The 113100-nt window shown below is 60.4% G+C and carries 112 protein-coding genes and 1 tRNA gene (1 of these 113 running past the window's edge); 53 read left to right on the top strand and 60 right to left on the bottom strand.

Going from position 1 to position 113100, the window contains the following annotated elements:
- Both JZX88_RS05130 and JZX88_RS05125 read left to right on the top strand, forming a co-directional pair.
- Nucleotides 1-594, top strand: the 3' end of a protein-coding gene (locus JZX88_RS05130) for an AMP-binding protein (RefSeq protein ID WP_206912799.1). The gene continues 939 nt to the left of window position 1, outside the view; 594 of the gene's 1533 nt are visible here — the last part of the coding sequence; its start codon lies beyond the left edge, outside the window; its stop codon occupies nt 592-594.
- Nucleotides 578-1855, top strand: coding sequence for a type III PLP-dependent enzyme (locus JZX88_RS05125; RefSeq protein ID WP_206912798.1), 1278 nt, complete (start codon nt 578-580; stop codon nt 1853-1855). The genes JZX88_RS05130 and JZX88_RS05125 overlap by 17 nt, the downstream gene beginning before the upstream one ends.
- Here JZX88_RS05125 and JZX88_RS05120 read toward each other — a convergent pair whose 3' ends face one another.
- The 6 genes from JZX88_RS05120 to coaD all read right to left on the bottom strand — a co-directional run bounded on the left by JZX88_RS05120 (nt 1856) and on the right by coaD (nt 7140).
- Nucleotides 1856-3013 (bottom strand): aminodeoxychorismate synthase component I, encoded by a 1158-nt coding sequence (locus JZX88_RS05120; RefSeq protein WP_206912797.1) that lies wholly within the window; start codon nt 3011-3013, stop codon nt 1856-1858.
- Nucleotides 3014-3050: 37 nt separating this feature from the next.
- The gene (gene tgt, locus JZX88_RS05115) at nt 3051-4181 is read right to left on the bottom strand and encodes a tRNA guanosine(34) transglycosylase Tgt (protein ID WP_206912796.1); all 1131 of its coding nucleotides are present in this window, start codon (nt 4179-4181) and stop codon (nt 3051-3053) included.
- Nucleotides 4181-5263 (bottom strand): tRNA preQ1(34) S-adenosylmethionine ribosyltransferase-isomerase QueA, encoded by a 1083-nt coding sequence (gene queA / locus JZX88_RS05110; RefSeq protein ID WP_174029515.1) that lies wholly within the window; start codon nt 5261-5263, stop codon nt 4181-4183. The genes tgt and queA overlap by 1 nt, the downstream gene beginning before the upstream one ends.
- A 237-nt stretch (nt 5264-5500) precedes the next feature.
- Nucleotides 5501-6010, bottom strand: a complete 510-nt coding sequence (locus JZX88_RS05105) for a peptidylprolyl isomerase (protein WP_065115822.1) — start codon at nt 6008-6010, stop codon at nt 5501-5503.
- Nucleotides 6011-6046: 36 nt separating this feature from the next.
- Nucleotides 6047-6616 (bottom strand): peptidylprolyl isomerase, encoded by a 570-nt coding sequence (locus tag JZX88_RS05100; protein WP_206912794.1) that lies wholly within the window; start codon nt 6614-6616, stop codon nt 6047-6049.
- Nucleotides 6617-6645: 29 nt separating this feature from the next.
- Entirely contained in the window at nt 6646-7140 is a 495-nt protein-coding gene (gene coaD / locus JZX88_RS05095) for a pantetheine-phosphate adenylyltransferase (RefSeq protein WP_065115824.1), read from the bottom strand.
- Nucleotides 7141-7577: 437 nt separating this feature from the next.
- On the opposite strand from coaD, the gene JZX88_RS05090 reads away from it, so the two are divergent.
- From JZX88_RS05090 to JZX88_RS05060, 8 genes are all read left to right on the top strand, one after another.
- Entirely contained in the window at nt 7578-7757 is a 180-nt protein-coding gene (locus JZX88_RS05090) for a hypothetical protein (RefSeq protein ID WP_003503030.1), read from the top strand.
- A 40-nt stretch (nt 7758-7797) separates the two neighbouring features.
- Nucleotides 7798-7932, top strand: coding sequence for a hypothetical protein (locus JZX88_RS26285; protein ID WP_256387174.1), 135 nt, complete (start codon nt 7798-7800; stop codon nt 7930-7932).
- Nucleotides 7933-8202: 270 nt separating this feature from the next.
- Nucleotides 8203-10095 (top strand): peptidyl-prolyl cis-trans isomerase, encoded by a 1893-nt coding sequence (locus tag JZX88_RS05085; RefSeq protein ID WP_142859324.1) that lies wholly within the window; start codon nt 8203-8205, stop codon nt 10093-10095.
- A gap of 16 nt (nt 10096-10111) precedes the next feature.
- Nucleotides 10112-11146 carry an anthranilate phosphoribosyltransferase gene (trpD, locus tag JZX88_RS05080; protein WP_110757093.1) on the top strand — a complete coding sequence of 345 codons (1035 nt, stop codon included), beginning with the start codon at nt 10112-10114 and terminating at the stop codon, nt 11144-11146.
- Nucleotides 11147-11189: 43 nt separating this feature from the next.
- Nucleotides 11190-12005: an indole-3-glycerol phosphate synthase TrpC gene (trpC, locus tag JZX88_RS05075; protein WP_206912793.1), complete on the top strand. Its 816-nt coding sequence runs from the start codon at nt 11190-11192 to the stop codon at nt 12003-12005.
- A 7-nt stretch (nt 12006-12012) separates the two neighbouring features.
- The gene (gene moaC, locus JZX88_RS05070; RefSeq protein ID WP_174031566.1) at nt 12013-12504 is read left to right on the top strand and encodes a cyclic pyranopterin monophosphate synthase MoaC; all 492 of its coding nucleotides are present in this window, start codon (nt 12013-12015) and stop codon (nt 12502-12504) included.
- Nucleotides 12505-13722: a gephyrin-like molybdotransferase Glp gene (glp, locus tag JZX88_RS05065; RefSeq protein WP_206912792.1), complete on the top strand. Its 1218-nt coding sequence runs from the start codon at nt 12505-12507 to the stop codon at nt 13720-13722.
- A 499-nt stretch (nt 13723-14221) separates the two neighbouring features.
- Complete coding sequence (locus tag JZX88_RS05060) at nt 14222-15292, top strand: GGDEF domain-containing protein (protein WP_065115830.1); 1071 nt, start codon at nt 14222-14224, stop codon at nt 15290-15292.
- Between the two features lie 226 nt (nt 15293-15518).
- Here the strand turns inward: JZX88_RS05060 and JZX88_RS05055 are convergent, their stop codons facing one another.
- From JZX88_RS05055 to JZX88_RS05045, 3 genes are all read right to left on the bottom strand, one after another.
- On the bottom strand, nt 15519-16127 hold the full coding sequence (locus JZX88_RS05055) for a pyridoxamine 5'-phosphate oxidase family protein (RefSeq protein WP_065116222.1): 609 nt from the start codon (nt 16125-16127) through the stop codon (nt 15519-15521).
- Between the two features lie 49 nt (nt 16128-16176).
- Nucleotides 16177-17988 carry a monovalent cation:proton antiporter-2 (CPA2) family protein gene (locus tag JZX88_RS05050; protein WP_065115831.1) on the bottom strand — a complete coding sequence of 604 codons (1812 nt, stop codon included), beginning with the start codon at nt 17986-17988 and terminating at the stop codon, nt 16177-16179.
- Nucleotides 17989-18299: 311 nt separating this feature from the next.
- Nucleotides 18300-18668, bottom strand: coding sequence for a gamma-butyrobetaine hydroxylase-like domain-containing protein (locus tag JZX88_RS05045; RefSeq protein ID WP_206912791.1), 369 nt, complete (start codon nt 18666-18668; stop codon nt 18300-18302).
- A 107-nt stretch (nt 18669-18775) separates the two neighbouring features.
- Between JZX88_RS05045 and moaA the strand changes: the two genes are divergently transcribed.
- From moaA to mobB, 5 genes are all read left to right on the top strand, one after another.
- Complete coding sequence (moaA, locus tag JZX88_RS05040; RefSeq protein ID WP_206912790.1) at nt 18776-19825, top strand: GTP 3',8-cyclase MoaA; 1050 nt, start codon at nt 18776-18778, stop codon at nt 19823-19825.
- A 173-nt stretch (nt 19826-19998) separates the two neighbouring features.
- A complete protein-coding gene (locus tag JZX88_RS05035; RefSeq protein ID WP_065115833.1) occupies nt 19999-20967 on the top strand; it encodes a DMT family transporter in 969 nt (322 codons plus the stop codon).
- Between the two features lies 1 nt (nt 20968).
- The gene (locus tag JZX88_RS05030) at nt 20969-22168 is read left to right on the top strand and encodes a multidrug effflux MFS transporter (RefSeq protein WP_142859313.1); all 1200 of its coding nucleotides are present in this window, start codon (nt 20969-20971) and stop codon (nt 22166-22168) included.
- Nucleotides 22165-22803 carry a molybdenum cofactor guanylyltransferase MobA gene (gene mobA, locus JZX88_RS05025; protein WP_206912789.1) on the top strand — a complete coding sequence of 213 codons (639 nt, stop codon included), beginning with the start codon at nt 22165-22167 and terminating at the stop codon, nt 22801-22803. Before JZX88_RS05030 ends, mobA begins: the two co-directional genes overlap by 4 nt.
- A gap of 36 nt (nt 22804-22839) precedes the next feature.
- Complete coding sequence (mobB, locus tag JZX88_RS05020; protein ID WP_206912788.1) at nt 22840-23355, top strand: molybdopterin-guanine dinucleotide biosynthesis protein B; 516 nt, start codon at nt 22840-22842, stop codon at nt 23353-23355.
- Nucleotides 23356-23651: 296 nt separating this feature from the next.
- Here mobB and JZX88_RS05015 read toward each other — a convergent pair whose 3' ends face one another.
- The 13 genes from JZX88_RS05015 to JZX88_RS04955 form a co-directional block, all read right to left on the bottom strand.
- Nucleotides 23652-25217: a peptidoglycan DD-metalloendopeptidase family protein gene (locus tag JZX88_RS05015; protein WP_206912787.1), complete on the bottom strand. Its 1566-nt coding sequence runs from the start codon at nt 25215-25217 to the stop codon at nt 23652-23654.
- Nucleotides 25218-25562: 345 nt separating this feature from the next.
- Nucleotides 25563-26216 carry a protein-L-isoaspartate(D-aspartate) O-methyltransferase gene (locus tag JZX88_RS05010; protein ID WP_065115838.1) on the bottom strand — a complete coding sequence of 218 codons (654 nt, stop codon included), beginning with the start codon at nt 26214-26216 and terminating at the stop codon, nt 25563-25565.
- Complete coding sequence (surE, locus tag JZX88_RS05005; protein ID WP_065115839.1) at nt 26213-26983, bottom strand: 5'/3'-nucleotidase SurE; 771 nt, start codon at nt 26981-26983, stop codon at nt 26213-26215. Before surE ends, JZX88_RS05010 begins: the two co-directional genes overlap by 4 nt.
- A gap of 172 nt (nt 26984-27155) precedes the next feature.
- Nucleotides 27156-28439: a serine--tRNA ligase gene (serS, locus tag JZX88_RS05000; protein ID WP_206912785.1), complete on the bottom strand. Its 1284-nt coding sequence runs from the start codon at nt 28437-28439 to the stop codon at nt 27156-27158.
- Nucleotides 28440-28543: 104 nt separating this feature from the next.
- Nucleotides 28544-29347, bottom strand: coding sequence for a twin-arginine translocase subunit TatC (gene tatC / locus JZX88_RS04995; RefSeq protein WP_003495662.1), 804 nt, complete (start codon nt 29345-29347; stop codon nt 28544-28546).
- A complete protein-coding gene (tatB, locus tag JZX88_RS04990) occupies nt 29344-30063 on the bottom strand; it encodes a Sec-independent protein translocase protein TatB (protein ID WP_206912782.1) in 720 nt (239 codons plus the stop codon). Before tatB ends, tatC begins: the two co-directional genes overlap by 4 nt.
- A gap of 57 nt (nt 30064-30120) precedes the next feature.
- Complete coding sequence (locus JZX88_RS04985) at nt 30121-30327, bottom strand: twin-arginine translocase TatA/TatE family subunit (protein ID WP_003509722.1); 207 nt, start codon at nt 30325-30327, stop codon at nt 30121-30123.
- A 128-nt stretch (nt 30328-30455) separates the two neighbouring features.
- Nucleotides 30456-31190 (bottom strand): SMC-Scp complex subunit ScpB, encoded by a 735-nt coding sequence (scpB, locus tag JZX88_RS04980; RefSeq protein ID WP_206912779.1) that lies wholly within the window; start codon nt 31188-31190, stop codon nt 30456-30458.
- Nucleotides 31180-32028 (bottom strand): ScpA family protein, encoded by an 849-nt coding sequence (locus JZX88_RS04975; RefSeq protein ID WP_206912777.1) that lies wholly within the window; start codon nt 32026-32028, stop codon nt 31180-31182. Before JZX88_RS04975 ends, scpB begins: the two co-directional genes overlap by 11 nt.
- Before the next feature lie 58 nt (nt 32029-32086).
- Nucleotides 32087-33103, bottom strand: a complete 1017-nt coding sequence (gene nagZ / locus JZX88_RS04970) for a beta-N-acetylhexosaminidase (protein ID WP_206912774.1) — start codon at nt 33101-33103, stop codon at nt 32087-32089.
- Nucleotides 33104-33366: 263 nt separating this feature from the next.
- On the bottom strand, nt 33367-36360 hold the full coding sequence (locus JZX88_RS04965; protein WP_206912772.1) for an SPOR domain-containing protein: 2994 nt from the start codon (nt 36358-36360) through the stop codon (nt 33367-33369).
- Between the two features lie 66 nt (nt 36361-36426).
- Nucleotides 36427-38184, bottom strand: coding sequence for an arginine--tRNA ligase (gene argS / locus JZX88_RS04960; RefSeq protein ID WP_142859300.1), 1758 nt, complete (start codon nt 38182-38184; stop codon nt 36427-36429).
- 76 nt (nt 38185-38260) lie between these two features.
- Nucleotides 38261-39478, bottom strand: a complete 1218-nt coding sequence (locus tag JZX88_RS04955) for a deoxyguanosinetriphosphate triphosphohydrolase (RefSeq protein WP_206912771.1) — start codon at nt 39476-39478, stop codon at nt 38261-38263.
- Nucleotides 39479-39692: 214 nt separating this feature from the next.
- Here JZX88_RS04955 and erpA point away from each other — a divergent pair, with 214 nt between their 5' ends.
- A complete protein-coding gene (erpA, locus tag JZX88_RS04950) occupies nt 39693-40025 on the top strand; it encodes an iron-sulfur cluster insertion protein ErpA (RefSeq protein WP_065115845.1) in 333 nt (110 codons plus the stop codon).
- A 95-nt stretch (nt 40026-40120) separates the two neighbouring features.
- Entirely contained in the window at nt 40121-40918 is a 798-nt protein-coding gene (xth, locus tag JZX88_RS04945; RefSeq protein WP_110757067.1) for an exodeoxyribonuclease III, read from the top strand.
- A gap of 44 nt (nt 40919-40962) precedes the next feature.
- On the opposite strand, the gene exoR is transcribed toward xth, so the two are convergent.
- The 8 genes from exoR to JZX88_RS04905 all read right to left on the bottom strand — a co-directional run bounded on the left by exoR (nt 40963) and on the right by JZX88_RS04905 (nt 49873).
- On the bottom strand, nt 40963-41757 hold the full coding sequence (gene exoR / locus JZX88_RS04940) for an exopolysaccharide production regulator ExoR (RefSeq protein ID WP_065115847.1): 795 nt from the start codon (nt 41755-41757) through the stop codon (nt 40963-40965).
- Entirely contained in the window at nt 41744-42052 is a 309-nt protein-coding gene (locus JZX88_RS04935; RefSeq protein ID WP_286172167.1) for a hypothetical protein, read from the bottom strand. The genes exoR and JZX88_RS04935 overlap by 14 nt, the downstream gene beginning before the upstream one ends.
- Before the next feature lie 268 nt (nt 42053-42320).
- Complete coding sequence (locus JZX88_RS04930; protein ID WP_110757065.1) at nt 42321-43604, bottom strand: outer membrane protein transport protein; 1284 nt, start codon at nt 43602-43604, stop codon at nt 42321-42323.
- A gap of 453 nt (nt 43605-44057) precedes the next feature.
- Nucleotides 44058-46901, bottom strand: a complete 2844-nt coding sequence (locus JZX88_RS04925) for a valine--tRNA ligase (RefSeq protein ID WP_206912769.1) — start codon at nt 46899-46901, stop codon at nt 44058-44060.
- A 216-nt stretch (nt 46902-47117) separates the two neighbouring features.
- Nucleotides 47118-48095, bottom strand: a complete 978-nt coding sequence (gene popZ / locus JZX88_RS04920) for a PopZ family protein (RefSeq protein WP_206912766.1) — start codon at nt 48093-48095, stop codon at nt 47118-47120.
- A gap of 398 nt (nt 48096-48493) precedes the next feature.
- Nucleotides 48494-49165 carry a protein-L-isoaspartate O-methyltransferase gene (locus tag JZX88_RS04915; protein ID WP_065115851.1) on the bottom strand — a complete coding sequence of 224 codons (672 nt, stop codon included), beginning with the start codon at nt 49163-49165 and terminating at the stop codon, nt 48494-48496.
- Nucleotides 49166-49406: 241 nt separating this feature from the next.
- A tRNA-Cys gene (locus JZX88_RS04910) sits at nt 49407-49480 on the bottom strand.
- Nucleotides 49481-49720: 240 nt separating this feature from the next.
- Complete coding sequence (locus tag JZX88_RS04905) at nt 49721-49873, bottom strand: DUF3309 family protein (RefSeq protein WP_003495626.1); 153 nt, start codon at nt 49871-49873, stop codon at nt 49721-49723.
- A 688-nt stretch (nt 49874-50561) separates the two neighbouring features.
- Between JZX88_RS04905 and JZX88_RS04900 the strand changes: the two genes are divergently transcribed.
- Nucleotides 50562-50861, top strand: a complete 300-nt coding sequence (locus JZX88_RS04900) for a hypothetical protein (protein WP_065115852.1) — start codon at nt 50562-50564, stop codon at nt 50859-50861.
- A gap of 74 nt (nt 50862-50935) precedes the next feature.
- The gene (locus JZX88_RS04895) at nt 50936-51181 is read left to right on the top strand and encodes a DUF982 domain-containing protein (protein ID WP_065115853.1); all 246 of its coding nucleotides are present in this window, start codon (nt 50936-50938) and stop codon (nt 51179-51181) included.
- Nucleotides 51182-51696: 515 nt separating this feature from the next.
- On the opposite strand, the gene wrbA is transcribed toward JZX88_RS04895, so the two are convergent.
- Nucleotides 51697-52296 carry an NAD(P)H:quinone oxidoreductase type IV gene (gene wrbA / locus JZX88_RS04890; RefSeq protein WP_065116228.1) on the bottom strand — a complete coding sequence of 200 codons (600 nt, stop codon included), beginning with the start codon at nt 52294-52296 and terminating at the stop codon, nt 51697-51699.
- Between the two features lie 277 nt (nt 52297-52573).
- On the opposite strand from wrbA, the gene JZX88_RS04885 reads away from it, so the two are divergent.
- The 6 genes from JZX88_RS04885 (at nt 52574) to JZX88_RS04860 (ending at nt 60734) form a co-directional block, all read left to right on the top strand.
- Entirely contained in the window at nt 52574-53365 is a 792-nt protein-coding gene (locus JZX88_RS04885; RefSeq protein ID WP_065115854.1) for a competence/damage-inducible protein A, read from the top strand.
- A gap of 104 nt (nt 53366-53469) precedes the next feature.
- Nucleotides 53470-54315 carry a universal stress protein gene (locus JZX88_RS04880; RefSeq protein WP_065115855.1) on the top strand — a complete coding sequence of 282 codons (846 nt, stop codon included), beginning with the start codon at nt 53470-53472 and terminating at the stop codon, nt 54313-54315.
- A 309-nt stretch (nt 54316-54624) separates the two neighbouring features.
- Nucleotides 54625-55122 carry a xanthine phosphoribosyltransferase gene (gene gpt, locus JZX88_RS04875; protein WP_065116229.1) on the top strand — a complete coding sequence of 166 codons (498 nt, stop codon included), beginning with the start codon at nt 54625-54627 and terminating at the stop codon, nt 55120-55122.
- Nucleotides 55123-55800: 678 nt separating this feature from the next.
- The gene (locus JZX88_RS04870; RefSeq protein ID WP_206912756.1) at nt 55801-59619 is read left to right on the top strand and encodes a vitamin B12-dependent ribonucleotide reductase; all 3819 of its coding nucleotides are present in this window, start codon (nt 55801-55803) and stop codon (nt 59617-59619) included.
- Nucleotides 59620-59725: 106 nt separating this feature from the next.
- Nucleotides 59726-60355, top strand: coding sequence for a DUF4145 domain-containing protein (locus tag JZX88_RS04865; protein ID WP_206912754.1), 630 nt, complete (start codon nt 59726-59728; stop codon nt 60353-60355).
- 46 nt (nt 60356-60401) lie between these two features.
- Nucleotides 60402-60734, top strand: coding sequence for a DNA-binding transcriptional regulator (locus tag JZX88_RS04860; RefSeq protein WP_059760469.1), 333 nt, complete (start codon nt 60402-60404; stop codon nt 60732-60734).
- Nucleotides 60735-60740: 6 nt separating this feature from the next.
- Here the strand turns inward: JZX88_RS04860 and JZX88_RS04855 are convergent, their stop codons facing one another.
- On the bottom strand, nt 60741-62066 hold the full coding sequence (locus JZX88_RS04855; RefSeq protein ID WP_206912752.1) for an Nramp family divalent metal transporter: 1326 nt from the start codon (nt 62064-62066) through the stop codon (nt 60741-60743).
- A 337-nt stretch (nt 62067-62403) separates the two neighbouring features.
- On the opposite strand from JZX88_RS04855, the gene JZX88_RS26080 reads away from it, so the two are divergent.
- Complete coding sequence (locus tag JZX88_RS26080; protein WP_206912750.1) at nt 62404-62769, top strand: VOC family protein; 366 nt, start codon at nt 62404-62406, stop codon at nt 62767-62769.
- Nucleotides 62770-62966: 197 nt separating this feature from the next.
- A complete protein-coding gene (locus tag JZX88_RS04845) occupies nt 62967-63194 on the top strand; it encodes a hypothetical protein (RefSeq protein ID WP_065115861.1) in 228 nt (75 codons plus the stop codon).
- Nucleotides 63195-63224: 30 nt separating this feature from the next.
- Here the strand turns inward: JZX88_RS04845 and JZX88_RS04840 are convergent, their stop codons facing one another.
- On the bottom strand, nt 63225-64958 hold the full coding sequence (locus JZX88_RS04840; RefSeq protein ID WP_065115862.1) for an ABC transporter ATP-binding protein: 1734 nt from the start codon (nt 64956-64958) through the stop codon (nt 63225-63227).
- Between the two features lie 233 nt (nt 64959-65191).
- Here JZX88_RS04840 and JZX88_RS04835 point away from each other — a divergent pair, with 233 nt between their 5' ends.
- The gene (locus JZX88_RS04835) at nt 65192-66430 is read left to right on the top strand and encodes an AI-2E family transporter (RefSeq protein ID WP_174029558.1); all 1239 of its coding nucleotides are present in this window, start codon (nt 65192-65194) and stop codon (nt 66428-66430) included.
- Nucleotides 66431-66683: 253 nt separating this feature from the next.
- Here the strand turns inward: JZX88_RS04835 and JZX88_RS04830 are convergent, their stop codons facing one another.
- Entirely contained in the window at nt 66684-67139 is a 456-nt protein-coding gene (locus JZX88_RS04830; RefSeq protein ID WP_206912749.1) for a GNAT family N-acetyltransferase, read from the bottom strand.
- A 106-nt stretch (nt 67140-67245) separates the two neighbouring features.
- Between JZX88_RS04830 and JZX88_RS04825 the strand changes: the two genes are divergently transcribed.
- Entirely contained in the window at nt 67246-67665 is a 420-nt protein-coding gene (locus tag JZX88_RS04825; RefSeq protein WP_065115865.1) for a hypothetical protein, read from the top strand.
- An 85-nt stretch (nt 67666-67750) separates the two neighbouring features.
- On the opposite strand, the gene JZX88_RS04820 is transcribed toward JZX88_RS04825, so the two are convergent.
- The 3 genes from JZX88_RS04820 to JZX88_RS04810 form a co-directional block, all read right to left on the bottom strand.
- Complete coding sequence (locus JZX88_RS04820) at nt 67751-68905, bottom strand: DUF2336 domain-containing protein (protein ID WP_142859274.1); 1155 nt, start codon at nt 68903-68905, stop codon at nt 67751-67753.
- A 112-nt stretch (nt 68906-69017) separates the two neighbouring features.
- Nucleotides 69018-69629, bottom strand: a complete 612-nt coding sequence (locus tag JZX88_RS04815) for a flavin reductase family protein (protein ID WP_110757037.1) — start codon at nt 69627-69629, stop codon at nt 69018-69020.
- Entirely contained in the window at nt 69629-70210 is a 582-nt protein-coding gene (locus JZX88_RS04810; RefSeq protein ID WP_174031644.1) for a nitroreductase, read from the bottom strand. The genes JZX88_RS04815 and JZX88_RS04810 overlap by 1 nt, the downstream gene beginning before the upstream one ends.
- 110 nt (nt 70211-70320) lie before the next feature.
- On the opposite strand from JZX88_RS04810, the gene JZX88_RS04805 reads away from it, so the two are divergent.
- Nucleotides 70321-71301, top strand: a complete 981-nt coding sequence (locus JZX88_RS04805; protein WP_065115869.1) for a hypothetical protein — start codon at nt 70321-70323, stop codon at nt 71299-71301.
- A 216-nt stretch (nt 71302-71517) separates the two neighbouring features.
- Here the strand turns inward: JZX88_RS04805 and thrS are convergent, their stop codons facing one another.
- The 4 genes from thrS to JZX88_RS04785 all read right to left on the bottom strand — a co-directional run bounded on the left by thrS (nt 71518) and on the right by JZX88_RS04785 (nt 74978).
- Complete coding sequence (gene thrS, locus JZX88_RS04800; protein WP_206912747.1) at nt 71518-73521, bottom strand: threonine--tRNA ligase; 2004 nt, start codon at nt 73519-73521, stop codon at nt 71518-71520.
- A 126-nt stretch (nt 73522-73647) separates the two neighbouring features.
- On the bottom strand, nt 73648-74172 hold the full coding sequence (locus JZX88_RS04795; RefSeq protein WP_206912745.1) for a DUF1697 domain-containing protein: 525 nt from the start codon (nt 74170-74172) through the stop codon (nt 73648-73650).
- The gene (yidD, locus tag JZX88_RS04790; protein ID WP_174031650.1) at nt 74169-74528 is read right to left on the bottom strand and encodes a membrane protein insertion efficiency factor YidD; all 360 of its coding nucleotides are present in this window, start codon (nt 74526-74528) and stop codon (nt 74169-74171) included. The genes JZX88_RS04795 and yidD overlap by 4 nt, the downstream gene beginning before the upstream one ends.
- Before the next feature lie 3 nt (nt 74529-74531).
- The gene (locus tag JZX88_RS04785; RefSeq protein ID WP_206912744.1) at nt 74532-74978 is read right to left on the bottom strand and encodes an iron-sulfur cluster assembly scaffold protein; all 447 of its coding nucleotides are present in this window, start codon (nt 74976-74978) and stop codon (nt 74532-74534) included.
- 282 nt (nt 74979-75260) lie between these two features.
- Between JZX88_RS04785 and folE the strand changes: the two genes are divergently transcribed.
- The 3 genes from folE to JZX88_RS04770 all read left to right on the top strand — a co-directional run bounded on the left by folE (nt 75261) and on the right by JZX88_RS04770 (nt 77497).
- On the top strand, nt 75261-75887 hold the full coding sequence (folE, locus tag JZX88_RS04780) for a GTP cyclohydrolase I FolE (RefSeq protein WP_003495569.1): 627 nt from the start codon (nt 75261-75263) through the stop codon (nt 75885-75887).
- Nucleotides 75888-76013: 126 nt separating this feature from the next.
- On the top strand, nt 76014-76466 hold the full coding sequence (gene hisI, locus JZX88_RS04775) for a phosphoribosyl-AMP cyclohydrolase (RefSeq protein WP_174029569.1): 453 nt from the start codon (nt 76014-76016) through the stop codon (nt 76464-76466).
- Nucleotides 76467-76561: 95 nt separating this feature from the next.
- Nucleotides 76562-77497 carry a patatin-like phospholipase family protein gene (locus JZX88_RS04770; RefSeq protein WP_065115875.1) on the top strand — a complete coding sequence of 312 codons (936 nt, stop codon included), beginning with the start codon at nt 76562-76564 and terminating at the stop codon, nt 77495-77497.
- A gap of 7 nt (nt 77498-77504) precedes the next feature.
- Here the strand turns inward: JZX88_RS04770 and JZX88_RS04765 are convergent, their stop codons facing one another.
- The 3 genes from JZX88_RS04765 to JZX88_RS04755 form a co-directional block, all read right to left on the bottom strand.
- On the bottom strand, nt 77505-77927 hold the full coding sequence (locus JZX88_RS04765) for a hypothetical protein (RefSeq protein WP_206912743.1): 423 nt from the start codon (nt 77925-77927) through the stop codon (nt 77505-77507).
- A 175-nt stretch (nt 77928-78102) separates the two neighbouring features.
- Complete coding sequence (locus JZX88_RS04760; protein ID WP_065115877.1) at nt 78103-78537, bottom strand: CBS domain-containing protein; 435 nt, start codon at nt 78535-78537, stop codon at nt 78103-78105.
- A 204-nt stretch (nt 78538-78741) separates the two neighbouring features.
- Nucleotides 78742-79479, bottom strand: a complete 738-nt coding sequence (locus JZX88_RS04755) for a rhomboid family intramembrane serine protease (protein ID WP_206912742.1) — start codon at nt 79477-79479, stop codon at nt 78742-78744.
- 354 nt (nt 79480-79833) lie between these two features.
- Here JZX88_RS04755 and JZX88_RS04750 point away from each other — a divergent pair, with 354 nt between their 5' ends.
- From JZX88_RS04750 to JZX88_RS04735, 4 genes are all read left to right on the top strand, one after another.
- Entirely contained in the window at nt 79834-80391 is a 558-nt protein-coding gene (locus JZX88_RS04750) for a PAS domain-containing protein (RefSeq protein WP_206912741.1), read from the top strand.
- 183 nt (nt 80392-80574) lie between these two features.
- Nucleotides 80575-81192, top strand: a complete 618-nt coding sequence (locus JZX88_RS04745; RefSeq protein ID WP_065115880.1) for a PilZ domain-containing protein — start codon at nt 80575-80577, stop codon at nt 81190-81192.
- A gap of 108 nt (nt 81193-81300) precedes the next feature.
- Entirely contained in the window at nt 81301-81720 is a 420-nt protein-coding gene (locus JZX88_RS04740) for a hypothetical protein (RefSeq protein ID WP_206912740.1), read from the top strand.
- A gap of 256 nt (nt 81721-81976) precedes the next feature.
- Nucleotides 81977-82582 carry a transglutaminase-like cysteine peptidase gene (locus tag JZX88_RS04735; RefSeq protein WP_065115881.1) on the top strand — a complete coding sequence of 202 codons (606 nt, stop codon included), beginning with the start codon at nt 81977-81979 and terminating at the stop codon, nt 82580-82582.
- Nucleotides 82583-82677: 95 nt separating this feature from the next.
- Here the strand turns inward: JZX88_RS04735 and JZX88_RS04730 are convergent, their stop codons facing one another.
- On the bottom strand, nt 82678-83115 hold the full coding sequence (locus JZX88_RS04730) for a DUF1489 family protein (RefSeq protein ID WP_065115882.1): 438 nt from the start codon (nt 83113-83115) through the stop codon (nt 82678-82680).
- 65 nt (nt 83116-83180) lie between these two features.
- A complete protein-coding gene (locus JZX88_RS04725) occupies nt 83181-84584 on the bottom strand; it encodes an L-serine ammonia-lyase (protein WP_065115883.1) in 1404 nt (467 codons plus the stop codon).
- A gap of 714 nt (nt 84585-85298) precedes the next feature.
- Here JZX88_RS04725 and JZX88_RS04720 point away from each other — a divergent pair.
- Nucleotides 85299-85649, top strand: coding sequence for a hypothetical protein (locus tag JZX88_RS04720; RefSeq protein ID WP_206912739.1), 351 nt, complete (start codon nt 85299-85301; stop codon nt 85647-85649).
- 111 nt (nt 85650-85760) lie between these two features.
- On the opposite strand, the gene JZX88_RS04715 is transcribed toward JZX88_RS04720, so the two are convergent.
- Nucleotides 85761-86525, bottom strand: coding sequence for a phosphodiester glycosidase family protein (locus JZX88_RS04715; protein ID WP_110757219.1), 765 nt, complete (start codon nt 86523-86525; stop codon nt 85761-85763).
- A gap of 108 nt (nt 86526-86633) precedes the next feature.
- A complete protein-coding gene (locus tag JZX88_RS04710; RefSeq protein WP_004442283.1) occupies nt 86634-86795 on the bottom strand; it encodes an entericidin A/B family lipoprotein in 162 nt (53 codons plus the stop codon).
- A gap of 192 nt (nt 86796-86987) precedes the next feature.
- On the opposite strand from JZX88_RS04710, the gene JZX88_RS04705 reads away from it, so the two are divergent.
- Nucleotides 86988-87764 (top strand): formyl transferase, encoded by a 777-nt coding sequence (locus JZX88_RS04705; protein ID WP_142859367.1) that lies wholly within the window; start codon nt 86988-86990, stop codon nt 87762-87764.
- Nucleotides 87765-87852: 88 nt separating this feature from the next.
- Nucleotides 87853-88773, top strand: coding sequence for a methylenetetrahydrofolate reductase (locus JZX88_RS04700; RefSeq protein ID WP_206912738.1), 921 nt, complete (start codon nt 87853-87855; stop codon nt 88771-88773).
- A gap of 54 nt (nt 88774-88827) precedes the next feature.
- Here the strand turns inward: JZX88_RS04700 and JZX88_RS04695 are convergent, their stop codons facing one another.
- Nucleotides 88828-89766: a LysR family transcriptional regulator gene (locus JZX88_RS04695; RefSeq protein ID WP_174029578.1), complete on the bottom strand. Its 939-nt coding sequence runs from the start codon at nt 89764-89766 to the stop codon at nt 88828-88830.
- A 239-nt stretch (nt 89767-90005) separates the two neighbouring features.
- On the opposite strand from JZX88_RS04695, the gene JZX88_RS04690 reads away from it, so the two are divergent.
- Together JZX88_RS04690 and JZX88_RS26420 are read left to right on the top strand one after the other, a co-directional pair.
- Nucleotides 90006-90224, top strand: a complete 219-nt coding sequence (locus tag JZX88_RS04690) for a DUF1127 domain-containing protein (RefSeq protein WP_065115887.1) — start codon at nt 90006-90008, stop codon at nt 90222-90224.
- A gap of 272 nt (nt 90225-90496) precedes the next feature.
- Nucleotides 90497-91537, top strand: a complete 1041-nt coding sequence (locus JZX88_RS26420; protein ID WP_065115888.1) for a GlxA family transcriptional regulator — start codon at nt 90497-90499, stop codon at nt 91535-91537.
- A 276-nt stretch (nt 91538-91813) separates the two neighbouring features.
- Here the strand turns inward: JZX88_RS26420 and JZX88_RS04680 are convergent, their stop codons facing one another.
- A complete protein-coding gene (locus tag JZX88_RS04680; RefSeq protein WP_206912737.1) occupies nt 91814-93289 on the bottom strand; it encodes an NAD(P)H-hydrate dehydratase in 1476 nt (491 codons plus the stop codon).
- A gap of 110 nt (nt 93290-93399) precedes the next feature.
- Nucleotides 93400-93558, bottom strand: a complete 159-nt coding sequence (locus JZX88_RS04675) for a hypothetical protein (protein ID WP_206912736.1) — start codon at nt 93556-93558, stop codon at nt 93400-93402.
- A gap of 89 nt (nt 93559-93647) precedes the next feature.
- On the opposite strand from JZX88_RS04675, the gene JZX88_RS04670 reads away from it, so the two are divergent.
- The 4 genes from JZX88_RS04670 to hspQ all read left to right on the top strand — a co-directional run bounded on the left by JZX88_RS04670 (nt 93648) and on the right by hspQ (nt 96919).
- Nucleotides 93648-93986 (top strand): P-II family nitrogen regulator, encoded by a 339-nt coding sequence (locus tag JZX88_RS04670; protein WP_003515720.1) that lies wholly within the window; start codon nt 93648-93650, stop codon nt 93984-93986.
- Nucleotides 93987-94057: 71 nt separating this feature from the next.
- Complete coding sequence (glnA, locus tag JZX88_RS04665; protein WP_065115890.1) at nt 94058-95467, top strand: type I glutamate--ammonia ligase; 1410 nt, start codon at nt 94058-94060, stop codon at nt 95465-95467.
- A gap of 99 nt (nt 95468-95566) precedes the next feature.
- Nucleotides 95567-96487 carry a DMT family transporter gene (locus JZX88_RS04660; protein ID WP_110757011.1) on the top strand — a complete coding sequence of 307 codons (921 nt, stop codon included), beginning with the start codon at nt 95567-95569 and terminating at the stop codon, nt 96485-96487.
- 102 nt (nt 96488-96589) lie between these two features.
- Nucleotides 96590-96919: a heat shock protein HspQ gene (gene hspQ, locus JZX88_RS04655; protein ID WP_003523419.1), complete on the top strand. Its 330-nt coding sequence runs from the start codon at nt 96590-96592 to the stop codon at nt 96917-96919.
- Between the two features lie 90 nt (nt 96920-97009).
- Here hspQ and JZX88_RS04650 read toward each other — a convergent pair whose 3' ends face one another.
- Nucleotides 97010-97666 (bottom strand): invasion associated locus B family protein, encoded by a 657-nt coding sequence (locus JZX88_RS04650; protein WP_065115892.1) that lies wholly within the window; start codon nt 97664-97666, stop codon nt 97010-97012.
- A gap of 307 nt (nt 97667-97973) precedes the next feature.
- Here JZX88_RS04650 and JZX88_RS04645 point away from each other — a divergent pair, with 307 nt between their 5' ends.
- From JZX88_RS04645 to JZX88_RS04635, 3 genes are read left to right on the top strand one after another with little or no spacing between them, the layout of a single operon-like run.
- Nucleotides 97974-99821, top strand: a complete 1848-nt coding sequence (locus JZX88_RS04645) for an extracellular solute-binding protein (protein ID WP_206912735.1) — start codon at nt 97974-97976, stop codon at nt 99819-99821.
- A gap of 44 nt (nt 99822-99865) precedes the next feature.
- Complete coding sequence (locus tag JZX88_RS04640) at nt 99866-100534, top strand: DsbA family oxidoreductase (RefSeq protein ID WP_206912734.1); 669 nt, start codon at nt 99866-99868, stop codon at nt 100532-100534.
- A 52-nt stretch (nt 100535-100586) separates the two neighbouring features.
- On the top strand, nt 100587-101528 hold the full coding sequence (locus JZX88_RS04635; RefSeq protein ID WP_065115895.1) for a DMT family transporter: 942 nt from the start codon (nt 100587-100589) through the stop codon (nt 101526-101528).
- 48 nt (nt 101529-101576) lie between these two features.
- Here the strand turns inward: JZX88_RS04635 and JZX88_RS04630 are convergent, their stop codons facing one another.
- The 3 genes from JZX88_RS04630 to JZX88_RS04620 form a co-directional block, all read right to left on the bottom strand.
- Nucleotides 101577-101915, bottom strand: coding sequence for a hypothetical protein (locus tag JZX88_RS04630; protein WP_142859243.1), 339 nt, complete (start codon nt 101913-101915; stop codon nt 101577-101579).
- A 339-nt stretch (nt 101916-102254) separates the two neighbouring features.
- Nucleotides 102255-105752, bottom strand: coding sequence for a transcription-repair coupling factor (mfd, locus tag JZX88_RS04625; protein ID WP_206912733.1), 3498 nt, complete (start codon nt 105750-105752; stop codon nt 102255-102257).
- Between the two features lie 4 nt (nt 105753-105756).
- A complete protein-coding gene (locus JZX88_RS04620) occupies nt 105757-106068 on the bottom strand; it encodes a succinate dehydrogenase assembly factor 2 (protein ID WP_065115898.1) in 312 nt (103 codons plus the stop codon).
- A gap of 189 nt (nt 106069-106257) precedes the next feature.
- On the opposite strand from JZX88_RS04620, the gene recG reads away from it, so the two are divergent.
- Entirely contained in the window at nt 106258-108363 is a 2106-nt protein-coding gene (recG, locus tag JZX88_RS04615) for an ATP-dependent DNA helicase RecG (protein ID WP_206912732.1), read from the top strand.
- A 12-nt stretch (nt 108364-108375) separates the two neighbouring features.
- On the top strand, nt 108376-108648 hold the full coding sequence (locus tag JZX88_RS04610; protein ID WP_206912731.1) for a hypothetical protein: 273 nt from the start codon (nt 108376-108378) through the stop codon (nt 108646-108648).
- Nucleotides 108649-108671: 23 nt separating this feature from the next.
- Here the strand turns inward: JZX88_RS04610 and JZX88_RS04605 are convergent, their stop codons facing one another.
- Entirely contained in the window at nt 108672-108962 is a 291-nt protein-coding gene (locus tag JZX88_RS04605; RefSeq protein WP_206912725.1) for a type II toxin-antitoxin system RelE/ParE family toxin, read from the bottom strand.
- Nucleotides 108959-109204 (bottom strand): CopG family ribbon-helix-helix protein, encoded by a 246-nt coding sequence (locus JZX88_RS04600; protein ID WP_206912722.1) that lies wholly within the window; start codon nt 109202-109204, stop codon nt 108959-108961. The genes JZX88_RS04605 and JZX88_RS04600 overlap by 4 nt, the downstream gene beginning before the upstream one ends.
- 132 nt (nt 109205-109336) lie before the next feature.
- Here JZX88_RS04600 and JZX88_RS04595 point away from each other — a divergent pair, with 132 nt between their 5' ends.
- Complete coding sequence (locus tag JZX88_RS04595; RefSeq protein ID WP_206912719.1) at nt 109337-109594, top strand: type II toxin-antitoxin system Phd/YefM family antitoxin; 258 nt, start codon at nt 109337-109339, stop codon at nt 109592-109594.
- Entirely contained in the window at nt 109591-109974 is a 384-nt protein-coding gene (locus JZX88_RS04590) for a type II toxin-antitoxin system VapC family toxin (RefSeq protein WP_206912715.1), read from the top strand. Before JZX88_RS04595 ends, JZX88_RS04590 begins: the two co-directional genes overlap by 4 nt.
- Before the next feature lies 1 nt (nt 109975).
- Here the strand turns inward: JZX88_RS04590 and JZX88_RS04585 are convergent, their stop codons facing one another.
- Genes JZX88_RS04585 through glmS form a run of 3 tightly spaced genes read right to left on the bottom strand, consistent with a single transcriptional unit; the run spans nt 109976 to nt 112984 of the window.
- Nucleotides 109976-110644, bottom strand: a complete 669-nt coding sequence (locus tag JZX88_RS04585) for a DUF502 domain-containing protein (protein ID WP_065115901.1) — start codon at nt 110642-110644, stop codon at nt 109976-109978.
- A 13-nt stretch (nt 110645-110657) separates the two neighbouring features.
- The gene (locus JZX88_RS04580) at nt 110658-111161 is read right to left on the bottom strand and encodes a GNAT family N-acetyltransferase (protein ID WP_206912713.1); all 504 of its coding nucleotides are present in this window, start codon (nt 111159-111161) and stop codon (nt 110658-110660) included.
- Nucleotides 111158-112984, bottom strand: coding sequence for a glutamine--fructose-6-phosphate transaminase (isomerizing) (glmS, locus tag JZX88_RS04575; RefSeq protein ID WP_206912710.1), 1827 nt, complete (start codon nt 112982-112984; stop codon nt 111158-111160). The genes JZX88_RS04580 and glmS overlap by 4 nt, the downstream gene beginning before the upstream one ends.
- Nucleotides 112985-113100: the final 116 nt, after the last annotated feature.

Here is a 113100-nt window from a genome sequence, read left to right as displayed (position 1 = left end):
AGCCGGCCGACCTCCATCGGCAAGGCTATCCCGGAATGCGAGATCTTCATCGTCACCGACAAGGGACAGCGGGCAAAACCGGGCGAACCCGGCATTCTCGTCCATCGTGGCCCGACGGTTTCGCTGGGTTACTGGAACCGGCCGGAAGACACGGCAAAAGTGCTGCGTCCCCATCCCTTCATCCCGGCGGCACTGGGCGGCGAAACCGTCTGTTATTCCGGCGATCTGGCCGTGGAAGACGAAGACGGTTTCTTCAGCTTCGTTGCCCGCAACGATGCGATGATCAAATCGTCAGGCTATCGCATCAGCCCGACAGAGGTGGAGGAAAGCCTGATGTCGACAGGGCTGTTCCAGCAGGTCGCCGTCATCGGTCTGCCGGACCCCTTTGCCGGTGAAAAGGTACATGCGGTCGCAACCGCCGCCAATGAGACCACCGACGTTTCAGCAGCGCTGAAGAAGGCCGCCGAAATGCTCGCCCCCTTCATGATCCCGCGCGCCATCGAACTGGTCGACCGGCTGCCGGTCACCGCCAATGGCAAGGTGGATTACCGCGCGCTGGTGCGCGAACGGACGGACAATGTCGCCCACGGATAAAACCCAGAGCCACGGCCCGGCCCTTGCGGCTGCGCAATTTGCGGTCACTGACAATGATCTCGTCATCGGCGGGCTTGCGGTGCGCGATATCGTCGCCCAAACCGGAACGCCGTGCTTCCTCTATGATGCAAGCGCCATGCGCCGCGCCTATCGGAACCTTGAAACGGCGCTCTCGGGCTTTGCCGATATCTATTATTCGGTAAAGGCCAGTCCCCTGCCCGCCATCATCGCACTTTTCCGGCAGCAAGGCGCAGGCGCGGAAATCGCTTCCGTCGGCGAATATCGCGCCGCCATCAAGGCCGGCGTCGCACCTGAGAACATCATCTTCGCCGGCCCCGGCAAGGGCATGGCCGAATTGCGCGAGGTGATCGAGGGCGGCATCGGCGAAATCCATATTGAAAGCGCCGAGGAAATCGCCCGCATCGAAGAGATCGGCAAACCGGTCAAAGCCTCGATCCGCATCAACCCCGTGCCGGATGCTCAAGCCGGCGCCATGCGCATGGGCGGCAAGGCCACCGCTTTCGGTTTCGACGAGGAAGAGCTGGAAAACGTCCTGCCGCTTTTCAGGGATGCCAGACATATCGATCTCGTCGGCGTGCACATCTATGGCGGCACGCAAATCCTCGACGCCGATATGCTTGTCTCCCAATGGCGACACGCCATTTCCCTTGCCGCACGCATGGCGCAAATGCTGGGCAGACCGCTTGAAACCATCGATCTCGGCGGCGGCCTCGGCATCCCCTATTTCGCCGGGGAAACGCCGCTTGACCTTGCAACGGTCAGCGCCGCCATTCCCGATCTCAAGACGCTTGTGAAAGCGCATCCGCTGATAACCGACGCCCATATCATCGTCGAACCCGGCCGCTTCCTCGCCGGCCCCGGCGGCCTCTATGTGGCGGAAGTAAATTCGGTGAAAAGCTCGCGCGGCACCACCTTCGTGGTGACGGATGGCGGCATGCACCACCATCTGGCGGCCTCGGGCAATCTCGGCCAGATCGTCAAGCGCAACTATCCCATCGTCGCGCCCGCCAAGATGCAGGCAGACTACGACGAGACCGCAACCATCGTCGGTCCGCTCTGCACACCGCTCGACACACTGGCCCGCAATGCGGCTCTGCCGAAACTGAAGGCCGGTGACTTACTCGCCATCCTGCAATCGGGCGCCTATGGCGCCAGCGCGAGCCCTGCGGGTTTTCTCAGCCATGCGGCGGCGAAGGAAGTGCTGGTGGAGGATGGTGTGTTTGAGGCGATCGGACGCTGATCACACCCGCAGCAACCTGTCCCCCACCGCGAATTTCGATTTCAGCAGACACTCGTCATATTCGGCTTCCGCGACGGAATCGAAGACGATGCCGCCCCCGACATTAAAGACGGCACGACCATCATCGAACAGGCTGAGTGTGCGGATCGCTACTGAGAACCGCATATCACCATCAGGGGATATAAAGCCGATCGCGCCGCAATAGGCGTCGCGTGGGCCAGCTTCCAGTTCGCGCAGGATTTTCATCGCCCACATTTTCGGTGCGCCGGTGACGGAGCCGCAGGGAAACAGCGCGGCGAAGATGTTTTCCACCGTCACCTCAGGCAGAAGCTTCGCCCTGACATGGCTGACCATCTGGTGAACGGTGGGATAGGTCTCGATATCGAACAGCCGCGGCACATGAAGGCTACCGACCTCGGTGATACGGGAAATATCATTGCGCAGCAGATCGACGATCATGCGGTTTTCAGCCAGCGTCTTTTCATCCGCCAGCATCGCCGCAATGATTACCCGGTCCTCCTCCGCATCCGCCCCGCGCGGTGTCGTTCCCTTCATCGGATGGGTTTCGATGAAACCGTCCCTGTCGACCGAAAAAAACAGTTCCGGTGAGCGCGACAGGATGACCGGGCCGCCAAGATCGACCAGCGCGCCGTATTTCACCGGTTGCCGCTCGATCAGCGACCAGAAGGCGGTGAGCGGGTCGCCACTCCAGCGAGCGGTGACGGGCATGGTCAGATTGCCCTGGTAACAGTCACCACGACGCAGATGGTCGTGCAGTCGCGCAAAGCGCTGCTGGTATTCTTGGAGCGTCCATGCCGGCACGGGATCGGAAAGAAACGCATCCGCATCCGGCAGCGCGTCGGGGCGCGCAAACCGCCCCGCATCCGGCTGTGGGCCGGAAAAGACGCCGAAGGTCAGAAACGGCACATTGCGAGGCTCGGCGGCAAAAGGCGCAAGCTTCGGCTCGAACAGGAAACCCGCCTCGTAGGACATATAGCCGGCAAGATATTTTCCGGCCCGGCGCAGCTGTTCCATGCGCTTGAGCGCGGCGAAAAACGCCTCAGGCTCATCCGCGACGATGATTTCCTCCGGCTCGGCGAAGGCTGTCACCGTGCCGGTCGTGTCATCCCGGAAAAGAACGTAAGGCGCGTGTGCCAAGGAAAGCGTCCGAAACAGGAGAAAAACTCGGGAAGAGTCAGATGGGGTCTATATCGCCCCGCGCCCACATCTCTATGGTTTCCGCATAAAAATCGGCGAAACGGCCTTCCTCGATCGACTTGCGGATACCCTGCATCAGCTCCTGATAATAGGCAAGATTGTGCCAGGAGAGCAGCATGCCGCCCAGCGCCTCGTTGGAGCGGGTGAGATGATGCAGATAGGCGCGGGAATAATCGCGCGAGGCCGGGCAGTTGGACTGCTCGTCGAGCGGACGCATATCTTCGGCATGGCGGGCATTGCGGATATTGACCCTGCCACGACGGGTAAAGGCAAGCCCGTGACGGCCGGAGCGGGTCGGCATCACGCAGTCGAACATATCGATGCCACGCGCCACCGATTTCAGGATATCGTCAGGCGTTCCGACGCCCATCAGGTAACGCGGCTTTTCGGTCGGCAGCACCGGAAGGGTGATATCGAGCATGCCCAGCATCACATCCTGCGGTTCGCCGACGGCAAGGCCGCCGACGGCATAACCCTTGAGATCAAGCTGCTTCAGCCCTTCGGCGGAACGAATGCGCAGATCCGGCTGGTCACCGCCCTGCACGATGCCGAACATGGCCTTGCCAGGCTGCTCGCCGAAGGCGACGCGGCAGCGTTCCGCCCAGCGCAGCGACATTTCCATGGCGCGCTCGATTTCCTTGCGCTCGGCCGGCAGCGCAATGCATTCATCGAGCTGCATCTGGATGTCCGAATCGAGCATGCCCTGAATTTCGATCGAGCGTTCCGGCGACATATGGTGCAGCGAACCGTCCACATGGCTCTTGAAGGTCACGCCCTGCTCATCCAGCTTGCGCAAGCCGGAAAGCGACATCACCTGAAAACCGCCACTGTCGGTGAGGATCGGATGCGGCCAGCGGATCAACTCATGCAGACCGCCCAGACGCGCAACACGCTCCGGGCCGGGCCGTAGCATCAGGTGATAGGTATTGCCGAGAATAATATCGGCCCCCAGCTCGCGCACCTGATCGAGATACATGGCCTTGACGGTGCCAACAGTGCCAACCGGCATGAAGGCGGGCGTGCGGATGACGCCGCGCGGCATGGCGACTTCGCCGAGGCGCGCGCCGCCACTCGTGGCTTTCAGGGTGAAGGTGAATTTGTCGTGCATCAGTTTTTCCGGAACAACAGGCTGGAATCGCCATAGGAATAGAAACGGTATCCGGTTTCGATGGCACGCTTATAAGCGTCACGCATCGTTTCGAGACCGCAGAAAGCCGAAACCAGCATGAACAGCGTCGATTTCGGCAGGTGGAAATTGGTCATGAGCATATCGACCGCCCGGAAACGGTAACCGGGCGTGATGAAGATGCCGGTGGCATCGGACCATGGATGGATAACACCATTCTCGTCGGCCGCACTTTCGATCAGCCTTAGCGAAGTGGTGCCGACGCAGATAATGCGCCCGCCGCGCGCCTTCACCGCATTGAGCTGTGTGGCCGTTTCCTGCGAAACATGGCCGATCTCGAAATGCATCTTGTGATCGTCGGTATCGTCGGACTTCACCGGAAGGAAAGTGCCTGCCCCAACGTGAAGCGTCACGAAATGCCGCTCAATACCGGCCTTGTCGAGCGCCTCGAACAGATCGGGGGTAAAATGCAGCCCGGCGGTGGGGGCGGCAACCGCACCCTTCTCGCGGGCATAAATGGTCTGGTAGTCGGTCTGGTCCTGCGCATCTTCCGGCCGCTTGGCAGCGATATAAGGCGGCAAAGGAATATGGCCGACCGAGGCAATCGCCTCGTCCAGAACAGGGCCGGAAACGTCGAACAGCAGCGTTATCTCGCCATCCTCGCCCTTTTCCTCGACGGTGGCCTCCAGATGGGCAAGGCCGCAGGCATTGTCGCGCTCATAACCGAACCGGATGCGGTCGCCTTCCTTGATGCGCTTGCCGGGGCGGGCGAAAGCCTTCCAGCGTGACTGGTCGGCACGCATGTGCAGCGTGGCCGAAACCGACGTCTCCGGCGCACCTTCGCGCAGGCGCACGCCTTCCAGCTGGGCCGGAATGACGCGGGTGTCGTTGAAAACAAGCGCGTCGCCGGGCCGCAGGAAAGACGGCAGGTTAAAGACGCGGTGGTCTTCCATGCGGTTTTCATTCGGATCGACCACCAGCAGGCGCGCGCTGTCGCGCGGGTTCGCCGGGCGAAGGGCGATATTCTCCTCGGGCAGATCGAAATCGAACAGGTCTACACGCATTGCAAGGGCTCTCGAAAATATCAAAACCCGCCTCGCAGCAAACTGCCGGCGGGTCGTTGTTGGTGAAGCGGCTTCCTCCCCTCCACGTCATCCTCGGGCTTGACCCGAGGACCCATGACGCTGGCGGGAATGGATCCTCGGGTCAAGCCCGAGGATGACGTCGAGTGCGAGGAACACTCCATCAGCAAAACATCCGCCCGCCCTGCAGTTCAGCAAGGCGGGAGAAACTCTTTAACCTCAAGCTGCCGAAGCAAGCTTCATGGAAACGATCGAATCGGGATCCTTCACCGGCTCGCCGCGCTTGACCTTGTCGATGGCTTCCATGCCTTCGATGACCTGGCCCCAGACGGTGTACTGCTTGTTCAGCCAGGGCGAATCGGTGAAGCAGATGAAGAACTGCGAGTTGGCGGAGTTCGGGCTCTGCGAACGGGCCATCGAGCAGGTGCCGCGAACGTGCGGAATGGCGGAAAATTCAGCCTTCAGGTCTTCCTTTTCAGAGCCGCCCATGCCGGCGCGTGCCGGGTTGAAGCTTTCCGAACCCTTCTTGCCGAACTTCACGTCGCCCGTCTGGGCCATGAAGTCTTCGATGACGCGGTGGAAAACGACGCCATCATAAGCGCCTTCCGATACCAGTTCCTTGATGCGGGCAACGTGGCCCGGAGCAACTTCCGGAAGCAGCTGGATCACGACCTTGCCGGTCGTCGTTTCCATGATGATGGTGTTTTCCGGATCCTTGATCTCGGCCATGACTATTCTCCTCTGTTCGGGCTCTATTGCCCTACCTTACTTCTTGCCGACGGTGACCTTGATCATCCTGTCGGGGTTGGAAACTTCGCCGTTGCTGCCCTGCCCGCGCTTGATCTTGTCCACGGCTTCCATGCCGGACACGACCTTGCCGACCACGGTATATTGACCGTTCAGGAACGGGCCATCGGCAAACATGATGAAGAACTGCGAATTGGCGGAATTCGGATCCTGCGAGCGGGCCATGCCGACCACACCGCGCGTGAACGGCGTCTTGGAGAACTCAGCCGGAATATCCGGCAGGTCGGAACCGCCGGTGCCGGCGCGCTGGGCGTTGAAGCTCTTTTCCATGTTGCCATACTGCACGTCGCCGGTCTGCGCCATGAAACCGTCGATGACGCGGTGGAAGGCGACATTGTCATAAGCGCCCTTCTTGGCCAGCGCCTCGATCTGCGCCACGTGCTTGGGCGCGACTTCCGGCATCAGTTCGATGACGACGGGGCCGTCCTTCAGCTGCACGGTCAAGAGTTCGGCGGCGGAAGCGAAGGTATTGGCGGCGAGCGCGCCTGCAAACATGGCGCCGGCAAAGGCAAATCGAACGAGTTTCATCGGATTGGCTCCAGAATGTGGGGCTGAAGTCAGCGCTTCAGCTTGGCGTTGAGGGCTTCAAGCACGGCTTTCGGCACGAAGGCATCGACATTGCCGCCCATGGCGGCGATCTGCCGGACCAATGTGGCTGTAATGGGTCGCGACGATGTTCCAGCGGGCAGGAACACGGTCTGAATATCGGGCGCCATCTGGCGGTTCATGCCGGCCATCTGCATTTCATAATCGAGATCGGTACCGTCGCGCAGGCCGCGCAGCAGGAGGCGCGCTCCGTGCTTTCGGGCGGCATCCACGACCAGATTGTCGAAGGAAACGACTTCCATGCGCGCCGCCTCATCGGGCAGCTGCTCGGCAAGCGCCTGCTTTATCAGCGCCGCCCGCTCCTCGAAACTGAACAGCGGCGCTTTTCCGGGATGAATGCCGACGGCGACGATGACTTTCGACGCCACGTTCAGCGCCTGGATAAGCACATCCAGATGTCCGTTGGTCATCGGATCGAATGATCCTGGATAAAAGGCAATCGTCATATCGCTCTCAGATGGTGGGCGCGCTTCGATGCTGGGTACCATGTGCCCGCCTTTTGTCATGGAGAGCCACGCGGCGCAAGACTTTATAACCGCACAGCCCAACCGGGGCTGTGCCGTGAACCCGCGATGAATGGGCCGTTCAGTGCGGTTTCAAAGCTATTTTGTTTAAATGCACAGCATCGGGAAACCGAAACGCCCCTCACCCGTTAAACATCCGGAGAATTGAAAATGCTGGCCTTCATGATCGTCCTTTCGATCATCGCTTCATTCGCAGCCGAGTATCTTTTTCTCGAATGACGACCTCAGCCAGTTTCCTGAACGCCAGATGAACGAGCCATTCAAGGAAGTTTCACAGGCGCGATGCTAATCGATTTTTACGGTTGACGCGGAACATGTCGAGACATGGCGCGTTAAGAAAGAACCAAAGGAACGGACATATGTTTGTAAGAGAAAAACAGTCTACTTCGGCGAAAATCAGCGTCATCAGCACCGCCTGGACAGTACTGGTTATCGCAATGGTAGCAACGACGTTTAGCCTTTATGAGCAGAAGCCTGAAACCCAGGGACCGGACTATCCGCAGCTGACCGCCCGTTACCAGTATATGAATTATTACTGATAACGGGGAGAATTTCCTCGAAACTCCCGGAGACGATATCATGTTCACATTTCTGACGATGCTTCTGGCCCTGATCAGCGTAATGTTCGTGACGTCAATGATCTCCGTCGTCGCCGAGATGCGGCGGGAAGACGAGGAATTCAAGGCGATGATCCGGCGCGACCGCGCCTTCTGAGCGCGTCAGACCGGCCTGACAGCCGATTCAGGAACGATTCTTCACAACCGCCTGGCCGCTCCGGGCGGTTTTATTTTGCGCCTCATGAAGGCAATGCGGCGAAGATGAAGGCGGAAAAACGCCGCTCCAATCACATAACCGTTTTCAAAACCCCGTTTTTCCAAGGCAAATTCCCTTCAATTTCCGTTTGGATTGATTTAAGGAACGCCGATACGTTGCGGGCCGGACAGCCGGCGACCGCGATGACGTTCCTGTGAGGTTTGCATAACGATGCTCGATTCCCTGAGAAATGCTTCTCGAACCATGGCAGCCAAGCTGCTGCTTCTCCTGCTTGTTGTTTCGTTCGGCGTCTGGGGCGTCTCCGCATCGCTTGTCACCGCCAATTCCCACGCCGTCATGACGGTGGGCGACCAGACGGTCAGCCCGGAGGAATTCCGCCTCGCTTATCAGCGCCAGATTTCCGATCTCAGCCGCCAGTTCGGCACAAGGCTGACGACCGAACAGGCCAAGGCCTTCGGCATCGACCGTCAGGTCTTCAGCCAACTTGCGGCGGGTGCAGCGCTCGATGAGCTGGCCTCGAAGATGAATCTCGGCCTTTCGGAAGACCGCCTCGCCAATCTCATCGCCGAGGACCCGGCCTTCAAGTCGGTCAACGGCCAGTTCGACCGCAACCTGTTCAGCGAACGCCTGCGCAATTCCGGTTTCCGCGAGGACGACTATATCAAGGAACGCAGCAAGGTTGCCGTCAGAAGCCAGATCGTCGAAGCCGTGTCGGATGGTTTTACCGCACCGCAGGTGCTGGTGGATGCGCTGAAACAGTATCGCAACGAACAGCGCGCGGTCGATTACGTCATTCTCTCCAATGCCGTCATCCCGCCGGTCAAAGCGCCGGGCGACGACGTGCTCACGCCCTGGTTCGAGACCAACAAGACGAAATATCGCGCACCGGAATTCCGCAAGTTCACCTATGTGAAGCTCGAGCCTTCCGACATTGCCGAGCCGGCCTCGGTGACCGACGCGCAGATTGCCGACTATTATGAAAGCCATAAGGACAGCTTCCGCACCGCCGGCCGCCGGACGGTTGAACAGCTGACCTTTACGGACAAGGAAATGGCCGCCGCCGCCGCCGAACAGATTCGTCTCGGCAACACCACCTATGATCAGGTGGTCAAGGACCAGGGCAAGACCGCCGCCGACGTAACGCTCGGTGAATTCACCAAGGATACGATCCCCGACCAGTCGATTGCCGATGCCGCCTTTGCCATCCAGAAGGATGGCGGCGTCTCGCCGGTGGTCGAAGGTTCCTTCGGCCCGGTCATCCTGCGCGTCACGGGCATCAAGCCGGAAACCACCCGCACGCTGGACGAGGCGAAGGAAGACATCCGCAAGGATCTCGCCACCGCCGCCGCCGCGGAAGAAATCACCAATGTGCACGACCGTTATGAAGATCTGCGTGCCGGCGGCTCCTCGCTTGCCGATGCGGCACAGCAGCTGAACCTGAAACCCGTCACCATTGCCGCCATCGATGCCGCCGGCCTCGATGAAAAGGGTGATGCAATCGAGGGCCTGCCCTCACCGCAGCTGGCGCAGGAAGTCTTCAAGACCGAACCCGGCACCGAAGCCCTGCCGATCAATCTCGGCCGCGAAGGCTACATCTGGTTCGATGTCGACCAGATCATCGCCGCCCGCGACCGCACGCTTGCCGAAGTCCGCGACGATGTCGTGGCCGACTGGACGGCGGAGCAGCAGCGCACCGCGCTTGCCGCCAAGGCCGATGAGCTGAAGGCCCGCGTTGAAAAGGGCGAGACGCTTGAGGCCGTGGCCGGCGAACTGAGCCTTGCCGTCGAGCAGAAATCCGGCCTGCGCCGCACCAGCGAGGACGCGATTTTCGGCCGCCAGACAATCGCCGCCGTCTTCTCGGGCGCTGAAGGCGTGGTTGGCACGGCGGCGGACGCCGAAGGTTCCAGCCGCATTCTCTTCAAGGTCACCGCGGTCGACACCAACGCTCCGGCCGATGCGCTTGCCAATGACGACCAGCAGTTCAACGCCATCGCCCGCGCGGCCGGCGACGATATGCTGGACCAGATGGTCAACCGCCTGCAGAATGACTATGGTGTGACCATCAACCAGGCCCTCGCCGATCAGGCGATGGTCGGCTTCTGACCGGGGGGCGGAAACCATGGCCGAACTGAAGCCGCTGATCGCCAAGGTCGCGAACGGAGAAAGCCTGAACCGTGAGGAATCGCGGGCGGCTTTCGACATTCTGATGTCGGGTGAAGCCACGCCGTCGCAGATCGGCGGTTTCCTGATGGCGCTGCGCGTGCGCGGGGAAACGGTCGATGAGATCGTCGGCGCCGTCTCCTCCATGCGTGCCCGCATGCTGCCGGTATCGGCTCCCGCCAATGCCATCGATATCGTCGGAACCGGCGGCGACGGCATCGGCACCTATAATATCTCGACACTGGCTTCGATCATCGTTGCCGGCACGGGCCTGCCGGTCGCCAAGCACGGCAACCGGGCGCTGAGCTCCAAATCCGGCACGGCGGACGCTTTGTCGGCGCTCGGCGTCAAGCTCGATATCGGTCCCGATCTCATCGCCCGCTGCATCGCGGAGGCGGGTCTCGGCTTCATGTTCGCGCAGATGCATCATTCCGCCATGCGCCATGTCGGCCCGAGCCGCGTCGAACTCGGCACAAGGACCATCTTCAACCTGCTCGGTCCTCTTTCCAACCCGGCGGGTGCAAAGCGCCAATTGCTCGGCGTCTTTTCGCCGCGCTGGCTGGTGCCGCTTGCCGAAGTGCTGCGCGATCTCGGTTCGGAAAGCATCTGGGTCGTGCATGGCGACGGCATGGATGAAGTCACCACCACCGGCGTCACCCATGTGGCGGCGCTGGAAGGCGGCAAAATCCGCACTTTCGATCTGACCCCGAAGGATTTCGGCGTCGACGTTGCTGTAATGGCCGATCTCAAGGGCGGCGACGGCATTGCCAATGCGGCAGCCTTGCGCGACGTTCTGTCGGGCAAGCGCAATGCCTATCGTGACGTGTCGCTCTGCAACGCGGCTGCGGCGCTCGTGATCGCCGGCAAGGCGGAAACGCTCGGTCAGGCAATGACCATCGCCAGCCAGGCGCTTGACAGCGGCGCGGCCGCCGCCGCGCTCGACCGTCTGGTCGCGGTTTCCAACGAAGCCGACCCCCGGCAGGCCGACCACTAAAAGGCCCGGCAGGCCGACCATTAAAAGGAATGAGAGCGAGATCATGAGCGACATTCTGAAAAAGATCGAAATCTACAAGCGCGAGGAAATTGCCGCCGCCAAGGCGAAGACCTCTCTGGCCGACCTTAAGGCGATGGCCGCCGACCAGACCGCGCCGCGCGGTTTCTACAAGGCGCTTCGGGCAAAACAGGCCGAGGGCAAGTTCGGCCTGATCGCCGAAATCAAGAAGGCGAGCCCCTCCAAGGGCCTGATCCGTCCCGATTTCGATCCGCCGGCACTGGCTGCTGCCTATGAGGCGGGCGGTTCCGCCTGTCTGTCCGTGCTGACGGATAGCCCAAGCTTTCAGGGCGCGCCGGAATTCCTGACCGCCGCCCGCAACGCCTGCGCCCTGCCCGCGCTGCGCAAGGACTTCATGTTCGAGACCTATCAGGTGCATGAGGCCCGCGCCTGGGGCGCGGACTGCATTCTCCTCATCATGGCATCGCTCTCCGACGACGAGGCGAAACGCCTCGAGGACGAGGCTTTCGCGCTTGGCATGGATGTGCTGGTGGAAGTGCATGATGAGGAAGAGACGGAACGGGCCCTGAAGCTCGCCTCGCCGCTCCTCGGCATCAACAACCGCAACCTGCGCACCTTCGAGGTCAGCCTCGAAACCAGCGAAAGACTGGCGGGCCTCGTGCCGGCCGAAAAGCTGCTGGTCGGCGAAAGCGGCATCTTCACCTTCGAGGATTGCCGGCGTCTTGAAAAAAGCGGCATCAGCACCTTCCTTGTCGGCGAAAGCCTGATGCGCAAGGACGACGTGACGGCGGCCACCAAAGCCCTTCTGACAGGCCAGTCCGGCATTCTGGCAGCGGAATAATATCCCGATGAGCGATGGCCAGAAGCTCACCCATATCGATGCCTCCGGCGAGGCGCACATGGTCGATGTCGGCGACAAGGCCGAGACAGTCCGCGTGGCCGTCGCCGAAGGCTTCGTGAAGATGAAGCCGGAAACGCTGGCGCTCATCCGCGACGGCAACGCCAAGAAGGGCGATGTCATCGGCACCGCGCGGCTCGCCGGCATCATGGCCGCCAAGCAGACGGCCAATCTCATCCCGCTCTGCCACCCGCTGATGCTGACCAAGGTTGCGGTGGACATTACCGAAGACGCCGCCCTGCCCGGCCTGCGCGTCGAGGCCATGGTGAAACTGTCCGGCAAGACCGGTGTGGAAATGGAGGCGCTGACCGCCGTTTCTGTCACCTGCCTGACGATCTATGACATGGCCAAGGCCGCCGACAAGGCGATGGAAATCGTCAATATCCGCCTGCTCGAAAAGAGCGGCGGCAAATCCGGTGATTTTCGCCGGCAGGAGAGCTGAATGAAACCGCTGCTGCCCGTAGATGATGCCACAAGGCGCCTTCTGGATGCGGCGGTTCCGGTAGCGGAAAACGAGATATTGCCGCTCGCGGAATGTGATGGCCGTGTCCTTTCGGCCGATCTGGCGGCGCGCCTCACCCAGCCTCCCTTCGATGCCTCGGCCATGGACGGTTATGCGCTGCGCTGCGCCGATGCGCCCGCAATCGGCTCCGTCCTCAGCATCATCGGCCAGGCGGCTGCCGGCCATGCCTTTGCCGGCACGGTAGGTGAAGGCGAAGCCGTGCGCATCTTCACCGGCGCGCCGGTGCCTGAGGGCGCCGATACGATTCTCATTCAGGAAGATGCCGAAGTGCTGGAAGCGGGCAAAATCCGCACCACTTTCGCAGTCACCGCCGGGAGACATATTCGCCCGCGCGGTCAGGATTTCACCGAAGGCGAAACGGTTCTGGAAGCCGGGCGGGAACTCCGCTTCACCGACCTGACACTTGCGGCGGCCATGAACCACGCGGCACTTGCCGTCTACCGCAAGCCGCGCATCGCCATTCTCGCCACCGGCGACGAATTGCTGCCGCCGGGAAGCACGCCGCAGCCGGCCCAGATCATCGCCTCCAACACCTTCGGGGTCGCAGCCCTTGCAAGACAGGCCGGCGCCGATGTCGTCGATCTCGGCATCATCGCCGATGACGACACCCTGATCCGCGCCGCCATCGGCAAGGCAATCGCAGCCAAGGTGGACGTGCTGGTGACGCTGGGCGGCGCCTCCGTCGGCGACCACGATCTCGTGCAGGCCGCCTTGAAGGCGGAAGGCATGCAGCTCGATTTCTGGCGTATTGCCATGCGGCCCGGAAAACCGCTGATGGTGGGCGCAATCGGCGCCATGCAGGTTCTCGGCCTGCCCGGAAACCCCGTGGCCAGCCTCGTCTGCAGCCTGCTGTTTCTCGAACCGCTGATTCGCCGGATCGCTCGCCGCGCGCCTTTGGAACGCACCACGACCGCAAGGACCGCGACCGCGCTGAAGGCCAACGACCACCGGCAGGATTATCTCCGCGCCCGTTTGCGCACCGACGACAACGGCGGGCCAGTGGCGGAAGCCTATGCCAGGCAGGATTCATCGATGATGAACATCCTTGCCCATTCCGACATGCTGATCGTGCGCCCGCCCCATGCGCCGGAAGTGCCGGCAGGCACGGAATGCCCGGTCATAAAGCTCAGGAGCTGACGCCACCGCCCGGCGAACGGAGCGGAACGACGCGCTGTTTCAAAAAATTGACGAATATCATCCCGATGCCCACATGAAGCGGGGCAAACCACGCCGTTTGACGTTGAGGCCGGCAAATAAAAACTGTAACATTCTTGCGTTTAGACATGAAAGGCAAAGTTCGCCGCCTATAGGTCATGTCTTCGCCAAGTGAAAAATGCCCCGCCCTGATCTTCCCCTGACATGAACCCTGCGTTGCTGTGCCAAAATAAACCACCTGAAAAGCGTTATCGGGATTGACAGAATAAATACGATGCTGTCACCAAGGCGAATAGTAGAGGGAAAAAACTCTGGAAATCTCTAAAAATGAAAATTACTTATAATTATCAATTAAATAAGATAAAAATCGGCGAAAATGGAATTTTCGGGAACAAAAATTAGTTTTCCATAAATTAAGCTTTCCAAAACAGCCCGCATAATAATAATCATAGTCTATAAGCAGACTCACTGGAGTTTCTTGATGAACACGGCATCCACGCCCAAAACAACGGGACCCGACATTGCCGGGCAGATTGCCTACGCCATGCGGAGCATGGGTGTTTCGCCGATCCCGCGCAATTACAGCCTGTTCTACGAAGCCTATATCGGCTCGAACCCCGCCCTGACGAAAGATCTGGCAGCACTTGGAAGCCGGGCCACGCAGGAGGATCTGGATGAGCTTTCCGCGCGCTACGGCGAAAACAATCCCGCAAGGGCGATCGACGACGCACATGAAAAGCTCAGGCGTGAACTGGAAGCGCTGCTGGGCACTTTGCGGCGGGAGCAATCCTCCATCGAGAACTACAACAGGATTCTTGGCGAAACACGCCAGCGTATCGACGACAAGAACGCCTCGAGCACCAATATCCTGAAGAGTGCGATCTCGTTGCTGGCCGAAGCCACCGGCACGAAGATCATCGATGGTGAAAAGGCGTTCAACGACGTCAACCGCCATGCCGAGGAAATGCATCAGGTCCGGCTGGAACTGGATGAATACAAGCGTATCGCCAATACCGACTCGCTGACGCGCCTTTCCAACCGCCGCGCTTTCGACGACCGGCTGGCTTCCGTCTACGACACCTCCATCGGCCTGCAATATACGTCGCTGGTCCTGCTCGATATCGACCATTTCAAACGGATCAACGATACCTTCGGCCATCCCGTCGGCGACAAGATACTCGCCACCGTCGCCTCGGTCATCCGCGCCAATGTCCGCAAGGACGGCTTTGTCGCCAGAAGCGGCGGTGAGGAGTTCGCCATCATTCTCGACGGCAATACGCCGGAGGAAGTCATGGTGATGTGCGAGCGCATCCGCCTGTCGCTGGAAAGCACGCCCTTCCGCAATTCGAGGTCGGGCGCCGACTATGGCACGGTAACGATTTCCCTCGGCTTTGCCTCCGCCTCCCAGGCCGGCAATCCAAGCGAGCTTTACGGCCATGCCGATACGGCGCTCTACCACGCCAAGGAAACCGGCCGGAACCGTTCCGTCTTTTACGAGGACGGCATGCAGAAGAACTATACCGGCAAGAACTGGCTGATTTACCGGACGTGAGAAGGATGGCATGTCCGCCGCCATCTCCTTCGTCATGCCGGGCTTGAGTGCCGGCATCCCGTCACGACGTGTCTACGCTGTAGAAAAGCCTTGTGCGATCAAAGACCTGATCGCGCTTCACCCCGGATCAACTCCGGGGTGAAGGAATGGCGCGCTTCGCCATCACCAATGGCGTCGAGACCGCAGGACTTCGCCGGGCTGCCCGATGGTCGCCCGTTGTTGCGCCTCACCACATGGTCTTCGCCGCCCGCGCCGCCCATTCCCGGTCATAGGTCTCCTGATCAAACTCCGCCTTCGCGGCCTTGAGCAGCAGGCCCGGTGTTGGAAGCGATGTCGGATCGACGAAATTGCCGGGGTTCCACAGTTCGGAGCGCATCAGTGCCCTGGCGCACTGGAAATAGACCTCGTCTATGGTGGCCACGATGACGGTACGCGGATGTTTGCCGTCCATCTCAAAGCTTTGCAGCAGCTCCGGATCAACCGAAACAACGGCCCGGCCGTTTATACGCATCGTGGTATTCGAACCGGGGATCAGGAACATCAGCGCCACCCGCGGATCGCGCACGATGTTCAAAAGCGAATCGACGCGGTTATTGCCGCGCCAGTCCGGCAAAAGCACGGTCTTGTCGTCGGCCACCCGCACAACACCGCCCTTGTCGCCGCGCGGCGAACAGTCCATGCCTTCCGGCCCCACCGTCGCCAGCGCCAGAAACGGCGACGCCTCGATCATCAGCCGGTATTCCGCCGTCAGCGTTGCCGTCACCTTCGCGACCGAGGCTTCGCTCGTGCCGTCATAGATGGCCTTCAGTTCTTCCACCGTGCGAATGATCGTCATGTCCGCCATCCTTTCAAATCAATCTGCGTCGCTTGCAAAGACGGCGCCTTTATTCTTCCGCCGTTTCCGCCTTTTCCCGTTCCGCCCGCTCGCGTGCGGTGCGCGCGGCGACGAGGTCGGCCGGCTGGGCATTGCCGCGGATCAGCGAACGGCCGGCATAGATGCCGCCGACGACCTCCATGGCGAAACGTTCCTCGTCACGGTCGCGGAATTCCTCCACCAGACGGGCGGCGTCTTCCCGCTCCTCACCCATGGCACCCAGCACTTCCTCGCTGAAATTCAGCGCCGATTCCAGCGTCTCGCGGATCTGGTAGTCCACGCCTGCCTTGAGAAGATCGATCGCGTGGCCACGGTCATAGGCACGGGCGAGAACCGGAACCAGCGGGAATTCGTGCTTGACGATCTCCGCGATCCGCACGGCCGCTTCCTTGTCATCGACGCAGATGAGCACCGCGCGTGACGTGCCCGCGCCGGCCGCATGCAGGATTTCCGCCCGCGAACCGTCGCCATAATAGACCTTGAAGCCAAATTCCGCCGCATCGCGCACGAAGTCAGCATCCTTGTCGATCAGCGACAGCGTGTAACCCCGCGCCAGAAGCGGCTGGCTGACGATCTGGCCGAAACGCCCGAAGCCGATCAGCAGGATGCTGCCCTCGACATTCTCGGGCACATCGAGATCGTCGGTATTGGGCACCGCCGCCGGCACCAGCCGGTCGTGCAGGATGACCATCAGCGGTGTCAGCACCATGGAGATGATGATGGTCGCCGTCAGGATGGCGTTGGATTCGCGGTCGAGAATGCCGGCACTGACGGCGGCCGAATAAAGCACGAAGGCGAATTCACCGCCCTGCGCCATCAGCACCGCCCGCTCCAGACTTTCACGCCGGGTGGTGCCGAGCGCCCGCGCCACGCCATAGATCAGGAAGGCCTTGAGCAGCATGTAGCCCGCGACGCTGACCAGCACTAGCTGCCAGTTGGAGGCGATGACGGCAAGATCGATCGCCATGCCGACACCGAGGAAGAACAGGCCGAGCAGAATACCGCGAAACGGCTCGATATCGGCCTCAAGCTGGTGGCGGAAGGAGGATTCGGACAAAAGCACGCCGGCAAGGAAGGCGCCCATGGCCATGGAAAGCCCGCTGACCTGCATCAGCAGCGCAGACCCCAGCACCACCAGCAGGGCTGCGGCCGTCATCACCTCGCGTGCGCCGGAGGCGGCGAGCAGCCGGAAGAACGGATTGAGAAGATAACGCCCGGCAAGGATGAGCGCGCCAACGGCGGCAAGCGCAATGCCGACGGAGATCCAGCGTTCCGACGGCGTCACATGCTCGCCGCCCGAACCGAGAAAGGCGACGAGCGCCAGAAGCGGCACGATGGCCAGATCCTCGAACAGCAGAATGGCGATGATGCGCTGGCCCTTCAGGCTCGACATGCTGTTGCGCTCCTGCAGCATCTGCATGACGATCGCCGTCGAGGTCAGCACGAAACCCGTACCCGCAACGAAGGAGGGAATAAGCGGGAAACCCATGGCCACGCCCACCAGCGTCAGGCCGGCCATACAGACCAGCACCTGCAGCGCCCCGAGCCCGAAAATATCCTGCCGCATCGACCACAACCGCGACGGCTGCATTTCAAGGCCGATAATGAACAGGAACATCACAACGCCGAGTTCGGCAATATGCAGAATGGCCTGCGAATCGGAAAAGAAACCGAGACCGTAAGGCCCGATCACAAGGCCGGCGGCCAGATAACCCAGCACCGAGCCGAGGCCGATGCGCTTGAAGATCGGCGCAGCCACAACGCCCGCAGCCAAAAGCACGACCACCTGGGCCAGATCATTTCCGTTCGCTTCTACAGCCACACGCCACCCCGCTGAAAATCGATAAGACGAGGGTGTTCCCTCCCTCACTTCCTAACGCATCAGCGTGAAAAGCGAAAACGATTTTACTGAAGGGCGGTGCGCAGATTCAACGGGTTATTTGTCTCTCAGGCATGCGGGCTTCAGATGCCCCTTTCCTCCTCCCCCTCATTCCTGTGCCTGTCACAGAAATTCAGTCAACGCGCGCCGGCGCGGCGGGAGGGGTCTTTTTCAGCCGAAGGACTTGGGCTGGCTGGTTTCCTGTGACAGGCACAGGAATGAGGGTGGGGAGCGTCCGCAGACCTTGCGTCCGTCTACCGGTATCGCGGTTCCCTGCTCAGGCCCTTTTCGGCGAGCTGCCGTTCATAGTCGGCAAACAGCGCGTCGCCGGTCTCACCCAGTTCCCGCAGATATTTCCAGGTGTAGATACCGCTGTCGTGGCCATCGTCGAAAACGATGCGAACCGCATAATTGCCGGTCGCGACCATGGAACGGATGGTAACATCGCGTTTGCCGGGAACCGTGACCTTTTGTCCCGGCCCGTGCCCCTGCACTTCCGCCGAGGGCGAAAGCACGCGCAGCATCTCGGCGTGAAGGCGGTAAACGCTTCCATCGTCAAAGGAAACGGTCAGTTCCCGCCGGTCTTTCGACACAAGCAGCTCGGTCGGCCAGGCATCGCTCATTTTTCACTTCCGCAAGCTCGTCATATGCGTCAGAATTACGGACTTGCCTCACGATAGGCAAGCCACTACATCATTTGAAAGGCGCATCGCGCAATGAGGATGGAGACGTGAACGGTTTCCCCGGATCGCTTGAAAAAGCGCAATTCCTGACGGAAAACAACGCACCGATGATTGATCCCTTCGGCCGCGCCATCACCTATCTGCGCGTTTCAGTCACCGACCGCTGCGATTTCCGCTGCACCTATTGCATGTCCGAGCACATGACCTTTCTGCCGAAGAAAGACCTTCTGACGCTGGAAGAACTCGACCGGCTCTGTTCCGTCTTCATAACGCGCGGCGTGCGCAAGCTCAGGCTCACCGGCGGCGAGCCGCTTGTGCGCAAGAACATCATGTCGCTGGTGAGGAATCTCGGCCGCCATATTCGCACCGGCGCGCTGGAAGAACTGACGCTGACCACGAATGGCTCGCAGCTGGCCAAATTCGCCGCCGAACTAGCCGATTGCGGCGTCAAGCGCATCAACGTCTCGCTGGACACGCTCGACCGCGATAAATTCCGCCAGATCACCCGCTGGGGCGATATCGACCGTGTCATGGAAGGGCTGGATGCCGCACAGGCAGCCGGCATCAAGGTCAAGCTCAACGCCGTGGCGCTGAAGGATTTCAACGACACCGAAATGCCTGAAATCATGCGTTTTGCCCATGGTCGCGGCATGGACCTGACGGTCATCGAAACCATGCCGATGGGCGAGATCGAGGAAGACCGCACCGACCGCTACCTGCCGCTGTCACAGCTGCGCGCCGATCTGGAAAAGCGCTTCACGCTCATCGACAGCGATTACCAGACCGGCGGCCCCGCCCGTTACGTGACGGTGAAGGAAACCGGCGGACGGCTCGGCTTCATCACGCCGATGACCCATAATTTCTGCGAAAGCTGCAACCGTGTCCGTCTCACCTGCACCGGCACGCTTTATATGTGCCTCGGCCAGGATGACGCCGCCGACCTGCGCACGGCACTGCGCGCCTCCGACAGCGACGCCTATCTGTCCAGCGCCATCGATGAGGCCCTTCTGCGCAAGCCCAAGGGGCATGATTTCATCATCGACCGCACCCACAAGCGTCCCGCCGTCGCCCGCCATATGAGCGTGACCGGCGGCTGAGCGACAGCTGAACCTCTTTCTCATCCACCCACCCATATAAACGGTTGAATTGCCGGCGGCTCCGTGCCACGTCTCTTTACATGGAGGAATGCGCCGCCGCGCCCGCGAGGCCGCCCGAAACCGTCTGAAAGGGCGATCAGGGTCAAACTGCGCATGGTCTGGGATCGTATGGAATGGCATTGACGGACAATACGCGCGGCGCGCTTTTCATGGCGCTCGCCATGGCAAGCTTCACGGCCAACGACGCCCTGACGAAATCCGTCACACCCTACATCAACACCGGCCAGATCATGTTCGTGCGCGGCATCATGACCGTGGTGCTGATCTATATCGCCGCACGGCATTTCGGCGCCCTGAGACCGCTCAAGACCCTGCTGCGCCCCATCATCATCCTGCGCTGTCTCTGCGAAGTGACTGCGGCCGTGCTTTATCTGACGGCGCTGGGCCTCATCGAATTTTCCAATGCCTCGGCCATATTGCAGTCCCTGCCGCTGGTGGTGACGCTGGGTGCGGCGCTGTTCCTGCGCGAGCCGGTCGGCTGGCGGCGTTGGGTGGCCATCATCGTCGGTTTCATCGGCGTGCTCGTCATCATCAGGCCCGGCCCGGAAGGCTTCACGCCCGGTGCATTGCTGGTCGTCGCATCGCTCGCCGTCACCGCCGCACGCGATCTCCTGACCCGGAAAATGTATGCCGATGTGCCCTCGCTCGCCATCACCGTCATCACCGCCTTCGTCAACATGGCGGTAGGTGGGCTTCTGATCGTGCCTTTCGGCGGCTGGCAGCCGATGAACGTCACGATCGTCTCGCATCTCGCCGCTTCCGCCATTCTGGTGCTGGTCGGTTATCAGGCGATCATTCTCGCGATGCGATCAGGCGAAATCTCCTTCGTTGCACCGTTCCGTTATACCGGCCTGCTCTGGGGTTTCATGATCGGTGTGTTCTTCTTCAACGAAAAGATCGACAGTTTCACCATCATCGGCGCCATGATCGTCATCGGTTCAGGCCTTTATACCTTCTACCGCGAAAGCCTGCGCAAGCGTTCGCAGATGGCTAAGCGCGCAGCCGCGACACCAACGGCCGCGACCACGGTGCGGCCGGCTTCCGTAACGAAAACTGCCGTTACGGAAGAGGCGGGAGAATGAGATGAAAAGCGGCCGTTTTCTCGATCGGACCACCCCACCCCACATCATCACACTGGTCGTCATCGCCGGCGTCGCGGCGCTGTGCATGAACGTGTTCCTGCCCTCGCTTGCGGCCATGGCGATCTATTTCGAGACCGACTATGCCGTGATGCAATTTGCCGTGTCAGGCTACCTCGCCGCCACCGCCTGCCTGCAGCTCATCATCGGCCCGCTCTCCGACCTCTTCGGCCGCCGGCCCGTCATGCTTGCCAGCATCGCGATGATGATCGCTGCCACGCTCGTCTGTATGCTGGCGCCCAACATCACCGTCTTCATGATCGGGCGCGTCGCGCAGGCGGCCGTCGTTTCCGGCTTCGTGCTGGCCCGCGCCATCGTGCGCGACATGGTGCCGATGGAACAGGCCGCCTCGATGATCGGTTATGTAACCATGGGCATGTCGGTGGTGCCGATGGTTGGCCCGACGGTTGGCGGGTTGCTCAACGACATTTCCGGCTGGCAATCGAGCTTTGCGCTCCTTGCCCTGCTCGGCGTCGGCATTCTGGTGCTCGCCTGGTTCGATCTCGGCGAAACCAACCACAATAAGTCGGCGAGTTTTTCACAGCAGTTCCACGCCTGGCCCGAACTCCTGCGCTCGCCGCTGTTCTGGGGTTATGCGCTGACCTCGACCTTCTCGTCAGGCATGTTCTTTTCCTTCCTCGGCGGCGCGCCCTTCGTCGGCAGCGTGCTTTATGGGCTTGCCCCAGCGATGCTCGGCCTGCAATTCTTCTTCATGGCCAGCGGTTACATGCTCGGCAATTTCGTCTCCGGCCGTTATGCCAGCCAGATCGGCATCACCCGCATGATGCTCTCGGGCAATGTCATCGCCATTGCCGGTATCGTTACGACCATTGTGCTGATCACCGGCGGGGCGGAAAGCGCCTATGCGTTCTTCGTGCCGCTTGCCCTGATCGGCGTCGGCAACGGCGTGACCTTGCCCAGCGCCAATGCCGGCATGGTCAGCGTCCAGCCGCATCTGGCCGGCTCGGCCTCCGGTCTTGGCGGCGCGATGACCATCGGCGGCGGTGCCGCCCTTTCGGTACTTGCCTCCTCGGTCCTGTCGAAGGAGGACGGAACCTGGCCGCTCCTCATGGTGATGCTGGCGACCGGCCTTGTCGCCCTTCTCACCACCTATGTCGTAAGGCTGCAGGAACAGCGGCAATGAGCACCCTTCCCCTTGAGATACCCGGTCTCGTGCTCGCCGGCGGCCTGTCGCGGCGCATGGGCAGCAACAAGGCGATGGTGACGCTGGGCGATGCGCCGCTGCTTTCCCATGTCGTGCGCCGCATTGCGCCACAGGTCTCGGATGTCACCATCAATGCCGCCACCAATGACAAGGGCGGCTGGGCGGACAGTTTCGGCCTGCCGCTGCTGCCCGACACGCTGAACGGCCATGCCGGGCCGCTTGCGGGTGTTCTGGCCGGCATGCGGCATTTCCGCAATCGCGAGGCCACCGGCAGCCATTTCCTGACGGCACCTGCCGACAGCCCGTTCTTTCCAGACGATCTCGTCGCCCGGCTGTGTGAACACATATCGGATAATACGATCGTCATCGCTGCCTCCAGCGGCCAGCTTCACCCCGTCTTCGCGCTGTGGCCGGTGGCGCTTGCCGACGATCTCGAGGCGTGGCTGAAGAACGATGCCAACCGCCGTATCCGGGCTTATCTTGCCCGGCATGTCACCATCGGCGTGGCCTTCCCGCCGGTGGAAACGGCAAAGGGCAGCCTCGATCCATTCTTCAACATCAACACCCCGGATGAGCTGGCGCTGGCGCGTAGCTATCTGGAGCATTTCCAGTAGGATAATGCGTTGAAACAAAGAGATGGAGCCGCAACCATGACGACACAAAAGGTTTTTGGCATTGCCGGCTGGAAAAATTCGGGCAAGACCGGCCTTGCGGTGCGCGTCGTCACCGAACTGACGGCGCGCGGCTACCGCGTCTCCACCATCAAGCACGCCCATCATGATTTCGATATCGACAAGGTCGGCGCCGACAGCTGGCGTCACCGGCAGGCCGGCGCGCATGAGGTCACCATCGTTTCCGGCACCCGTTTCGCCATCATGCATGAATTGCGCGGCGAACCGGAACCGTCCTTCGAGCACATCCTCTCCCGCCTCGCCCCCTGCGATCTCGTGCTGATCGAAGGTTACAAATATGAGCCGGTGCCGAAGATCGAGGCGCGCCGGCTGGAAGCGATGAAAACCGAACCGCTTGCGCCGCTCGATCCGCATATCGTCGCGATTGCCGCCGATCATGAGGTGGCGGGCACGGCGCTCCCCGTTTTCGATCTCGATGATACCGCAACGATTGCCGACTTCATCGAAAAGACGGTTGGGTTGGCGAGACGGTAACTGCCCCTGGAACCGGGGACGATTTCCGAGCCGACGGCATCCCCACTTCCGTCACACCGGCCCCCGAGCCGGTATCCAGCCAGCCCAAGTCTTTGGGCTGAAAGGAGTCTTTCCGCCGCGCCGACGCGCGTCGGCTGGATGCCGGATCAGGTCCGGCATGACGGAGGAGAGGTGCCATGAAGCCAAAACCCACACCGCCTGTCGCAACGACGACGCAAGCTCCCATGATCCCGCACCCCCAAAAATGAAAAAGCCGGGCTCTTCACCCGGCTTCATCATTCCTTGAGACGCAATACCTATTCAAGGAAACCTGATGGGTTCACCGGTGTCGCATCCTTGCGAACTTCGAAGTGAACCTGCGGACGCTTGGCGCTGCCGGTCATGCCCGAGGTGGCGATGGTCTGGCCACGCTGGACCTTCTGGCCGCGCTGTACGTCGAGATTGGCGGCGTTGCCGTAAACGGTAACCTTGCCGTCGTCGTGGCGCACCAGCACCGTGTTGCCGAGCTGCTTCAGGCCGTTGCCGGCATAGATGACCACACCGTTTTCAGCGGCCTTGATCGGCGTACCCTCGGGAACCGAGATGTTGATGCCGTCATTGCGGCTGCCTTCGACATTGTCACCGAAATTGTTGATGACCGCGCCGCGAACCGGCCAGCGATATTTGCCGATGCCCGTGGATTCCGGAGCGACGGAGGCCATGTCGGCCTTCTTCTCGATATCGCTGACACTTGCGGTGGCCGGCGTGGCAGGTGCGGTCGCAGCGGCGGCGGGCGCCTTGTAAGGCTCCGGCTTGACGGATGCGGTTTCGACCTGCCTGACGGCAGCCGCTTCCCGGGCAGGAACGGAGGCCGTCTTGACATTGTCAGTGCCGGCACCCGGCATGGATAGTGTCTGGCCGATACGGATGTTTTCGTTGGAAAGACCGTTGGCGGCCTTGAGCGCAGCTACCGATACGCCGTTTTCACGGGCGATCTTCGCAAGGCTGTCGCCCGGCTGAACCTTATAACCACCGGTCGGCGGCAGCGGCTTGCCACCGGGAGGCGTCAGCTTGCCCGCCTCGGAGGAAACCTTGTCGCGAGCCGCAGCCTGAGACGGCAGCACGGCCACATTGCCCTCGGGGCTGCGCAGCGGCGTCGGCTGGTCGCCATTGCGGTTCAGCGCGATATTGCCGGCCGCATCCTTGGCGGCGTTGCGTACCTGGCCGAATTTCGGAATGAGGATCGACTGGCCGGCCTGCGCCGAAGACGCCGTTTTCAGGCCATTGACGCGCAACAGTTCCTTTTCCGGGACGCCGTAGCGATTGGAGATGGTGGCGATGCTTTCGCCCGGACGCAGCGTCACGGAGGAAGCGCCATCCGTATGCCAGCCATTCTTGTCGGAACGGACGGTTGCGGTGGTGAGATTGTCGGTAACGGGTGCGACGGCCTGACGGGCGGGCGCGGCCAGAGACGGAGCGGCCTGTCGCTGCGCGGACGGGAAAGGCTGGGCCATGGCTTCGTTGCGGGTCGACGGATCGCGGCTTGCCACCGCCGTCGGCGCCGACAGTTCGGAGCGCTGCACCGGCGAAGCCGAAGCCGAGCGGGCCGTTGAGGGCTGGACGCCGCCGTAACCGCCGGACTGCGGATAGGAGTTGCCGGCCATGTTCTGGTTGGCATATCCACCCTGCGGCGCGGCAGAAGCGTAACCGCCGTTCATGTCGCCCTGCGGGACCGGGGCCTGCGCATAAGCACCGCCGCCCTGACGGGCTGGAATTGACGCCGTGGTCATCTGATCCGGTCCACTGGAAAAGAGGCCGCCGAACCGCGTTGCATCCGAGCTACAGCCCGTTGCGACGCTTGCCAGCAATGCCGCTGCGAACATTTTTGCGACTGATTTTCCGATTTTAGACGAATGTCTCATACGCATGACTCGATCTACACTGACGCCAACCCGCCGCATCGAGATCGATCCGGCACAAATTTCACTTCTTGCAAGGCCCATTTCCCGAGATCGGGAAAACCATGCGTCGATGTTTATGATTAAAGCGCGTTAGTGTTACCACGCCGTTAAAACGTTAAGCCACCTGGAGCTTTTTTGACACTTCGATAACCATGACGAAAACAGGGTGCGTCATGTCGGGACAATAATGATATTGAAAATCAGATAGTTGCGAGAATTCAGAACATTAGAAGACAAAAATGAAGAGTCTTCAAAATTTTCATTTTGTCACAAATGCCGCGCAATATGGGTGCTGAGCGGCAGATAAGGCGCCTCAAACAGCTCTTCCTTTTCGAAGCGGCTGCCGGTCTTGGAAAAGCGGGTCATCACGCAACGGTCGTCCTCGACGATGATCGGCGCGATCATCATTCCACCGGAAACGATCTGCTCGGCAAAGAAGCGGGGCATGGTGGTAAAGGCAGCCGTGGAAACAATCCGGTCGAAGGTGCCCTCGCCCACAAGCCCGTTGCTGCCATCGGCCTGGCGGATGACGACATTGCGGATGGAAAGATCATCGAGACAGTTCTGCGCCTGCTGCACCAGCGTCTTGTAACGCTCCAGCGAAAACACCCGCTCCACCCGGCGGGCGATGATCGCCGTCATGAAACCGCTGCCGGTGCCGATTTCCAGCACGCGCTGGCCGGGTTTCAGCTGCAGGCGGGCCAGGATCTTCACCGCCATGTCGGCGCCTTCCATGAAGGCGCCGCAGTCGATCGGGATCGTGCGGCTGGAATAGGCGTCGGCCGCAAATTGCGGCGGCACGAATTTGGAGCGCGGTGTCTGCTCCACCGCCGTCAAAAGATCAAGGTCGGAAATCCCCTCGCCCCTTAAGCGGAGAACGAGAGCGGCAAAACCTTCCTTTTCGACCATTGCGGATTTCAATCGGCGACTCCGAATCCAAGTGCTTGCGCAACCCGATCCTTCACCGTGTAGTCCGTCAGGTCAAGCTTAAGCGGCGTGACCGAAATCTTGCCGTGCTTCAGGGCGTGAATATCGGTGCCTTCGCGGAAGGTGCCAAGGCGTTCGCCGAAGCGCAGCCAGTAATAGGGAAAACCGCGGCCGTCCTGTCGTTCTTCCACCGTCAGGCCGAAATCGAGCTTGCCCTGCCCGGTCACGGAAACACCCTGCACATCCTTGGGCGCGCAATTGGGGAAATTGAGATTGAGGAAGGTGCCATCAGGCAGATCGACATTCATCAGCTTGCGCAGAAGATCCGGCGCATAGGTTTCGGCGACTTCCCACGGCACGACACGGCCGTCGGCATGGCTGAATGCCTGGCTGAGCGCGAAGGAGCGCACGCCCTGCAGCGTGCCTTCGATGGCACCGGCAATGGTACCGGAATAGGTCACGTCATCGGCCATGTTGGCGCCGGCATTAACGCCTGAAAGCACGAGGTCGGGCTTCTCTGGCAGAACTTCGCGAATGCCCATGATGACGCAATCGGTCGGCGTGCCGCGCAGCGCATAATGTTTGTCGGAAACTTTTCGCAGGCGCAGTGGTTCGGAAAGCGTCAGCGAATGAGCAAGGCCGCTCTGGTCGGTCTCGGGCGCGACGATCCAGACATCGTCGGACAGCGTGCGGGCGATACGCTCCAGCACGGCCAGACCCTCGGCGTGGATACCGTCGTCATTCGTCAGCAAAATCCGCATGTTTTCTCTCCGCTTTCATGTCGCAGGGGACGAAGCATCTTCTCCTCCGTCATGCCGGACCTGATCCGGCATCCAGCCGACGCGCGTCTGCGCGGCGGGAAGGACTCTTTTCAGCCCAAGGGCTTGGGCTGGCTGGATGCCGGATCGAGTCCGGCATGACGTAGTGTAATTCTCAAGCCGCCTTCTCGATGCGCGTCAGACCGCCCATATAGGGCAGCAGCACGTCTGGAATTGTGACGGAACCGTCGTCATTCAGATAATTTTCGAGAACCGCGATCAGGCAGCGGCCGACGGCCGTGCCGGAACCGTTCAGCGTATGCACGAACTTCGTCGCCTTGTCGTCCTTGCCGCGATAACGCGCATTCATGCGCCGGCCCTGGAAATCGCCGCAGACCGAGCAGGACGAAATTTCGCGATAGGTGTCCTGGCCCGGCAGCCAGACTTCTAGATCGTAGGTCTTGCGCGCGCCAAAACCCATGTCGCCGGTGCACAGCGTCATGGTGCGGAAATGCAGGCCGAGACGCTTCAGCACTTCTTCGGCGCAGGCCGTCATGCGCTCATGCTCGGCAACAGCGCTTTCCGCATCGGTGATGGAGACGAGTTCGCATTTCCAGAACTGGTGCTGGCGCAGCATGCCACGCGTATCGCGGCCGGCCGAGCCCGCTTCCGAACGGAAGGACGGTGTGAGCGCGGTGAAACGCAGCGGCAGTTTTTCCTGCTCGAGAATTTCGCCGGACACGAGGTTGGTCAGCGTCACTTCCGCCGTCGGGATCAACCAGCGGCCATCAGTGGTCTTGAACAGGTCCTCGGCAAATTTCGGCAATTGCCCGGTGCCGAACATCGCCTCGTCACGCACCATCAGCGGCGAGGAAACTTCCGTGTAACCGTGTTCCGTCGTGTGCAGGTCGATCATGAACTGGCCAAGCGCCCGCTCCAGCCGCGCCAGCTGGCTGGTCAGAACGGTAAAACGCGAACCCGACAGCTTGGCGGCGCGCTCGAAATCCATGTAGCCGAGCGCTTCGCCGATCTCGAAGTGTTCCTTGGCTGCATGGTTCCAGCCGGGCTTCTGGCCGACCACGCGGGTGACCACATTGTCGTGCTCGTCCTTGCCGTCGGGCACATCGTCGAAGGGAATGTTCGGCAGGCGCGACAGGGCGTCGTTCAGCTCGGCGGTGACCTGACGGTCCTCCTCCTCGGCGCGCGGCATGTTCTCCTTGATATCGGCGACTTCGGCTTTAAGTTTTTCCGCAAGCTCCGTGTTCTTCTGCGCCATGGCGGCGCCGATTTCCTTGGAGGCGGCATTGCGGCGGGACTGCATGTCCTGCAGGGACTGGATGACGGAACGGCGCTTTTCATCAAGGGCGATCAGGCCGCTCGCGGCAGGCTCAACGCCACGCCGTGCAAGAGCCGCATCGAAGGCTTCGGGGTTTTCGCGTATCCATTTAATGTCGTGCATCGTCGTTCCAGACCGTTGTTGCTTCACCCGTGTTTATCAGCAAAACGCCGGGCGAAAGGCCCGGCGCGAGGAGATTGAATGAGCGGGAAGACCGGGGCGAACCGTCAGGTTTCTTCCAGCTCCGTGCTTTTGGATTCCGCCGCACGTTTCCTCTCCACGAGTCGAGCCATGTAGATGGAAATCTCGTAGAGAATGATCGCAGGCAGCGCAAGACCGATCTGGGACATGGGATCGGGCGGCGTCAGCACGGCCGCGACCACAAAGGCCATGACGATGGCGAACTTGCGCTTTTCACGCAGCCAGTCGCTGGTCAGAAGCCCGACGCGCGCCAGAAGCGTGGTGACGACGGGCAGCTGGAAGACGAGGCCGAAGGAGAGCACCAGCGTCATGATGAGGCTGAGATATTCCGACACCTTCGGCATCAGCGAAATCGCCACTTCGCCATCCTCGGGCAATTGCTGCATGGCGAGGAAGAACCACATGACCATGGGCGTGAAGAAGAAATAGACGAGCGCCGCACCGATGAGGAAGAGGATCGGCGATGCGATGAGGAACGGCAGGAAGGCGGCGCGTTCGTTCTTGTAGAGACCGGGCGCCACGAATTTATAGAGCTGCGAGGCGATCACCGGAAAGGAGATCACCATGGCGCCGAACATCGCGACCTTGATCTGCGTGAAGAAGAATTCCTGCGGCGCGGTATAGATCAGCGACGATTTCGTCACATCCAGCCCGGCCCAGAGTACCGCCCATTTATAGGGGATGACAAGCAGGTTGAAGAGGTGTTTGGCAACGGCAAAACAGGCGATGAAGGCGACGAAAAACGCGCCGAGCGACCAGATCAGCCGCGTGCGCAGTTCCATGAGGTGCTCGATAAGCGGCTGCGGCTTATCCTCGATATCCCCGCTCATGCTTCATCCTTTTTGGGCTTTGCAGCCTTTGTTTTTGCCGCTCTCGCCGGTTTGGCATCGGCCACCACCGTGGCCTTCTCGGTTTCAGCCTTCTTGACGGCCGCCTTTTTGGCGACGGCCTTCACGGCAGGTTTCGGAGCGGCGGGTTCGCTGGTCTTCGCAGCAGCGACGGCTTCCGGCGTTGCGGCGGCCTTGCTGCGGGCGGTGCGTTTCGGCTTGGCGGCAACCGCTTCGGCCTCCACGGTCGCAATCGATTTCGCCCGTGCCCGCTTCGGCTTCTCGGCCGCAGCGACAGGTGCGGCGGCGACAGGCGGCGCATCCGGCAGCTTCATCTCTGACTCAGGCACGCTCACAAGCGGCGCGACCGGCTCGCTTGCCGCCGGTGCCGGTGTGGACGAAAGGCCTTCCGGCGGAGTGGTCGCCTTCTGGAGATCGGACTTGATCTCGTTGCCGAGCTGGCGAAGCGGGTTCATCGCATCGCGCAGCGAATTGGTGGGGTTGAGATTGCGGACATCGGAAATCGTCTGGCGCACATCGTCCATATCGGCCTCTTTCAAGGCCTCATCGAACTGGGTGCGGAAGTCCCCCGCCATCTTGCGAAGGCCGGCCATCGTCTTGCCGAAGGCGCGGATCATGGGCGGCAAGTCTTTTGGTCCGACGACCACGATCAGCACGACCGCAATCACCAGAAGCTCGCTCCAGCCGATATCAAACATCAATATGCTCCCGAGACCCTAACGCCAGTCAGTCTCACACCAAGCGGCAAAGGCCGCTTACTTGATCTCGTCAGCCTTGTGGTCGACGGTCTTCGTGTTGGCATCGGCCGGCGGCGGCGTCTGGTCTTCGTCAGCCATGCCCTTCTTGAAGCTCTTGATGCCCTTCGCGACATCGCCCATCAGTTCCGGGATCTTGCCGCGTCCGAAAAGGACGAGAACAATCACCAGCACGATGAGCCAATGCCACACACTAAAAGAACCCATAACTGAAACTCCTGAATTTCGCTTTCAGACGATGTAAGACGTTTGAAACGCTTTTTCAAACGACAAATCGTCGCTTCTACAGCGAGTGTACATAAAGTTTTCGTGGCATCGCCCGCAGGTCGGCAATATCAGTCGTCGCCATCGCCGCCGCCCGGCGCGAGCAGGCCCAGTTCCTCGAGATCGAGCTGCGTGATCGGGTCTTCGTCCTCACGCAATTCATCGCTCATCATCGGCAGAGGCACGCCGAAATTCGAGGGTATGCGGCCGGAAAGCAGCCCCGCGCCCTTCAGCTCCTCAAGGCCCGGCAGATCGCGCAATTCCTCAAGGCCGAAATGGTCGAGAAACTCCACCGTGGTGCCGATCGTCACCGGCCTGCCGGGTGTGCGCCTGCGGCCACGGAACCTGACCCAGCCCGCCTCCATCAGCACATCAAGCGTGCCGCGCGAGGTCTGCACGCCACGGATTTCCTCGATTTCGGCGCGTGTCACCGGTTGATGATATGCGATAATCGCCAGAACTTCCAGCGCGGCGCGTGACAGCTTCTTCGGCTCCTTTTCCTCGGCGCGGATGACGAAGGAGAGATCGCCGGCGGTGCGGAAGGCCCATTGCCCGCCCACCTGCACGAGATTGACGCCGCGCTCGGCATAAAGAACCTTCAGGCGTTGCAGGATGGCGATGACATCCATGCCGCGCGGCAGACGTTCCGCGATGAAGCCTACTGACACCGGTTCGGCGGAAGCAAAGACCAAAGCCTCGGCGATACGCTCGGCCTCCTTAAGCTGACGCTCGGAAAATACCGGGGGTTCGGCGCCCGCACCATCTGTCACGATGGTGGCCTCGACGGTCTCATCGTCATTCATCATTGCCAGTCCTTTCGGCATTCACCGCACGGTCGTCCCTTGTGCCCCGGCGCACATAGATGGGCTGGAATGCCCCCTCCTGCCGGATTTGCAGCGACCCCTCGCGCACCAGCTCCAGCGAGGCGGCAAAGGCGCTGGCGATCGCCGTCACCCGCATGGCGGGGTCCGGCACATATTGCAGCAGATATTGATCGAGCACGGTCCATTCACCGACATCGCCAAGCAGATTGGTCAAAAGCTCGCGCGCCTCGACCAGCGACCAGACCTGCCGCTTTTCAATCGTGACCTGGGTGATCGCCTGCCGCTGACGCAGGTTGGCATAGGCGCTGAGCAGATCGTAAAGATTGGCCTCATAGGCCGAGCGGTTGACATGCGGAATATGCTCCGGCGCGCCACGGGCAAAAACATCGCGGCCGAGTTGGGCACGGTTGACGAGGCGTTCGGCCGCCTCGCGCATCGCTTCCAGGCGTTTCAGCCGAAAGGCGAGCGTCGCGGCCATTTCCTCACCCGAGGGACCGTCATCCTTCGATTGTTGCGGAATGAGAAGCTTGGATTTCAGGAAGGCGAGCCACGCCGCCATGACGAGATAATCGGCCGCAAGCTCGATACGCACGCGCCGCGCGCTTTCCACGAATTGCAGATATTGTTCGGCAAGCGCCAGCACCGAAATGCGCGACAGATCGACTTTCTGCGTGCGGGCAAGATGCAACAGTAGATCGAGAGGGCCTTCGAAACCCGCGACATCGATGACCAGCCCGGCCTCACCCGTCAGCCGCTCCGGCGTCACATCCTGCCAGAGCTTGTCCATCGGTGTCGAATTGCGAGACTTGTCTGCGGCCATTGTTCCATCCGCCGGGCGTCCGGCCTGTCGTCCCGAGTAACGGGCCGCCGCCCGATCGTCAGGAAACGGCCCACATGGCGTTGAATTCGGCTCTCAGCTCCGCTTCGTCGGAAGGGTCCGCAGCGGGGAAACCCGCTTCCACGGCCCGCACCCGCTCCAGCGAACGGCCGGAAAGAACGGGAACCTCCTTCACGACCTCCAGCATTTCACCCATCACACCGTTGCAATGCAAGACTATATCGCAGCCGCCCGCAACAATATTCGCAGCTCTTTCACCAAGCGTGCCCTTCAGCGCATTCATGGAACTGTCGTCGGACATCAGCAGGCCGTCAAAGCCGATGCGGCCGCGAATGATTTCCTCGATCACCTTTGGCGAGGTCGTCGCCGGCCGCTCGCGGTCGACGGCGTTGAACACCAGATGCGCGCTCATCGCCATCAATTCGCGGTTCAGCGCCCGGAACGGCACGAAATCATGGGCGTCCAGCTCATCGAGCGGCACATCGACAACAGGCAGTTCATGGTGCGAATCCACCATGCCGCGGCCATGGCCCGGCATATGTTTCATGACAGGCAGCATCCCGCCCGCCTTCAGGCCGTCGGCCGCCGCCTGCCCCATCTCGGCCACCATGGTCGGGGTATAGCCATAGGCGCGGTTGCCGATGACATTGCTGGCGCCTTCCACCGGCACATCGAGCACCGGCAGGCAATCGACATTGATGCCGAATCTCATCAGGTCGAAAGCGTGCAGGCGCGACATCAGCCAGGCGGCGCGCAGGCCGGCGCCCCGGTCGCGCTCGTAGATTTCACCGAGAATACGGGCATTCGGATAGGCCTGCAGGATCGGCGGCTTGATGCGCTGCACGCGCCCGCCTTCCTGATCGATCAGCACCGGCGCGTCTGGCCGCCCGACAGCATCACGCATGGCGGCGACGAGATCGGTGATCTGCTGCGGCTCGCCGATATTGCGACCGAACAGGATGAAGCCCCACGGCTGCTGGTCGCGGTAAAGGGCAATCTCGTCGGCGGTCAGCGAAAGCCCGCTGCATCCGAGGATCATAGCTTTGCAATCGGTCATGGTGTCACGCTCGCAGGAATAAAGAGGGAAGAACGTTGCCAAACTCTCAACCCTTGAGGGAGACGGCAACATAAACAAACGTCACCCCGGACTAGATCCGGGGTCCAGCGCGATCAAGTCCTTGATCGCGAGAGACTCTTTCACGGCGCAGACGCGCCGTGGCTGGATGCCGGATCAAGTCCGGCATGACGGAGAACAGGTGCTCCGTCAGTCCGTTAGATACATCAGACAATCAGCGCCGGGGCGTTCCCCGGCGCATCTCTTTACCGTGCCACCAGGCAGCTGCCGCCGGCCGAGCGGAACTTCTCGCACAGCGCCACGGCTTCGTTCTTGTCACCCGCCGGGATGCGGACACGGTAGAAGGTGCCCTTGCCGGCAATTTCAGCCGCCTTGATGTCGACACCGCGCCCACCGATGACCGAGCCGAACTTGGCGGACATGTTCTGGTAGGACTTCTGGGCCTCGGCCTGGCTCGGCAGCGACGCGATCTGGATGTAATAACCACCGGCAGATGGCGTGCTTGTCGCGGCAGGCGCGGCGGCGGCGGTCTGCTGCGCAGCCGGAGCGGTCGCCGCAGGGCGGACATTGCCCTGATTGGTAACCGTTGCCACCACATTGGCGGGCTGCGAGGACGGACGCGCCGAAGGAACGGGTGCGGCAGACTGCGCGGCCGGCGTGGCGGCGGCAGGCGTATTGGCCTGCGGCTGCTCCGGCGCTACCGGAACCCGCGAAGCGGCGATGACGGCGGGAGCGCCCTCGCCCGGCTTGGCGGTCTGCGGCGCGGCAAGCTCCTCGACCTTTTCGGCCTTCGGCGGCTGGGCTGCCGGCGCATCGACTTCCTGGGCGACGAGCGTGCCGTCCGGCTTGACGATCATGGTGCGGACCTTGCGCGGCGAAACGCCGGTTGCACCGGCAGCTTCGTTCTGGGCGGCCTTTTCTTCCGGCGAAAGCAGGCGCGGATCTTCCGTCTCGCCAACCGGCGTACCGGCGGATTGCATATCGCCGTCATTCTCGCCTTCCAGCGGCAATTGCTCGGGGATCAGGGTGCGCTGCACCACATCCACCGGCTGTTCGTTGCTGGAAATCAGCGCCGGCTGCTTCGGATCGGCGGCGCTGCCACCGGCAACGCGATCATAGACCGCCTTGTCCTGGTTGGGCACGACGCGGCCACCCGGATTTTCCGGCACGACCTTCATCGGATCGTTATCAGCGGAAATGATGACCGGCGCGCCATTCGAGCCGGTGCTGGACGAACCGCCGGAAATCAGCGCGTAAACGCCGCCGCCGACAAGCACCAGACCGATGGCGGCTGCCACCGGCATGATCCAGCGGCGACCGCCGCGTTCGTCTTCATCGCGATAAGCCGCCTGATGATCGACATAGGTATTCTCGGCATCGCGCGAGGCGTTGCCACGGGAAGCCGCAGCCTCCTGCATGGAGCGACGGAAATCCTCTTCCAGCGCCCGTTCGAACTCGTCGGCTTCTTCCGGGGCCTGTGCCGGGCGCGCCTGCGCGGCACCACGGTTTTCGGCATGCTTGTGACGGTCGAGGCCACCGGCGACAGCCGGTGCAAACAGCGTCGCAAGCTCGGTATCGATATCAAGGTCTTCCTCGTGACGGCGAACCTGCGGCTTGGGTTCGAAAACCCCGACCGGCAGTTCCGGAACATCCATCTCGACGATGTTTTCCGGATGCTCTTCCGTCTCGCCGATCTGCGAGGGATCGAAAGGCAGGCTTTCCAGCGTCTGCGGTGCAGCCGGCTGCGGCGCGGCCGCTGCCGGACGCGGCTGAACCGGAGCGACAGGTGCGGCGACGGCTACGGGCGCCGGGCGCGGCTGCGGTGCGGGCTGTTCCCTCACCGGCTGGGGCGCGGCAACAGCAGCGGGCGCGGCGGGCGCCTGGCGAACCGGCTGCGGCGCGGGTGCGGGCGCAACCTCGGCTTCGGCGATCTCCGAAAGGTCGAGATCAAGATCGAGATCGTCGAGCGCCAGTTCGAAATCATCATCGTTGAAGCCGGCGAAATCCGTAAAATCCGGTTCCGGAGCAGGCGATGAGGGCGCAGTGGAAGCAACCGGCGTCGGCTTGACGGCCGCTGCGGCGACAGGAGCCGCGGCGGCAACAGCCACCGGCTCGGCTTTCGCAGCCTGCACGACCGGCGCGGATTGCACCACGGGCTCTTCACCGCGTCCGGGAATGGAATATTTGGCAACGTCGTAGATCAGCTCGTCCATCGGCGAGAGATTTCTCGCGACCGGCTGTTCGGCAACCGCAGGCGCAACGGGCGGCTCGGCAGGCGTGAAGGCCTCGGCGACGGAAGGCGCGAAAGACGGCGCGACTTCCTCCGCCTGAACGACGGCAGGTGCGGGAGTGGGCTCGACCTGCGGCTCTGGACGCGCCGCAACCGGCTGCGGCTCGGAGCGCGGCTCCACCCTTCGCGGATCAGCGGCAGAAACATCCCGGCGGGCGCCGAAATTGGCAAGCGGCAGGCGCAGGCTGGAGAACTCCAGCGACGAGCGGCCACCATGCGACGGCGGGCGCACGGAAAGCGGCGCGGGCGCCTCCTCCGCGACGGCAATCTCGACCTCGTCAGCGAGATCGAAAGCCTGCGGCTCCGGCGTATAGACATGAGCCGCCGAAGCAACATTGCCCGACACATCGGCCGGAAGCTCCGGCATGGCGTGCCATTCGGGCTGGGACGGCTCCACGGCCTGCGGCTCTTCCCATGCGGTCTGCTGATAGGCAACAGGCTCGGCGGCGCGCGGCTGGCGCGAATGCACATCGAAAACTTCCGCCACAGCACCGGCATCGTCGCGGAAATCCGCACGAATATCCTGCTGCGCCGACGTTTCAACGTAATTGTGGATATAGGCCTGATCGACCTCCGGAAGCCGCTCCTCCCTCACCTCGGGTTGAGGCGCGACCTCGGCCACCGGCTCAAGCTCCGGCTCGCGGCGGGCGAAAACCGATTCGACACGCTGCATGAAATCGTTTGGATGGATACCCGTGCGGACATCGTTCGCCGGATCAAGAACGACCGGATCGGCGTGCGGCGCATCGTAAACCTCGAATTCCCGAAGCAGCTCGTCTTCGAGATTGAATTCGGGTTCGCGGCGGGTAACCGCTGGCGCAGCCTCGGAACCCGCATGCGAAGGACGATCTTCGAAGCCGACGATACGCGCCAGTTCTGCCAGAGGATCGTTGTCAGCGAACCCTTCGGACCGGGCGTCCCGGTTATACGCGACATTTTTTTCGACCATTACGTGTTCCACCATCTACGCATTGCAGCTCTTGCCAGCGTATTGTGAGCAAATAATGGTGATATGTTATCGCATTTCGTCAGGTGCGTCCGCTCCCAAAAGCGTAAGGCCCGACTTCAAAACATTCGCGACAGCATTCACCAGCCCAAGTCTGGCAATGCTCAATTCTCGGTTTTTATCGTTAATAAAACGTAATTCCGGCTGGTCTTTGCCCTTGTTCCAGTGTCCATGGAAGGAACTGGCGAGATCGTAGAGGTAAAAAGCAAGCCGGTGCGGCTCGTGCGAAAGGGCCGCGGATTCGATCAGGCGCGGATATTCGGCAAGCTTCGCAACCAGCTGCAACTCATTGATATCGCTGATCAAAGCAACAGATGCCGCCATCTCTTCCGCAGAGGGAGAAAGCCCAGGAAACGCTTCCTGCGCCTGCCGGAAGATCGACATCGAGCGGGCATGCGCATATTGCACGTAAAAAACCGGATTATCCTTCGATTGTTCGGTCACTTTCGCGAAATCGAAGTCCAGCGGCTCGGAATTCTTCCGATAAAGCATCATGAATCGCACCGGATCGCGACCCACTTCGTCGACAACATCGCGCAGCGTGACGAAGTCGCCGGAGCGCTTCGACATCTTCACCGGCTCGCCATCACGGAACAGCTTGACGAGCTGGCACAGAAGAACCGTCAGCTTCGACTTTCCTTCCGATACGGCACGCGCAACGGCTTCCAGACGCTTCACATAACCGCCATGGTCGGCGCCGAGCACATAGATCATCTCGGAGAAACCACGGTCGAACTTGTTCTTGAAATAGGCGACGTCGGCGGCGAAATAGGTGTAGGAACCGTCCGATTTCATCAGCGCCCGGTCCATGTCGTCACCCACTTCCGTGGAACGGAACAGCGTCTGCTCGCGGTCTTCCCAGTCCTCAGGCAATTCACCCTTCGGCGGCGGCAGCGTGCCCTTGTAGACATGGCCCTTGAAGGTGAGATCGTTGATCGCCGAGAGAATAGGTCCGCCATTGCCCTCATGCAGCGTGCGCTCCGAGAAGAACACGTCGTGACGGACGTTGAGCAGCGCCAGATCCTCGCGGATCATCGCCATCATCGCGTCGATTGCCTTGTCCTTTACGATAGGCAGCCATTTTTCTTCCGGCATGGCGCGCAGCTTGATGCCATATTCATCCGCCAGCGCCTGGCCGACAGGAACGAGATAGTCACCGGGGTAAAGACCGGACGGAATGGTGCCGATATCTTCGCCGAGCGCCTCGCGGTAACGCAGGAACACGGAACGGGCCAGCACATCGATCTGCGAGCCGGCATCGTTGATGTAATATTCCTTGGTGACGCCGTAACCGGCAAAAGCAAGCAGGTTCGCCAGCGTGTCACCCACCACGGCACCACGGCAATGGCCGACATGCATCGGGCCGGTCGGATTGGCGGAGACATATTCGACATTGATCTTCTGGCCCGCGCCAATGGTGGAGCGGCCGAAATCGATGCCCTGCCCGATCATGTCGGCCAGCAGACGCTGCCAGTAACCGACGGAAACCTTGAGATTGATGAAACCGGGACCGGCGACATTGACGCTGTCGACATCGCTATCGGCCTGAAGGGCGGGCACGATGAGTTCGGCCAGCGCGCGCGGATTGGTGCCGAGCGGCTTCGCCAGCACCATGGCGGCATTGGTTGCGACGTCGCCGTGGCTCAGATCACGCGGGGATTCGACGGTAATTCGACTGAAATCGACCTTTTCGCGGTTCTCTTTCACGAGATCGAGGGTCTCGAGCGCGTTTTTGATCCTGGTATCGAAATCGGCAAAAATGTTCATCGTTCCAACCTGCGCGAAGGGCTTCTGTTTATGTCCGGCCATCATAACCGGGTCGGCTTCGCGATCGCCCGCTGCCCTATCGCAAATCGGGGGTGTGGTCAAACAGCCGCTGGTGGGCGCGCAGTGCATAACTGTCGGTCATGCCGGCCAGATAGTCGCCCACATGCCGGGCCTTGGCGGCCACGCTCATGCCGGAAATGCTGTCCACCCAGTAGTGGCTCTGCATTTCCGCCGGCGTTTCCATATAACGGTTAAAGAGATCGGTGACGATCTGCGTCGCGCCGGCGCGGATGCGCATGATTTCCGGATGCCGGTAGATATGGCCGAACAACAGCTTCTTGATCTGCCGGTCGGTCTCGGCCATCTCGGGCGAGAACGTCGCGACGGTGAAATCGGCGGCGCGAATATCGGCAGCGCTCTGCGGTTTCAGACGGGCAAGATTCTGCTGCGCGACCCCGATCACGTCCTCGACCATATGGGTGATCTGACGGCGCATGATCTCATTGGCGAAACGCTCCTTGTCGAGCACGGGATATTTTCCCCGTACCTCGGCCATCAGGCCGCTCAGGAACGGCACTTCCTCCAGCATCTCGAAGGTGAGATAACCGGCACGCAAGCCGTCATCGATATCGTGGGTATTATAGGCAATGTCGTCGGCAATCGCCGCCACCTGCGCCTCAAGGCTGGCATGGCTGCCGATCTCCAGATCCTGCAGCTCGCAATATTCGAGAATGGGCAGCGGAACCGGTCCCTTGATCCCCTCGCCCCTGGCGTTCACCAGTGGACCGTTGTGCTTGACGAGGCCCTCCAGCGTCTCCCATGTCAGGTTGATACCGTCATATTCGGCATAACGGCGCTCCAGCTTGGTAACGATGCGCAGCGACTGGGCGTTATGATCGAAGCCGCCATATGGCAGCAGCACCGCATCCAGCGCGTCTTCGCCGGTATGGCCGAAGGGCGTGTGGCCGAAGTCATGCACCAGCGCCACGCCCTCAGCCAGATCTTCATCGAGCTTCAGCGCGCGGGCGAGCGCTCGGGCGATCTGCGCCACTTCGATGGTGTGGGTGAGACGCGTGCGATAATGATCGCCGTCAGGGCTGATGAAGACCTGCGTCTTGTGCTTCAGGCGGCGAAAGGCCGTCGTATGAACGATGCGGTCGCGGTCGCGCTGGAATTCCGAGCGCGTCAGGCTTCCGGTTTCGGGAAAAAGACGCCCGCGCGTGGTCCATGGATCAGAGGCGAAAACCGCCCTCTCGCCGCTTCCGAAACCCAATGCGCGCTGGTCTATGATCATGCATCCACCTGTTGTCTTCTCCGGCCGGAACTTCCTTTTGGTCTCGGCCATTGACCTTTTCATTCACCCTTCATACCTATCGCAGAGGTCGGCGCAAAGCATCATCGCCGCGCGGACCGCCTTCAACAGGCTATAGACCGGTAATTTGACCGGTTTATAATAGTGACAACGAGATTATTGCTCTCCGGTTCTTGACCCCGGCAGGAGAAACGACATGGAAAACAGCGACATTACCCTTTCGGAAGCCGCAGCGAAGCGAATCGCCGAGATCGTCGCAGCGGATGCGGGCAAACAGGCGCTGCGCGTCTCGGTGGAAGGCGGCGGCTGCTCGGGCTTCTCCTACAAGTTCGATCTGGCCGAAGACCCCGCCGATGACGATATCGTGATCGCCCGCGGCGACGCCAGGGTGCTGATCGACAGCCTCTCGGTCGTCTATATGGCCGGCTCCGAAATCGACTTCGTCGACAATCTGCTTGGCCAGTCCTTCCAGATCAAGAACCCGAATGCGGTGGCAAGCTGCGGCTGTGGGACGAGCTTTTCGATCTGAGATATCTTTCCACCACATCCTCGTCACCACATTCCAAAAACGGTGGCAATCGTCTTTGCATCGGGTAAAAGTACCCTCACAAAAGGGAAACTCCGATGAAGATTGCCACCTGGAACATCAATGGCGTCAAGGCGCGTATCGAAAACCTCTGCCAGTGGCTGAAGGATTCATCGCCTGACATCGTCTGCCTTCAGGAAATCAAGTCGGTCGACGAGGGTTTTCCCCGGCTTGAGCTGGAAGCGCTCGGTTATCATGTCGAGACCCATGGCCAGAAGGGCTTCAACGGCGTCGCGCTGCTGTCGAAGGTCAGGCCGGACGAGGTCAATCGTGGCCTGCCGGGCGACGATACCGACGAACAGGCGCGTTTCATCGAGGGTGTGTTTTCCGTCGAAGGCGGCGCAATCCGTGTCTGCTCGCTTTACCTGCCGAACGGCAATCCGCCAGACGACCCGGTCAAATATCCCTACAAGCTCGCCTGGATGGAACGGCTGCGGCAATTTGCCGAAGACCGTCTGGCGCTTGAGGAACCGCTTGTTCTGGCGGGTGATTACAACGTCATTCCCGAACCCTTCGATTGTCACGACCCGCGCGTCTGGGAAGGCGACGCCCTGTTCCTGCCGCAGACACGCTCAGCGTTCCGCAGGCTGGAACATCTGGGCCTTACCGACGCCGCGCGCGCGACGACGGATGAGGCCGGACTTTATTCCTTCTGGGATTATCAGGCCGGCGCATGGCCGAAGAACAACGGCATCCGCATCGATCACCTGATGCTCTCGGCGGAAGCGGCCGACAGGCTGCAATCCGTCAGCATCGAAAAACATGTGCGGGCTTGGGAAAAACCGTCCGACCACGTGCCAGTCTGCGGTTATTTCGATTTCCAGCCGGTCGGCTGACCGGCTCGCGTCAGACCAGCGAAATCGCCTCGACCGGCGTCATCTCAATTGGAATCGTCGATCTGCATGTTCTGCGCCATCGCGATGGCCGCGCGGCGATCATTTTCGCCCGCCAGCGAAAAAGCCTGCTCCTGCAGGTTCTGGATCCACGTACAGTCTACCGCCGTGCATTTGTCCAGCGCCGCCGTCATGAAAGCCAGCCCCTGCGCCGTCTGGCCTTCCTGGAAGATCAGATTGCCGAAGATCGACATGGCGCCGGCGTGGCCGTGCTTGCGCGCCTGATTGAGCCACTTCTTGGCCTGCTGCACATCGGCCCGGCCGCCCTCGCCGGCCAGGATCATCTCCGCCAGCCGGAACTGCGCTTCGGCGACACCGAAGGTGGAAGCGACCTGAAAATAAAGCTGGCGAGCCTGTGAAAGGTCCATCTTCACCGGGCTGCCGGGAATGCCGTGCCGGTAATAATCAGCAAGGGAAAGAAGCGCGTTGACGAAAAAGCCGGTATCCTCGGAACCCGGCTCTACACCCTGACTGGCGATTTCGCTGTAAATCTTGAAAGCTTCGAAGTCGTTCTTGGCGACGCCATCGCCAAAGGCATACATATTGGCAAGCGCCCAGCGCGAGCCGGTATGGCCCTTTTCAGCCGCGTAGCGATAGGCCTCGACGGCTTCGCCCTTGTTGCCGTTCTTGTAGGCCTTGAAACCGAACTTGAACAGGTCGAAGGGGCCGGATTCCTTGGTCACGCCCGCATTAATGTCAAAAGCTGCGGCAGGCATTGCGAGCGACGCAAGCAACATGCCCATAAGGAGCGGCTTTAAAACGTTGGCTTCACATTTCAGCATTTCGGCGAACTTCTCTCACTCTTCCCGGCATATAGCCAATACTTGCGGAATACTGCAAAGCCGAACCCCGCCGGGTCGCGATTTTTCGAACACACTGCGTCTTTCCGGCAGCACTTTCCAGCGCACCGCCGGTGGTCTTTCGTGGTAATTGCCCAAGTTTTTCAGTGAAACAGATATAGGCATAATTTCCGGCAATATAACGGCGTCTTACCGTCTGCCGGTCAGCGTCAAACAAGAAAGCCGGACGAAATTCCCGTATTACTTGCTTAAACCCTGAATCCAAACCTGTTTTCACTTTCTGCAATTCCAGAGATCCACATCAAACGCCTGCATGTTCTTTCATTCCCGTGCCCATAAACATAAGCCAAGCACCCTGTTTGTGGCGGGAAATGGACAGATATGCTCACATTCCAACGCGGCCCCACGCTTGCAGAAAAGTGTTGCCAAATCGTCACAAAACTTTCGGCCTGGAAAATTTTATGGAGCAGGAATCACAGTCGGGCATGAAAAAAGGCCCGGTTGGTAAACCGGGCCTTTATTTTAGCATCAGCGGAAGAATGAGGTCAGAACTTGACCTTGACGCCGGTGGAGATCGCCGCCACGAGATCGCTGCCGAAGCTGTAGCCAGCCTCATCACCGCAGGTCGCCGTGCCGGCCGAGCTGCAACGGCCGCCATTGATGGAAGATTCACCCGAGGTGAGCAGGCCGAGAGCGCCGGCAATCTTGAACTCGAGGTTCGGGGTGGGCGAATAGACGACCTGGGTGCCGATCATCCAGGTATCGGTCTGCGTGCCGATCACCGTCGAAGTACCACGATCCCAGGTAAGGCTGACGGCACCGCTCCACTGATCGTTGAACTTGTGGCCGATACCACCGGTAACCGTCCAGCCGTCACGATAATAAAGATCGAGCGTGGTGAGCGAGGTGACACCCGCAATACAGGACGGAACACCGACCTGGCAGAAAGGCACGACCTGAATCTGGCTCCAGTCCGTCCACTTCACCGAACCGAAAGCAAGCCAGTCCGGCGCAATGCCCGACTGTACCTTCAGTTCCAGGCTGTCCGGCATGGAGACCGAACCGTAAACCGGGGTGACCTTGCCGCCGTAGGCGATAAGGGCCGGGCTGCCTGCAGCCGGAAGGCCCCTGAGGTCGACAGTACCGTTCAGATCGTGATCGACGGCGCTGTTATAGACAAGGCTGGTGCGGAAAGCGATTTCGGGAATCTCGTATGCGATACCCGCGCGCCATCCCCAGCCGTCGCCTTCCATGTCCAGCTTGCCGACGCCGGAATAAAGCGAAGGATAAGCCGGGCCGAGCGCTGTCGGGGAAACGACCTGACGATATTTATAACCGCTGATCTCCTGATAGAAGCCACCGCCGATGATCGAGAAGTCACCCTTGCCGAGATCGAACTTTACGCGGCAGGTGGTAGCGTAGTTATGCGACTTCACCTTGGTTTCGATGTTGTAGCTCGATCCCTGCCAGATGCCGGGGTTAAGGTCCGCCCCCCACGGCTGCGAATAATCGAACATGCAATCACCGAAATCGCCGATCGCGGCCTTCGCGCCAACGCGTGTCGACCAGTAGTTCTCGGAATCATCGGCAGTCGTAGACCAGGATGCAGGCAGCGGACCGCCGCTCTTCAGCGGATTGTCCCGCGCGTTCTCAACCTTACGCTGCGGCGCGACGAAAGTAGCCGAACTGTCGAGAACGTAGTCGGACGGATCGAACAGCAGATCGATATTGTAACCGCCACGCTCGAGGCCGCCGGCCAGTGAAGGCGTGACCGCCGCGATGCTGACAGCGAGACATACCGCGCCGCGAAAAATTGCAGTTTTTGCCATCTCTCTCCCCAATCAAGGCAATGTGATCAAGGATAGAGTGAAGTGCTAAAGGCTAAATGACAATCTGCCGCAGGCTGCGGCTGCCGCACGAATGCGGCAATTTTTTTACGTAAGAATTTTATGTCTACCCTCTTAAATAATCATTTTAGGCTATTTTTCTAATCCCTTCGAAAAAATTGATACAAAACGAAACAAATTCCCAACACAAAATGGAAATGTCGCCAAATAACCACAGTGGTACTTTCCCGAAGAAACCCGCTTATGAGGCCGTTTTTATTGGTTTTTTCGGCTTTTCAGCGCTGTCCGGGCAAGCAGCCGCGATGAAATAATCCCACTCCGGCGCAGGAATGATTCGGCGCTGCAACGCAGCAATGAAACGAAATCAAACGTGACAAAAGGCAAAAAAACGCCCCGCATTTGAGGGGCGTTTCGGTGTTTTGACGAGACCGGGCGTTATCCCGCTTCGTTCACCCGCTGCATGGCGGTTCTGAGGCTCGTCAGTTGAACCTCCAGTTCGGCCTTGCGCTCGCGCTCGGCGGCCACAACCTCAGGATCGGCATTGGCCACGAACTTTTCGTTCGACAGCTTCTTGTCAATGCGTTCCATTTCCGCATCCACCTTGCCGATCGCCTTTTCGAGACGGGCCTTTTCCGCCGCAAGGTCGACGAGATTGCCGAGCGGCAGGCAGATGGTGGCTTCACCGACGATGATCTGGGCCGAACCCTTCGGCGCGACTTCGCCCGCACGGATTTCGTCGGCCCGCGCCAGACGCCGGATGGCGGCGGCGTGGCGGTCGAGCCGCGCTTCGGTGGAGGTGTTGGCGCCAACGACCACCAGCGAGGCAGTCGCGCCCGGCGGCACATTCATCTCGGCGCGTGTCGAGCGGATGCCGGAAACGAGATCGATCAGCCAGTTGATTTCCGCAGCCGCCGCATCGTCGCGGAACTCCGGCGCCGGCCAGTCGGTGAGGCAGAGCAGATCGTCCCGCTCCTCGCCCTCGCCGGCCGTATGCGCCCACAGTTCTTCCGTCATGAAAGGCATGAAGGGATGCAGCAGCTTGTAGATTTCGTCCAGAACATAGGCCGCGCAGGCCTGCGATTCCGTCTTCGCCTTTTCGTCTTCGCCGCCGAAGACAGGCTTCAGCAGTTCCAGATACCAGTCGCAGAACTGGTTCCAGACGAAACGGTAGAGAATGCCGGACGCATCGTTGAAACGGAAATTCTCGAGAGCCGCCGTCACATCGCGCGCGGTATTGGCAAGTTCGGTCAGGATCCAGCGGTTGATCGTCAGCGACGCGGTTTCCGGCAGGAAGTGCGGATCGCGCTTCACGCCGTTCATTTCGGCAAAGCGCGTGGCGTTCCACAGCTTGGTGCCGAAGTTGCGATAACCGGCAATACGCGCGGGGTCGAGCTTCACGTCGCGCCCCTGCGCCGCCATGATGGCGAGCGTGAAGCGCAGCGCATCCGCGCCATATTCGTCGATCAGTTCCAGGGGATCGATGACGTTGCCCTTGGACTTCGACATCTTCTGGCCGTTCTTGTCGCGAACCAGCGCGTGAATATAGACCGTGCTGAAAGGTTCGACCGGATTGCCGGCATCGTCCTTCATGAAATGCAGGCCCATCTGCATCATCCGAACCACCCAGAACGGAATGATGTCGAAGCCCGTGACCAGCACATTGGTCGGGTAATAGCGCGCCAGCTCCGGCGTCTGCTCGGGCCAGCCGAGCGTCGAGAACGGCCAGAGCGCCGACGAGAACCATGTGTCGAGCACATCTTCGTCGCGCGTCAGGATTTCGCCCGGCGCAAAGTTTTCGAGCTTCTCCTCGACCCAGGCCTTCCACGGGCCTTCATGGGCGATATAGTGCTGGATGGCCGCCTGCAGCGCCTCTTCTTCGGTCTTTTCGACGAAGACCTGACCATCCGGACCATACCATGCCGGAATCTGGTGGCCCCACCACAATTGCCGCGAGATACACCAGGGCTGGATGTTCTCCATCCACTGGAAGTAAGTGTTTTCCCAGTTCTTCGGCACGAAGTTGGTGCGGCCTTCGCGCACCGAGGCAATGGCCGGCTGGGCCAGTGTCTTGTTGTCCACCCACCACTGGTCGGTCAGGCGCGGCTCGATCGGCACGCCGCCACGGTCGCCATGCGGCACCACATGCTTGTGCGGCTCGATCCTGTCGAGCAGGCCGGCTTCCTCGAAGATTTCGACGATGACCTTGCGGGCGAAGAAGCGATCCTGCCCTTCCAGACGATCCCATGCGCCATGCAGGGCGGCGGGATGATCGAGGCCTTCGAGAAAATCCTCGTTCTCCTTGATGGAGATGGTGCCGTCGATATTCATGACGTTGATGGCGCGCAGGCCACAGCGCTTGCCGACTTCGAAATCGTTGAAGTCATGCGCAGGCGTGATCTTCACGGCGCCCGTGCCGGCTGTCGGATCGGCATAGTCGTCAGCGACGATCGGAATCCTGCGGCCGACGATCGGCAGGATGACGTGCTTGCCGACAATGCCCTTGTAACGCTCGTCTTCCGGGTTCACCGCAACGCCGGTATCACCGAGCATGGTTTCCGGGCGCGTCGTGGCAACGACGATATAATCGCGCGTTTCGAACTCGGTGGGTTTGCCCTCCTCGTCGAAGGCAACCGGATATTGATAGGTGACGCCCTTTTCCAGCGGATAACGCAGGTGCCACAGATTGCCCTTCATCTCGATCTGCTCGACCTCCATGTCGGAAATCGCGGTGAGCAGTTTCGGGTCCCAGTTGACGAGGCGCTTGTCCTTGTAGATCAGGCCCTGCTTGTAGAGCGTGACGAAGACCTCCAGAACGGCTTCGGACAGGCCCTCGTCCATGGTGAAGCGCTCGCGCGACCAGTCGCAGGATGCGCCAAGGCGTTTCAGCTGGTTGAAGATCAGGCCGCCGGATTCGGCTTTCCACTCCCAGATCTTCTCCACGAAAGCTTCGCGACCCATGTCGCGGCGGCCCGGAAGCTGCTGTTCCATCAGCTTGCGCTCGACCACCATCTGGGTGGCGATACCCGCATGATCCATGCCCGGCTGCCACAGCACATCCTTGCCGCGCATGCGCTCGAAACGGACCAATATATCCTGCAGCGTGTTGTTGAGCGCGTGGCCCATATGCAGGGAGCCCGTCACATTCGGCGGCGGGATGACGATGGTGAAGGTTTCCGCGCCCGGCTTGGCGTTGGCGCCGGCACGAAACGCATTCGCCTCGTCCCAGGCTTTGGCGATCTTCGGTTCGACGGTTGCGGAATCGTAGGTCTTTTCGAGCATTTCCTGACCTGAATTTTAGAGTTCTTGTGTGGATTTTTTAAATAAGGATGGACGGTCGAGAGTCAACAGAAACCGAGCCGCGAGCCGCCATTGAGCAGCCCCAAGGATGACTATGCCCCCATAACACCTTCATCTTCAACAAAAAAGCCGCCCCGATGCCGGAGCGGCTCCTGTTTCCTGACCCGCGACGCATTTGCGCCGGGCGGCCGGACGATCTCAGCGACGCGAACCGCGCGCCACGCGCTCGATTTCTTCACGCACGAGGCGTTCCACCAGGGTCGGCAGATTGTCTTCCAGCCAGTCCTGCAGCATGGGACGCAGCATCTCGGCGGCCATGTCCTCGATGGAACGACGCTCGACGCCGTCAAAAACCTCCGCCAGTTCGCTGAAGGAACGCGCGATCTGCGCACCGGCCTCGGCGGAAATGAGATTGAGCGACAGACCGCCATGGGCTTCACGCCCGGCCTCAACCTGCGGCTCGGCCAGTTCGAATTCTGGCGCCTCGTCGGCGGGCTGGTGCACTTCGATTTCAAAATGCTCTCTGGCAACCGGCGCCTCGATGGCGCCGCGTAGCGCAAGCTGATCAAAACGGCCTTCGGCAAAGGACGTATTTTCGATGGCCGCCGCCGCGGCGTGATCCTCGGTGGCGAAAGGCGCTGCCTTTTCACTGGCACTGGCACTGGCAGCGGCCGCGGCCATCAGCGGCCGCACATCCGTCGGACGCTGCGGCGCGGGACGTTCAGCCTGCACCACGTCGAGAGAAGGGGCGGCAGGCGCCGCTTTCACAGCTTCCGTCGCGCCGCGCTGCGCCTGCGCGGCAAATGCCTGCGGCCCCATGGCGGCATTGCGATCGGCGGCAGCGCGCACGCGCGCCGCGACATCGGCCAGAGACATGGTCTTTTCGGTGGAGATTTCCTGCTGTTCAGCCATCTGCTTTTCGGAAGCCGGCGAAAAATCCTGCGCTGGCCGTGCGCCAAAAGCCTGATTTGCGGCGGGGGGAACGCGGGCCGGCGGGCTGACGGGCTCCGTCACAAAGGCCGCCTCGCCTGCGGCATCGTCTTCATCGTCATAGACCGGCGGCAACTGTCCGGAAAACGCACCGGCAGGTCCCGGCTCGTTGCTTTCGATGATCCGGCGTATCGACGCCAGAATCTCTTCCATGGACGGTTCACGCGCTACGCTTGGCTGAGCCATATCAATCCCCGGTTTCCACTCTTGAGCATTCCAGCCGCACCATTCGGGTGCCGGACAGGACGCTTCGCACCTGTTCAATTCCTGCATCGCGCGAACGGCAGCCGGACCGGCTGCCATGCCGATGCTCTGAAACAGGTTGGAACAAAACCGCCGGGCGTTTTTGCCGTCCCTGTTGCAGGGTCATGCGGGGCAGAAATACGCACACCCCGAATCACCCTTAGTCTAGGGTAGCATAGCCCGGAACTAAATCACTGATTCGACAAGTTTCGCGGTGATGCACAGCTTTGTGAGAAGGCTGCTCGGGACCCACCATGGAACGGGGCCGCGCCCTGCCCCAAAAAACAAACGCCGGGGTGAAAGGTCCACCCCGGCGCCACGAACAGGATGATCGTTGCCGATCAGAAAACGAACTCGGCCGCCTTGGCGAAACCGGGCAGAGGCTTGACCGACGCGTTGAAAGAGCTTGCGGCCGAGGTGCTGTTGCCATCGCGTCGATAGACGGTGGCCTTGGCGGCATTGCCATATCCGACAACGACGACCAGACGTCCGCCGTCGCGCAGTTGATCGGTCAGCGCCGCCGGCACTTCCTCGACGGAACCGTTGACGAAAACCAGATCATAGGGAGCTTCGCCCGCATAACCCTTTTCGAGATCGCCGGTGACGACGGCAACATTGTCATATCCGAGCGAAGCCAGCGTCTCCGTGGCCTGCGCCGCCAGCGCCTCGTCGCATTCGAGCGAAACGACCGAACCGGCAAGCTGCGAAAGAATGGCGGCCGCATAACCGGCACCGCCGCCGACTTCCAGCACCACGTCTTCCTTGGATATGGCGGCAAGCTGCAGCAGCTTCGCCAGCGGCGAAGCCTTCATGACGTAACGGGCCGGGCGGCCGTCGCGGGCGGGACAGATCTGCAGATCCTCGTCCACATAGGCAATCTGCCGCACGCCTGCCGGCACGAAAGCCTCACGCGGCACGCTCAAAAACGCCTTCAGCACCGAATGCGAGGTCACGTCGGTCGTGCGCAGCTGGCTGTCGACCATATTGGCGCGCGCGGTTTCGAAATCCATCATATCGTTATCGCCTCAATTTCGCGGATGCCGGTCGGGAAGCCTCGGCTCCAAAAGCTCAAAACGGCGCAGGTCTCCCTCGCCTTTGGATAATCTCATAATTGCCAAGGCGCACGCTTTCAAGCGCGGTAAGCGGGATGTGCGGGAAAAAGCGAAACCACGGGGATTTTCACAACGCAAAGAACGGCAAATCGCCGCAAAACGAGACCGCTTTGCCCGAAAAACATCGATGTCGGTGAAAATTTGGAGGCCTCGCCCGGAATTGAACCGGGGTACAAGGATTTGCAGTCCTCTGCGTCACCACTCCGCCACGAGGCCTCACACGCTCTTCAATTCAAGCGATGGCGGGCATTTAGAACGAATCCATTTTGGGCGCAAGAGGGTTCGTCCCGAATGTGATGTTTTTTCGAACCGGATGGGCGCAACTCCATCGCCAACCATCTAAACGCTTAAGATTGCGTGGTTTTTTGTATCTTACTCATATTTCAGAAGAAACAATGCCCGCATTCCGCACATTTGCGGCGATGCGGGCATTGCTTCATTTTCCTGAGCGATCAATCAGATGCGCCCGAGCAGAACCAGAATAAGCACGATGACCAGAACCAGTCCCAAGCCGCCCGACGGGCCATAACCGTAATTATGATAACCCCAGCTCGGCAGCGCGCCGATCAAAAACAGGATGAGCAGAATGACGAGGATGGTGCCGAGCATGTGTAATCCTCCACTATTGGCATATGTCCTGCCTGATTCAATGATGCAGTCTGACAAAAGTTCCCTTCCGCACCCTTCTCCGCGACATGTCCTGCGGAATGCACCCAAGCCGTTTCAACGGGTTAGGCCATTCTCGATCACCGGGATGGTGGATCGCGCTCCCGCCGGCCGCCGCGCCTGAAATAATTTGCCGGATAAAAAGCTCCGACCCCGGTTGGCGGGCCGCGGCAGCGAATTATTCGAGGTGATTTCTCGGCCTATGTCGATTGGCCGTTGTCCGTCATAGTAAGGACAAGTCCCCCGTACCCTGAAACTGGCGGGAGACGGAGAGATCTGGCATCACTGGCAGTGCGCCAGATCTCTCCCGCCCCCTCCCACAGCCCCAGATTCTCCCCTGCAGGCACACGGATATTTTACCGGTGGTGATATCCGCATCTCTTGCCTTGCCGGTTTCAGTCCGGCTAGACCCCGGACAGGGAGGGAGAAACGAGAATCATATGTCCGGTTTTGCGAACCTCATCCCGCTTTTCATCTTCGGCCTCCTCGTCTACGCTTTCTTCCGCTGGGTCGCGCGCGACATTCAGAATCCGAAGGGCAAGTGACCGGGACAAATTACCCCTGGTCTTGCTGCCTGTCGGGAACCGCTGCGCCTCCATATCGTTTTCGCAGACGCACTTCGGAGGACAGGATGAAAACGCTCCTAACATCGGCCATCATCGCACTCGCACTTGCGGGATGCACCACCGTCGGGCCCGGCCCCTATGTCGGACCGGCGCCTTATGTCGAACCGATTCCCGGCAGCATCACCTACAGAGGCCAGCCGCGCACCAAGCTGACGAAATCACCGATCGGCAGCACGTTCAGCCACGAATTCCGTATCGACGGCAGCACGAGGGCGGTCGAGACCTACCGCATCGCGCCCGACCGCTCGCTGGAACTCATCGACCGGCGCATCATCCGCGACTGGCTGTTCGGACGCGACGACTGACCGCACCGTTCGCGGGATTGCGCATTCACGCCGCTTCGTTTAGAGCCGGGCACGGTAACCAATACGGATAGGCGATGAACACGCGCTGGCAAAAACCCGTCCTGATCGCGTTTGAAACGCCGGGCGACTATACGAGCATCGAAACCACGCAGGCGGCCTCCTGGGCGCTGATTGAGGACTGGCCGGTTGAAGATGGCGAGGCGCTGGACAAGGCGCTGCTGATCTGCGCCGCCGTCGATGCCGGCCGCAAGAAACCGGAGGATGCGCGCAGGGCCTTCATCGCCGCCGCCATCGAGGCGGGCCTCGACATCAAGGCCTGACGGCCACCGGTCCGCCTGCCGCAGGAAGACGAGACGTGCCCTGCGGCGGCGCAAGATCAAGAAAATGGCTCAATGGGTCAAAACAGATGGAAGCTGCCGGAAACATGAAAAAAGCCCTGTTCATTTTTCTTCTCTCCTGCCTGGCGATAGGCCTTCTCGGCCATCTCGTCGTCGCCTTCGTTGTCACCGGCTGACATGCATGAGTGACCTTCGCCCGGCGGCGGAATGTCAGGGCATTAAAAATCTCTAAATTTCATTCTTCTGTTATGGAACCGCAATAGGCTCTGTCCGTTCTCTTTCCGCTCGACACAAGGAGGATTGGAATGCGTGACGGACTGAACGGTTTTCTCGAAATCTCGATGCTCGGCTTCGTGGTCGCAAGTTGCCTTTTCATGGTCAACCTGCCGATCTGAACCGCCTGGAAATCCCGTCCCCCACGGCTCCGACAATCTGACGCTGTCAGAACAGGAAAATGCGGCCTTTCAGGCCGCATTTATTTTTCAGCAAGGTTCAGTTCAGGCCGAAAGCTTGGCGGCGAGTTTCGCCACATGCGCGCCCTGGAAGCGTGCGCCTTCCAGTTCGATTTCGGACGGCTGGCGGGAACCGTCGCCATCGGTGATGGTGGAAGCGCCATAGGGCGAGCCGCCCTTGATCTCATCGACACCCATCTGGCCCTGAAAGGCATAGGGCAGACCGACAACGGCCATGCCATGGTGCAGGAAGGTGGGGATGAAGCCGAGAATGGTCGATTCCTGACCGCCATGCTGGGTGGCGGACGAGGTGAAGGCCGAACCGACCTTGCCGACCAGCTTGCCGCTGAACCACAGGCCGCCGGTCTGATCCCAGAAATTGCGCATCTGCGAGGCGACCGTGCCGAAGCGCGTGCCGGCGCCGACGATGATGGCGTCGTATTCGGCAAGCTCATCCACCGTTGCCACCGGAGCCGGCTGGTCCAGCTTGAAATGGGAGGACTTGGCGACCGCTTCCGGAACGAGTTCGGGAACACGCTTGACCACGGCTTCCGCGCCGGTGGACTTCACGCCTTCGGCAACCGCATAGGCCATTTTCTCGATATGGCCGTAGGAGGAGTAATAAAGTACCAGAACCTTCGTCATTCTCTTCGTTTCCTTTGCTGGAACTGTTTCCGGCGTGCCGGCCAGAAGCTTCTTCAAAAACTCGATGATCATCGGCGTTTACCCGTCAAATCCGTGTGAAGAAAAGGTAGCGGACAGACCGTGATCCCGCCAGCCGGGGATTGGCATACGCACTGTTCACGATGAGTGAACGGAAAACCGGAACGTCAACCATTTACAAAAAGACATTTTTTCAAAACCGCTTTGCATTCCCCGGGAGCGGGGCTAACGTCTGACAAAACAGATGACGAGTGCACCCATGTCCAACCCCTCCTCCACTTCTTCCGTTGTCACCGCCGCCATGCTCGCCATCGGCGACGAACTGCTGTCGGGCCGCACCAAGGACAAGAATATCGGGCATCTCGCGGATGTGCTCACCATGTCCGGCATTGATCTCAAGGAAGTGCGCATTGTCGCCGACGAGGAGGAATCGATCGTCGAGGCGCTGAATGCGCTGCGAAGCCGCTATGATTATGTCTTCACCTCGGGCGGCATCGGCCCGACCCATGACGATATCACAGCGGATGCGGTATCGGCGGCGTTCGGCCTGCCCTGCGAACACGATGCCGAGGCGCTGCGCCTGCTTGGCGACATGTACCGTGTGCGGGAGATGGAGTTCACCGAGGCGCGCAAGCGCATGGCGCGCATGCCGAGAGGCGCAGCGCATATCGCCAACCCCGTTTCCGTCGCTCCCGGCTTCGTCATCGGCAATGTCTATGTCATGGCCGGCGTGCCGCAGGTGTTCCAGGCGATGCTCGACAATGTCATGCCGACCCTGCGCACCGGCGCGAAGGTCATGTCGCAGGCGGTGCGCTCGCCCTATGGCGAAGGCGATATCGGCACGCCGCTGACGGCCATCCAGAAGGCCCATCCCGAAACCAGCATCGGCTCCTATCCGAAATATGACGGGCAGCGCTTTTCGACCGAGATCGTCGTGCGCGCCCGTGATGCCAGCGTGCTGAAGGCGGCGACCGAGGCGGTTGCCGCCATGATCGAAACCATCGGCCAGGAAAAAAGGCTGGCGGCCGGCAAGGGCGATGCGACCGCCTGAAACGGAACCGGCCTGCGACGAGAAGGTTTGACCAAAATCAAGGTGGCCATCGGCAAAGACGGCCACTCTCCCCCTAGAAACGACATGTCACCGAGGAGAGAGAAATGGGTTACAAAACGATACTGGCAGTGGTCGACAATGTTGCGAACACGCAGAAGCTCGGCGAATTCGTGGTAAGCCTTGCCGATCAGTTTTCCTCGCATGTGATCGGCCTGCATATGGAAACGCTGGCCGCCGTTCCGCTTGTCGCGCCGATGGAAATTCCCGATCCCGCCACCGTGCAGGCGCTGCAGGACGTGGCGCACAAGGAAACCACCGATGTCGGAACGCTTTTTGAACGCACGCTGTCCGCCAACGGCGTCTCGCATGAATGGCGCAGCTTCGTCACATCGGTCGGTTACGCCTCCGCATCCGCGATCGACAGCGCCCGCTGCGCCGATTTGATCGTCGCCCGCCAGAGCAGTTCCTCCGCACTGTCCGACAGCCGTTCGGATATTGACGGTTTCCTTTATGAAAGCGGCCGCCCCGTTCTCCTCGTACCGCATGTGCTGACGGTGGCCAAACCGATCAAGCGCGTCCTGATCGCCTGGAACGGCTCGCGCGAGGCGACCCGCGCCACCTTTGATGCCCTGCCCTTTCTCAAGGCGGCCGACAGCGTCGAGATCTTCTCCGTCGATCAAGCCGAAAGCGAAACGCAGTCTTCGGGCCTTGCCGGCACGGAACTGGCCGCCACGCTCGCCCGCCACGGCGTCAACGTCACCGTGACCTCACAGGAAAAGATCGCCGGCGTCTCGCCGCAGGCGGCAATCGAAAACCGGCTGTCCGATAACAGCATCGATCTTCTGGTCATGGGCGCTTACGGCCATTCCCGCTGGTGGGAGCTGCTGTTCGGCGGCGTCACCCGCACGCTGCTCGATTCCATGACGGCGATGACGCTTTTGTCGCGTTGAATGTGGATGCGGCGTAAACAGCGCCGCAAGCCCCGCCATCTCGCTTGAAACGAGCGTCTGCCGCTTGTCTCTTCTCCCCCGCCGGGGAGAAGTCCGCGGCAGCGGGATGAGGGGCAAGGGTAGAGATATTCGGCGACGTTGCCCCCTCATCCGGCCCTTCGGGCCACCTTCTCCCCGGCAGGGAGAAGAAACAGGCGGCAATCTCTCGGCCCCACCATAATAACAGTCCTGCGCGGAAAGCTTGCCTTTTTGCCGGACTTGCGGCTATTAGCCAAAGCCATCGACAATTTTGACCAGATGGTAGACGACATGTCCCTTCCCGATAAAGCCTTTCCCGTCTCCTGGGACCAGTTCCACCGCGATGCCCGCGCTCTTGCCTGGCGTCTTGCCGGTCTCGACAAAGAGTTCCGGGCAATCGTCTGTATCACCCGCGGCGGCCTCGTGCCGGCGGCGATCATTTCCCGCGAGCTGAACATCCGCCTGATCGACACCGTCTGCATCGCCACCCGCCATGACTACGTCAATCAGGGCGACACGGTTCTGCTGAAGGGCGTCGCCCCGGAGCTGGCGGCAGATGGCGGCGAAGGCGTGCTCGTCCTCGACGACCTGACCGATACCGGCAAGACGGCGCTGGAAGTGCGCGAAATGTTGCCGAGAGCCCATTTCGCCTGTGTCTACGCCAAGCCGAAGGGCGTGCCGACCATCGACACCTTCGTCACCGAAGTCAGCCAGGACACCTGGATCTATTTCCCCTGGGATATGGGCTTCACCTATCAGGAGCCGATCGCCAAGGGATCGCGCGGCTGATCGCCCCTCGTCCTTAAAAACAAGAGCTGCAAAAGCCGTCCCTCCGGGGCGGCTTTTTGTTTGAAAACGCCATTCTGGCGACAGCGGAAAAACACGGAAAAACCGTAGTGTCGCCTTTATGCCGCACCCCGGAAACGCGCGGTTTTGGCATTCCGCTGCGGAAACCAGCCTCGCGCAAGCTTCAAATTTCGCTGCCAAGTTACTGATTTTTTTGAACGCTTTTGCTTTCCCCGTTTTCCACAGGCGCTTCACACAATATCTTGTGGTTAAAAATGGGTTTCAATCTATGGCTTGACGAATCTGTGCCGTGGGAGGAAAGTGACACTTATGTTGCGGCGGCAACGGACCGGAAAGTAACGAGGCCGGTTCTTCTCCATCTTGAGCGCGCAAGTCCAAAGCGGCGTCCCGGCCATGAGGGGACGGTTCGCCGCTGGATTCCGCACGCCTTTCGGAAACCGCCAAAAACATGACGCGGGGACTGGCGGCAGGAAGCTGTTGATACTATATTTAGTATTCCACACTATGCTTGCAGCCGAATAAGCCACGATATACAGGGATCACATCCAAGGATGAACATCCCTTTCAGATCGGCAACAACCGGCTGCGCGAAGGCATCGCACGGCTGGACCGGATTTTTGCGCCCTTCACCGGGCGCCCAATGGACGAGGACAGGAAACCATGCGCATTGAACGCCGCTTCACGAAGCCCGGCCAATCGCCTTATGCGGAGATCGACTTCCGCAAGGCCGTCAGTGAAATCAAGAACCCGGACGGATCGATCGTGTTCCGTCTGGCGGACATCGACGTTCCCGCGCAGTTCAGCCAGGTTGCCACCGACGTTCTGGCGCAGAAATATTTCCGCAAGGCCGGCGTGCCGAAGTTCCTGAAGAAGGTCGAGGAAAACGATGTTCCTTCCTTCCTGTGGCGCTCCGTTCCCGACGAAAAGGCCCTGAAGGATGTGCCGGAAGCCGAGCGTTTCGGCTCCGAAACCGATGCGCGTCAGGTTTTCGACCGTCTGGCTGGCACCTGGGCCTATTGGGGCTGGAAGGGCAAATATTTCTCGTCCGAAGAAGATGCTCTGGCCTTCCGCGACGAGCTTGCCTACATGCTCGCCACCCAGCGCGTTGCGCCGAATTCCCCGCAATGGTTCAACACCGGCCTGCACTGGGCCTATGGCATCGATGGCCCCGGCCAGGGCCATTTCTATGTCGACCCCTTCACCGGCAAGCTGACCAAGTCCAAGTCCGCTTACGAACATCCGCAGCCGCATGCCTGCTTCATCCAGTCCGTTGAGGACGACCTCGTCAATGAAGGCGGCATCATGGACCTGTGGGTGCGTGAAGCGCGCCTGTTCAAATACGGTTCCGGCACCGGCTCCAACTTCTCCTATCTGCGCGGCGAAGGCGAAAAGCTTTCCGGCGGCGGCCGCTCCTCCGGCCTGATGAGCTTCCTCAAGATCGGCGACCGCGCAGCGGGCGCCATCAAGTCCGGCGGCACCACCCGCCGTGCGGCGAAGATGGTCGTTGTCGATGCCGACCACCCCGATATCGAAGCCTATATCGACTGGAAGGTGAACGAGGAGCAGAAGGTTGCCGCTCTCGTGACCGGCTCCAAGATCGTCGCCAAGCACCTGAAGGCGATCATGAAGGCCTGCGTCAACTGCGAGGCTGACAATGGCGATTGCTTCGACCCGGCCAAGAACCCTGCCCTGAAGCGCGAAATTCGCGCTGCCAAGAAGGACATGGTGCCGGAAAACTACGTCAAGCGCGTCATCCAGTTCGCCGAGCAGGGTTACAAGGACATTCAGTTCAAGACCTATGACACGGATTGGGATTCGGAAGCCTATCTGACGGTTTCGGGCCAGAACTCCAACAACTCCGTCTCGCTGAAGGACGACTTCCTGCGCGCTGTCGAAAATGACGGCGACTGGAACCTCACCGCCCGCAAGGACGGCAAGGTCATGAAGACGCTGAAGGCCCGCGACCTCTGGGAAAAAATTTCCCACGCCGCCTGGGCATCGGCAGACCCCGGCCTGCACTTCAACACCACCATGAACGACTGGCACACCTCGCCGGCCGCCGGCCCCATCCGCGCCTCCAACCCGTGCTCGGAATATATGTTCCTCGACGACACGGCCTGCAACCTCGCCTCGCTGAACCTTCTGCAGTTCAAGGATCAGGCGACGAAGCGCATCGATATCGCCGACTACGAACATGCTGTCCGCCTGTGGACCGTCGTGCTCGAAGTGTCCGTCATGATGGCGCAGTTCCCGTCGCGCCAGATTGCCGAACTTTCCTACGAATACCGCACGCTCGGCCTCGGTTACGCCAATATCGGCGGTCTCCTGATGTCCTCGGGCATTCCCTATGACAGCGCCGAAGGCCGCGCCATTGCCGGTGCGCTCACCGCCATCATGACCGGCGTGTCCTACGCCACCTCGGCCGAAATGGCCGGCGAGCTTGGCCCCTTCCCCGGCTTTGCGCCGAACCGCGACAACATGCTGCGCGTCATCCGTAACCACCGCCGCGCCGCCCATGGCCAGTCGGAAGGTTATGAAGGCCTGTCGGTCAACCCGGTCGCGCTCATCCATGGCGATTGCCCGGATCAGGACCTGATCGCCCATGCCGTTGCCGCCTGGGACAAGGCGCTGACGCTCGGCGAACAGCATGGCTACCGCAACGCCCAGACGACGGTTATCGCGCCGACCGGCACGATCGGCCTCGTGATGGATTGCGACACGACCGGCATCGAACCCGACTTCGCGCTGGTGAAGTTCAAGAAGCTCGCCGGCGGCGGCTACTTCAAGATCATCAACCGCGCCGTTCCGGATGCGCTGCGTTCGCTTGGGTATTCCGAAAGCCAGATCGCCGAAATCGAAGCCTATGCCGTCGGCCATGGCAATCTCAACCAGGCGCCCGGCGTCAACCCTTCCACGCTGAAGGCCAAGGGCTTTACCGATGAGAAGATCGAGGCCGTCAACGGCGCGCTGAAGAGCGCCTTCGACATCAAGTTCGTCTTCAACCAGTGGACGCTCGGCGCCGACTTCCTCAAGGAAACGCTGAAGGTTTCCGACGAGCAACTCTCCGATATGAGCTTCAACCTGCTCGAGCACCTCGGCTTCGGCAAGAAGGACATCGAAGCGGCAAACGTTCACGTCTGCGGCGCGATGACGCTGGAAGGCGCACCGTTCCTGAAGGCCGAGCATCTGCCGGTCTTCGATTGCGCCAATCCCTGCGGCAAGATCGGCAAGCGTTATCTCTCGGTCGAATCGCATATCCGCATGATGGCGGCGGCACAGCCCTTCATCTCGGGTGCGATCTCCAAGACGATCAACATGCCGAACGATGCGACGGTGGAAGATTGCGGCGCGGCCTACATGCTCTCCTGGAAGCTGGCGCTGAAGGCAAACGCCCTTTACCGCGATGGTTCCAAGCTTTCCCAGCCGCTCAACGCCTCACTGGTGGAAGATGAGGACGAAGAGGACCTGATCGAAGAGCTGATCCAGCAGCCGCTCGCCCAGCAGGCCGTGACGATCACCGAAAAGATCGTCGAACGCGTCATCGAGCGTGTCTCGCGCGAGCGTGAAAAGCTGCCGAACCGCCGTCAGGGTTACACCCAGAAGGCAACCGTTGGCGGTCACAAGGTCTATCTGCGCACCGGCGAATTCGGTGACGGACGCATCGGCGAAATCTTCATCGACATGCACAAGGAAGGTGCCGCCTTCCGTGCGATGATGAACAACTTCGCCATCGCCATCTCGCTCGGCCTGCAATATGGCGTGCCGCTGGAAGAATATGTGGAGGCCTTCACCTTCACCAAGTTCGAACCGGCCGGCATGGTGCAGGGCAACGACGCGATCAAGAACGCCACGTCGATCCTCGACTACGTGTTCCGCGAACTCGCCGTCTCCTATCTCGGCCGCCACGATCTGGCCCATGTCGATACGTCGGATTTCTCCAATACCGCACTCGGCAAGGGCATCCAGGAAGGCAAGACCAACCTCGTTTCCACCGGCTGGACCCGCGGTTACAAGCCGACGCTGGTTTCCAGCAATGGCGGCGAACGGTCGTCTTCCGAGCCGAAGGGCTCGGCAACGGCCACCCCTGCCCGTGGTTCCGCCAACGTCACCTCCTTCGCCGGCTCCGCCGCCCGCAAGCTGGAACCGACGGTCTCCATCGCAACCTCCGAAATCGTCTCCTTCAAGCGGGACTATGAAGAGCGCGCCAAGGAACTGGCCGAAGAAATCGCCGAGGAAGTCATCGACGACGTCGCTCAGGAATCCCAGCAGACGGCAACCGCCCTCTTCTCCGACAAGGCCGCCGCTGACGCTGCATCGGCCAAGACGGAAGCCAAGAAGGTGGAAAACGAACGCCGCATGCGCTCGATTGCACAAGGGTATACGGGCAACATGTGCTCGGAATGCCAGAACTTCACGATGGTGCGGAACGGCACCTGCGAGAAGTGCGATACTTGCGGTGCGACGAGTGGGTGCAGCTGATAAATACAGGGATAAGTGGTAACGCCACTTTTAAATTCCTAAAGTTGATATGAACATATCCCCGCAGCGATTGGTTCGCTGCGGGGATTTTTGTTAAGGAACCAAAATGCGTTGTTCGCACTGCTTAGTAAATTTTCATGACAATTGGCTTCCTGGAACTTTCTACAGGCGTAACCAACCAACAGGTTGGACATACCATACCGCTGCATGTCCAGCATGCGAACGACTAACTATCGTAATTGAAAATGATGACGGCGAGCAGCGAATTGTAGAACCGATTTCCACGTCAAGAGGACCAATTTCTAATTTTGTTCCTTCTGAAATATCAATAGACTACACAGAAGCATGTAACGTTCTACCGATTAGCCCCAAGGCTTCAGCGGCGCTAGCGCGCCGTTGCTTACAGAACATTCTAAATACATTTGGATACAAAGCAAAAGATCTGGCGAAACAGGTAGATGCCTTAATTAACGAGACAGATCCCAAAAAAGCGTTGCCAATAGGCTTGCATGAAACGATAGATGCTATCCGCAATTTTGGAAACTTTTCTGCTCATCCGATAGATGAAAAAACGACGCTGCAAGTAATCGATGTCGAGGCGGAAGAGGCCGAATGGTGCCTTGAAATATTAAAAGAATTGTTCGAACATTTTTACGAACGCCCAGCAATTGCAGCTCAGAAAAAGGCTGCGCTAGATGCAAAGCTAGCAGCAGCAGGAAAGCCACCATCGAAATAACTACCAAGACATACAACACGCCGAGAGTGCGAATAATATGGCGACAATGGCTGGTAAAATCGATCAAACCGACTGGGTCCGTCTTCGCGCGATGACTGATGAAGAGGCGGAAACCAATGCGCTGACCGATCCAGACAATCCGCCGCTTTCCGCCAAGCAGCTCGCCTCGGCCCCCAGAATGCCACGCATCAAAATCATCCGCCGGGCGCTAAAGCTGACGCAGGAGGAGTTTTCCGTCCGTTATCATATTCCGCTCGGCACCCTGCGCGATTGGGAACAGGGTCGAAGCGAGCCGGATCAACCGGCCCGCGCTTATCTAAAGGTCATCGCCGTCGATCCGGAGGGAACGGCGGCCGCGCTTCGTAAAGGCGCGGCCTGACCCATCTCACCCCATAAAATCCACCAGCAACTTCACATTCAATCCCGCAATCACCACCGCGATCAACCACGCAAAGGCCGAGAGCCAGAGCGGCGAGCGCAGCTCGCCCATCTTGGCCTTATCGGCGGTGAACATCACGAGCGGGAAGACGGCGAAGGAGAGTTGCAGGCTCAGCACCACCTGCGTCAGGATCAGCAGTTCCGCCGTGCCGCTATCGCCGTAGAAGATGGTCACGCCGGCGGCGGGGACGATGGCGATGGCGCGGGTGATGAGGCGGCGCAGCCAGGGGGCGAGCCGCATCTTGAGGAAACCCTCCATCACGATCTGGCCGGCAAGCGTTGCCGTGACGGTGGAATTGATGCCGCAGCACAACAGCGCCACGCCGAAGAGCGTCGGCGCAATGGCAAGGCCAAGCAGCGGCGCGAGCAGATTATGGGCTTCGCCGAGTTCGGCGACATTGGTCTGCCCCGTCTTGTTGAAGGTCGCCGCCGCGAGGATAAGGATCGAGGCGTTGATGAGGAGCGCGAACATCAGCGCGATGGTGGAATCGAGCGTGGCGAATTTCAGCGCCTCGCGTTTTTCGGCAATCGTCTCGCCGATTTCGCGGGTCTGCACGATGCCCGAATGCAGATAGAGATTATGCGGCATGACGGTGGCGCCGAGAATGCCGAGCGCCAGATAGAGCATGTCCGGATTGGTGACGATCTCCGTCGTCGGCGCAAAACCGAGGATCACCTGCCCCCAGTCGGGATCGGCCAGCGCCACCTGAATGGCGAAACACACGGCGATGACGCCAAGCAGCGTGATGACCAGCGCCTCCACCCAGCGGAAACCGAGCTTTTGCAGATAAAGGATCAGGAATACATCGAGCGCGGTTATGAGAACGCCGAGTTCGAGCGGAATGCCGAAAATGAGGTTGAGGCCGATGGCCGTGCCGATGACCTCGGCGATATCGGTGGCGATGATGGCGATTTCCGCCAGCAGCCACAGCACCATGGCTACGGGTTTTGGATAGGCGTCACGACAGGCCTGGGCGAGATCGCGGCCGGAGGCAATCGCCAGACGGGCGCAGAGCGATTGCAGCACGATCGCCATGATGTTCGAGACCAGCGCGACGGTGAGCAGCGTATAGCCGAACCTTGAGCCGCCGGCGAGCGATGTCGCCCAGTTTCCCGGATCCATGTAACCGACCGCAACGAGATAGCCGGGGCCGAAAAACGCCATCGCCCGGCGAAACGTGCCGGCATTCGGCTTGACCCTGATCGAACCGTGCACGTCGGACAGCGACAGATCGTCGCCATTCCGCCGCCATCCAAAGACAGGCTTGTCCATTCTCTGAACTTTCAAATGGGAGGCAATTTAATGCAATTGCAAATCATTCGCATAAACAGAACAGGCTGGCAAGCGGGCTTTTGGCCCACGCGCCATCACAGGCCATTGCCGGGCGTTTTGCCGGCGGGCCTTGCGGCAGAGGACACCATTTCCCGCGCCAGACAGGAAAGCCATGTCGAAAGCAGCCGGATCAAGCACACACAGGATGGCCGGAGCGCGCACCGTCCCGCAGCAGGCTTCCGTCTGGCGACTGCACCCGCCCATTGACAGTTGCGATGGCGTGCCGTGTACACAGAGGCACGATACACATCAGGCATATTTCAGAAGGAGCAGCCGCGTGAACCTGATCGCCCATGTCGAAATTCCGGTACTTGATATTGAAAGGGCGATGCGTTTTTACGGCGCCGTTTTCGGTGTGAGCTTTGCGGAAATCGTCACGATCCACGACAATAAAATGGCCTATTTCCCCTTCGTGGAAGGCAGGGACGGCGCAAGCGGCGCACTCGCCCAGGGTGAGACCTATGTTCCCACCAAAGACGGGGCGATCATCTATCTTGGCGTCAAGGACATTGACGATGTCCTTGAGAGAGCCGTGCGGCAGGGCAGCGAGATCCTGTTTCCCAAAACGCCGGTCGATGACACGCTCTTCGTCGCCGAGATTTCCGACAGCGAGGGAAACCGCATCGCGATCCAGTCCGTCTGATCGACCGGTTGCGTGGCGGGCCGAAGAATGGCCGGAACATCATTCCGGTCTGCGCGCCGCACCCGTGGCGGCGACAGGTTCGGCCACGCAGGTCGCGTCCTCACGGCCTTGTCATCACCCCTGCCCCCACCAGGGCGGAACAGCCGCGCCATGCCTGCGTTGATCTTCAGGGAAACAACTCAATTCCGGGGAAGTTCATGCGACACGGCAGTAAATTCAGCCTGGTGAACCATCCTAGCCGATGGCCGGAATATATCATGGCGCATCGGCGGCCACGCGACTGGCTGATGACGATCAGCGGTATTGTCCTGCTGTTCGTGGTCGCCGCCGCGGTTGCCATGGGTTATCTCGTCACCAGCCATCCCGGCAAGCCGGAGCCCAATCCCGGCATCGTGGAGGAACAGGCAACGGAAAACGGCGGATAAGCGGCGGGCGGGCGCAGGACGCGCCGCTCATCAGCTGAGGCCCGCAAGATGCCCGCTGAACTGCGCCTCGTGCAGGCGGCTGTAATGACCCTTGGCGGCCAGAAGTTCGGCATGGGCGCCGGTTTCGGCAATGCCTGTCTGGTCCACCACCACGATGCGCGAGGCATCGCGGATCGTCGCCAGCCGGTGAGCGATGACGAGCGTGGTGCGGCCTTTGGCAAGCTCCGTCAGCGATTGCTGGATGGCCCGCTCCGTTTCCGTATCGAGCGCCGAGGTCGCCTCGTCCAGAATGAGGATCGGCGGGTTCTTGAGGAACATGCGGGCGATGGCAAGACGCTGCTTCTGCCCACCCGACAATTTCACACCGCGTTCGCCGATGACAGTATCGAGCCCGAGCGGCATGGCCTCGATGACGCTGTCGAGGCGCGCGCGCCGCGCGGCATCCATGATCTCCCCGTCAGAGGCGCCAAGCCGGCCATATTCGATATTCTCGCGGATCGTGCCGCCAAACAGGAAGACGTCCTGCTGCACGATGCCGATCTGGTTGCGCAGCGACGCAAGCTTCATCTTGCGAATATCGATACCGTCAATGGTGATCGCACCGCTGGTGACATCGTAAAAGCGCGGCAAAAGCGAGCAGAGCGTCGTCTTGCCCGCACCCGAGGGACCAACAAAGGCGACCGTTTCGCCGGCGCTGATCTTCAGGTCGATATTGGCGAGGACCTGTTTGCCCTCGGCATAGCCGAAACCGACATGGCGATATTCGATGCTGCCGGAAAGCGCCGGTGCCTCGATTGCGTCAGGCGCATCGACGATATCAGGCGCCGTGTCCAGAAGTTCGGTGAAGCGGCGGAAACCGGCAATGCCCTTCGGATAGGTCTCGATGACCGAATTGATCTTTTCCACGGGCCGGAAAAACACGCCGACCAGCAGCAGGAAACCGACAAAACCGCCTTCCGTCAGGCCGCCCGTCAGCACGAACCAGGCGCCGCAGATCATCACGATCATCTGCGTCAGGCGCATGCTCATGTAGCTGAGCGAGGTGCTGGCAGCCATGATCTTGTAGGCATCCAGCTTCGTGCGGCGGTATTTCTGGTTGTCCTTCTCGAACAGCGCGCGCTCGTGGTCCTCGTTGGCGAAGGCCTGCACCACCCGCATGCCACCGACATTTTCCTCGATACGGGCGTTGAAATCCCCGACACGACCATAAAGCGCGCGGAAATTCTGCGTCATGCGGCCGCCGTAACGGCTGGTCACCCAGGCGGTAACGGGCACGACGGCGGCGGTGATGAGCGCCAGCGGCACATTGACCGACAGCATCAAGAGGAAAGCGCCGATGAAGGTCATGATGGCGATGAACAGATCCTCGGGGCCGTGGTGGGCCACCTCGCCGATCTCTTCCAGATCCTTGGTCAGCCGCCCGACCAGATGGCCGGTCTTCTGGTTATCGAAATAACGGAAGGAGAGTTTTTGCAGGTGATCGAAGGCCAGACGCCGCATGTCGGTTTCGATATTGATGCCGAGCATGTGTCCCCAATAGGTGACCGTCGCCATCAGCCCGGTATTCAACACGTAGATGACGAGCAGCCCCACGGAGGCGGCAAGGATGATCGCCCATTCACCGCCCGGCAAAAGCACGTCAACGAAGGCCTTCACGGCCATCGGAAAACCGAGTTCAAGCACGCCGGACAAAACCGCGCAGGAGAAGTCGAGAATGAAGAGACCACGATAGGGACGGTAATAGGCGAAGAAACGGCGCAGCATGGCATGACCTGGAGAGGGGGCGCGGCAAAACGCGCGCCGCGGAAAAACGGGAGTTTAATTGTCATATTTCAATGCGCGCGCCAAGACCGATGTTCTATTTTTACCAAAATCGTTCAATAGCTTCCGCAATAAACACACAACGGTAATGTGATCGGATTATATTGCACTTATATGTATCGGTGTGACAGAGTGAATGCACCCCTTTTGGGGGAGAATGCGAGAAAGAGCCTGCCGTGAGTAACAATGACAGCCGTAAGCCCAGTGGCGAACCGAGATGGCTTGGTCCCGCCAGCCCGACGCGGATCGCCCTGATCCCGCCCATCTCGGCTGCGCGCTGGCTTCTCGTTCTCGTCGCCCTTGCGGGCATTTATTTCTTCCACGGTTTTCTGGTTCCGGTTCTCGCCGCTCTCGTCATCGGTTTTGCCAGCTGGCCGGTCTATACCCGGCTTTTGCGGCAGGTGGGTGGCAACACCACGCTCGGCGCCACCATCGCCATCATCCTCATCCTCGCCTTCCTCGTCGTGCCGATCTTCATCGCCGCTTCCTATACGGCTAGCGAAATCCGCGAATGGTTCGGCTGGGCGGTGCATGTCAACAAGACAGGCGCACCGGTGCCCGACTGGATTGCCGCGCTGCCCGGCGTCGGCCCCTGGCTCGGTGAGCAATGGGTGAAATATATCGGCACGCCGGGCGCCATCGGCGAAGTGATCCAGCTCGTCAGCGGCGCCAATATCGGCAATATCTACCGGGCGATCCTGGCCGCCGGCAACGGTGCCTTCCATCTGGTGCTGACCCTGCTGTTCATGCTGATCGCGCTGTTCTTCGTCTATCGCAACGGCGCCGGCTTCACCCGTCAGGTCGATCTCGTGGGCGAGCGTATCCTGCCGACACGCTGGGAGCGCATTTCCCGCGTCGTGCCCGCCACCATCAGCTCCACCGTGACAGGCATGACGCTGATCGCCATCGGCGAAGGCATCATCCTCGGCATCGCCTACTGGATCGCCGGTGTGCCCTCGCCCGTCACGCTCGGCGTGCTCACCGGCGTCATGGCGCTCATTCCGGGCGGCGCGCCGCTCTCGTTTACGCTGGTGTCGATCTATCTGGTCGCCAGCGGCTCCCCGGCCTACGGTCTGGCGCTGTTCCTCTGGGGGTCGGTCGAACTTTTCATCGTCGACAAGACCATCCGCCCGAAACTCGTCGGCGGACCGATCAAGCTGCCCTTCCTGCCCACCTTTTTCGGCCTCGTCGGCGGCGTCAAGACCATGGGTTTCCTCGGCCTCTTCATCGGCCCGGTGCTGATGGCGCTGCTGGTCGCGATCTGGCGCGAATGGGTACGCGAAGTGGAAATCTCCGCCGCTGCCAGCACCGAGGCTCCACCGCCGCCATCCACGCAGGAAAGCACCGTTGATGAGGTTGCCGCGCTTGAAGACAATAGCGGGGAAACGACGGCGTTGCGGAAAGCGGCGTTTTGATTGGTGAGGCCGGCGGCGGACGCCTCTGCTCCGGCGCCGACACATAGTCCTCAAACCGCGCATCCGTCATGCTCGGGCCTGTCCCGAGCATCTGCCATCGATTGATCCCAAGATGTGTGATCAGATTCTCGGCAAGGGGCCGAGAATGACGCCGAGGGAATGTTATCCCCCGGAACCTGCACCGGGCAGCCGTGGCAAGGCAGAGGACGACGTGCAGGATGCGGCAAGGTCTCGGCAAACGCACGCCGCAGGCTTAAAGCGCCTTCTCCATGAACAGGCTGAGCGGATCCGGCCTGTAGGGTGCGAAGGCCTCGATCTCCACAAATCCCGCCTTGCGGTAAAGGCCGATCGCTTCCGGCTGGCTGATGCCGGTTTCGAGCCGGATGGCGGAAAGGCCAAGCTCGGCACCGCGCGCGACAAGCGTATCCATGATCAGTTTGCCGATCCGCAAACCCCGCGCATCGGGATCAACGAACATGCGCTTGACCTCCGCCGTGCCATCGCCCGCCTCCACCAGCGCGCCGCAGCCAACCACACGGCCATCATGCCGCGCCACGAAAAACGAGACATTGTCCTGCTCGAGCGCGCCGATATCGACCAGATGATTGCTCTCGGCCGGGTAAAGCGACGCCATATAGGCGTTGGAAAGGTCGATGAGGCGCAGAACCGCTTCCTGCCGGGGTGTTTCAAGCTTGATTTCGATGGCCAATGCGATGCCTGCTTTCTCTCAAAAAATGCGTATTTCGTCGTAATGTCACTGCAATCGCGATAGATGAGTTTCTAGAGCATTATTCCCGACAGAGGCAACACACCCCATGAAAACAGCCCTCGTTCTCATGACCTTCCTTGGCTGCGACGACAGCGCCACCGATTGCCATTACCTCGCCACCTCGCAGCAGCGCTGGACGAGCATCGAACTGTGCGACGCCGTGTCGGAAAAGGAACTGGAACGTTACGCCAACGCGCCCTACCCCGTCGTGGTGGCCGTGTGCCAGACACCGGGTGAGCAGGCCCCGCAGACGGCCGGCGCGCAACCTCCCGCCACGGCACCGGCGACTACACCGCAGGCAACGGCGGCGGTTACGCCGAAGGAAGAGGAAAGCCTCACCAAACAGGCAATCAGCCGCGTCAGCCGTATCCTGCCTTCCACCGAAGGCATAAAGCACCTCCTCGGGACACCGGTGAGGATGGTTGAAAACAGCTATTCCTGGATCGCCAAGCGGTTCGACAAGTGATTGCTGGGAAATGTCACGCCAGCTTTCTTTGCCGCTGCAATGCGGAGGTTTCCTGTGAGAGGATGCACCTGCGGAAACCCGGACCTTACGCCGCCTCGACCGTCAGCGCTTCCGCATAATACCGCGCCTTCTGCCGTTCTTCGGCAATGGCGAGCTTGCGCACGGCATGCAGCAGCTCGAACAATGTTTCGGAACCGTTGACGTCGCGGAAATGCGCCAGCAATTCCGCCGAGACGGAGGCCGCCACATCGGAAAGCTGCGAACGGGCCGCGCGCCGCCACATCAGCGTCGCCTCGATGAAGACATCGACGACATCACCCGAAAGACCGATCGACTGGAACAGGGCCTTCAGCGCGTGCGGCCGCCCGGTCGCCAGAATGGCGCGCACCTTGCGGTCATCGAGACCGGAGAGATTGACCATGGCCGCCGTGAAGAATTCCAGCCGGCCCGAACAGACGGCATGGATGAGCAGCGCCGGCGTCAGTTCCAGCCGCTGGCGCAGATGCTCCACCAGCGCCGGCAGTTCCGGCGCGGAAACGCCGGCGGCGATAAGGATGGTGGCGGAATCCTCCGCCTCGCGGAAAAGATTGTCGGCGCGGTTTTGCGCGATCATCGCGTGAACCAGCGCCGAACCCGCCAGAGCTTCGCTGATGCGGCCCATCAACAGGTGGCGCGCATCGGCGGGCAGTTCGTCGCGGCAAAGCAGGAGGTCGCGTATATCGGCATCGCAGCCATGGCGCTCGGCAATACGCCGCAGTGAAAACGGCGTGATGAAGGCATCGTCATTTTCGAGCAGGATGATGGTTTCCGGCAGATCGCCGACTTCGGCAAGTGCGGCGCAGACACCGCGCGGCAGGCCGGGCCTTGCGGCAATGAGGGAGCGCGTCAGGCTTTCGCCGCGCCCGGCAAGATCGACCAGATCGGCCTCACCCAGAACCGGCGAACGGGCAATCACCGTGCAGGCGATTTCCGGCTGGTCTTCGGCAAGTGAAACAAGAATGGCGCGCGGTGCGTCATGGGCATCCGCCAGCGCCTCGGCAAGCGCCAGCCGCACACGTGGCGAAGGGTCGTCAAGCAGATAGGTCATCGCCATATAGGCGGCATCGCGGTTCTCCCGCGCCATGTCGGAATGCAGATAGGCACGGCCGAGAGCATTGGCGGCCTTTGCCCGCTCGGTCGATCCAGCCTTTTCAGACCAGCGAAGAAATGCCTGTACGATCACCTGAGCCTCGAAACACATTCGCAACAATGGATGACGGCATCATCGCCGCCACCATGTATAAAACTCTAGGCGCAAATGGTTTACGTTTGGTTCACCATAAAAATTAACCGCCGCAGAAGAAGGACTATATTTACGGCGCAGTAGAGGGGCGTTGCAGCTGGAATACATCGCTGCCGCCGTCGCAATAATCCATATAGCCCATGCGCGCCACGGGGCGAGCAAGCCCCATGTCGATGCGACCATCGCGTATGATCGTCTCATCGATATGGATCGCCATGACCTGACCGATCACCATCCAGGACTCCGAAGGCTTTCCATCGACGTCCTCAAGCTGCTGTATCTGGGTGACACGGCATTCCAGAACCGCCAATGCCTCGCCCACGAAGGGCGCATCCACCACCCGGCCATCGACGGCGGTGAGGCCGGCGAGCCGGAACTCATCGACATCATAGGCAACCGGTGCGGAAGAGGCATTCATGCGGTCGATCAGGTGGCGGCTGACGAGATTGGCGGTGAAGACGCCGGTCTCCTCGACATTGCGAAGGCTGTCCTTCCTGCCGCTGGAAGAAAACATGACGAGCTTCGGCCGATCCGAAATCGCGTTGAAGAAGGAATAGGGCGAGAGGTTCATGGAACCGTCCCTGCCCTTCGAGCCGATCCAGCCGATCGGCCGCGGCGCGACGATGGCCTTGAAAGGATCATGCGGCAGGCCGTGCCGGTTGGTATCGGTGGTATAGAACATCAGATGTCCCCAACCCAGCTGACGACATCGGCCAGCTCCGGGCGCGGCCGCTCCACCGGCGGGAATGTCGTCGAGCCGATGTGAATATAGCCCGCCACCTTTTCTTCCGGGCTGACGCCGGTTTCCGCCAGGAAGGCCGGATCGAAGGCAAGCCATTCCGTCAGCCAGTTTGCGGCAAAACCATTGGCATTGGCCGCGAAGATGACGTTGAGGCACACGGCGCCGGCGGACATGACCTGTTCCCATTCCGGAATCTTGAAATGCGGCTTTGCGGTGCTGATGACGGCGATGACGACGGGTGCGCGGGTAAAGCGCGTCCGTTCCGCTTCCTGCTGCTGCAGGTCGAGCTCGGGGTTCTTCTCAAGCGCGATCCTGAGCGCCGTCTCGCCGAGACGCACCCGCTCCTCACCGCGATAGACCACGAAACGCCAGGGCGCGAGCTTGCCATGGTCGGGCACACGCACGGCAAGACGCAGTATATCCTCGATTTCCGCCTTCGAAGGCCCGGGCTCGCAAAGCTGCAGGGCGGGGGTGGAACGGCGAAGCTTGAGATAATCGAGGAGCTTGATATCGCTTGTCATGATCAAAAATCTTCCATTCTGCTGTCATCGCGAAAATATGGGCCTTGAAATAGCCACGGCATTGGTTTTGAAGTGGTCCGGGAAAATCAAGAAGTCAATCGGTATCGAAAATGTCTGCAATCAAAATCGCGGCACGTCTGACCATTGCATGTGCCGCGCTTGGCCTTTTATCGCAAGCCGCTTTTTCGCAGGATGCCTTTAAAGACTTCAAGCAGCTCGGCGGCACGCCGAAAATGCCGAAACTCAATGCTTTCACCGCCCCGACGGCACCCAATGCCCCGGAAAGCACCGCCCGCGACATCGCCATGGAAGCCAAGCTGACCAGCGAAGGCGAAGCGGTGAAGGAAGGCCTGTCCTGGCGCGTCTTCAGCCCCATCCCCGGTACGGACGGCAAGCTGCCGATGCTGGCAAGTTCGGAGGGCGGTTCGGCGGAATTTCATCTGGTGCCGGGCGAATATTTCGTCAATGTCGCCTTCGGTCGCGCCGGCGTCACCAAGAAACTCAATATCCCGGCCTCCGGCAACGTCCAGAAACAGGTGCTGATTCTCGATGCGGGCGGTTTCGTGCTGAATGCGGTCGCGGGTTCCGACAGGCAGATTTCCGGCAACCAGCTGAAATTTTCCGTTTATTCCTCCGACGCTCGCCCGGATGGGGAACGCGGCCTCGTCATGGCCGATATCAAACCCAACACCATCGTCCGCCTCAATGCCGGCACCTATCACGTGGTTTCCGAATACGGCAACGTCAACGCGGTGGTGCGCGCCGATATCCAGGTTGAAGCCGGCAAACTCACCGAAGCGACCCTGCAGCACCGGGCGGCGCAGATCACCCTGAAACTGGTATCGGAAGAAGGTGGTGAGGCGATTGCCGATACGGCCTGGTCCGTGCTGAACGGCGGCGGCGACGTGGTGAATGAAAGCGTCAGCGCGTTTTCGACCATGGTTCTGGCGGAAGGCGAATATACCGCCATCGCCCGCAACAAGGACAAGGTCTTCCAGCGCAATTTCAAGGTTACGTCAGGCCAGGATTCCGATGTGGAAGTGCTGATGAAGGATCAGGCGCCGGAAGACATGACCGGGGATTTCGAGTAGGCGTCACCTACATCTCATCCGTCATGCCGGACTTGATCCGGCATCCAGCCACGACGCGTCTGCGTCGTGAAGAGGGTCCAGCGCGATCAAGGACTTGATCGCGCTGGACCCCGGATCTAGTCCGGGGTGACGGACGTGACTGCGTCGCCTTTGCCAGTGAAATTACCCGCACATCCCCCACAAACAAAAACGGCCCCGAAGGGGCCGTAACTGTTATCAGGCAAGCTGCTTCTTCGCCGCAAGCTTGCGCTTCACATCCGGCGGCGTCGCCTCGTCCACGAGGCTCGCAATCGCGTCTTCCAGCGACATCGGCGTCTGGTTCTGCGAACCGAGACGGCGGATGTTGACGGTGCGCTCCTCCGCTTCCTTGCGGCCGCAGACGATGATGACCGGAACCTTGGTCACCGAATGCTCACGGATCTTGTAGTTGATCTTCTCGTTGCGGAAGTCGGTTTCCACCGCCATGCCCGCCTCGCGCAGCGCTTCAGCCACTTCACGACCGTAATCATCCGCATCCGAAGTGATCGTCGCGACCACGACCTGAAGCGGCGCGAACCACAGCGGCATATGACCGGCGAAGTTCTCGATGAGAATGCCGAGGAAACGCTCCATGGAGCCGCAGATGGCACGATGGATCATCACCGGCTGCGTCTTTTCGGAGTTCTGGTCGATATAGAAGGCGCCGAAGCGTTCCGGCAGGTTGAAATCCACCTGCGTCGTGCCGCACTGCCATTCGCGGCCGATGGCGTCCTTCAGCGTATATTCGAACTTCGGCCCGTAGAACGCGCCCTCGCCCGGCAGGATGCCGGTCTTGATGCGGCCTTCGGACTGCTCTTCGATGGTCTTCAGAACATCCATCATCACGCTTTCGGCGCGATCCCAGAGATCGTCGGAACCGACGCGCTTTTCCGGGCGCGTGGACAGCTTGACGACGACTTCGCTGAAGCCGAAATCCTCATAGACGGAGAGGATCAGGTCGTTGATGCGCAGGCACTCCGCCGCCATCTGCTCTTCCGTGCAGAAGACATGCGCATCGTCCTGCGTGAAGCCGCGAACGCGCATCAGGCCATGCAGCGCTCCGGAAGCCTCATAACGATGCACAGTGCCGAATTCCGCAAGGCGGACGGGCATTTCGCGGTAAGACTTCAAGCCATGCTTGAAGATCTGTACGTGACCCGGGCAGTTCATCGGCTTCAGGGCAAAGACGCGCTGATCGGCTTCCTCGTCATCGGGATGGGTGAAGGCATGGGCGGATTTCACCGCGAACATGTTTTCCTGATACCAGCCCCAGTGACCGGAGGTTTCCCACAGCGATTTGTCCAGCACCTGCGGCGCATTGACTTCCTGATAGGTATTGGCGAGCCGGCGGCGCATATAGGCCGTCAGCGTCTGGAACATGCGCCAGCCCTTGCCGTGCCAGAAAACGACGCCCGGCCCCTCTTCCTGAAAATGGAACAGGTCCATTTCGCGGCCGAGGCGGCGGTGGTCGCGCTTTTCGGCTTCGGCCAGAATGTGGAGATAATTGTCCAGCTCTTCCTGCGTCGCCCAGGCGGTGCCGTAGATGCGCGACAGCATCGCATTGTTGCTGTCACCGCGCCAATAGGCTCCGGCCACCTTCATCAGCTTGAAGGCCGTGCCGATCTGCCCCGTCGAGGCCATATGCGGGCCGCGGCAGAGATCGAACCAGTCGCCCTGATAATAGATCTTCAGGTCCTGACCTTCGGGAATGGCGTCGACCAGCTCGACCTTGTAGTTCTCGCCCTTGGCGGCAAAAACTTCCTTGGCCTTTTCGCGCGACCAGATTTCGCGGGTAAACGGCTTGTTGCGCTGAATGATCTCCTTCATCCGCTTTTCGATCTTCGGCAGATCTTCCGGCGTGAAGGGTTCGTTCTTGGCGAAGTCGTAATAAAAGCCGTTCTCGATGACAGGGCCGATCGTCACCTGCGTGCCGGGCCACAGTTCCTGCACGGCTTCCGCCATGACGTGCGCGGCATCGTGGCGGATGAGTTCCAGCGCACGCCCGTCTTCACGCGTGACGATCTCGATTTTGCCATCGGTGATGGTCTCGGACAAATCGCGCACAGTACCGTCAAGCGCAATGGCGACAGCCTTCTTGGCAAGCGATTTGGAAATGGATTCGGCGACCTCGCGGCCGGTCGTACCGGCGGGGTAGCTGCGCACGGATCCATCGGGAAATGTAAGGGAAATGGCTTCAGACATCGTCTAGTGCTCCTGTCCAGTCCCGCCAACGAATGCGGGTGGTGTTGGAATAATGATCTGCCCGCGACAGGCGGACAGGCAGGCTGATAAAGGCTTTTGCCATTGCAGTCAAAGGCGAAGGATAGCTCAGCGAAGCATTTGCGCGAGACCATTGACCGTATTGGCGTTGCGGGTGGTGCCGATACCGAGCCTTTTGGTGGTCAGCACGGACCGCAGCCTGCTCTCGCTCGGCTTACCGCAAAAATCGATCCATAGATCGCCGCCGGCAAGAGCGATTCTTTCCCTTTCGCGGTATTTCTCCAGCAATTCGAGGACGCCGTTGTCCAGCGGCGCCCGCATCACCCGGACGCAGACATCCGGCGGATTGCCCTGGGCGAAAGGATTGTCCGCCGCCAGTTTCAGCCAGTCGTCACCCGAACGAACGAGAATATCGACATGTTTGCCGAAACGGTGTTCAAAGGCGCGCTCCAGCCTGTCCTCAATCTCGTGAACAGATGCCGCCCCGGCGCGAAAAACCAGATTTCCCGTAGCGACCAAGGTTCTGCATTCGGCAAATCCCAGCTCTTCCGCCAATGCCCGCAGATCGGCCATGACGAGCCGCTTGCCGGCGCCCAGCACGATGCTGTGCAGCAGGGCCACATAGTCATTCATCGATGCAGGCTCCAGTAACGCCACGGCATCCACCAGCGCCTGCTGCCATCGAGCACTTCCGGCACCGGGTCCAGCCCGCTGGTGCCGCCCGGCCCGCAGCGCGCAACGCGAAACAGCGTCATCCATCCGCCGGCCCAAAGCCCGTGTCGGGCGATGGCTTCATAACCATATTCGGAACAGGTCGGAATATGACGGCAGGAATTTCCGACGAAGCCGGAGAGTGTCAATTGATAAAGCCGGATGAAACCGACGCCCAGAAGCCGCCCCGGCGTCTTGGCGAAACTGCCCGTCCAGTTGCGGGATCGGCCCGCTTTTTCCGCCGTCTGCTGGTGCCGGCAACCCGGTTCGCCGCACATCGCCTAACCCGCGGCGTTCAGAGCCGGCCGTCCCTCGATCTGGTCGAGCGCATCGACCACCGCTTCGAAGGTCAGCATGGTGGAGGCGTGGCGCGCCTTGAAATCGCGCACCGGCTGAAGCACCCGCATATCCTCGAAACGGCCCGTCGGCCCCTCGCCGTCCTGTTTCAGCATGGCGAGCATGTCTTCCCGCGCCTGCCGGATTTCGCCGCTGGAAGCCCCGATGATGTGGTGCGCCATGATGGAGGCGGAGGCCTGACCGAGCGCACAGGCGCGAACCTCATGCGAAAACGCCGTCACGACGCCGCCTTCGACCTTCAGATAGACCTTGAGCTTCGAACCGCACAGCCGCGAGTGTTTCTCGGCGCTGGCATCGGCATCCTCAAGAACCCCGACAAGCGGAATATTCCCGGCAAAGTCCAGAATGCGATTATTGTAGATGTCGTCCATCGTCGGTGCCCGGCGCGCTCAAGAATGTCCAAAAACAGGACAGGTCAGATTTTTCAAACACAGCGTTTGTCGCGGTGAAGCTTTCCTGCCCTTCGTTCTCATTATATGCTAACGAGCTTTCTGGACATCAAGCCGTGATCAAATTAACGGCTCCGATACCGAAATAACAGCATCGGCCTTGCCAAAATGCTGTAAAACAACCAGATAGCAGCAGCTGCGAACAAGAGTTCGCGATGAAAAACGAATTCAGGTGCGGCCTTTACCCGCATCGGGAGAGACGAAATGGATGCGATCGTGAAGAATTTCCCCGGCGCTGGCGCAAAACCCGACGTGGCCGAGGCTCGCCCAAGCCAGGCGGAAGCGGAAGAAGCAGTACGCGTTCTTCTGCGTTGGGCAGGAGAAAACCCTGCCCGCGAAGGCCTTCTGGATACGCCCAAGCGCGTTGCCAAGGCCTATCGTGAGCTTTTTGCCGGTTACGAGCTGAATGTTCAGGACGTGCTGGGCACGACCTTCGAGGAAGTCGGCGGTTATGACGATGTGGTGCTGGTGCGCGACATCCCCTTCTTCTCCCATTGCGAACACCATATGGTGCCGATCGTCGGCAAGGCGCATGTCGCCTATCTTCCGGCCGGCCGCGTGCTTGGCCTGTCGAAGATCGCCCGCGTCGTCGAAATCTTCGGCCGCCGCCTGCAGACGCAGGAAAACATGACCGCGCAGATCGCAAGATCGATCGAGGAAACCTTGAAACCGCGCGGCGTGGCCGTCATGATCGACGCCGAACATATGTGCATGTCCATGCGCGGCGTCAACAAGCAGGGGTCGACAACACTGACCACCAGCTTCACCGGCACGTTCAAGAACGACCCGGCCGAACAGGTACGCTTCATGACCATGGTGCGGAACCGCTAAGCGCCGGACCGAAGGCCGTAACGCGGTTTTCTGAAAATCCGATGCGCAAGAAAATCCAGAGTGGCGGAAGCGATTCCTTTCATCCGCCGCTCCCACCGTTCCGCTAGTTGATTTTCCGGGGTTACCATGTCCATTCCCTTTCCATCCGCCCCCGCGGATAAGGAAGTGCTCGAAAACGCAGGTCTTTTTTCACCGAAATTCGATGAACACGGCCTTGTCACCGCCGTGGTGACTGATGCCCGTGACGGCGAATTGCTGATGGTCGCCCATATGAATGCGCAAGCCCTGTCGCTGACGCTGGAAACCGGCATCGCCCACTATTACAGCCGCTCGCGCGGCAAGATCTGGAAGAAGGGCGAAACCTCCGGCAACCTGCAGACGGTGAAGGAATTCCGCACGGATTGCGACCAGGACGCCGTTTGGCTGAAGGTCTCCGTCGCCGGCCACGACGCCACCTGCCACACCGGTCGCCGCTCCTGCTTCTACCGCACGGTGGGGCTTGCCGACGGCAAGGCCGTGACCACGATTACCGACGACACCCGCCATTTCGATCCGGCGACGACCTATTCCGGCACATGAACGGCCGCCTTCCATCGGCCGCACCAATTTGCTACCAATATAGCAGGTTCCGGGGATAAGGGCGGAACCTTGTTGAACTGGCAGGGAGTGCGGTCATGTTGGGATGGGGAAATCGTCACAATCAGCTCGCGGCTGGCAACCCGGAAGACCTTGAGCCACCCGTTGTCGACGCACGTGTCGATACGCGCCGGATCGCGCTGGCACTCGGTGGCGGCGCCGCCCGCGGCTGGGCGCATATCGGCGTCCTGCGGGCACTCGACGAGGCCGGAGTGAAGATCGGCATGATTGCCGGAACCTCGATCGGCGCTCTGGTGGGCGGTTGTTATCTCGCCGGCAAGCTTGACGAACTGGAAGAATTCGCCCGCTCCCTGACGATGCGCCGCATCGCCGGCCTGCTCGATCTGACGATTGGCGGCGGCGGGCTTTTCGGCGGCATGCGCCTTACCAAACGCATGCAGGAGCATCTGGAAGGCCTGCGCGTCGAAAACCTCGAACACCCCTTCATCGCGGTCGCCACCGAACTGCGCACCGGTCACGAAGTCTGGATTCATCAGGGCGATCTTGTCACGGCCTTGCGCTCATCCTATGCGCTGCCGGGAATTTTTGAGCCCGTGCAATGCAATGGCCGCACCCTGATCGATGGCGCGCTCGTCAATCCCGTGCCGGTTTCGGTCTGCCGGGCCTATGAGCAGGCACTCGTTGTTGCCGTCAACCTCAATTACGATCTTTTCGGCCGCTCCGCCGTGGTCAAACACGCCGCATCCTCGACGGGCGGCTCCGCATCGGTGACGGACAGCACACCGCGCCCCGGCCTGCCGGGTGTCATGGTGCAGGCCTTCAACATCATTCAGGACCGGATTTCGCGCTCCCGTCTCGCCGGCGATCCGCCCGACCTCATGCTGCACCCGCGCATCAACGATATCGGCCTGTCGGAATTCCATCGCGCCAGCGAAGCCATCGACAGGGGATATGAAGAAACGCGCTCCCGCATTCCGGAACTGGAGCGGATGCAGCAGGCCTTCCGGCGCTGAGGAAGTCCTACCTACCCGGAGCCTCTCCAGTTCGTACGTCTTTGTAAATTGAGTTGATCTTACTCAGCACCGCTTCATCGTCTGTATCGACTTCGTAGAACGTACTGTCGATGGCTCGGATTGTCACCCAAGTCTTGTCCGTCTGCGTTTGTTCCGAGCCGACAAACTCACCCCAGATAACCTGCCGCGTATTCTCTGCCAGGGCTGCTAATTCGGAGCCCGAAAGCTGGACATTGTGCCGCGCTAATTCTTCCAGCTGCTCGCCACCTTCACCTGTGGCCTCAAACCATTCGTGCCTGGGTTTGGACGACTTGACGGTCGAAACAACCCAATTTGCTTCGAAAGAGCGAGGCGCCAAAAGCCGCAGCAAGTCCCTCAGGTCAAGAGCAAGGACGTGCTGTTTGAGATCGTAAATTCTAAGTGTCGTCATAGTGTTCTCCTTGACGCCACGAGCCGCATTGGGAGCAGAACTTGTCAACCCGGCCTAGGGCACGCCCCGTCTGCACGGAATCGTTTGAAGTGCTCTGTCTCTTCGTTGTAGCGCGTTATCCCGACGTGAAACCGACGCACTTTCACCGAAAATGCCCTGCCCCCTGCGCGAAGCCTCATCCGGCGATATAGGCCTTGATGTGCTCCGCCTCGGCCTCGATCTCGCCGATCCGCGCCTTCACCACGTCACCGATGGAGATGATGCCGGCAAGGCGGCCATTTTCCTCGACCGGAATATGGCGGAAACGTCCGCCCGTCATGATTTCCATCAGCTCGTCGGTGGTTGAATTGTGGTGACAGCGGATGACGTTCTTGGTCATGGCCACGGAGACGGATTGCAGCAGGGAAGCGGCGCCCTGGCCCGCCACGGCCTTCACCAGATCGCGCTCCGTGAAAATACCGAGAACGACACCTTCGGCATCCGTGACGACGACGGAACCGATCTTGTGCGCATGCAGCGTTGCCGCGGCCTCGCCGATGCTGACCTCGGGCCTGACGGTCACGACGTCCCTGCCCTTGCGGTCGAGAAGATCCTTTACGAATGTTGGCATGCCTTCCTCCTCTTGTCGGCGATCCGCACCGCGCCGCAGCCTCCCCCGGCGGTTGCAAATCATGCACCATGGTGCGCTGAGGCCGGTATGAATGCAATCCCGGATGGGACGCGCGCGAGCAAATTTGCGCCACGGCCGACAAGGAGCGTGATCGCGCCCCAAGGCAGGCAGAACCGGCTGAAACACCGCTCTGCCCGATCGGCGTTAGCGCAGCGGGCGGTCGAACAGTCCGAAGAAGAGGAAGCCGAGCACGAAGCCGAAGACGTGCGCATCCCAGGCAATTTCACCGCCGACATCGCCAAACAGCGGCACGCCGACCGCGATCAGCACATTGCCGAAGAGCCACATCAGCGTGAAGATCAAAACCGTGCGGTTGGAAAGCGCGCCGAGAATGCTCTGCCGCGGCATGAGATGGCCAAAGGAGGCGCTGTAGCCACCACGGGCGGGAAAGGCAAAACGGCAAGCCGCCCCCATAAGCGCAGAAACGACACCGGAAGCGCCGATCAGCACCGTCACATCTCCCCAGTTCAGCGCCGCATGGCCAAAGGCTGAAACGGCAGCGGAAATGCCCCATAACAGCACAAAGCGCCATGTTCCGATCCGGCGCAGAACCGGCGCGCCGAAGGCCATCAGCCACAGGCCGTTAAACAGGATATGCTCGATGCCGCCATGCAAGAAGGAATAGGTCACCGGCGTCCAGAGCCATTCCAGGCCCTGCTGCGAAAAAGGCACGGCATAACGCAGCGGAATGAAGCCGAAGGTGAAGATGAACCAGCCATCGCCTTCTTCCGACAGGAGATAGGCAGGAACCACATAAGCGAAAAGCAGTGCCGCCAATATGCCGACCAGAAGCGGCGGCAGGTTGAAGACGGGATTGTTCGCGTCGTCTTTCGGTTCCGGCGTTTCCGAAACCGGCGGCTGTTCGCCGTCCCCGTAGGACATGATCCCATCCCTGTCTTGCTCGAAATTTCTGTCTTTCGAGCAATATAGGAAGCCCGGGCGAAAAAAAAGCCGTCCCGCCCGTCAGGTAGCGAACGCCGCAACCGCAAGGGTTTCAGCGCCGATGCCAGGGGGCGGTCCGGCTTGCCGGCAGGCCGCAGGACTGCGGCGCGGCCAGAAATTGTGCTGACGGGAGCCTTCCCCGACATGGCCGCACCGATGCCACGCGCCTTGCCGCCGCGCAATATCAACCCTTTGTTAACCTTAACAAAACCGGATGGCACGAAAATCGCTTTACCTCCACATACAGACGTTCGGATGGACATGACGTCCCAAAAACGAACATGGAGAGATGCTATGAAGAGCATGGCCGGACTGGACATATATGCCTATTGGGACGAATTGCGCGGCAGGAAAGCCGCGCCGCGGCGCGAAGACATTGATCCCGCAAAACTGAAACATCATCTCGGCGACCTCTTCATCCTGACGGATAACGGAGAGGAAACGCCGTTCTTCCGCCTTGCCGGCACACGCATCTGCGCCCTGTTCGGCCGGGAGCTGCGGGGGCACCGCTTTTCAGAACTCTGGCCGGCGGCAAACGCCGATTTCCCCTGTCGCGTCGCCCGTGGCATTCTGCAACACCAATTGCCTGTCGTCTTCGATGTCGAGGCGGAAGACGATTATGGCGCGGCACAGCTGCCATTCGAAATGCTGCTGCTGCCACTGCGCACGGATGCCGGAGCCGCCCCGCGCCTGCTTGGCGCGCTGCTCCCGGAACGTCCGCGGCACGATTTCGCCGCGCCCGTCAATTGCCTTTCAATGAAAAGCAGCCGCCTGCTGCGCATGGACATTGCGCCAACGGCCTGTTTTGCAGATATGGAAGCCATCGTCGCGTCAGGCACGGGAAGCCGCTGAGGGGCCGTCAGCCATAGCAGGCACCCGCGAGGAAGGGCGAGCGGCCGCCTCAATCACGCACCAGATACGTCAGGAGTGTAACGATATTGTCGATCGGAAGAATTGTAGAGATCAAACAATACAGTCTGTTAACCCGCGCAAGGTAGAGACTTCTCATCATCGTCCTTTATAATTGCGCTGTCCATGTTTGCATCCCGCTCGGTCAACACTGCCCAAATCCTGCGTCCGGTCGAAGAGGTTCACCTCGACGATGCCGTCAGTGTGTCCTTTACCGGCCGCCTCATGTTGCCCGACCATCAGGAATATGACTGCACCGCAACGGAGATGACCGCCGAAAGAGCGCAGTTCAGCTGTTCGGGTATCGCCCGCAATGGTGACCGCGTCATCGCCTATCTCCAGCATATCGGCCGGATCGAGGGCACGGTGACATCGCTCACCGCATCCGGTTTCGTCATCGCCATCAACGCGCCGGAGCGCAAGCGCGAAAAGCTCGCCGCCCAGCTGGCCTGGATCGCCAAGCGGCAGCTGCTCGGCCTGCCGGAAGACCGCCGCCACGATCGCCTGACCCCGCGCAATGCCAAGGCGCATCTGGTTCTGGAAGACGGCGTGCTCGTCTCCTGCCGGCTGATCGACCTTTCCCTCTCGGGTGCGGCCATCGAAATCGAAAGCCGGCCACCGCTCGGCAGCCGGGTCCAGCTCGGCAAGAACATGAGCGGCAAGATCGTGCGCCATTTCATGGAAGGCGTCGCGGTGGAATTCGACCGCGTCCAGTCGCCCGACGCGCTGATCGAATTTCTCTGAACCGTTGCCACCCGACCTGCCCGGCAATTAACAGCCACAAAACCATGGTACCGGGATTGCGCCACAGTCCCGACGAACCCTTTTCCGTTTCACGATACTGAATTTGCGATGGCTGTTCGCCCGGCATTGACGGGCGCCTGCCACATCTTTTCTTTTTCGTCATTCAGCCATTGGCCTGAATCCGGCCGGCCAAGCCCTCGAGCCGAAAGAAGTCTCGCCGTCGTATCGAGCCGCATCGACGCATTTCCGGTGCCGGGTAGTAGCGGCGAGATGAAAACGCTTCAGCGCAAAATCCCGGCCCGGCCCTCTCCTGCCATCCTTCCAGGTGCCCGGCAGCTGGAGACACCAAATTGTTCGATTTTCGGCCCGGCAATGGCCGCAGATCGAGACGAAAAGCGCACGCCACATTATTTTTTCCAGAAAAAATGCAGTTTTTTTGAAGTTTTTTTCGCCGCTTTTTCGCGCTGTGCCGGCTTGAAACACCCATCCCAAAACGGGAAATCCGCGCCCCTGCCTGACACCGCCTGATGACATCACGCGGCCGTGAAAATCCCGCCGCACCGAAAACCGCTTTTAATACAGCGGCATAAATGGCTACCGGAATCCTAAGGCCACGATCCGTAAAATTGTAATAAAATTTGCTTCGAATACGCGTAAAAATTCACTCAAATACAATTCAAAACAACGGCTAATTTTCTGAAATTTAAGCTCAAATTGCCTCTCGCAAATTTCCGGCAGGTCAAAATATAGCTGCGAATGTCTCCTCAACACGGGGAGACAAGCAATGAACAACAACCGTATCGTTTTCGTCCTGATCGCATTCATCGTCAGCGCCTTCGCCCAGCAGGCCAGCGCTTCGCCGGCCGCCGTGATGCGCGTCATCGGCAAGGCCAATCCGCCGATCGGTCATTATGAATTCTGCCAGACCTACCAGAGCGAATGCCAGCCGACCTCGGTCGACACCGGCCCGATGAAGCTGACCGAAGAGCGCTGGAAGACGATGCTCGACGTCAACTACACCGCCAACACCACGATCACGCCGATGACCGACATGGAAATCTACGGCGTCGAGGAACGCTGGGCCTATCCCACCACGGTCGGCGACTGCGAAGACTTCGTGCTTCTGAAGCGCAAGATGCTGATGAACAAGGGCTTCTCCGCTTCCAACCTGCTGATCACAGTCGTTCTGCAGCCGAATGGCGAAGGCCATGCCGTTCTGACCGTTCGCACCGATCGCGGCGATTTCGTTCTCGACAACATGCGCAACAAGGTCATGAACTGGTCGGAAACCGAATATACCTACCTGAAGCGTCAGGACACCGCCAACCCCGGTCGTTGGGTGAAAATTCAGGACGGCCGCGCAACGAATGCGGTTGGCGGCATCCGCTAAAACCACCCGTCCTCAAAAGCATAACGTCTCCCCAAATGAAAAGCCGGCTCCGCAGGGAAGCCGGCTTTTTCATTTCAGCAAGGCGCCACCGAGGATCAGAGCAGGCCAAGCTCGGCCAGTTCGCGCCTCAGATCGGAAGGCATGTCTTCACTGCCGGCACCGCCGCCGCCGAGATCACGCGGCGCTTCGTCGTCCTTCAGGTAACGCCAGCCCTGAAACGGCCGCTTGGGTGCGGGTGAGGTCTCGATGACCTCGGGGCCGAGAATGAGGTCGCAACGGGTAATCCCGTCTTCCCCCTTGAAGGAACGCAGGTCGAGAAGCTTCTGCCGCGCCTGCACCTGTCCCTTGATGACCCAGTAGAGCGAACCGCCTTCCAGCAATTCCTCGACCCGTTTCGGAATCATCCGGGTGGTGTGCACGCTATGCGGCTCAAGCCCTGCGGCCATCGCTGTCAACGAGCGCTGCGCGACCCAGTCTCTCAAATCCTGGAGTGAATCCGCGCCGACGCAAAGTTTGATGAGATGTAGAGGCATGCCCCTATCAATGCCTTTTTGCGGCGGGCGTCAAGCATCTGGACGATGCCGGCCGCCCTGCCCGCTCAGCACTCCACAACGTTGACGGCCAGGCCGCCGGTGGAGGTTTCCTTGTATTTCTCGCTCATGTCGTTGCCCGTCTGGCGCATCGTCTCGATACAGGCGTCGAGCGGCACGAAATGCTGGCCGTCACCCTTCAGCGCCAGCGACGCCGCTGTCACCGCTTTCACGGCCCCCAGCGCATTGCGTTCGATGCAGGGCACCTGCACCAGCCCGGCAATCGGGTCACAGGTCATGCCGAGATGATGCTCAAGCGCGATTTCAGCGGCATTTTCGATCTGCTCGGGCGAGCCGCCCATGACCGCGGCAAGACCCGCCGCCGCCATGGCCGCCGCCGATCCGACCTCGCCCTGACAGCCCACTTCCGCGCCGGAAATGGAAGCATTGTGCTTGATGATGCCGCCAATCGCCGCCGCCGTCAGCAGGAAGTCACGCACGTCGTCAACCGTCGCATCCTCATGGAAGTGCCGGAAATATCGGACAGTGGCCGGAACGACGCCCGCCGCGCCATTGGTCGGCGCGGTGACCACCCGGCCGCCGGCGGCATTTTCCTCATTGACGGCCATGGCGTAAACGCTCAGCCAGTCATTCGCCATGACCGGGTTCAACCGGTTGCTGCGCCATTCCGCATTCAGCTTCTCATAGATCGAGCGGGCGCGGCGGCGCACCTTCAGGCCGCCGGGCATGATGCCGTCCACCTTCAGCCCGCGCTCGATGCAGCCATTCATGGCTTCCCAGATCTGGTCGAGGCGCTCGTTCAGCTCCTCGCGGGACACCACCGTCTCCTCATTCGCCCGTTTCATCTGCGCGATGGTGCGGCCGGAACGGCCGGCCATTTCCAGCATCTCCTTTGCCGAGGCGAAGGGATAGGGCACGCGCGGACCATTATCGATGGTCTTGCCGCGCTGCTTGATTGCCTCCAGTTCCGTATCGGTCACGACGAAGCCGCCACCGACGGAATAATAGATACGCTTGATCAGCAGCCTGCCCTGATTGTCGAAGGCACAGAAGGTCATGCCGTTGGCATGGCCGGGCAGCGGGTTCTTCTTGTCAAAGACCAGATCCTCGGCCGGCCGGAACGTGTAGGCCGGATGGCCGGGCGGCGCTACCGTGCCGGCCTTTTCCACCGTCTCGATGATCGCATCCATGGCATCGGGATCGACAAGGTCCGGCCGCTCGCCCGTCAGTCCGAGAATGACGGCACGCCCGGTGCCATGGCCGATGCCGGTAAAGGCGAGAGAGCCATGCAGGCTGACCTTCAGCTGTGAAACGGCCGCCCCCGCAGGACGGGGCCACTCATCGCTGAGGATCAGCGCCAGAAAGCGGTTGGCCGCCGTCATCGGCCCCATCGTATGGGAACTCGAAGGACCGATACCGATCTTGAAGACGTCGAAGACCGAAAGAAACATGCGCTTTGTCCTGGCTAATCAGATTCCGTCACCATCATATCCAAAGCCGCGGCGGATCGCCACCGGAGCATCGGACACAAATATAGCGGGACTTTCGGAAAAATCCGGCGCTTCGGCAAGAACGAAGAGCGTCACCGGCTTTTGCGGCTGCGACATGAAAGCCGCTCAAACGAAAACAGCACGGTCTCCAGAGGAGAACCGCGCCGTTTCAAAACCCGTCAATTCAGGAGAAGTGCTTATGGGCTGCCAAAAATGTACGTCAATGCGAGAAAAGCGGCAAAGCCTGCAAGTGCGCGCAACGTGACGCCCCAGCAGGATTTCTGAGCGGTTTCTTCCATGATTACTCCAGCTATTCACTCTCCGGGCGATCTTCAAGACCCGGCCCGTGGGAGAAGCATTTATTAAAATCCGGCAGCGAAGGCAAATGCAAAAAGCGGCTAAATGAAGGCTTTTTCGCCGGTCTGCCATTCGCCCCACGCATAGGTATATGAAAAAACAAGGCGTTAGCGTGAGGCTCAAAGAAACGCCGTTTTTGGCTTCGCCTCAATTTAGGCTAAAGTGTAACCGTTATTTAAAGGTTTGATACAAACGCCTGTTGAAAACTCTTGGCGGCGGCACGTCACGGTCGAATTTCTCCGGGTGAAACGCCGCGCCTTGAAAGGCTGCGACCGCTGCTTTATCGACGATGGCAACAGCAACGGCGCGAGTCTCTCCATGCAGCAGGCATCCTCTTTTCCGGACCGGGAAACGGTCGCGTCGAAACTCACCTCGCTGACAAGCGAGGACAAGGCCTGGATATTGCTGCTGATGGAAAACACGCTGCAGGATGAAAACCTGCTCGCCGGCCTCAATCTTTATCTCGACCAGCAGGCCAATGCCCGCTTCCTCAACAGCCTGAAGCTGGAAGCCGCCGGTGAATGGCTTGGCGGTAACGCCCCTGCCCGCCTGCAGATCCGCCTCGCGGAAACTGCCAGGGCCAGCCAGCACCCCGCCTGCCTTGCCTTCCGCAAGGGGCTGACGGCATCGGCCGGGCTGGAAAAAGCCTATCCCAAAGCGCCGATCTGATCTTTCCGGCTGGCGCATTTCCGGCGGAAGCGTGAAGCGGATTTGTGCCCGGAAATACGAGAAGACAAAGGGTTAGATCGATTTCGCGATTTGAGGAAAAGCAAGAGCGCTCTAATCCGGCACCCTGTCGACGACAGCGATGATGGGCCCCATGGGAAACAGCGCATCCCGCCGGTTCATCGCGGGAATATCGACGCTTGATATCGTGCCGTCGAGATAAAGCGCATTGGGCGCATCCAGCACATCCCTGAACAGGGTGGCGAAATCATAAAAGCGCACGGTATTTTCCGAAATGGCGAAATGCACCACGCCGTCGCGGGAAACACCGACGCCGTTGCGCCGCTTCAGACTGTCGCTATCGGGTAAAAATCGCGGATGCAGCTTGCCGTCGATCACCAGCATCGGGCCGGATTGCGTGGCGAAATCCGGCTTCGGATCTGCCGCCAAATAGGCTTGTGTCTCCAGCACCCCGGCGCTTGCGCCCTTCAGATAAAACACGCCATTCGGCAGAAGGTGAAAATTGCCCCAGCCGCCGCGGGTGCTGACCGGCGAACGTTCCACGCCATTTTCGACAAAAAGACCGACGGGCGAATAATCGGAGTGATACATGCCGCCATTCATGGCGAAGATGCTGAACATGTGCTGCCGCCACAGGGCGGAGGACAGGTCGGCGAAAGTCCGGTATCCCTGCCCGGAAAGCTGGTCGCGGTCATAAATCCGGATCGTGTTCCTTGCCGGATCGAAACTGCAGACGGTATAACGGCCACCCGCATGGTCCATGCTCCTGCAGAAATCCGCCTGCCCGCCGGCCTGAGCCGAAAATGGCAACAGCAATGGCAGCAGCAAGCTTGCCAGTCTCTTCAGCGATCCGTTCATGCCCACCCCGTGATTCTCGTCAGGCGAACATTCGCAAAAAAATTCGGTCAAAGAAAAGGCGCCACCCCTGTTTCAGGGTGACGCCGGACTTTTTAAGGGGAGATGTCGTCAGCGGCGGGCGGCGCGGTCCACACTGCGGCCGGCGTCCTGCGTCGCATCAACGGCATTCGCCGTATCCCGGCCCATGCCGCGAATGGTGTTGCCGCAGGAACTCAAGGTCACGACGGTCAACAGAGCCACGAAAACGGTCGAAAGAATGCGTGTGATCATTTGAAACTACTCCCCTATGACTTGCCGTCCAAAGGCAAGCGCCGATGTGATATGCGTCACAATAACGTGAGTCCCGAAAATCGGTTCCAGCGGCATTTCAAAAATTCCTGTCGATGAAAATTAACAGGGTTTTGAGCTTCGCGAGGGAAACTCCGTGGCTGGATCATGGTTTAGGAAAATCCCGTGGGTGATATGACTGACATCAACAATCGGCTTCTGGTGATGACGGCAGGCGGCACGAACCCCAATGTCATGATCAATGCACTGGCCGCCCGCTTTCCGGATATCCACGTCTTCATGGAGCAACCCGAAAGCAAATCCGCCATTCTCAGGCGCCGGGCGCGACGGCTCGGCTGGATTGTCGCCGCAGGCCAGATGGCGACGATGGTCGCATCCCGCCTCGGCAAACGCTTCACGGCTAGAAGAAGCCAGGAGATCATCGCCAGGCACGGCCTCTTCGCCGAACTTGACCCTGCCATTCCCGTCTCGCAATTTGCCTCGCTGAACGATGAAGACTGTCACAAGGCCGCCAATCTGCTGAAACCGGCGGCGATCTTCACCATTTCCTGCCGTCTTCTGAGCCCGGCGACGCTGCAGGCCCTGCAATGCCCGGTCATCAATTTCCACGCCGGCATCAATCCCGCCTATCGCGGCCAGATGGGCGGTTACTGGGCGCTGGTGGAAAAAGACCGGGGCAATTTCGGCGCGACCGTGCATCTGGTCGACAGGGGCGTGGATACCGGCGCCACGCTTTATGAAAAACGGCTGAAGCCATCGCCTGCCGATACCATCGCCACCTATCCGCTGCTTCTCACCGCCGCCTCGGTGGATATCGCCGTCAACGCCATCGAAGATGCGCTTTCCGGCAGCCTCGCGCCGCAGCCACCCTCACCGGGAAAATCGGTGCTGCGCTTTCCGCCGACGATCTGGACCTGGCTGTGGAACGGGCTGACGAAACGGATCTGGTGACCCCGCGCCGCACCCCGTTGCCAAGCTTCGTCGCAGATGCAGGGCTGTCTTGCCGCAACAGGCACAGACTTCGCCGCAAAATCGGTGCATGATAATAAAAAGGATCAAGCACAAATTGCCCGATATTTCCGCCTCTTCCATCATCCCCGCCTCCATTGAAGCCTCACCCGCGCAGGTGCTCGGCCCAGCCAGCCTGGCCGGTCTTTTTCCGCAGGCTGTACGCGTCTATCTGACCGACACCGGCGCAGCCTCGCAGGAAAGGCTGGTTGATGCGGCAAGACATCTGCGCGATCTCGGTTACGAACCTGTGCCGCATCTTGCGGCACGGCGCATCCCCTCGCGCGTGGAATTTGAGGAGCAGGTAAAGCGGCTGGCAGGTGAAGCCGGCGTATCGGATGTGCTGGTTGTCGGCGGCGGTGTCGACAGGCCGGCCGGTCCCTTCGCCTCCAGCATGGACATGCTCTCCACCGGTATCTTCGACCGTTATGGAATAAGCCGGATCGCAATTGCCGGCCACCCGGAAGGCAGTCCCGATTTCAGCGAGGAGACGGCCTTGACGGCGATGCGGTTGAAACGCGATTTTGCCGAAAGAAGCGATGCCACCATGCGCATCGTCACCCAGTTCGGTTTCGACCCCGCACGCTTCATTGCCTGGGCGGAAGGGCTTGCCGCATCAGGCATCGACCTGCCGGTGCATATCGGTGTTTCCGGCCCGGCCAAGATCACGACGCTGCTGAAATATGCCGCACTTTGCGGCGTCGGCAATTCCATCGCCTATCTCAGGAAGAATGCGCTGTCGCTCACGACTTTGGCCAAGGGGCATTCGCCGGAAAGCATCGTCGGGCCGATCGAACAGCACTGGCAGGCCAACCCGCAGGGGGCCATCCGGCAAATTCACGTCTTCCCCTTTGGCGGATTGCAGACATCGTCCGACTGGCTGGTCAAACGCGGAAGCTGGCAAACCGGAAACACGTCCCGTTCGACACCGCCGGATTCGCTGGCGGTTTGACGACACCACGCCCGTCTGCCCGGCCATGGCGCCGCCGCTCGGGCACCTGCCCTGTCACGCAGCCTTGGCGGCCTCTACGAAGGCATTGCGAATGCTTTCCGCAACCGCAAGCACCGGACGCGACGGCTTGTCGCCGGTGATCAGGCGGATATCGAAACAGCCAAGTTCCGGCAATCCTTCCTTGTCGCCCAGAATGACCATGTCGTTCTGCACATAGGACCGCGGCAGCGGCGCGATGGCGAGATCGGCGGCAATCGCCGCGCGCTGCGCCATCGTATGGCCGCTGAGATAGGCCACCCGGAAATTGCGCCCGCGCCTTTCCAGCGAATGGATCGCTTCCGAGCGCCAGATGCAACCCTCTTCCCAGATGGAGATCGGCAGCGGATCGCGCAGATAGGCGGTGCCGCATTTGGCCCCGGCCCAGACGAGGCGCTCGCGCATCAGCACCTCGCCGGTGTCCCTCAAGGGATGCGAGGCACAGTTGACGAGGGCAAGATCAAGCCGCTGCTCGTCCATGCGCTTGTAAAGATTGGAACTGGAATCGATGGTGACATCGATCATGATGCCCGGGAAAGCCTCGGCGAAACGCTTGAGAATGCCCGGCAACAGGCCACGCTCCCCAATATCCTCCGGCGCGCCGAGACGCACCACGCCGGAAAGCTCGGGCATGACGAAACGCGACACGGCTTCGTTGGACAGCGCGATCATACGGCGCGCATAGGTCAGAAGCGTCTCCCCATGCGCCGTCAATGTCACCGAGCGGGCATCTCGCAGGAACAGCGTCGTCTTCAGCTGCTCTTCGAGCTTCTTGATCTGCATGGAAACGGCTGACGGCGTTCTGAACACCACTTCAGCGGCGGTGGAAAAATTTCCCGTTTCCGCAATGGCGACGAAGGTTCTCAATATGTCGTTATCCAGCAACGGCAGCGGTTGGCGGAAAGTCACGGTCATGGCACGTACCTTCAAATATTTTGATTTATAGATGGATATCATTTCGTTTGATTGAATGTCAACAAGCGCGCACCATCACGGACATCGAATGAACAGGACCGGAAGACATATCGCCGAAGTGCGACGCGGCCCCACACGGGAAGCAGGACACATCCGGCAAGGCCACCTGGAAATCATTCGTATGATTGATGAATGACATAAAATTCATTCTCTTGTTTGATGGAATATGCAGGCGCATATCGACATCGCAAACCGATCGTGGTTCAGGAAAGGATCAAGACATGACCATGATACATTATCTTCCGGCGGCGAACCGTTCCACGCACCGCCCCTCGTCCGGCGGCTGGCTGCATCGGTTGTCCAGCCATGTTTCCGCCGCTTACGCATCATGGCGTCGCGCAAGGATGCTTCGCGCACTGGAGGCATTGCCGCCTGAAACACTGAAGGATATCGGATGGCCGACGACAGACAACAATCGCATAAGCGTCATCCGCAAATGACGACCAGCCCATGGCTCGCAGCCGTTTCGACACCTGCGAGCCATCTCCGGCCAATCCCAGAACACCCCGGCAACGGCGCAAAACGGCCTGCCTGTTTTACATGCGACACAACGCCTTTTTAAAAGGCTTGTCGTAAATTTTGCATATTTCAAAAGCGATTTTTTGACAGCCCCGATTCCAAGGCGTATTTTTCGTTAAAGATGTCGTAAACAGGACATCCAGAAGACCAATTCCAAGAGAGGAATTGCGTATTCGCAACGGAGCACGGGCAAATGAGCAAGAACTCCCAGAAGAAACGCTCAATCGTCTTTTTTCTCATTCCGCAATTTACCATGCTGCCCTTCGCCGCAGCGGTTGAAACGCTTCGCATCGCCAACCGAATGTTGGGCTATCAGGCCTATGAATGGCGCATCGCTTCGCTCGATGGCCAGAAGGTCATGTCGTCCAGTGGTATCTGTCTCGAGGCCGATACCTGTCTTGCCGACGAGCGGCGTTATGTCAGCGGCGAAAATCGCCCGGAGATGGCGATCATCTGTTCCGGCATCGATGTGGATCAGCACATCAACAAGTCCGTCAACGCCTGGCTGCGCGAAGCCTATAATCGCGGCATCGCCATCGGCAGCCTCTGTACCGCCGCCCATATCCTCGCGCAGGCCGGCCTTTTGAACGGCAAGCGTTGCGCGATCCACTGGGAGAACCTGCCGGGTTTTTCCGAGGCCTTCCCGCAGGTGGAAGTCTATGCCGATCTCTTCGAAGTCGACAGCAACATCTACACCTGCGCCGGCGGCACGGCGTCGCTGGACATGATGCTGAGCCTGATCGGGCAGGATTTCGGCGAGAACCTCGTCAACCGTGTCTGTGAACAGCAATTGACCGACCGGGTGCGCAGCCCCAACGACCGCCAGCGCCTGCCACTGCGCGCCCGCCTCGGCGTGCAGAACAGCAAGGTCCTGTCGATCATCGAATTGATGGAAGGCAATCTCGCCGAGCCGCTGTCGCTGCTCGATATCGCCGATGCCGCCGATCTGTCGCGCCGACAGGTGGAACGTCTCTTCCGTCAGGAAATGGGCCGCTCGCCTGCCCGTTATTATCTCGAAATCCGTCTCGACCGCGCCCGTCACCTGCTGGTGCAATCGGCCATGCCGGTGGTCGAAGTCGCCGTCGCCTGCGGTTTCGTCTCCGCCTCACATTTCTCCAAATGTTATCGCGAAATCTACAATCGCACGCCGCAGCAGGAACGCGCCGAACGCAAGCTCTTGATCAGTGCGTCGCGAATGGCGATGGCGAGCCAGGGTGGCAAAGCCGCGCATTGAAGACGCGGCCTTAAAAAGCCTCGGGCACGATGGCAGGCAGATCGAAGACAAAGCACCTCCGTCATGCCGGACTTGATCCGGCATCCAGTCACGGCGCGTCTACGCCGTGGGACGAGTCTTTAGCGATCAAGGACTTGATCGCGCTGGACCCCGGATCAAGTCCGGGGTGACGGAGTACGGATGATGGAACTGTGCCAAAAACCACAAGTTCAGCGAGCTGCTAGCTGCCCGCAGAAACTCGACCCAAATCCCTACCCCAACACCATCAGAGGGAACTCAGCCAAACGGCCGCACCGCATGGGCGAGATCCTCCGCCGTCATGCCGATCCCTGCCCTCTGTCCCGCCTCCCCATGCAGCCAGACACCGGCGGCCGCCGCTTCGAAAGCGGGCGTTCCCTGCGCCAGCAGCGCCCCGATGATACCGGCAAGCACATCGCCGGAACCCGCCGTGGCAAGGCTTGCCGGGGCATTGGTGTTGACCAGCGCCCGGCCATCCGGCGCGGCAATCACCGTATCCGCACCCTTGTAGACCAGCACCGCACCACTGCGCGCCGAAGCAGCCTGTGCCTTTTCGATCTTGCTCAGCGCCGACCCGGTGGCGAGGTCAGGGAACAACCGCGCAAACTCGCCCTCATGCGGCGTCAGCACGAATTTACCCGTGCCGGATGTGATCCGTTCAAACAGGGCTTCCGGGCGATCCCTGAACGCCGTGATCGCATCGGCATCCAGCACGACGGACTTATCACCAATCAGAGACACAAATTGCCGCGCTTTTTCGAGGTCACCGAAACCCGGACCTATGACAAAACTGCCGTGGCGCCCGTCGTCCAACCAGTCCTGCAGATCATCGCCATTATCCATGGGCGTGTTCATCACCGCCGTCAGCGTCACTGAAAGCACATCGAGCGCTGCCTTCGGGGCGGCAATGGTAACGATGCCCGCCCCCGCCTTCAGCGCCGAAAGCGCCGTCATGCGGCTTGCGCCCGTCGCATGGGCCGGCCCGGAAAACACGGTGAGGTGACCACGACGGAATTTATGCGTTTCCATATCGGCGCGGGGCAAGGCCTCCCGCCAGACAAGCGGGTCGTTTTCCGCCACAGATCCCGCGTGCGCGACAAGGATGCGGGAGGGAATGCCGATATCGAAGACCTCAAGCGCCCCGCACAGCTCGCGCCCCGGCATCAACAGATGGCCGGGTTTGCGCGCCATGAAGGTCACGGTCCGCTCCGCCCTGAACGATGCTCCGAGAGGCACGCCCCGCCGGCCGCAGAGGCCGGAAGGCAGGTCGACGGCAAGCACAGGCACGCCCGCCCCTGTTACCGCCGCAATCACCCCGGCAAGCTCTCCGGGAATATCACGCGACAAGCCGGCCCCGAAAACCGCATCGATCACCACGTCGCCGGCAACGGGCACATAATCGCCAAACGGCAGCGGCGCGACCCCGCTCCGCTCGAACGCCGTCCGCGCATCGCCCTTGAGCGCGGCGGCATCGCCGAGATGATGAACCGCAACCGCAGCCCCGCTTTCCAAAAGCACCCGTGCGGCCACGTAGCCGTCGCCGCCATTATTGCCGCCGCCGCACAGCACGACGAAGCGCAGCGCCTGCGGATAATGACGCAGGGCAGCCGCCGCGACCGCCCGGCCCGCCCGCTCCATCAGATCATAAAGAGGAATGCCGGATTGCCCCGCCGCAGCATCGATGCGGGCCATCACAACGGGATCGATCAGGAAGAGCTGCAAAGGGGATATCATGGCGCGATCATCCCTTCAAAACGCCGAAAAGGCAATCGATACAAAAATAAGCAGATAGCCGTGAATGAATTATAGTCAAATGCATAAAATATAATCATCAGACCAATATATCAGCGCCGGAACTCAAAATATTCAGAATTGCTAAAATAATACAAATCAACAGAAATGCTCATGGATTTTTCGGATTTTCGCGAGAAATCCCCCGGAAAACCGCAAAAAGCGAATGCATTTTGTGCCGGAAAGCCGGGGGAGCGAAGTTTTTTCTTCAAGCCCGCTTCCGATCTGGCACAATACGTGCATTCTTGTGGCAGAGCGGGAAGAACCTGCTTTAACGGGAGAAGCGGAGAGATATTTTCTCATGAAAAAGATCGAAGCGATCATTAAGCCTTTCAAGCTCGATGAAGTGAAGGAAGCCCTTCAGGAAGTCGGACTTCAGGGAATCACGGTCACGGAAGCAAAAGGCTTTGGTCGTCAGAAGGGCCACACGGAACTCTACCGCGGTGCAGAGTACGTCGTGGACTTTTTGCCGAAAGTGAAAGTCGAAGTCGTATTGGCGGACGAGAATGCGGAAGCCGTCATCGAGGCGATCCGCAATGCGGCGCAGACCGGACGTATCGGCGACGGAAAGATTTTCGTTTCCAACGTCGAGGAAGTCATCCGCATCCGTACCGGTGAAACAGGCGTGGACGCCATATAATCAAGAACGTCCCGAGCCGGGGAGGCTTGGGTTTTCACCTCGTCATCATCACACTCAAGGAAAACGTTTAAATGACGACCGCAAACGATATCTTGAAGCAGATCAAGGATAACGACATCAAGTTCGTGGACCTGCGCTTTACCGACCCCAAGGGCAAGCTGCAGCACGTCACCATGGATATTGTCTGTGTGGACGAAGACATGTTCGCCGATGGCGTCATGTTCGACGGCTCCTCGATCGCCGGCTGGAAGGCCATCAACGAGTCCGACATGGTGCTGATGCCCGATCCGGCCACCGCCCATATCGACCCGTTCTTCGCCCAGTCCACCCTGGTCGTCCTTTGCGACATTCTCGACCCGGTTTCGGGCGAAGCCTATAACCGCGACCCGCGCGGCACCGCCAAGAAGGCCGAAGCCTATCTCAAGGCATCCGGTATCGGCGACACCGTTTTCGTCGGCCCCGAGCCTGAATTCTTCGTCTTCGACGACGTGAAGTACAAGGCAGACCCCTACAATACCGGCTTCAAGCTCGACAGTTCCGAACTGCCGTCCAACGACGACACGGATTACGAGACCGGCAACCTCGGCCACCGTCCGCGCGTCAAGGGCGGTTATTTCCCGGTTCCGCCGATCGACAGCCTGCAGGACATGCGTTCCGAAATGCTGACGGTTCTGGCCGAGATGGGCGTCGTCGTTGAAAAGCACCACCACGAAGTGGCTGCCGCACAGCACGAGCTGGGCGTGAAATTCGACACGCTGGTCTCCAGCGCCGACAAGATGCAGATCTACAAGTATGTCGTGCACCAGGTCGCCAATGCCTATGGCAAGACGGCAACCTTCATGCCGAAGCCGATCTTCGGCGACAACGGCTCGGGCATGCACGTGCACCAGTCGATCTGGAAGGGCGGCAAGCCGACGTTTGCGGGCGACGAATATGCCGGCCTTTCGGAAAACTGCCTGTATTACATCGGCGGCATCATCAAGCACGCCAAGGCCATCAACGCCTTCACCAACCCCACCACCAACTCCTACAAGCGTCTGGTGCCGGGTTATGAAGCGCCGGTTCTGCTTGCCTACTCCGCGCGCAACCGCTCCGCATCCTGCCGTATTCCCTTCGGCTCCAACCCGAAGGCAAAGCGCGTCGAAGTCCGCTTCCCGGATCCGACCCAGAACCCCTATCTCGGTTTTGCGGCCATGCTGATGGCCGGCCTTGACGGCATCAAGAACAAGATCCACCCCGGCAAGCCGATGGACAAGGACCTTTACGACCTTCCCGCCAAGGAACTGAAGAAGATCCCGACCGTCTGCGGCTCGCTGCGCGAAGCGCTGGAAAGCCTCGACAAGGACCGCAAGTTCCTGACGGCCGGCGGCGTGTTCGACGACGACCAGATCGACTCGTTCATCGAGCTGAAGATGCAGGAAGTCATGCGTTTCGAAATGACCCCGCATCCGGTCGAATTCGACATGTACTACTCGGCCTGATCGGCCCTTGGAGCGCTCCCCTCGGGGCGCTCCATCATTCCGGCGGTTTTCCATGGAAAGCCGCCGTTTTCTTTTGAAGCCAAGCCTTAAATGCGAAGAATGTCGAACAAGCCAGCCTCTCAGCAAACGCGCCTCACGGACTGGCTCATCTTTCTGGCGGTGCCGTTCTTTTTCTCCAGCAACGTCATTTTCGGCCGTGGCGTCGTCGGCGAAGTCTCGCCTTTCATCGCCGCCTTCATCCGCTGGACCGGATCGACCCTCATCATCGCCCCCTTCATGATCGCCGACTGGCGGAACTGCCTTGCCTTCCTGCGCGACAAAACGCTGCTCTGGCTCGTTCTCGGCATTCTCGGCATGGGCATCTGCGGCGGTGTGGTCTATTGGGGTCTCACCATGACGACCGCCGCCAACGGCACGCTGATCTACACCACCTCGTCACTGTTCATCATCCTGTTCCAGCGCATTTTTCAGGGCCGTCGCATCAGAAAGCTCGAAGTGGTTGGCATGGTCATCGCCTTTGCGGGTGTGGCGGCCATCGTGCTCAAGGGCGATTTGTCCGCTCTGTGGCACATGAATTTCAACATCGGCGATTTCGCCATACTGACGGCGGCCATCGCCTTTGCCGTCTATTCGCTGCTGCTGCGCGATCCGGCGGCGCGACAGATGGCATCCTTCAGCCTTTTCGGCCTGATCGCGCTCTCGGGCGCGCTGGTGCTTCTGCCACCGGCGGCTCTCGAACTGGCGCAGGGCGGCATGCTGCCCGCCACGCCGATGGCATGGGCAAAGATCGGCGGCATCATCCTCTTCGCCTCACTTCTGGCCTTTTATTGCTTCACCCACACGGTGCGCGCCTTCGGCCCCGCCACGGCCGGTATCACGCTTTACATGATGCCGCCGGTCTCTATCCTCATGGCCACGCTGTTCCTCGGTGAAACCTTCGAGACCTACCATGCCATCGGCATCGTCCTCGTAACCGGCGGTGTGGTCATTGCAACAGCACCGATCGGCCGAAAGGCCTGAATTCGAACGCGTGCACGGAACGTGCAAAATTGGCCGGATACCCCTAGCCCTTGATATTTCGCATTCCGCCCCCAACTATTAGTGGGAAAGGAAGTTCATGCCATGAAACAAAGAAACGCAAAATTCACGCTTGGCGAGATCGTCCGCCACAAGGTGTTTCCGTTCCGCGGTGTGGTGATCGACGTGGATCCGGAATATGCCAATACCGAGGAGTGGTGGAACGCCATCCCTGCGGAAATCAGGCCGGATCGCGACCAGCCCTTCTACCATCTTCTGGCCGAAAACGAGGAGACGGAATATGTCGCCTATGTTTCGGAACAGAACCTGGTTCACGACGAAAACGAGACGCCGCTGAGAAACCCCAATATCGGCCGTATCTTCGACAAGGCGCCGAACGGCGAATGGCGTCCGAAAATGTCGACGGCGCATTAACGCCTGTCCGAAATACCCACCCCTCCCAGGGCATAAAAAAACCGGTCTGTCGCCAGACCGGTTTTGTCATTCTTGATGTTCCCGAAGCGATCAGGGCTTCGGCGCGCCCTTGGCGGCGTCCTGCGCGGCTTCGAGCTTCTTGCGAGCCTCTTCGGCCTTTTTCTGCATGCCTTCCTGCAGGCTGCGCTGGCTTTCGGCAAGCTGCGACTGCGAGATGGCCGGGCCGTCAAAAGCGCCGGTGAAGCCGGTGAGTGCGATCTTGATGGGGTTCGGCGCGCGGCGGAAGTTGATGGAGGTGAAGACCACCTCGTTGCCCTTCTTCAGCGAAGCGATCATGGCGTCCGTCAGCGGAACTTCGGCCGTGCACTTGTCGGGAAGGCAAACGGCGTAGTCGAGCTTCTGGCCCTTGCCGCCGTCGATCTGCATCACAACGCCCGGAGGGATGAGACGCGCGGTCGGGACGGAGACCTGCAGCAGCTTGCGGTTGACCTTGCCTTCAACGGTGATGAGGCCGACAGCGGTGATCATCTGGCCGTTCTGGGCAAGAACCACGTTCTGCACGACGCAGACATCGTTGTCTTCCTGCTTGGAGCAGGTCTTGAACCAGCCGAGCGGCGGCGCGCCGGCGCCCTGAGCGGCGGGAGCAGCATCCTGCGCCTGCGAGATGGCCGGAGCGGAAACCGCGCCCAGAGAGAGGACCAGAGCGGACAGAGCCGTCCGGGTGAATGTGTTTGCCTTTTGCATCATAAGAGTTCCGTCTCCTGAATGTCTGCCAGAACCGGACCGCAAGGTCCCGTTCGCCGATGGCGGTATCCTTCTGCCCGTTCAACTGTCGTTTAAATGAGGCAAATGCGTGACCCGTCTCTTCCGGTCCCCCTGTTACATGCCGATCGCGGCGATATCCAGCACTTCTTTAACTTTTTCTTGAGCTGACCCAAGATTTCCCGCCCTCGCATGGGTCATGCAATGTCCGTGTGCTACATATCTGCCAGAATCATGACGATAAACCGGTCAGGTCCACATATCGGACGGACCGTTGAGACAGGATAGTGACATGCGCAACCTTGCGGCCCTCATCCCCGCATTGTTCCTTCTGGGATCATCCCTGCTTCCCGCCGGGACCGCCATGGCGCAGCCGCTTCACGGCATTTCCATGCACGGCACGCCGGCGCTGCCGGCAGACTTCCGGCATTTCCCCTATGTCAATCCGGACGTGAAAAAAGGCGGCCGCATCTCCTATGGCGTCGTCGGCACCTTCGACAGCCTCAATCCCTTCGTTCTCAAGGGAATGCGCACCACCGCGCGCGGCGTCTGGGACCCGGAATTCGGCAACCTGCTCTACGAACCGCTGATGCAGCGCTCCACCGACGAACCCTTCAGTCTCTACGGTCTGCTCGCCGAAACCGCCGAGTGGGACGAGGAACGCAGCTTCATCCAGTTCAACATCAATCCGAAGGCGAAATGGTCGGACGGCCAGCCGGTGACGCCCGACGACGTGATCTTCACTTTCAACCTCCTGAAGGAGAAAGGCCGCCCGCCTTTCAACAGCCGTCTGGACGGCGTGGCGAAGCTGGAAAAAATCGGCGATCACGGCGTCCGCTTCACCTTCAATGACAAGGCAAACCGCGAAACGCCGCTTATTCTTGCCTCCGCCACGCCGATTTTGCCGAAACATGCGATCGATCCGGAAAAATTCGAGCAGGCGGGCCTCGGCGCGGTTGTCGGATCGGGTCCATACCGAATCAAGACCCTGCGGCCGGGCGAGCGAATCATCTGGGAGCGGAACCCGGACTATTGGGGCAAGGACATTCCCGGCAAGGTCGGATTCGACAATTACGACGAGATCAGCGTCACCTATTTCCTTCAGGTCACCACCATGTTCGAGGCCTTCAAGAAGGGCGATATCGACATTTACCCCGAAGGCGACGCCATCAACGGCACCTCAGACACTTCCCATTGGGGACAGGCCTATAATTTCCCAGCCGTCCATCGCGGCGATATCGTCAAGGACGTCTTCCAGCCACGCCTGCCGTCCGGCATGTTCGGCCTGGTGTTCAACACCCGCCGCGCCGTCTTCGCCGATGAAAAGGTGCGCGAGGGCCTGTCCTATGCGCTCGATTTCGAGTGGATGAACCGCAATATCCTCGGTGGCGCCTTCAAGCGCACGCAGAGCTACTGGCAGAATTCGCCGCTTGGCGCCTTCGGCAATGCGGCCGATTCCCGCGAGCTTGCGCTGCTCGGCGATGCGGCAAAAACCATGCCGCCGGAACTTCTGGCAGGAACCTATGCCATGCCGACCACCGACGGCAGCGGCGCGGACCGCAAGGTTCTGAAAATGGCCGTCGACAAGCTGAAAGAAGCTGGCTACAGCATCAAGAACGGCAGGATGTCCGATGTAAACGGCCGTCAGCTTGCCTTCGAAATCATGACGCAGAACCCGGCGCAGGAGCGCATCGCGCTTGCCTATCAGCGCTCCCTCAACCTCATCGGCGTCGCCATGGGCATCCGTTCTGTCGATGACGGGCAATATCAGGCCCGCTCGAACAGCTTCGATTACGACATGATCATCCGCTCCCTGCCCTCCTCGCTTTCGCCGGGAATGGAGCAGCTCAACCGCTGGAGTTCGCTCTCACGCGATGCGCAGGGCAGCTTCAACTATGCGGGCGCCGCCAATCCCGATATAGACCGCATGATCGAGGCGTTGCTGCAGGCGCGCTCGACGGAGGATTTTCAGGCGGCCGTGCGCGGCTATGATCGCCTGCTGGTAGCCGGGCACTATGTCATTCCGCTCTATTACATCGGCGCACAATGGATCGCGCGCTGGAAATATATCGACCGCCCGGATATCACCCCGATATCAGGCAATCAGAAACAGACTTGGTGGGATGCGCGGGCGCAATAACCGCACCGCACCCATCCCCGGCAGAGAAAAGGGAAGATAAAACCATGGAACGCATCGTTATCGACGTCGTATCGGATATGGTCTGCCCATGGTGTTATCTCGGCAAGGCAAGGCTCGATCTCGCCATTGCCGAGGTGCAGGACGAAATCAGCGTCGACGTGAACTGGCGTCCCTACCGCCTCAACCCGGATTATCCGCCCGAGGGCGTCGACCAGAAGGCCGCCCTTGAGGAAAAGCTCGGCAAGGAGCGGCTGGAACAGGCGCATGTCACGCTGGTGCAGCTCGGACGGGAAGTCGGCATTCACTATGATTTCGATGCCATCAAGATCGGTCCGAACACACTCGATGCACACCGCCTTTCGCTCTGGGCCCATTCCGAAGGCCGCGACATCCAGGAAAAGGTCGTCACCGCCCTGTTCAAGGCCAATTTCGAGGAAGGCCGTAACATCGGCGATCACGCCGTGCTGATCGATATAGCCGAAAAGGCCGGTATGGACGCCAAGGTGGTGGCGCGGCTTCTGGCATCAGACGCGGACAAGGATACGGTTGTCGCCGAAATTGATGCGGCGCAGCAAATGGGCGTCGCCGGCGTGCCGTTTTTCATCATCGACCATAAATACGCCATCAGCGGCGCACAAACGCCCGATGTATTGATTGCTGCACTGCGGGATATTGCAAAAATCAAGGCGGACGAGCATAAGTCGATGAACTGACGGTCGAACCACCGGCAGCTTACCCTAACCGATAAACTGTTGGTGTTTTCCCGTGTCGGACCAGACCCTGAAAGGCATTCTGCTTGCCTTTGCCGCCTTCGCTGCCTACGCATGGAGCGACGCGAGCGTTAAACTCATAGAAGGCCAGATTTCACCGATCGAATCGGCCTTCTTCGGCGCCCTGTTCGGCCTCATCGCCCTGCCCTTCATCCGCAAGCGCAACGACCGCTGGGCGGATGTCGTCAAGACGACGAACCGTCCTCTCTGGCTCATCCGCTTCTTCGCCTCCGGCATCGGCGCGGTCGGCAGCGTCACCGCCTTCACGCATCTCTCCATGGCCGAAGCCTTCGCGCTGATCTTCCTGCTCCCCTCCTTCGTCACCATCATGTCGGTTGTCTTCCTGAAGGAACAGGTCGGCATCAAGCGCTGGTCTGCGGTCATCATCGGCTTCGTCGGTGTGCTGATCATTCTCAGACCGGGTTTCCGCGAGCTGGGCATTGGCCATCTCGGCGCGATCCTCGGTGGCTTGAGCGGCGCGCTATCCATCGTCATCTTCCGCGCCATGGGGCCATCCGAAAAGAATGTGTCGCTTTATGGCGCCGGCGTGCTGGGCTGTCTGGCGATCAGCGGCCTGGCCATGATCCCCACCTTCGTTCCGCCAAACGGCGGGCAATGGCTGCTTCTGGCCGGTTACGGCCTGTTCGCCGCGGTCGGCAACGTGCTCGTCATGTATGCCGCCCGTTATGCCCCGGCAGCGATGATCGGACCGACGCAATATAGCCAGATGCTCTGGGCCATCTTCTTCGGTTACCTGATCTTCGGCGACCATATTGATAGCTGGATGCTGGTCGGCATCGCCCTCATCGTCGGCTCCGGCCTTTTGACGCTCATTCGTGAAAAGCAGCGAAAAGTGCCGATGCCGGCGTCAATTGCCGCGACCGACCAGAACGTCGCTGTCGGCATCACGCCGGAAGACGCGCCGCGACCCATTTAGTCCCGGCGCGTTCCTCCATCGCTATTTTCGCTGCTGGCAGCGGAGGGCTCAGTCGCAGACCCGTGCGCGATACATGTCGCCCCAGGCATTCTGCCGCCAGACGACGTGGCAGCGCGGATATGCCGGCTGATAGATTACCGGAGGGCCGTAAACCGGCGGACCGTAAAAGGGTTCGCCATAATAAGGGCCGCCATAGGAATGCCGCGCCCCGGCGACGATAGCGCCACCGATAATTGCGCCGGCGATACCTGCGGCAATGCCGCCGCCACCATGCCCGTGTCCGAAGTGGTTGCGCGCTTCCGCCTGGCTGGTGGTGGCAATTGTGGTGCCCGCAATTGTCAAAGCAACCAGACCTGCGGAGACGAACCTGTTCATGTTGGTCCACATCGTCTTGCTCCTTCGTCTTCCCGCCCGCGCGTCATATTGGGCGCAGTGCAGGAGATGAAAACAAGACTACGCCCGCCGAAGCTACCGGCGCATGTCCGTTTCATTACATCCCGGTAATGTTTGCAGAGCCGCGGGGCCGGGAGGCCCGGTAAAGCAGATGGATGTCGGGCCCTTCCATTTTCGTTCGTCCGGGAGTGCTTTAGGTTTTGGCTTTCGGGAGGTTGTTTGTTGGCAGCGGGCCGAAGGCGTGTGGGGCTTACCCCCCTCTGCCCGGCAGGGCAGAGGGGGGTAAGCCCCACGCGCCCCGGCCTGCCGTAAATGCTCCCCAAAAGTTCACATCTAGGAACGCGCCAGTTCCGCCAGCTGCGTCATGATCATCGCCGCACCCGTCAGCCGTTTTTCCGGCGTCGGCAGATCGCGGGTCAAAAACAGGCTGTGGTCGGGCCGGATCTTCGCCATCGTGCCCTGCTTGCCGATATAGGCGACAAGCGCTGCCGGATTGGGGAATTCCTTGTTGCGGAACTGCACAACCACGCCTTTCGGCCCGGCATCCACCTTCTCGACATTGGCGATGCGGCAGAGCGACTTGATGTAGACGATCTTGAGGAGATGCTGCACCTCTTTCGGCAGCGGGCCGAAACGGTCGATCATTTCCGCGCCGAAACCATCGATCTCGCTGATATCGGCAAGCTCGCCGAGGCGGCGGTATAGACCCATGCGCAGATGCAGATCGGGAACGTAATCTTCCGGGATCATGACAGAGGTGCCGACAGAGATTTGCGGCGACCAGCCGCTATCCTGCACCTGCTCGTCGCCCTTCACTTCGGCAACCGCCTCTTCCAGCATCTGCTGGTAAAGCTCGAAACCGACTTCCTTGATATGGCCGGACTGCTCCTCACCAAGCAGATTGCCCGCGCCGCGAATATCAAGATCGTGGCTTGCAAGCTGGAAGCCGGCGCCGAGTGTGTCGAGCGATTGCAGCACCTTCAGCCGCCGCTCCGCCATCGTCGTCAGCACCTTGTTGACCGGCAGGGTGAAGAGCGCGAAGGCGCGCACCTTGGAACGGCCGACACGACCGCGCAGCTGATAAAGCTGGGCAAGGCCGAACATATCGGCGCGGTGCACGATCAGCGTATTGGCAGTCGGCACATCAAGACCGGATTCGACGATGGTGGTCGACAGCAGCACATCATATTTGCCGTCGTAGAAGGCATTCATGATGTCTTCGAGTTCGCCCGCCGGCATCTGGCCATGCGCCACCGCCACCTTCAGTTCCGGCACGTCCGATTGCAGGAAAGCGTGGATATCTGCGAGATCGGCAAGACGCGGGCAGACATAGAAGCTCTGGCCACCGCGATAATGTTCGCGCATCAGCGTTTCGCGGATCACCAGCGGATCAAACGGCGAAATGAAGGTGCGAACCGCCATGCGGTCCACCGGCGGCGTGGTGATGAGCGACAGTTCGCGAACACCGGTCATGGCCAGCTGCAAGGTACGCGGAATGGGCGTCGCAGAGAGCGTCAGCACATGCACGTCGCTTTTCAGCTCCTTTAGCCGCTCCTTGTGCTTCACGCCGAAATGCTGCTCTTCATCGATGATCAGCAGGCCGAGATTGGCGAAGCTGATGCCCGCGCCGAGCAGCGCATGGGTGCCGACGACGATATCCGTCTTGCCGTCAGCCACTTCCTTTTTCGTCAGCGTCAGTTCCTTGGAGCCGACAAGTCGCGAAGCCTGCTGCACCCGGATGGGCAACCCACGGAAACGTTCCGAGAAGGTGCGGAAATGCTGGCGGGAAAGCAGCGTGGTTGGCACCACCACCGCCACCTGCACGCCATTCATGGCCGCGAGGAACGCGGCGCGGAGCGCCACTTCCGTCTTGCCGAAACCGACATCGCCGCAGATCAGTCGATCCATCGGCCGGCCGGCACCGAGATCTTCGCGAATGGACTCAATCGCGTTCAGCTGATCTTCCGTCTCATCATAGGGGAAACGGGCGGCGAATTCGTCGTAAAGCCCATCCGGCGCCGTCAGCACCGGCGCGTGGCGCACCAGGCGCGCGGCTGCGATGCGGATAAGCTCGTCGGCCATGTCCAGCAGGCGTTTCTTGAGCTTGGCCTTGCGCATCTGCCATGCGCCGCCGCCCAGCTTGTCCAGCTGCGCTTCCGCCGCATCCGAGCCGTAACGGGACAGAAGATCGATGTTTTCAACCGGCAGGAACAGCTTGGCGTCGTCGGCATAATGCAGTTCCAGACAGGCCCGCGGCGCACCCGCCGCCTCGATTGTCCGCAGGCCGACGAAGCGGCCGATGCCATGTTCGGCATGGACGACCAGCGAGCCCTCATCCAGCCCCGCCACTTCCGAGATGAAATCCGCGCCGCGCTTGCGACGCTTGGAGCGGCGCACCATGCGGTCGCCGAGAATATCCTGCTCGCCGATAACGGCCAGCGTCCCGGTTTCGAAACCCGCCTCAAGGCTCAGAACCGCCGAGGCCGCCTCACCCTTGCCAAGCTTCTCCACCTCTTTCAGCGAAGTAACCGGCTTGATCTTCTCAAGCCCGTGCTCGTTCAGCACCTGCAACAGCCGGTCGAGCGAACCTTCCGACCAGCCTGTTATCAGCACCTTCCAGCCCTTGGCGCGGCGCTCGGCAATGTGCTTCACCGCCAGATCGAAAACATTGACCCGTTCTTCGCTCTCGCCCTCGGTTGGCGGGCGCGCCCAGCGCGGCCCGACATGGGCGTCAAGCGTGGCGACTGGGCGGCCTTCGCTGTCCTGCTCGTTGAAAGGCGTCAGGCGTACCGCATTGACGGCAGCCAGTGCGGCATCGAAACTCTTGCCGTCGAGATAAAGCTGGCCGGGCGAAACCGGCTTATAGGGCGCGCCCTGCGTCGAGCCCTTGGTTTCGCCGGAGCTGCGGCGCGCATCGTAATAATCGAGCACGAGCTTGGAGCGTTCTTTCGCCGCCTCCCGCGCCGTATGGTCGGTGACGATGCGGAAGCCCTTCAGATAATCGAAGGCAGTTTCCAGCTGCTCGTAAAACAGCGGCAGCCAGTGCTCCATGCCGGCATAACGGCGACCTTCGGAGACGGCCTGATAAAGCGCATCGTCGCGCGTCGCCGCACCGAACAGCGACAGGTAATTCTTGCGGAAACGGCTGATCGTGTCCGGCGTCAGCGTCACTTCGCTCATCGGATTCAGATCGAGCGAGCGCGCCTGTCCGATGGTACGCTGGCTGGCCGGATCGAAGGTGCGGATGCTCTCCAGCGTATCGCCGAAGAAATCGAGCCGCACCGGCTCTTCCGTGCCCGGCACGAAGACATCGAGAATACCGCCGCGCACGGCGAATTCACCCACTTCGCGCACCGTCGCCACCCGGTCGAAACCGTTGCGCTCCAGCCGCGCGGCAATCTCCTCCATGCGGATCTGGTTGCCGGGTTTGGCAGAAAAGCCGAGGCTCTCGATAATGTCGCGCGGCGCCATCTTCTGCAGCATGGCGTTGACGGTGACCAGCACGATGGCCGGATGCGGTTTCTTCGCATGGGCGATGAGACCGGAAAGGGCCGCCAGCCGGCGCGCCGAGGTATCGGCGCTCGGTGACACGCGGTCATAGGGAAGGCAGTCCCAGGCCGGCAGCGTCATCACCGGAATGTCAGGCGCGACGAAACCGAGGATCTGTTCAAGATCAGCGACCCGCTGGCCATCCGACATCACGTAAGCGACCGACGTGCCCGCCCGCGCCATATCGGCAAGCAAAAGGGCTTCCATGCCGGAAGGCACGTTTCCGATGGTCAGCGGCGTATCGGCCGACGACACCAGCTTTGCATCGAATCCGGCTATCATATTCTCAGGCTTTCAGGGTGTCTGTGGTGACGAGATCGAAATCGGGACGGTAGGAGGCGATCTTTTCAAACAGCGGGGTCTGGAATTTTTCCGGTATGGCAAGCGCGCCGGTCACCATCTTGACGAGGTCGTTATCCTCTTCCGCCATGATGATCTCAAGCTCATCCAGCTGATCGTCGGAAAGCCCGGCAATATTGTCTTCCGCAAATTGCCCGAGCACCAGATCCATCTCGCGAATGCCCCGATGCCAGCAGCGGTAAAGAATCCGCCGGCGTCTCGGATCGAGGTCGGCACTCGTGCGCACCAGTCCAGTCATCGCATTCACCTTTCGGTTGGCTATTCAACAGGATGTTGACTGCGACCTCCTATAGAACAGGAGGCGAACGCTTGGGAACCGGTTTTTATCGAAATAATGCCGCAGTAGTGAAAATCTGCCGGTGATAACCCGCCTTTGTGGCCAGTGAAGTCTTGCATAAGCCGCCCCCTTCCCCGATTTTGCTGACCCATGCGCCCGGCCATTCTCGATCCGCTGTTTGCCTCCGTCTCCACCCTTGCCGGTGTGGGGCCGAAGCTCGCCGATCTTCTGGCCAAGCTCTTGAGCCGGGAAAGCGCCGACGACACCCGCGTGATCGATCTCCTGTTCCACGCGCCATCCAACGTCATCGACCGCCGCAACCGCCCCGGCATTGCGCTGGCGGCCCCCGGAGCCATTGTCACCATTCAGGGACGCGTCGACCGCCACCAGCCGCCACCGCCGGGAAACCGCAACGCGCCCTATCGCGTCTTCCTGCATGACGAGACCGGTGAACTGGCGCTGACCTTCTTCCGCGCCAAGGGCGACTGGCTGTCCAAGGCCCTGCCTGTGGATGAGGAGGTTCTTGTCAGCGGCAAGGTGGACTGGTTCAACGGTCGCGCCTCCATGGTGCATCCGGATTTCATGGTGAAGTTATCAGAGGCGGAAAACCTACCTTTGGTGGAAGCCGTTTATCCCATGACCGCCGGGCTGTCTGCCAAGGTGCTGCGCAAGGCAATCGAAGGCGGGCTTTCAAAGCTGCCGGTCTTTCCCGAATGGATCGACGAGACACTGAAGACGAGGCAGGGCTTCGGCGATGTCGCCTCAAGCTTCCGCGAATTGCACGACCCGCGCGACAGCGCCGATATCGAGCCGCAAGCCCCGGCGCGCAGGAGGCTGGCTTATGACGAATTCCTTGCCGGACAGCTGTCACTGGCGCTGGTGCGCCAGCGGTTGCGCAAGGTGGCGGGCCAGCCGATCCGCGCCAAAGGCGATATCGCCGCCAAGATCCTGTCGCAGCTGCCCTTCTCGCTGACGGCAAGCCAGAGCGCTGCGGTGAAGGATATCCTGACCGACATGGCCGGTGAAGACCGCATGTTGCGGCTGCTGCAGGGCGATGTCGGCGCCGGAAAGACATTGGTGGCGCTGATGGCCATGGCAACGGCGGTGGAGGCCGGCGGACAGGCGGTGCTGATGGCCCCGACCGAAATCCTCGCCCGCCAGCACTACGCCACCATCTCCAAACTCGCTCAAGCAGCGGGCATCACCGTCGAGGTCCTGACCGGCCGCACCAAGGGCAAGGAGCGCCGCGAGATCGAGGAGCGCGTCGCATCAGGCGAAGCGCAGATCGTCATCGGCACCCATGCGCTGTTTCAGGACAGCGTGAGTTACAAAAACCTCGTGCTTGCGGTGGTGGACGAACAGCACCGTTTCGGCGTGCACCAGCGTCTACGCCTCACCGCCAAGGGCATCACGCCACACATGCTGGTCATGACCGCCACACCCATTCCGCGCACGCTGGTTCTGGCCGCCTTCGGCGACATGGATGTTTCCAAGCTCACCGAAAAGCCCGCTGGCCGCAAACCCATCCAGACGGTGACGATCCCCACGGAGCGGATCGGCGATATTGTCGAGCGGCTGCGTGCCGCGCTCAAAGATGGCAAGAAGGCCTACTGGATCTGCCCGCTGGTGGAGGAGACGGAAGAATCCGACCTGATGTCGGCGGAGGAACGCCACGCGGTTCTCTCCCAGATGCTCGGCGCGAATATCGGCCTCATCCATGGCCGCATGAGCGGCCCGGAGAAGGACGCCGCCATGCTGGCCTTCAAGAACGGCGAAACCCGGCTGCTGGTGGCGACAACAGTGGTGGAAGTCGGCGTCGATGTGCCTGACGCGACAATCATGGTCATCGAACACGCCGAACGTTTCGGCCTTGCCCAGCTGCACCAGCTGCGCGGCCGCGTGGGGCGCGGCGACGAGGCCTCCACCTGCATCCTGCTCTATAAAGGCCCGCTCAGCGAAAACGGTCGCGCCCGGCTCTCCATCCTGCGCGACAGCGAGGATGGCTTCCTGATCGCCGAGGAGGATTTAAAGCTGCGTGGCGAAGGCGAGCTGCTCGGCACCCGGCAATCGGGCACGCCGGGCTTCCGCATCGCCAGCCTCGAGGCCCATGCCGACCTTCTGGAAATCGCCCGCAAGGATGCAGCCTACGTGATCGAGCGCGACCCCGAACTGACAGGCCCACGCGGCAATGCGCTGCGCACCCTGCTCTATCTGCACCGCCGCGACGAAGCGATCCGCTTCCTGCACGCCGGCTGAAAGTGAACACCCATGAACATGATCGACCCGCGCCGCCCGCCACCCGCCTTCCGCAAGGGCTACGCGCTCTGTTCGCCGCAGAATATCCTGCAACCGGAGACATTCGCGAAGAGCGAAAAAAAGGCGATCGACAAGGCGTTCAAGAAGCCCGGCCGCAAGAAGGCGTGGAGCCAGGCGATGGAAGAAGGCTGGAGCGTGCGGCTGGTCTATATGCGGCTTTTCGTTCCCGTATTCCACGCCACGACCACCGGCACGGAAGTGGATGATCTGGATGACGAGGATTGACTATGAAATCCGGAGACTGTTGGCTAAAGCGCCGAAGGCCACCGCTGCGATGTGTGGATGATCGTCAAAATTTCGATATCCCCGCCCACGCGATAGGCAATGATGTAGGAAATGTCGGGAAGCACAGCTTCCCGTGTTCCTCTGATGCGTCCGACGCGCCCCATGGCTGGCTGTTCCACCAATATATTAACCGCTGAAACAATGCGGGAAATCACCCGGGCCGCAGCCGCTGGATTATCCTTTTCGATATGCACACCAATTTCATCGAGCCGTCGCAGCGCCCGTAAGGTCCAACGAATTCGCCGGTCACTCATGACGGCCGGGCAGACTTGACGTATTTTCCGACAATGTTTGCGAGATCTTCGGGTGTGCCAAACTCGCCGCGATCCGCTTCCGCCAAACCGGCCTCGATCTCGGCTAGCTGCCACTCCTCACGGGCAACATAGTCCTCAATCGCCCGCGCCGCCATGTAGGACCGTGAGCGTTCAAGCTTCTCAGCAAGCTGATCGAGCTTGTCGGTAACCTCGTCCGGCAAACGCACCGTGAATGTGGTCATGATCGCAACCTCCTTGGTTCACTATGATTATTAGTGAACCACATTGGTTCGTCAAGGTTCAGAACCCGTCGTATTGATACGGTCCATTAAATGGACTATTTTGAAAATTGAGAGATAATTCGGGAAATCGCCATGCAGATATCCGTAACTGACGGAAAGGGCCAGCTTACAGAATTGGTGCGTCGTGCCGAGGCAGGGGATGAAATCATTCTCACCCGCCATGGCCACGCAGCCGTACGTCTGGTTCCGGTCACTGCCGTGGCGGATAAAATATCCCGTAGAGCCGCGCTCGCAAAAGTGCGCGCGACTGTCGCCAACAAAGCCGATCATGGCCCGGATGCCGAACATAATCAGGATTTTCTCTATGACGAAGACGGCCTTCCGAAATGATCGTTATCGATACGTCGGCTCTGATGGCGATCCTGCTTGATGAACCCAAAGCGGATGCCTGCGCCGCAGCGCTCGAAACGGATGAACCTCTACTCATTTCAGCCGGTACGCTTGCGGAAACCATGATCGTGGCGCAGCGGTACGACCGCAGCCGGGAGTTAGAGATGCTGATCGAAGGTCCGAGCGCCGAAATCAGACCCGTCACCCCAAAATCGGCGCATGGCGTTTCCGAAGCGTACCGCATCTGGGGCAAGGGCACTCATCCCGCCGGAATGAATTTCGGCGACTGTTTTGCCTACGAGTTGGCGAAAACCGAGGGTTGCCCCTTGCTTTATGTCGGCAACGACTTTTCGCAGACGGACATCCTCGGCGTTATCTAGCTCAAACCGGCGCGATCATCTTCGGCGGCGTGAAATCGGGCGCCACCAGACCACCGGATATCAGCAGTTTCGCCGCATCTTCCGGCGTCATGTCCAGCATCACGATCTTGTCTTTCGGCACGAACAGCAGGAAACCGGCCGTCGGCACCGGTGTCGGGGGCAGGAAAACGGCGACCATCTGCTGGCCCATTTCATTGAAACGATGGGCAAGCTCGCCCTTGGCGTCGGAGGCGACGAACACCATCGCCCAGGTACCAGATGAAGGAAACTCGATCAGGCCGACCTTCTTGAAGGAGTTCGAATGCTCCTTGAGGACGGATTCGAACAGCTGCTTGATGCTCTTGTAGATCGGCCGCACCAGCGGCATGCGGTTGAGGATGGATTCACCGAAACCGACGATCCACTTGCCGATCAGGTTGTTGCCGAGAAAACCGATGAGCGTGATGCCGATGACGGCGATCAGCAGGCCGAAACCGGGGATAGCCACATCGAAATATTGCTCGGGATCGTAACGGGCGGGGATATAGGGTTTCACCCAGCTATCCGCCCATTGCAGGAAACTCCACACCAGCCACATGGTGATGGTGACGGGCGCAAGGATCAGGACACCCGTGAGGAAGCTGTTGCGCAGACGGGCTGCGAAGGAGATTTTTACTGGAATATCGGTCATTTACCGTTCGGAATTAAGCGTTGTCGCTATCGAAACCCGGATGAAAACCGACAATGCCGGATGGAGTTCCACCATGCAAGCGCAAGGCCAACAAATATTTGTCAGGAATGCCTTTACTATGCAGGCCATCGAAACGCTCGAATCCGAACCGGCCGTAATAGGCAGGACTGCCGGCCAGAACGCAGCCGGCAGCCCCGAGCCGTTCCAGCATTGCAAGTCCCTCATGCACCAGCTGCGACCCGATGCCCTGACTTTGCCTTTCGGGAGAAACCGAAATCGGCCCGAGCGCGAACCAGCGGCCTTCCGCGCCGGAAATCGTGGCCGGCGAAAAGGCGACATGGCCAACGATGTCCCCGGCCTCCTCCGCCACCAGAGAAATGGTGAGCGCACCTGCCTTGCGCAGCCTGTCGACGATCAGATGTTCCGTCTGGTCACTGAAGGGCATGTCCCGGAACGCCGCTTCCGTCAGCGCTCCGATCGCCTCTTCATCGCCCTGCCGCTCCGGTCGGACGATCATTCCACCGTCACCGATTTCGCCAGATTGCGCGGTTGGTCCACATCCGTACCCATGAAGACGGCGGTGTGATAGGCGAGCAGCTGGATCGGCAACGAGAAGACGACGGGCGCGATCAGCTCGTCGACATTGGGCAGCGTGATCGTCGCCATCGTGTCGAGCGTGGAGGCGGCAGCCCCCTTCTCGTCGGTGATGAAGATGATCCTGCCGCCACGCGCGGCGACTTCCTGCATGTTCGATACGGTCTTTTCGAAGAAGCGGTCATGCGGCGCAATGACGATAACAGGCATGTTCTCGTCGATCAGCGCGATCGGGCCGTGCTTCAGCTCGCCGGCGGCATAACCTTCGGCGTGGATATAGGAAATTTCCTTGAGCTTCAAAGCACCTTCCAGCGCCAGCGGGAAGCTGGTGCCCCGGCCGAGATAGAGCACATCCTTGAAGCGCGACAGATCGCGCGAAAGCGCCTCAATCTGCGGCTGGATGACGTTCAGCACCTTGCTCATGATACGCGGCATCTCGATCAGATGCTGCACGAGTTCCTTTTCCTGACCGGGCTTCAGCGTGCCGCGCGCCTTGCCGGCGGCAATGGCGAGCGAAGCGAGCACCGCCAGCTGGCAGGTGAAGGCCTTGGTGGAGGCGACACCGATTTCCGGGCCGGCGAGGATCGGGAAAATGGCGTCCGATTCACGCGCGATGGTCGATTCCCGCACATTGACGATGGCGCCGATCTTCAGCCCTTCGTCCTTGCAATAACGCAGCGATGCCAGCGTATCGGCAGTCTCGCCCGATTGTGAAATGAAGAGCGCCGCCTGCGACGGTTGAAGCGGCATTTCGCGGTAGCGGAATTCCGACGCGACATCGATTTCCACCGGCAGGCGCGCATAACGCTCGAACCAGTATTTGCCGATCAGGCCGGACAGATAGGCCGTGCCGCAGGCGGAAATGGCAAGGCCGGAGAGCTTCGAGAAATCGATGGCCCCGTCAGCATCCTTCACTGTCCTGGAGGCGAAATCCACGTAGTGGCTGAGCGCATGGGAAATGACTTCCGGCTGCTCGTAGATTTCCTTTTCCATGAAGTGGCGGTGATTGCCCTTGTCGACCACATAGGCCGTCGCCTGCGAAATCTGCCGCTCGCGCTTCACCGGCTTGCCGGAGAAATTGATGATTTCCGCACCCTGCCGGGTCACGATGGCGCAGTCGCCATCCACCAGATAGGTGATCTCGTTGGTGAAGGGCGACAGCGCGATGGCGTCCGAACCGAGGAACATCTCACCACGGCCATAACCGACGGCAAGCGGCGGGCCGGAGCGCGCCGAAAGCAGCGTGCCGGGATCATCCTGGAACATGACGACCAGCGCATAGGCGCCGGTAACGCGGTTCAGCATCTTCAGCATCGCTTCGCGATGGCCAAGGCCCTCGCGGGTATATTTCGCCAGAAGCTGCGCCACCACTTCGGTGTCGGTCTGGGTGGTGAAGGTCGCACCCTCGGCGGTCAGTTCTTCGCGCAGTTCGGCAAAGTTCTCGATAATGCCGTTGTGGACGACGGCAACACCTTCAACGAAATGCGGGTGGGCATTGGTCTCGTTCGGCACGCCATGTGTGGCCCAGCGCGTATGCGCAATGCCGACGACGCCCGGCAGCGGCTTTTCCGAAACCAGCTTCTCCAGATTGAACAGCTTGCCTTCAGCCCGGCGGCGATCCATCGCGCCATTGTCGATGGTGGCGACACCAGCCGAATCGTAACCGCGATATTCGAGACGCTTCAGCGCATCGACAAGCCGTTCAGCAACAGGCTGATTTCCGACAATTCCGACAATTCCGCACATATATTTCTCCAGACGGCGATCTTTTCACCGAAACTATCAGAGTATTTCCGCCTTTCCCTGAAATGCGAAAATACTCCACCTTTTTGTTCTCAAGCCCTTCCTGATGTAAAACCGCT

Origin of the sequence: Agrobacterium sp. OT33, from assembly GCF_017313365.1 — a bacterium.
Taxonomy (GTDB): domain Bacteria; phylum Pseudomonadota; class Alphaproteobacteria; order Rhizobiales; family Rhizobiaceae; genus Agrobacterium; species Agrobacterium rhizogenes_A.
Note: the sequence above shows the minus strand (reverse complement) of the source record. Positions and strands in the feature narration are given on the sequence as shown.

Coding starts and splice junctions, on each gene's coding strand:
- JZX88_RS05085 (WP_142859324.1), top strand. CDS start 8,203: ATGCTCGATTCCCTGAGAAATGCTTCTCGAACCATGGCAGCCAAGCTG.
- JZX88_RS04870 (WP_206912756.1), top strand. CDS start 55,801: ATGCGCATTGAACGCCGCTTCACGAAGCCCGGCCAATCGCCTTATGCG.
- JZX88_RS04895 (WP_065115853.1), top strand. CDS start 50,936: ATGAACACGCGCTGGCAAAAACCCGTCCTGATCGCGTTTGAAACGCCG.
- JZX88_RS04680 (WP_206912737.1), bottom strand. CDS start 93,289: ATGATATCCCCTTTGCAGCTCTTCCTGATCGATCCCGTTGTGATGGCC.
- surE (WP_065115839.1), bottom strand. CDS start 26,983: ATGCGGATTTTGCTGACGAATGACGACGGTATCCACGCCGAGGGTCTG.
- folE (WP_003495569.1), top strand. CDS start 75,261: ATGGATGCGATCGTGAAGAATTTCCCCGGCGCTGGCGCAAAACCCGAC.
- popZ (WP_206912766.1), bottom strand. CDS start 48,095: ATGGCTCAGCCAAGCGTAGCGCGTGAACCGTCCATGGAAGAGATTCTG.
- JZX88_RS04965 (WP_206912772.1), bottom strand. CDS start 36,360: ATGGTCGAAAAAAATGTCGCGTATAACCGGGACGCCCGGTCCGAAGGG.
- JZX88_RS04630 (WP_142859243.1), bottom strand. CDS start 101,915: ATGTGGACCAACATGAACAGGTTCGTCTCCGCAGGTCTGGTTGCTTTG.
- JZX88_RS04975 (WP_206912777.1), bottom strand. CDS start 32,028: ATGGCCGCAGACAAGTCTCGCAATTCGACACCGATGGACAAGCTCTGG.
- glp (WP_206912792.1), top strand. CDS start 12,505: ATGAAACCGCTGCTGCCCGTAGATGATGCCACAAGGCGCCTTCTGGAT.
- hspQ (WP_003523419.1), top strand. CDS start 96,590: ATGAAACAAAGAAACGCAAAATTCACGCTTGGCGAGATCGTCCGCCAC.
- JZX88_RS04930 (WP_110757065.1), bottom strand. CDS start 43,604: ATGGCAAAAACTGCAATTTTTCGCGGCGCGGTATGTCTCGCTGTCAGC.
- JZX88_RS04915 (WP_065115851.1), bottom strand. CDS start 49,165: ATGATGGATTTCGAAACCGCGCGCGCCAATATGGTCGACAGCCAGCTG.
- JZX88_RS04750 (WP_206912741.1), top strand. CDS start 79,834: ATGAAGAGCATGGCCGGACTGGACATATATGCCTATTGGGACGAATTG.
- JZX88_RS04885 (WP_065115854.1), top strand. CDS start 52,574: ATGTCCAACCCCTCCTCCACTTCTTCCGTTGTCACCGCCGCCATGCTC.
- wrbA (WP_065116228.1), bottom strand. CDS start 52,296: ATGACGAAGGTTCTGGTACTTTATTACTCCTCCTACGGCCATATCGAG.
- yidD (WP_174031650.1), bottom strand. CDS start 74,528: ATGTGCGGCGAACCGGGTTGCCGGCACCAGCAGACGGCGGAAAAAGCG.
- JZX88_RS04865 (WP_206912754.1), top strand. CDS start 59,726: ATGCGTTGTTCGCACTGCTTAGTAAATTTTCATGACAATTGGCTTCCT.
- xth (WP_110757067.1), top strand. CDS start 40,121: ATGAAGATTGCCACCTGGAACATCAATGGCGTCAAGGCGCGTATCGAA.
- JZX88_RS04735 (WP_065115881.1), top strand. CDS start 81,977: ATGAACAACAACCGTATCGTTTTCGTCCTGATCGCATTCATCGTCAGC.
- glmS (WP_206912710.1), bottom strand. CDS start 112,984: ATGTGCGGAATTGTCGGAATTGTCGGAAATCAGCCTGTTGCTGAACGG.
- JZX88_RS05055 (WP_065116222.1), bottom strand. CDS start 16,127: ATGACGATCATTCGCACGGTGGAAGAACTGAAGGCCATCTATGACGGC.
- JZX88_RS04645 (WP_206912735.1), top strand. CDS start 97,974: ATGCGCAACCTTGCGGCCCTCATCCCCGCATTGTTCCTTCTGGGATCA.
- JZX88_RS26420 (WP_065115888.1), top strand. CDS start 90,497: ATGAGCAAGAACTCCCAGAAGAAACGCTCAATCGTCTTTTTTCTCATT.
- serS (WP_206912785.1), bottom strand. CDS start 28,439: ATGCACGACATTAAATGGATACGCGAAAACCCCGAAGCCTTCGATGCG.
- JZX88_RS04580 (WP_206912713.1), bottom strand. CDS start 111,161: ATGATCGTCCGACCGGAGCGGCAGGGCGATGAAGAGGCGATCGGAGCG.
- JZX88_RS04880 (WP_065115855.1), top strand. CDS start 53,470: ATGGGTTACAAAACGATACTGGCAGTGGTCGACAATGTTGCGAACACG.
- JZX88_RS04600 (WP_206912722.1), bottom strand. CDS start 109,204: ATGACCACATTCACGGTGCGTTTGCCGGACGAGGTTACCGACAAGCTC.
- JZX88_RS04845 (WP_065115861.1), top strand. CDS start 62,967: ATGCGACACGGCAGTAAATTCAGCCTGGTGAACCATCCTAGCCGATGG.
- JZX88_RS05035 (WP_065115833.1), top strand. CDS start 19,999: ATGGCATTGACGGACAATACGCGCGGCGCGCTTTTCATGGCGCTCGCC.
- JZX88_RS04925 (WP_206912769.1), bottom strand. CDS start 46,901: ATGCTCGAAAAGACCTACGATTCCGCAACCGTCGAACCGAAGATCGCC.
- JZX88_RS04590 (WP_206912715.1), top strand. CDS start 109,591: ATGATCGTTATCGATACGTCGGCTCTGATGGCGATCCTGCTTGATGAA.
- JZX88_RS04795 (WP_206912745.1), bottom strand. CDS start 74,172: ATGAATGACTATGTGGCCCTGCTGCACAGCATCGTGCTGGGCGCCGGC.
- JZX88_RS04825 (WP_065115865.1), top strand. CDS start 67,246: ATGAAAACAGCCCTCGTTCTCATGACCTTCCTTGGCTGCGACGACAGC.
- scpB (WP_206912779.1), bottom strand. CDS start 31,190: ATGATGAATGACGATGAGACCGTCGAGGCCACCATCGTGACAGATGGT.
- mobB (WP_206912788.1), top strand. CDS start 22,840: ATGACGACACAAAAGGTTTTTGGCATTGCCGGCTGGAAAAATTCGGGC.
- JZX88_RS05100 (WP_206912794.1), bottom strand. CDS start 6,616: ATGAAACTCGTTCGATTTGCCTTTGCCGGCGCCATGTTTGCAGGCGCG.
- JZX88_RS04670 (WP_003515720.1), top strand. CDS start 93,648: ATGAAAAAGATCGAAGCGATCATTAAGCCTTTCAAGCTCGATGAAGTG.
- JZX88_RS04700 (WP_206912738.1), top strand. CDS start 87,853: ATGATAATAAAAAGGATCAAGCACAAATTGCCCGATATTTCCGCCTCT.
- JZX88_RS05125 (WP_206912798.1), top strand. CDS start 578: ATGTCGCCCACGGATAAAACCCAGAGCCACGGCCCGGCCCTTGCGGCT.
- JZX88_RS04805 (WP_065115869.1), top strand. CDS start 70,321: ATGTCTGCAATCAAAATCGCGGCACGTCTGACCATTGCATGTGCCGCG.
- nagZ (WP_206912774.1), bottom strand. CDS start 33,103: ATGACCGATTGCAAAGCTATGATCCTCGGATGCAGCGGGCTTTCGCTG.
- JZX88_RS04715 (WP_110757219.1), bottom strand. CDS start 86,525: ATGAACGGATCGCTGAAGAGACTGGCAAGCTTGCTGCTGCCATTGCTG.
- JZX88_RS04755 (WP_206912742.1), bottom strand. CDS start 79,479: ATGTCCTACGGGGACGGCGAACAGCCGCCGGTTTCGGAAACGCCGGAA.
- glnA (WP_065115890.1), top strand. CDS start 94,058: ATGACGACCGCAAACGATATCTTGAAGCAGATCAAGGATAACGACATC.
- JZX88_RS04650 (WP_065115892.1), bottom strand. CDS start 97,666: ATGATGCAAAAGGCAAACACATTCACCCGGACGGCTCTGTCCGCTCTG.
- JZX88_RS04860 (WP_059760469.1), top strand. CDS start 60,402: ATGGCTGGTAAAATCGATCAAACCGACTGGGTCCGTCTTCGCGCGATG.
- JZX88_RS04640 (WP_206912734.1), top strand. CDS start 99,866: ATGGAACGCATCGTTATCGACGTCGTATCGGATATGGTCTGCCCATGG.
- JZX88_RS04745 (WP_065115880.1), top strand. CDS start 80,575: ATGTTTGCATCCCGCTCGGTCAACACTGCCCAAATCCTGCGTCCGGTC.
- JZX88_RS04740 (WP_206912740.1), top strand. CDS start 81,301: ATGGCTGTTCGCCCGGCATTGACGGGCGCCTGCCACATCTTTTCTTTT.
- JZX88_RS05030 (WP_142859313.1), top strand. CDS start 20,969: ATGAAAAGCGGCCGTTTTCTCGATCGGACCACCCCACCCCACATCATC.
- JZX88_RS04760 (WP_065115877.1), bottom strand. CDS start 78,537: ATGCCAACATTCGTAAAGGATCTTCTCGACCGCAAGGGCAGGGACGTC.
- trpC (WP_206912793.1), top strand. CDS start 11,190: ATGAGCGACATTCTGAAAAAGATCGAAATCTACAAGCGCGAGGAAATT.
- JZX88_RS04770 (WP_065115875.1), top strand. CDS start 76,562: ATGTTGGGATGGGGAAATCGTCACAATCAGCTCGCGGCTGGCAACCCG.
- JZX88_RS26285 (WP_256387174.1), top strand. CDS start 7,798: ATGTTCACATTTCTGACGATGCTTCTGGCCCTGATCAGCGTAATGTTC.
- JZX88_RS04705 (WP_142859367.1), top strand. CDS start 86,988: ATGACTGACATCAACAATCGGCTTCTGGTGATGACGGCAGGCGGCACG.
- moaC (WP_174031566.1), top strand. CDS start 12,013: ATGAGCGATGGCCAGAAGCTCACCCATATCGATGCCTCCGGCGAGGCG.
- erpA (WP_065115845.1), top strand. CDS start 39,693: ATGGAAAACAGCGACATTACCCTTTCGGAAGCCGCAGCGAAGCGAATC.
- JZX88_RS05015 (WP_206912787.1), bottom strand. CDS start 25,217: ATGTTCGCAGCGGCATTGCTGGCAAGCGTCGCAACGGGCTGTAGCTCG.
- JZX88_RS04710 (WP_004442283.1), bottom strand. CDS start 86,795: ATGATCACACGCATTCTTTCGACCGTTTTCGTGGCTCTGTTGACCGTC.
- JZX88_RS04660 (WP_110757011.1), top strand. CDS start 95,567: ATGTCGAACAAGCCAGCCTCTCAGCAAACGCGCCTCACGGACTGGCTC.
- tatC (WP_003495662.1), bottom strand. CDS start 29,347: ATGAGCGGGGATATCGAGGATAAGCCGCAGCCGCTTATCGAGCACCTC.
- JZX88_RS04605 (WP_206912725.1), bottom strand. CDS start 108,962: ATGAGTGACCGGCGAATTCGTTGGACCTTACGGGCGCTGCGACGGCTC.
- mfd (WP_206912733.1), bottom strand. CDS start 105,752: ATGATAGCCGGATTCGATGCAAAGCTGGTGTCGTCGGCCGATACGCCG.
- JZX88_RS04720 (WP_206912739.1), top strand. CDS start 85,299: ATGCAGCAGGCATCCTCTTTTCCGGACCGGGAAACGGTCGCGTCGAAA.
- JZX88_RS04585 (WP_065115901.1), bottom strand. CDS start 110,644: ATGACCGATATTCCAGTAAAAATCTCCTTCGCAGCCCGTCTGCGCAAC.
- JZX88_RS05060 (WP_065115830.1), top strand. CDS start 14,222: ATGAACACGGCATCCACGCCCAAAACAACGGGACCCGACATTGCCGGG.
- JZX88_RS04955 (WP_206912771.1), bottom strand. CDS start 39,478: ATGATCATAGACCAGCGCGCATTGGGTTTCGGAAGCGGCGAGAGGGCG.
- JZX88_RS04900 (WP_065115852.1), top strand. CDS start 50,562: ATGAAAACGCTCCTAACATCGGCCATCATCGCACTCGCACTTGCGGGA.
- exoR (WP_065115847.1), bottom strand. CDS start 41,757: ATGCTGAAATGTGAAGCCAACGTTTTAAAGCCGCTCCTTATGGGCATG.
- mobA (WP_206912789.1), top strand. CDS start 22,165: ATGAGCACCCTTCCCCTTGAGATACCCGGTCTCGTGCTCGCCGGCGGC.
- gpt (WP_065116229.1), top strand. CDS start 54,625: ATGTCCCTTCCCGATAAAGCCTTTCCCGTCTCCTGGGACCAGTTCCAC.
- tgt (WP_206912796.1), bottom strand. CDS start 4,181: ATGCACGACAAATTCACCTTCACCCTGAAAGCCACGAGTGGCGGCGCG.
- JZX88_RS05105 (WP_065115822.1), bottom strand. CDS start 6,010: ATGGCCGAGATCAAGGATCCGGAAAACACCATCATCATGGAAACGACG.
- JZX88_RS04810 (WP_174031644.1), bottom strand. CDS start 70,210: ATGACAAGCGATATCAAGCTCCTCGATTATCTCAAGCTTCGCCGTTCC.
- JZX88_RS04765 (WP_206912743.1), bottom strand. CDS start 77,927: ATGACGACACTTAGAATTTACGATCTCAAACAGCACGTCCTTGCTCTT.
- coaD (WP_065115824.1), bottom strand. CDS start 7,140: ATGACGATTGCCTTTTATCCAGGATCATTCGATCCGATGACCAACGGA.
- tatB (WP_206912782.1), bottom strand. CDS start 30,063: ATGTTTGATATCGGCTGGAGCGAGCTTCTGGTGATTGCGGTCGTGCTG.
- JZX88_RS04595 (WP_206912719.1), top strand. CDS start 109,337: ATGCAGATATCCGTAACTGACGGAAAGGGCCAGCTTACAGAATTGGTG.
- JZX88_RS04690 (WP_065115887.1), top strand. CDS start 90,006: ATGACCATGATACATTATCTTCCGGCGGCGAACCGTTCCACGCACCGC.
- JZX88_RS04695 (WP_174029578.1), bottom strand. CDS start 89,766: ATGATATCCATCTATAAATCAAAATATTTGAAGGTACGTGCCATGACC.
- argS (WP_142859300.1), bottom strand. CDS start 38,184: ATGAACATTTTTGCCGATTTCGATACCAGGATCAAAAACGCGCTCGAG.
- JZX88_RS04730 (WP_065115882.1), bottom strand. CDS start 83,115: ATGCCTCTACATCTCATCAAACTTTGCGTCGGCGCGGATTCACTCCAG.
- JZX88_RS05090 (WP_003503030.1), top strand. CDS start 7,578: ATGTTTGTAAGAGAAAAACAGTCTACTTCGGCGAAAATCAGCGTCATC.
- JZX88_RS05045 (WP_206912791.1), bottom strand. CDS start 18,668: ATGAGCGATGCCTGGCCGACCGAGCTGCTTGTGTCGAAAGACCGGCGG.
- JZX88_RS04610 (WP_206912731.1), top strand. CDS start 108,376: ATGAACATGATCGACCCGCGCCGCCCGCCACCCGCCTTCCGCAAGGGC.
- recG (WP_206912732.1), top strand. CDS start 106,258: ATGCGCCCGGCCATTCTCGATCCGCTGTTTGCCTCCGTCTCCACCCTT.
- JZX88_RS04785 (WP_206912744.1), bottom strand. CDS start 74,978: ATGGACGACATCTACAATAATCGCATTCTGGACTTTGCCGGGAATATT.
- JZX88_RS04905 (WP_003495626.1), bottom strand. CDS start 49,873: ATGCTCGGCACCATCCTCGTCATTCTGCTCATCCTGTTTTTGATCGGC.
- JZX88_RS04620 (WP_065115898.1), bottom strand. CDS start 106,068: ATGACTGGACTGGTGCGCACGAGTGCCGACCTCGATCCGAGACGCCGG.
- thrS (WP_206912747.1), bottom strand. CDS start 73,521: ATGTCTGAAGCCATTTCCCTTACATTTCCCGATGGATCCGTGCGCAGC.
- JZX88_RS04855 (WP_206912752.1), bottom strand. CDS start 62,066: ATGGACAAGCCTGTCTTTGGATGGCGGCGGAATGGCGACGATCTGTCG.
- queA (WP_174029515.1), bottom strand. CDS start 5,263: ATGCGTGTAGACCTGTTCGATTTCGATCTGCCCGAGGAGAATATCGCC.
- trpD (WP_110757093.1), top strand. CDS start 10,112: ATGGCCGAACTGAAGCCGCTGATCGCCAAGGTCGCGAACGGAGAAAGC.
- JZX88_RS04815 (WP_110757037.1), bottom strand. CDS start 69,629: ATGTTCTATACCACCGATACCAACCGGCACGGCCTGCCGCATGATCCT.
- JZX88_RS04725 (WP_065115883.1), bottom strand. CDS start 84,584: ATGTTTCTTTCGGTCTTCGACGTCTTCAAGATCGGTATCGGTCCTTCG.
- hisI (WP_174029569.1), top strand. CDS start 76,014: ATGTCCATTCCCTTTCCATCCGCCCCCGCGGATAAGGAAGTGCTCGAA.
- JZX88_RS04820 (WP_142859274.1), bottom strand. CDS start 68,905: ATGTGTTTCGAGGCTCAGGTGATCGTACAGGCATTTCTTCGCTGGTCT.
- JZX88_RS04840 (WP_065115862.1), bottom strand. CDS start 64,958: ATGCTGCGCCGTTTCTTCGCCTATTACCGTCCCTATCGTGGTCTCTTC.
- JZX88_RS04985 (WP_003509722.1), bottom strand. CDS start 30,327: ATGGGTTCTTTTAGTGTGTGGCATTGGCTCATCGTGCTGGTGATTGTT.